The 112,733-nt window shown below is 61.3% G+C and carries 112 protein-coding genes, 1 tRNA gene and 1 other RNA gene; 24 read left to right on the top strand and 90 right to left on the bottom strand.

From position 1 onward, the window contains the following. The first annotated feature begins 136 nt into the window (after positions 1–136). Together AC1RQI_RS09675 and AC1RQI_RS09670 are read left to right on the top strand one after the other, a co-directional pair. Positions 137–1,123 carry a zinc-dependent alcohol dehydrogenase family protein gene (locus AC1RQI_RS09675; RefSeq protein WP_481904594.1) on the top strand — a complete coding sequence of 329 codons (987 nt, stop codon included), beginning with the start codon at positions 137–139 and terminating at the stop codon, positions 1,121–1,123. A gap of 84 nt (positions 1,124–1,207) precedes the next feature. After that, the gene (locus tag AC1RQI_RS09670) at positions 1,208–1,966 is read left to right on the top strand and encodes a class I SAM-dependent methyltransferase (protein WP_481904593.1); all 759 of its coding nucleotides are present in this window, start codon (positions 1,208–1,210) and stop codon (positions 1,964–1,966) included. A 110-nt stretch (positions 1,967–2,076) separates the two neighbouring features. Here the strand turns inward: AC1RQI_RS09670 and AC1RQI_RS09665 are convergent, their stop codons facing one another. The 8 genes from AC1RQI_RS09665 to AC1RQI_RS09630 all read right to left on the bottom strand — a co-directional run bounded on the left by AC1RQI_RS09665 (position 2,077) and on the right by AC1RQI_RS09630 (position 10,337). Next, positions 2,077–2,535 (bottom strand): hypothetical protein, encoded by a 459-nt coding sequence (locus tag AC1RQI_RS09665; protein ID WP_416633891.1) that lies wholly within the window; start codon positions 2,533–2,535, stop codon positions 2,077–2,079. Next, positions 2,528–2,827 carry a hypothetical protein gene (locus AC1RQI_RS09660; RefSeq protein WP_416633890.1) on the bottom strand — a complete coding sequence of 100 codons (300 nt, stop codon included), beginning with the start codon at positions 2,825–2,827 and terminating at the stop codon, positions 2,528–2,530. Before AC1RQI_RS09660 ends, AC1RQI_RS09665 begins: the two co-directional genes overlap by 8 nt. Before the next feature lie 42 nt (positions 2,828–2,869). After that, a complete protein-coding gene (locus AC1RQI_RS09655) occupies positions 2,870–3,166 on the bottom strand; it encodes a hypothetical protein (RefSeq protein ID WP_416633888.1) in 297 nt (98 codons plus the stop codon). A gap of 1 nt (position 3,167) precedes the next feature. Next, entirely contained in the window at positions 3,168–3,830 is a 663-nt protein-coding gene (locus AC1RQI_RS09650; RefSeq protein WP_481904592.1) for a hypothetical protein, read from the bottom strand. Between the two features lie 209 nt (positions 3,831–4,039). After that, positions 4,040–5,419: a tRNA lysidine(34) synthetase TilS gene (gene tilS / locus AC1RQI_RS09645; protein ID WP_481904591.1), complete on the bottom strand. Its 1,380-nt coding sequence runs from the start codon at positions 5,417–5,419 to the stop codon at positions 4,040–4,042. Beyond that, positions 5,403–6,359 carry an acetyl-CoA carboxylase carboxyl transferase subunit alpha gene (accA, locus tag AC1RQI_RS09640; protein ID WP_416633885.1) on the bottom strand — a complete coding sequence of 319 codons (957 nt, stop codon included), beginning with the start codon at positions 6,357–6,359 and terminating at the stop codon, positions 5,403–5,405. The genes tilS and accA overlap by 17 nt, the downstream gene beginning before the upstream one ends. 27 nt (positions 6,360–6,386) lie before the next feature. Further along, positions 6,387–9,872 carry a DNA polymerase III subunit alpha gene (gene dnaE / locus AC1RQI_RS09635; protein ID WP_481904590.1) on the bottom strand — a complete coding sequence of 1,162 codons (3,486 nt, stop codon included), beginning with the start codon at positions 9,870–9,872 and terminating at the stop codon, positions 6,387–6,389. Positions 9,873–9,875: 3 nt separating this feature from the next. Continuing rightward, positions 9,876–10,337 (bottom strand): TlpA family protein disulfide reductase, encoded by a 462-nt coding sequence (locus AC1RQI_RS09630; RefSeq protein ID WP_481904589.1) that lies wholly within the window; start codon positions 10,335–10,337, stop codon positions 9,876–9,878. Between the two features lie 102 nt (positions 10,338–10,439). On the opposite strand from AC1RQI_RS09630, the gene AC1RQI_RS09625 reads away from it, so the two are divergent. The 3 genes from AC1RQI_RS09625 to AC1RQI_RS09615 all read left to right on the top strand — a co-directional run bounded on the left by AC1RQI_RS09625 (position 10,440) and on the right by AC1RQI_RS09615 (position 13,170). Beyond that, positions 10,440–10,823, top strand: coding sequence for a DUF2069 domain-containing protein (locus AC1RQI_RS09625; RefSeq protein ID WP_481904588.1), 384 nt, complete (start codon positions 10,440–10,442; stop codon positions 10,821–10,823). Positions 10,824–10,829: 6 nt separating this feature from the next. Then, entirely contained in the window at positions 10,830–12,596 is a 1,767-nt protein-coding gene (tfpB, locus tag AC1RQI_RS09620; protein WP_481904587.1) for a type IV pilus assembly ATPase TfpB, read from the top strand. 202 nt (positions 12,597–12,798) lie between these two features. Beyond that, positions 12,799–13,170 carry a hypothetical protein gene (locus tag AC1RQI_RS09615; RefSeq protein ID WP_481904586.1) on the top strand — a complete coding sequence of 124 codons (372 nt, stop codon included), beginning with the start codon at positions 12,799–12,801 and terminating at the stop codon, positions 13,168–13,170. 95 nt (positions 13,171–13,265) lie between these two features. Here the strand turns inward: AC1RQI_RS09615 and AC1RQI_RS09610 are convergent, their stop codons facing one another. The 3 genes from AC1RQI_RS09610 to AC1RQI_RS09600 all read right to left on the bottom strand — a co-directional run bounded on the left by AC1RQI_RS09610 (position 13,266) and on the right by AC1RQI_RS09600 (position 15,674). Next, positions 13,266–14,075, bottom strand: coding sequence for a substrate-binding periplasmic protein (locus AC1RQI_RS09610; protein ID WP_481904585.1), 810 nt, complete (start codon positions 14,073–14,075; stop codon positions 13,266–13,268). Positions 14,076–14,169: 94 nt separating this feature from the next. Continuing rightward, positions 14,170–14,718 carry a tRNA 5-(aminomethyl)-2-thiouridylate-methyltransferase MnmM gene (gene mnmM, locus AC1RQI_RS09605; RefSeq protein WP_481904584.1) on the bottom strand — a complete coding sequence of 183 codons (549 nt, stop codon included), beginning with the start codon at positions 14,716–14,718 and terminating at the stop codon, positions 14,170–14,172. Then, positions 14,715–15,674, bottom strand: a complete 960-nt coding sequence (locus AC1RQI_RS09600; protein WP_481904583.1) for a D-2-hydroxyacid dehydrogenase — start codon at positions 15,672–15,674, stop codon at positions 14,715–14,717. Before AC1RQI_RS09600 ends, mnmM begins: the two co-directional genes overlap by 4 nt. A gap of 80 nt (positions 15,675–15,754) precedes the next feature. Between AC1RQI_RS09600 and AC1RQI_RS09595 the strand changes: the two genes are divergently transcribed. The 3 genes from AC1RQI_RS09595 (at position 15,755) to AC1RQI_RS09585 (ending at position 19,266) form a co-directional block, all read left to right on the top strand. Then, positions 15,755–17,278: a D-arabinono-1,4-lactone oxidase gene (locus AC1RQI_RS09595; protein WP_481904582.1), complete on the top strand. Its 1,524-nt coding sequence runs from the start codon at positions 15,755–15,757 to the stop codon at positions 17,276–17,278. Further along, entirely contained in the window at positions 17,275–18,555 is a 1,281-nt protein-coding gene (locus tag AC1RQI_RS09590; RefSeq protein ID WP_481904581.1) for an alanine racemase, read from the top strand. The genes AC1RQI_RS09595 and AC1RQI_RS09590 overlap by 4 nt, the downstream gene beginning before the upstream one ends. Positions 18,556–18,711: 156 nt before the next feature. Continuing rightward, positions 18,712–19,266, top strand: a complete 555-nt coding sequence (locus tag AC1RQI_RS09585) for an outer membrane beta-barrel protein (protein ID WP_481904580.1) — start codon at positions 18,712–18,714, stop codon at positions 19,264–19,266. A gap of 14 nt (positions 19,267–19,280) precedes the next feature. On the opposite strand, the gene AC1RQI_RS09580 is transcribed toward AC1RQI_RS09585, so the two are convergent. The 3 genes from AC1RQI_RS09580 to AC1RQI_RS09570 are packed head-to-tail and all read right to left on the bottom strand — an operon-like array spanning position 19,281 to position 21,952. Further along, positions 19,281–20,042: an ABC transporter permease gene (locus AC1RQI_RS09580; RefSeq protein ID WP_481904579.1), complete on the bottom strand. Its 762-nt coding sequence runs from the start codon at positions 20,040–20,042 to the stop codon at positions 19,281–19,283. Beyond that, positions 20,039–20,962 (bottom strand): ABC transporter ATP-binding protein, encoded by a 924-nt coding sequence (locus AC1RQI_RS09575; RefSeq protein WP_481904578.1) that lies wholly within the window; start codon positions 20,960–20,962, stop codon positions 20,039–20,041. Before AC1RQI_RS09575 ends, AC1RQI_RS09580 begins: the two co-directional genes overlap by 4 nt. Positions 20,963–21,022: 60 nt before the next feature. After that, positions 21,023–21,952 carry a cation diffusion facilitator family transporter gene (locus tag AC1RQI_RS09570; RefSeq protein WP_481904577.1) on the bottom strand — a complete coding sequence of 310 codons (930 nt, stop codon included), beginning with the start codon at positions 21,950–21,952 and terminating at the stop codon, positions 21,023–21,025. Between the two features lie 66 nt (positions 21,953–22,018). On the opposite strand from AC1RQI_RS09570, the gene AC1RQI_RS09565 reads away from it, so the two are divergent. Next, complete coding sequence (locus tag AC1RQI_RS09565) at positions 22,019–23,050, top strand: GGDEF domain-containing protein (RefSeq protein WP_481904576.1); 1,032 nt, start codon at positions 22,019–22,021, stop codon at positions 23,048–23,050. On the opposite strand, the gene AC1RQI_RS09560 is transcribed toward AC1RQI_RS09565, so the two are convergent. After that, positions 23,016–23,762, bottom strand: a complete 747-nt coding sequence (locus AC1RQI_RS09560) for a pseudouridine synthase (protein WP_481904575.1) — start codon at positions 23,760–23,762, stop codon at positions 23,016–23,018. The two genes, AC1RQI_RS09565 and AC1RQI_RS09560, sit on opposite strands and share 35 nt — an antisense overlap. Positions 23,763–23,976: 214 nt before the next feature. Between AC1RQI_RS09560 and AC1RQI_RS09555 the strand changes: the two genes are divergently transcribed. Then, the gene (locus tag AC1RQI_RS09555; RefSeq protein ID WP_416633865.1) at positions 23,977–24,366 is read left to right on the top strand and encodes an ectoine synthase; all 390 of its coding nucleotides are present in this window, start codon (positions 23,977–23,979) and stop codon (positions 24,364–24,366) included. 148 nt (positions 24,367–24,514) lie between these two features. Continuing rightward, positions 24,515–27,103 (top strand): EAL domain-containing protein, encoded by a 2,589-nt coding sequence (locus tag AC1RQI_RS09550; protein WP_481904574.1) that lies wholly within the window; start codon positions 24,515–24,517, stop codon positions 27,101–27,103. A 21-nt stretch (positions 27,104–27,124) separates the two neighbouring features. Here the strand turns inward: AC1RQI_RS09550 and AC1RQI_RS09545 are convergent, their stop codons facing one another. Beyond that, a complete protein-coding gene (locus tag AC1RQI_RS09545; RefSeq protein ID WP_481904573.1) occupies positions 27,125–27,790 on the bottom strand; it encodes a GntR family transcriptional regulator in 666 nt (221 codons plus the stop codon). A gap of 147 nt (positions 27,791–27,937) precedes the next feature. Here AC1RQI_RS09545 and AC1RQI_RS09540 point away from each other — a divergent pair, with 147 nt between their 5' ends. After that, positions 27,938–29,080: an alkane 1-monooxygenase gene (locus AC1RQI_RS09540; RefSeq protein WP_481904572.1), complete on the top strand. Its 1,143-nt coding sequence runs from the start codon at positions 27,938–27,940 to the stop codon at positions 29,078–29,080. Positions 29,081–29,191: 111 nt separating this feature from the next. Here the strand turns inward: AC1RQI_RS09540 and AC1RQI_RS09535 are convergent, their stop codons facing one another. The 3 genes from AC1RQI_RS09535 to AC1RQI_RS09525 all read right to left on the bottom strand — a co-directional run bounded on the left by AC1RQI_RS09535 (position 29,192) and on the right by AC1RQI_RS09525 (position 34,295). Continuing rightward, positions 29,192–32,248, bottom strand: a complete 3,057-nt coding sequence (locus AC1RQI_RS09535) for an efflux RND transporter permease subunit (RefSeq protein ID WP_481904571.1) — start codon at positions 32,246–32,248, stop codon at positions 29,192–29,194. Continuing rightward, complete coding sequence (locus AC1RQI_RS09530; RefSeq protein WP_481904570.1) at positions 32,248–33,384, bottom strand: efflux RND transporter periplasmic adaptor subunit; 1,137 nt, start codon at positions 33,382–33,384, stop codon at positions 32,248–32,250. The genes AC1RQI_RS09535 and AC1RQI_RS09530 overlap by 1 nt, the downstream gene beginning before the upstream one ends. Positions 33,385–33,473: 89 nt before the next feature. Further along, a complete protein-coding gene (locus AC1RQI_RS09525) occupies positions 33,474–34,295 on the bottom strand; it encodes a sugar nucleotide-binding protein (protein WP_481904569.1) in 822 nt (273 codons plus the stop codon). A gap of 141 nt (positions 34,296–34,436) precedes the next feature. Between AC1RQI_RS09525 and AC1RQI_RS09520 the strand changes: the two genes are divergently transcribed. Continuing rightward, positions 34,437–34,793, top strand: a complete 357-nt coding sequence (locus tag AC1RQI_RS09520; protein WP_481904568.1) for a hypothetical protein — start codon at positions 34,437–34,439, stop codon at positions 34,791–34,793. Here AC1RQI_RS09520 and alr read toward each other — a convergent pair whose 3' ends face one another. The 14 genes from alr to mpl all read right to left on the bottom strand — a co-directional run bounded on the left by alr (position 34,794) and on the right by mpl (position 49,138). Continuing rightward, on the bottom strand, positions 34,794–35,879 hold the full coding sequence (gene alr, locus AC1RQI_RS09515) for an alanine racemase (protein WP_481904567.1): 1,086 nt from the start codon (positions 35,877–35,879) through the stop codon (positions 34,794–34,796). Further along, entirely contained in the window at positions 35,879–37,273 is a 1,395-nt protein-coding gene (dnaB, locus tag AC1RQI_RS09510; RefSeq protein WP_416633856.1) for a replicative DNA helicase, read from the bottom strand. The genes alr and dnaB overlap by 1 nt, the downstream gene beginning before the upstream one ends. Before the next feature lie 31 nt (positions 37,274–37,304). Then, positions 37,305–37,751 (bottom strand): 50S ribosomal protein L9, encoded by a 447-nt coding sequence (gene rplI, locus AC1RQI_RS09505; protein WP_481904566.1) that lies wholly within the window; start codon positions 37,749–37,751, stop codon positions 37,305–37,307. 15 nt (positions 37,752–37,766) lie between these two features. Next, positions 37,767–38,618 (bottom strand): hypothetical protein, encoded by an 852-nt coding sequence (locus AC1RQI_RS09500; protein WP_481904565.1) that lies wholly within the window; start codon positions 38,616–38,618, stop codon positions 37,767–37,769. Between the two features lie 21 nt (positions 38,619–38,639). Continuing rightward, the gene (gene rpsR / locus AC1RQI_RS09495) at positions 38,640–38,870 is read right to left on the bottom strand and encodes a 30S ribosomal protein S18 (RefSeq protein WP_416633853.1); all 231 of its coding nucleotides are present in this window, start codon (positions 38,868–38,870) and stop codon (positions 38,640–38,642) included. A gap of 30 nt (positions 38,871–38,900) precedes the next feature. Next, on the bottom strand, positions 38,901–39,338 hold the full coding sequence (gene rpsF / locus AC1RQI_RS09490) for a 30S ribosomal protein S6 (protein WP_416633852.1): 438 nt from the start codon (positions 39,336–39,338) through the stop codon (positions 38,901–38,903). A gap of 85 nt (positions 39,339–39,423) precedes the next feature. Continuing rightward, entirely contained in the window at positions 39,424–40,185 is a 762-nt protein-coding gene (gene rlmB / locus AC1RQI_RS09485) for a 23S rRNA (guanosine(2251)-2'-O)-methyltransferase RlmB (protein ID WP_481904564.1), read from the bottom strand. A 15-nt stretch (positions 40,186–40,200) separates the two neighbouring features. After that, positions 40,201–42,687: a ribonuclease R gene (rnr, locus tag AC1RQI_RS09480; protein WP_481904563.1), complete on the bottom strand. Its 2,487-nt coding sequence runs from the start codon at positions 42,685–42,687 to the stop codon at positions 40,201–40,203. Between the two features lie 71 nt (positions 42,688–42,758). Further along, positions 42,759–42,845: transfer RNA gene (locus AC1RQI_RS09475), tRNA-Leu, on the bottom strand. A gap of 94 nt (positions 42,846–42,939) precedes the next feature. Beyond that, a complete protein-coding gene (locus tag AC1RQI_RS09470) occupies positions 42,940–45,009 on the bottom strand; it encodes a hypothetical protein (RefSeq protein WP_481904562.1) in 2,070 nt (689 codons plus the stop codon). A gap of 102 nt (positions 45,010–45,111) precedes the next feature. Beyond that, positions 45,112–46,251 carry an acyl-CoA dehydrogenase family protein gene (locus AC1RQI_RS09465; protein ID WP_481904561.1) on the bottom strand — a complete coding sequence of 380 codons (1,140 nt, stop codon included), beginning with the start codon at positions 46,249–46,251 and terminating at the stop codon, positions 45,112–45,114. Between the two features lie 101 nt (positions 46,252–46,352). Continuing rightward, positions 46,353–47,120, bottom strand: a complete 768-nt coding sequence (locus AC1RQI_RS09460; RefSeq protein WP_416633847.1) for an ATP-binding protein — start codon at positions 47,118–47,120, stop codon at positions 46,353–46,355. After that, positions 47,107–47,742, bottom strand: coding sequence for a flavin prenyltransferase UbiX (locus AC1RQI_RS09455; RefSeq protein WP_481904613.1), 636 nt, complete (start codon positions 47,740–47,742; stop codon positions 47,107–47,109). Before AC1RQI_RS09455 ends, AC1RQI_RS09460 begins: the two co-directional genes overlap by 14 nt. Positions 47,743–47,764: 22 nt before the next feature. Further along, positions 47,765–49,138, bottom strand: a complete 1,374-nt coding sequence (mpl, locus tag AC1RQI_RS09450) for a UDP-N-acetylmuramate:L-alanyl-gamma-D-glutamyl-meso-diaminopimelate ligase (protein WP_481904560.1) — start codon at positions 49,136–49,138, stop codon at positions 47,765–47,767. A 151-nt stretch (positions 49,139–49,289) separates the two neighbouring features. On the opposite strand from mpl, the gene AC1RQI_RS09445 reads away from it, so the two are divergent. Then, positions 49,290–50,552 (top strand): 6-phosphofructokinase, encoded by a 1,263-nt coding sequence (locus tag AC1RQI_RS09445; RefSeq protein ID WP_481904559.1) that lies wholly within the window; start codon positions 49,290–49,292, stop codon positions 50,550–50,552. A 15-nt stretch (positions 50,553–50,567) separates the two neighbouring features. Here the strand turns inward: AC1RQI_RS09445 and AC1RQI_RS09440 are convergent, their stop codons facing one another. The 14 genes from AC1RQI_RS09440 to AC1RQI_RS09375 are packed head-to-tail and all read right to left on the bottom strand — an operon-like array spanning position 50,568 to position 62,142. Next, complete coding sequence (locus AC1RQI_RS09440; RefSeq protein WP_416633844.1) at positions 50,568–50,759, bottom strand: hypothetical protein; 192 nt, start codon at positions 50,757–50,759, stop codon at positions 50,568–50,570. 26 nt (positions 50,760–50,785) lie between these two features. Further along, positions 50,786–51,028: a GrxA family glutaredoxin gene (locus AC1RQI_RS09435; protein WP_481904558.1), complete on the bottom strand. Its 243-nt coding sequence runs from the start codon at positions 51,026–51,028 to the stop codon at positions 50,786–50,788. A 56-nt stretch (positions 51,029–51,084) separates the two neighbouring features. Then, positions 51,085–52,491, bottom strand: a complete 1,407-nt coding sequence (locus AC1RQI_RS09430) for an ABC1 kinase family protein (protein ID WP_481904557.1) — start codon at positions 52,489–52,491, stop codon at positions 51,085–51,087. Further along, a complete protein-coding gene (gene lipB, locus AC1RQI_RS09425; RefSeq protein WP_481904556.1) occupies positions 52,492–53,139 on the bottom strand; it encodes a lipoyl(octanoyl) transferase LipB in 648 nt (215 codons plus the stop codon). Next, positions 53,139–53,408, bottom strand: a complete 270-nt coding sequence (locus AC1RQI_RS09420) for an HP0495 family protein (protein WP_416633840.1) — start codon at positions 53,406–53,408, stop codon at positions 53,139–53,141. Before AC1RQI_RS09420 ends, lipB begins: the two co-directional genes overlap by 1 nt. 10 nt (positions 53,409–53,418) lie before the next feature. Further along, entirely contained in the window at positions 53,419–54,570 is a 1,152-nt protein-coding gene (locus tag AC1RQI_RS09415; protein ID WP_481904555.1) for a D-alanyl-D-alanine carboxypeptidase family protein, read from the bottom strand. Positions 54,571–54,589: 19 nt separating this feature from the next. After that, complete coding sequence (locus AC1RQI_RS09410; protein ID WP_481904554.1) at positions 54,590–55,468, bottom strand: septal ring lytic transglycosylase RlpA family protein; 879 nt, start codon at positions 55,466–55,468, stop codon at positions 54,590–54,592. After that, positions 55,465–56,334 carry a lytic murein transglycosylase B gene (gene mltB, locus AC1RQI_RS09405; protein ID WP_481904553.1) on the bottom strand — a complete coding sequence of 290 codons (870 nt, stop codon included), beginning with the start codon at positions 56,332–56,334 and terminating at the stop codon, positions 55,465–55,467. Before mltB ends, AC1RQI_RS09410 begins: the two co-directional genes overlap by 4 nt. A 9-nt stretch (positions 56,335–56,343) precedes the next feature. Further along, positions 56,344–57,489 (bottom strand): rod shape-determining protein RodA, encoded by a 1,146-nt coding sequence (gene rodA / locus AC1RQI_RS09400; RefSeq protein WP_481904552.1) that lies wholly within the window; start codon positions 57,487–57,489, stop codon positions 56,344–56,346. A gap of 2 nt (positions 57,490–57,491) precedes the next feature. After that, positions 57,492–59,396 carry a penicillin-binding protein 2 gene (gene mrdA / locus AC1RQI_RS09395; RefSeq protein WP_481904551.1) on the bottom strand — a complete coding sequence of 635 codons (1,905 nt, stop codon included), beginning with the start codon at positions 59,394–59,396 and terminating at the stop codon, positions 57,492–57,494. Positions 59,397–59,400: 4 nt separating this feature from the next. Continuing rightward, positions 59,401–59,874 (bottom strand): 23S rRNA (pseudouridine(1915)-N(3))-methyltransferase RlmH, encoded by a 474-nt coding sequence (gene rlmH, locus AC1RQI_RS09390; RefSeq protein ID WP_416633833.1) that lies wholly within the window; start codon positions 59,872–59,874, stop codon positions 59,401–59,403. A gap of 1 nt (position 59,875) precedes the next feature. After that, entirely contained in the window at positions 59,876–60,226 is a 351-nt protein-coding gene (gene rsfS / locus AC1RQI_RS09385; protein WP_481904550.1) for a ribosome silencing factor, read from the bottom strand. Positions 60,227–60,228: 2 nt separating this feature from the next. Further along, positions 60,229–60,873 (bottom strand): nicotinate-nucleotide adenylyltransferase, encoded by a 645-nt coding sequence (gene nadD, locus AC1RQI_RS09380; RefSeq protein ID WP_481904549.1) that lies wholly within the window; start codon positions 60,871–60,873, stop codon positions 60,229–60,231. Positions 60,874–60,885: 12 nt separating this feature from the next. Further along, positions 60,886–62,142 carry a glutamate-5-semialdehyde dehydrogenase gene (locus tag AC1RQI_RS09375; RefSeq protein ID WP_416633829.1) on the bottom strand — a complete coding sequence of 419 codons (1,257 nt, stop codon included), beginning with the start codon at positions 62,140–62,142 and terminating at the stop codon, positions 60,886–60,888. A gap of 118 nt (positions 62,143–62,260) precedes the next feature. Between AC1RQI_RS09375 and AC1RQI_RS09370 the strand changes: the two genes are divergently transcribed. Further along, positions 62,261–63,091, top strand: a complete 831-nt coding sequence (locus AC1RQI_RS09370) for a GGDEF domain-containing protein (RefSeq protein ID WP_481904548.1) — start codon at positions 62,261–62,263, stop codon at positions 63,089–63,091. Then, entirely contained in the window at positions 63,084–64,139 is a 1,056-nt protein-coding gene (locus AC1RQI_RS09365; RefSeq protein WP_481904547.1) for a GGDEF domain-containing protein, read from the top strand. Before AC1RQI_RS09370 ends, AC1RQI_RS09365 begins: the two co-directional genes overlap by 8 nt. Here AC1RQI_RS09365 and AC1RQI_RS09360 read toward each other — a convergent pair. Further along, positions 64,064–64,639: an LON peptidase substrate-binding domain-containing protein gene (locus tag AC1RQI_RS09360; RefSeq protein ID WP_481904546.1), complete on the bottom strand. Its 576-nt coding sequence runs from the start codon at positions 64,637–64,639 to the stop codon at positions 64,064–64,066. The genes AC1RQI_RS09365 and AC1RQI_RS09360 overlap by 76 nt on opposite strands. Positions 64,640–64,670: 31 nt before the next feature. Next, positions 64,671–65,297 (bottom strand): class I SAM-dependent methyltransferase, encoded by a 627-nt coding sequence (locus AC1RQI_RS09355; protein WP_481904545.1) that lies wholly within the window; start codon positions 65,295–65,297, stop codon positions 64,671–64,673. 138 nt (positions 65,298–65,435) lie between these two features. Between AC1RQI_RS09355 and AC1RQI_RS09350 the strand changes: the two genes are divergently transcribed. Beyond that, positions 65,436–65,774 carry a hypothetical protein gene (locus tag AC1RQI_RS09350; protein WP_416633823.1) on the top strand — a complete coding sequence of 113 codons (339 nt, stop codon included), beginning with the start codon at positions 65,436–65,438 and terminating at the stop codon, positions 65,772–65,774. Here the strand turns inward: AC1RQI_RS09350 and AC1RQI_RS09345 are convergent. The 6 genes from AC1RQI_RS09345 to AC1RQI_RS09320 are packed head-to-tail and all read right to left on the bottom strand — an operon-like array spanning position 65,768 to position 70,413. After that, entirely contained in the window at positions 65,768–66,652 is an 885-nt protein-coding gene (locus tag AC1RQI_RS09345; RefSeq protein ID WP_481904544.1) for a DMT family transporter, read from the bottom strand. The genes AC1RQI_RS09350 and AC1RQI_RS09345 overlap by 7 nt on opposite strands. Positions 66,653–66,654: 2 nt before the next feature. Continuing rightward, a complete protein-coding gene (locus AC1RQI_RS09340) occupies positions 66,655–67,443 on the bottom strand; it encodes an acyl-CoA thioesterase (RefSeq protein ID WP_416633820.1) in 789 nt (262 codons plus the stop codon). Then, a complete protein-coding gene (locus AC1RQI_RS09335) occupies positions 67,443–67,955 on the bottom strand; it encodes a dihydrofolate reductase (RefSeq protein WP_416633819.1) in 513 nt (170 codons plus the stop codon). The genes AC1RQI_RS09340 and AC1RQI_RS09335 overlap by 1 nt, the downstream gene beginning before the upstream one ends. Before the next feature lie 9 nt (positions 67,956–67,964). Next, on the bottom strand, positions 67,965–68,804 hold the full coding sequence (locus AC1RQI_RS09330; RefSeq protein ID WP_481904543.1) for a thymidylate synthase: 840 nt from the start codon (positions 68,802–68,804) through the stop codon (positions 67,965–67,967). 2 nt (positions 68,805–68,806) lie between these two features. Continuing rightward, entirely contained in the window at positions 68,807–69,604 is a 798-nt protein-coding gene (gene lgt, locus AC1RQI_RS09325) for a prolipoprotein diacylglyceryl transferase (RefSeq protein ID WP_481904542.1), read from the bottom strand. 8 nt (positions 69,605–69,612) lie between these two features. Beyond that, entirely contained in the window at positions 69,613–70,413 is an 801-nt protein-coding gene (locus tag AC1RQI_RS09320) for a sulfite exporter TauE/SafE family protein (RefSeq protein WP_416633815.1), read from the bottom strand. Between the two features lie 148 nt (positions 70,414–70,561). Between AC1RQI_RS09320 and AC1RQI_RS09315 the strand changes: the two genes are divergently transcribed. From AC1RQI_RS09315 to dxs, 3 genes are all read left to right on the top strand, one after another. Further along, complete coding sequence (locus AC1RQI_RS09315; protein WP_416633814.1) at positions 70,562–70,831, top strand: exodeoxyribonuclease VII small subunit; 270 nt, start codon at positions 70,562–70,564, stop codon at positions 70,829–70,831. Next, a complete protein-coding gene (locus tag AC1RQI_RS09310) occupies positions 70,828–71,706 on the top strand; it encodes a polyprenyl synthetase family protein (RefSeq protein WP_481904541.1) in 879 nt (292 codons plus the stop codon). Before AC1RQI_RS09315 ends, AC1RQI_RS09310 begins: the two co-directional genes overlap by 4 nt. A 125-nt stretch (positions 71,707–71,831) precedes the next feature. Beyond that, positions 71,832–73,757: a 1-deoxy-D-xylulose-5-phosphate synthase gene (gene dxs, locus AC1RQI_RS09305; protein WP_481904540.1), complete on the top strand. Its 1,926-nt coding sequence runs from the start codon at positions 71,832–71,834 to the stop codon at positions 73,755–73,757. Between the two features lie 4 nt (positions 73,758–73,761). Here dxs and ribA read toward each other — a convergent pair whose 3' ends face one another. The 6 genes from ribA to AC1RQI_RS09275 form a co-directional block, all read right to left on the bottom strand. Further along, positions 73,762–74,382, bottom strand: a complete 621-nt coding sequence (gene ribA, locus AC1RQI_RS09300; protein WP_416633811.1) for a GTP cyclohydrolase II — start codon at positions 74,380–74,382, stop codon at positions 73,762–73,764. A 65-nt stretch (positions 74,383–74,447) separates the two neighbouring features. Beyond that, a complete protein-coding gene (gene moaC, locus AC1RQI_RS09295) occupies positions 74,448–74,939 on the bottom strand; it encodes a cyclic pyranopterin monophosphate synthase MoaC (RefSeq protein ID WP_481904539.1) in 492 nt (163 codons plus the stop codon). 10 nt (positions 74,940–74,949) lie between these two features. Next, positions 74,950–75,894, bottom strand: a complete 945-nt coding sequence (locus AC1RQI_RS09290) for a Nudix family hydrolase (protein ID WP_481904538.1) — start codon at positions 75,892–75,894, stop codon at positions 74,950–74,952. Between the two features lie 4 nt (positions 75,895–75,898). Next, positions 75,899–77,116 (bottom strand): bifunctional glutamate N-acetyltransferase/amino-acid acetyltransferase ArgJ, encoded by a 1,218-nt coding sequence (gene argJ, locus AC1RQI_RS09285; RefSeq protein ID WP_481904537.1) that lies wholly within the window; start codon positions 77,114–77,116, stop codon positions 75,899–75,901. Between the two features lie 5 nt (positions 77,117–77,121). After that, complete coding sequence (secA, locus tag AC1RQI_RS09280; RefSeq protein WP_481904536.1) at positions 77,122–79,887, bottom strand: preprotein translocase subunit SecA; 2,766 nt, start codon at positions 79,885–79,887, stop codon at positions 77,122–77,124. Between the two features lie 162 nt (positions 79,888–80,049). After that, on the bottom strand, positions 80,050–80,970 hold the full coding sequence (locus tag AC1RQI_RS09275) for a M23 family metallopeptidase (RefSeq protein WP_481904535.1): 921 nt from the start codon (positions 80,968–80,970) through the stop codon (positions 80,050–80,052). Positions 80,971–81,164: 194 nt separating this feature from the next. Between AC1RQI_RS09275 and AC1RQI_RS09270 the strand changes: the two genes are divergently transcribed. Next, a complete protein-coding gene (locus tag AC1RQI_RS09270; protein ID WP_416633805.1) occupies positions 81,165–81,617 on the top strand; it encodes a DciA family protein in 453 nt (150 codons plus the stop codon). A gap of 6 nt (positions 81,618–81,623) precedes the next feature. On the opposite strand, the gene lpxC is transcribed toward AC1RQI_RS09270, so the two are convergent. The 18 genes from lpxC to rsmI form a co-directional block, all read right to left on the bottom strand. Then, positions 81,624–82,541, bottom strand: coding sequence for a UDP-3-O-acyl-N-acetylglucosamine deacetylase (gene lpxC, locus AC1RQI_RS09265; protein WP_416633804.1), 918 nt, complete (start codon positions 82,539–82,541; stop codon positions 81,624–81,626). A 154-nt stretch (positions 82,542–82,695) separates the two neighbouring features. Then, on the bottom strand, positions 82,696–83,859 hold the full coding sequence (gene ftsZ, locus AC1RQI_RS09260; RefSeq protein ID WP_416633802.1) for a cell division protein FtsZ: 1,164 nt from the start codon (positions 83,857–83,859) through the stop codon (positions 82,696–82,698). 61 nt (positions 83,860–83,920) lie between these two features. Next, entirely contained in the window at positions 83,921–85,156 is a 1,236-nt protein-coding gene (ftsA, locus tag AC1RQI_RS09255) for a cell division protein FtsA (protein ID WP_416633801.1), read from the bottom strand. A 17-nt stretch (positions 85,157–85,173) separates the two neighbouring features. Beyond that, positions 85,174–86,001: a cell division protein FtsQ/DivIB gene (locus AC1RQI_RS09250; RefSeq protein ID WP_481904534.1), complete on the bottom strand. Its 828-nt coding sequence runs from the start codon at positions 85,999–86,001 to the stop codon at positions 85,174–85,176. Beyond that, positions 85,998–86,957 (bottom strand): D-alanine--D-alanine ligase, encoded by a 960-nt coding sequence (locus tag AC1RQI_RS09245; protein ID WP_481904533.1) that lies wholly within the window; start codon positions 86,955–86,957, stop codon positions 85,998–86,000. Before AC1RQI_RS09245 ends, AC1RQI_RS09250 begins: the two co-directional genes overlap by 4 nt. Further along, entirely contained in the window at positions 86,944–88,404 is a 1,461-nt protein-coding gene (murC, locus tag AC1RQI_RS09240) for a UDP-N-acetylmuramate--L-alanine ligase (protein WP_481904532.1), read from the bottom strand. The genes AC1RQI_RS09245 and murC overlap by 14 nt, the downstream gene beginning before the upstream one ends. After that, positions 88,397–89,473: an undecaprenyldiphospho-muramoylpentapeptide beta-N-acetylglucosaminyltransferase gene (gene murG / locus AC1RQI_RS09235; RefSeq protein ID WP_481904531.1), complete on the bottom strand. Its 1,077-nt coding sequence runs from the start codon at positions 89,471–89,473 to the stop codon at positions 88,397–88,399. The genes murC and murG overlap by 8 nt, the downstream gene beginning before the upstream one ends. After that, a complete protein-coding gene (gene ftsW, locus AC1RQI_RS09230) occupies positions 89,470–90,576 on the bottom strand; it encodes a putative lipid II flippase FtsW (protein WP_481904530.1) in 1,107 nt (368 codons plus the stop codon). The genes murG and ftsW overlap by 4 nt, the downstream gene beginning before the upstream one ends. A gap of 47 nt (positions 90,577–90,623) precedes the next feature. Beyond that, entirely contained in the window at positions 90,624–91,967 is a 1,344-nt protein-coding gene (murD, locus tag AC1RQI_RS09225; protein ID WP_481904529.1) for a UDP-N-acetylmuramoyl-L-alanine--D-glutamate ligase, read from the bottom strand. A gap of 11 nt (positions 91,968–91,978) precedes the next feature. Beyond that, the gene (gene mraY / locus AC1RQI_RS09220; RefSeq protein WP_481904528.1) at positions 91,979–93,064 is read right to left on the bottom strand and encodes a phospho-N-acetylmuramoyl-pentapeptide-transferase; all 1,086 of its coding nucleotides are present in this window, start codon (positions 93,062–93,064) and stop codon (positions 91,979–91,981) included. After that, complete coding sequence (locus tag AC1RQI_RS09215; protein ID WP_481904527.1) at positions 93,058–94,428, bottom strand: UDP-N-acetylmuramoyl-tripeptide--D-alanyl-D-alanine ligase; 1,371 nt, start codon at positions 94,426–94,428, stop codon at positions 93,058–93,060. Before AC1RQI_RS09215 ends, mraY begins: the two co-directional genes overlap by 7 nt. After that, the gene (locus tag AC1RQI_RS09210; protein ID WP_481904526.1) at positions 94,425–95,915 is read right to left on the bottom strand and encodes a UDP-N-acetylmuramoyl-L-alanyl-D-glutamate--2,6-diaminopimelate ligase; all 1,491 of its coding nucleotides are present in this window, start codon (positions 95,913–95,915) and stop codon (positions 94,425–94,427) included. Before AC1RQI_RS09210 ends, AC1RQI_RS09215 begins: the two co-directional genes overlap by 4 nt. Beyond that, positions 95,912–97,654 (bottom strand): peptidoglycan D,D-transpeptidase FtsI family protein, encoded by a 1,743-nt coding sequence (locus AC1RQI_RS09205; RefSeq protein WP_481904525.1) that lies wholly within the window; start codon positions 97,652–97,654, stop codon positions 95,912–95,914. The genes AC1RQI_RS09210 and AC1RQI_RS09205 overlap by 4 nt, the downstream gene beginning before the upstream one ends. Positions 97,655–97,658: 4 nt before the next feature. Further along, positions 97,659–98,036 carry a cell division protein FtsL gene (gene ftsL, locus AC1RQI_RS09200; RefSeq protein ID WP_416633788.1) on the bottom strand — a complete coding sequence of 126 codons (378 nt, stop codon included), beginning with the start codon at positions 98,034–98,036 and terminating at the stop codon, positions 97,659–97,661. Between the two features lie 2 nt (positions 98,037–98,038). Beyond that, positions 98,039–98,971 carry a 16S rRNA (cytosine(1402)-N(4))-methyltransferase RsmH gene (rsmH, locus tag AC1RQI_RS09195; protein ID WP_481904524.1) on the bottom strand — a complete coding sequence of 311 codons (933 nt, stop codon included), beginning with the start codon at positions 98,969–98,971 and terminating at the stop codon, positions 98,039–98,041. A gap of 20 nt (positions 98,972–98,991) precedes the next feature. After that, the gene (mraZ, locus tag AC1RQI_RS09190) at positions 98,992–99,441 is read right to left on the bottom strand and encodes a division/cell wall cluster transcriptional repressor MraZ (protein ID WP_416633786.1); all 450 of its coding nucleotides are present in this window, start codon (positions 99,439–99,441) and stop codon (positions 98,992–98,994) included. 371 nt (positions 99,442–99,812) lie between these two features. Next, positions 99,813–100,172: RNase P RNA component class A (gene rnpB / locus AC1RQI_RS09185), an RNA gene on the bottom strand. Positions 100,173–100,212: 40 nt separating this feature from the next. Then, positions 100,213–101,067 (bottom strand): 16S rRNA (cytidine(1402)-2'-O)-methyltransferase, encoded by an 855-nt coding sequence (rsmI, locus tag AC1RQI_RS09180; RefSeq protein ID WP_481904523.1) that lies wholly within the window; start codon positions 101,065–101,067, stop codon positions 100,213–100,215. 80 nt (positions 101,068–101,147) lie between these two features. Between rsmI and AC1RQI_RS09175 the strand changes: the two genes are divergently transcribed. From AC1RQI_RS09175 to AC1RQI_RS09165, 3 genes are read left to right on the top strand one after another with little or no spacing between them, the layout of a single operon-like run. After that, positions 101,148–102,980 carry a penicillin-binding protein activator gene (locus tag AC1RQI_RS09175; protein ID WP_481904522.1) on the top strand — a complete coding sequence of 611 codons (1,833 nt, stop codon included), beginning with the start codon at positions 101,148–101,150 and terminating at the stop codon, positions 102,978–102,980. Positions 102,981–103,009: 29 nt separating this feature from the next. Then, positions 103,010–103,375, top strand: a complete 366-nt coding sequence (locus tag AC1RQI_RS09170; RefSeq protein WP_481904521.1) for a YraN family protein — start codon at positions 103,010–103,012, stop codon at positions 103,373–103,375. Further along, complete coding sequence (locus AC1RQI_RS09165; protein WP_416633782.1) at positions 103,372–103,965, top strand: SIS domain-containing protein; 594 nt, start codon at positions 103,372–103,374, stop codon at positions 103,963–103,965. The genes AC1RQI_RS09170 and AC1RQI_RS09165 overlap by 4 nt, the downstream gene beginning before the upstream one ends. Positions 103,966–103,971: 6 nt before the next feature. Here the strand turns inward: AC1RQI_RS09165 and AC1RQI_RS09160 are convergent, their stop codons facing one another. The 11 genes from AC1RQI_RS09160 to AC1RQI_RS09110 all read right to left on the bottom strand — a co-directional run bounded on the left by AC1RQI_RS09160 (position 103,972) and on the right by AC1RQI_RS09110 (position 112,618). Continuing rightward, positions 103,972–104,394: a ClpXP protease specificity-enhancing factor gene (locus AC1RQI_RS09160; protein WP_481904520.1), complete on the bottom strand. Its 423-nt coding sequence runs from the start codon at positions 104,392–104,394 to the stop codon at positions 103,972–103,974. A 36-nt stretch (positions 104,395–104,430) separates the two neighbouring features. After that, the gene (locus AC1RQI_RS09155) at positions 104,431–105,057 is read right to left on the bottom strand and encodes a glutathione S-transferase N-terminal domain-containing protein (RefSeq protein WP_481904519.1); all 627 of its coding nucleotides are present in this window, start codon (positions 105,055–105,057) and stop codon (positions 104,431–104,433) included. A gap of 100 nt (positions 105,058–105,157) precedes the next feature. Next, positions 105,158–105,913 carry a cytochrome c1 gene (locus tag AC1RQI_RS09150; protein WP_481904518.1) on the bottom strand — a complete coding sequence of 252 codons (756 nt, stop codon included), beginning with the start codon at positions 105,911–105,913 and terminating at the stop codon, positions 105,158–105,160. Beyond that, positions 105,910–107,145, bottom strand: coding sequence for a cytochrome b (locus tag AC1RQI_RS09145; RefSeq protein ID WP_481904517.1), 1,236 nt, complete (start codon positions 107,143–107,145; stop codon positions 105,910–105,912). The genes AC1RQI_RS09150 and AC1RQI_RS09145 overlap by 4 nt, the downstream gene beginning before the upstream one ends. Continuing rightward, positions 107,142–107,741, bottom strand: coding sequence for a ubiquinol-cytochrome c reductase iron-sulfur subunit (gene petA / locus AC1RQI_RS09140; RefSeq protein WP_416633776.1), 600 nt, complete (start codon positions 107,739–107,741; stop codon positions 107,142–107,144). The genes AC1RQI_RS09145 and petA overlap by 4 nt, the downstream gene beginning before the upstream one ends. Positions 107,742–107,949: 208 nt before the next feature. Next, a complete protein-coding gene (gene rpsI / locus AC1RQI_RS09135; protein ID WP_416633775.1) occupies positions 107,950–108,342 on the bottom strand; it encodes a 30S ribosomal protein S9 in 393 nt (130 codons plus the stop codon). Positions 108,343–108,355: 13 nt separating this feature from the next. Then, complete coding sequence (gene rplM / locus AC1RQI_RS09130; RefSeq protein WP_077528635.1) at positions 108,356–108,784, bottom strand: 50S ribosomal protein L13; 429 nt, start codon at positions 108,782–108,784, stop codon at positions 108,356–108,358. A gap of 160 nt (positions 108,785–108,944) precedes the next feature. Beyond that, positions 108,945–109,763, bottom strand: coding sequence for a TatD family hydrolase (locus tag AC1RQI_RS09125; RefSeq protein ID WP_481904516.1), 819 nt, complete (start codon positions 109,761–109,763; stop codon positions 108,945–108,947). Next, positions 109,732–111,312: a peptide chain release factor 3 gene (gene prfC, locus AC1RQI_RS09120; protein WP_481904515.1), complete on the bottom strand. Its 1,581-nt coding sequence runs from the start codon at positions 111,310–111,312 to the stop codon at positions 109,732–109,734. Before prfC ends, AC1RQI_RS09125 begins: the two co-directional genes overlap by 32 nt. Before the next feature lie 59 nt (positions 111,313–111,371). After that, a complete protein-coding gene (gene rimI / locus AC1RQI_RS09115; protein WP_481904514.1) occupies positions 111,372–111,875 on the bottom strand; it encodes a ribosomal protein S18-alanine N-acetyltransferase in 504 nt (167 codons plus the stop codon). Continuing rightward, a complete protein-coding gene (locus AC1RQI_RS09110) occupies positions 111,872–112,618 on the bottom strand; it encodes a hypothetical protein (protein WP_481904513.1) in 747 nt (248 codons plus the stop codon). Before AC1RQI_RS09110 ends, rimI begins: the two co-directional genes overlap by 4 nt. Between the last annotated feature and the right edge of the window lie 115 nt (positions 112,619–112,733).

Raw genomic sequence — 112,733 nt, 5'->3', positions numbered from 1 at the left:
CATTATACCGCCTGAGTCCGGGTCATGCGTCCGACCTTGGTCGAAGATCCGGATCCCGCCACCGGTAATCCAAATGCTTTACAGGTGAGTACAACGGGATACGCTGAACAGTCACACACCCCGATTGGAGCTCTAGATGCTCAAGGCACAATACAGCACTCGCGGTCCCGTCCCACAGGACGTGATCGAAGCCGTACCCGAAGACACCCCACAACCAGGCAGCGGCCAGGTTCTTCTTGAGGTTCTGGCCGCCCCCATCAATCCCTCGGACGTTCTGACGCTGACCGGCGATTACGGCATCCTGCCCTCACTGCCGGCCGTTGGTGGTAACGAAGGCGTTGGCCGGGTCGCGGAACTCGGTGACGGGGGTTCCGGCGTCAGCCAGGGGCAGACGGTGCTCTTGCCGGTAGGCTCCGGTACCTGGTCCACCCATGTACTGGCGGAGGCCAAGGACGTGGTGCCGTTGCCAGACAATGCGGATCCCCGCCAGCTCAGCATGATGACCATCAACCCGCCAACAGCGCTGCTGATGCTGCAGGAATTCGTGGACCTCAAGGAAGGCGACTGGGTTATCCAGAATGCCGCCAACTCTGGTGTCGGCGGCTACCTCATCCGGCTGGCCGCCCAACGCGGACTGCGCACCGTTAACGTGGTCCGGCGCGAGTCCGCAATCGCCGGTGTTGAGGCTCAGGGTGGCGACGTGACCCTGGTGGACGGTCCGGACCTCCACAAACGCGTGAAGGAAGCCACCGGCGGCGCCGACATCCGTCTGGGCATCGATGCTGTCGGCGGTGAATCCACCGACCACCTGGCCAACTGCCTGGCGGCCGGCTCGCCAGTGGTCAATTACGGCATGATGAGCGGCGATGCCTGCCAGATGTCCCCGGCGAACGTGGTCTTCCGTGACATCTCGCTGCGCGGGTTCTGGCTGTCACGCTGGTTCAGCCAGGCGACCCCGGAGCAGCAGACATCAATCTACAGCGAGATCACCCGCCAGATCGCCAGCGGTGCCCTCAAGGCTCCGATCGCGGGTGAATACGATGTCAGCGACATCAAGCAGGCCGTGGCGGCCGCTGCCTCGGGGGAACGTGACGGCAAGATCCTGATCGTGCCCCAGCACTAAGCCCTTCCCCTGTCCGGGTCAACTTGACCCGGACCGTCCCCGCCAACGATCATGATGCCCCTTTCGCAATACGGATATGAACGCATGAGTGATTCAGGCGTAAAAACTGACGAGAAGAAACAGCATTTTGATGATATCTACGTGGCGGAAACGCCCGTCCCCTTCAAAGAACGCATCCTGGACGGCCTCCAGTACGTCTCAGACAATTTCAACCGCCAGACCTTCGACCGTCTGATCCTGCCCTGGGCCGAGAAGAAGGCCGCCAGGGGGCCCCTGAATGTTGTTGACCTGGCGGGCTGTTTCGGCAACACAACCATGGCCACCATCAACGGCATGGATTACGAGGGCATCCGTGAGAACTGGAAGGACGCGGACACCTGCCGGAAAGTGGCGCAGCCGCGGCGAATCAGCGCCGAGATCACCGGCATCGACATCTCCGCCAATGCCCTGGCCTACGGCAAGTCCGCCGGCATCTACGACAACACCATCCAGGCGGACCTCAACACGCCGGATGCCGCCACCCAGGCGGCACTCGAAAAGGCCATGAAAAACGCCAACATCCTGATCTCCACGGCAGCGCTGGTTTATCTGCAACCGGAAGCCATCGAGCGCCTGATGGATGAGTTCGCGTCAGGCGACGATGAAGGCTATATGCTGGTGAACTTCCTGAACCCCTTCGCTCTGGAGGCGGCGGACGCGACCAAGCGTATTCTGCTGGAGCGGTTTGAGTTCGTGGGCAGCATGGCTTCCCGCCACCGGCTCATGTCCGAGCTGGAACGCTCCAACTACCCCGGTGAAGAGTGGGTTATGCTGGAAATCTGGGTGCTCAAGCGCCGCCAGTAATCCGGCTCACGGGCGCCTTATGTCGGCGCCCGGCTTCCCTCCGGCACCGCCTGGAGCAACCGCCAGGGGGGTCCAGTTCGGATGCCAACTGATGGATTACACCTTTTTGATTATTTTTCGGACAAACCAGGTGCCAAAAGAGCCTTATCAAGATACCTATGTGCTCGTCCTTTTGCTTTCTCACAGGGTTTGCCTGAGTAATGGCGACGATTAAAGCTTTGTCGGGTATCGTCTGCTCGTACTTCCATCGAAGACATCTGCTTATTAACAACCACTAACGCCGATGCAAATTGATCGGGTGTCCACCCCTTTTTTTTCGATTGTTCGTAAAGAGCCTGAGCTAAGTCTGAATAGCGGTTAGCAAGCGCCTCTTCATTCCGAAATTCCAAGGCAAAAGCAGAACATAATTGAAGAGTCTCATAAGACCGAGCCAAACCGACCAACTCTTTAGAATGAGTTGATTCAGGTTCTTTTGCGACTCCATATGGAAGTAAAAAATAAGCCAAACAAAATAAAAACAACCTGAAAAGCCAGGAGCGGGCCAACAAAAAACAACGGCATTCATTCATCGTAATCCGCCCTGGATTGTTGAACATACATTTTGCGCCCTATTAGGTGGTAACCAGGTTCAACCCCCAGGACATATATCGGCAAGAGTACAAACACAAGATAGCCCGATACTTCATTGTGGAAGTACTCAACGATAAGTTTGGCACACAAAGAAAATAAAAGTGCAGGAACAGCCACAAACACCAACCAGGTCAAGACTCCCTTTGATACGTAGTTCTCCTTGATTGCCACCAGACCAATGTATATAAGAAGCGCCCCAGCCAAGCCGCTACCCAGAAGTATAATCGCCATACTAACTCTCCTGGTCCATGAACAGCTCGATTAGCCAGTGGACTAAACCTTGTTATCCTCAGGCTCTTCTGTATCGACTTGACGCTCAATAATACGGTAAGCTGGCGTAAAAACAATGACAGATAGAAACCACAATGCAAGCGTCAAGGTATAGGGTGAATCACCGACAAAGTACTCAATGATAACTGCAGCACATATCGCCAACATCAAACTTGGCCCGGCAACGCACCGTGACCATGTAGAAATCCCCTTTGACAAAGCGCCACTCTTAACACCCACCAACATGGCGTAATGAAAGAAAACACCGGCCAGACCACTTCCCACTAAAACAACAAGCATATTACAGATCTTCGTATGCGAGTAGACCACGGGCCGCAAGCTCTCTTTTGGCTCGATCGGCATTATTCTTTGCCATAATATTTAGTCCCGCTATGACTATAAGGGCTGGGACAGAAACTCTACTAAGAACGGTTAATGCTCCTTGCCCCATACCCAAGCGTTGACCAACCGCTATAACAAGTTCGCTTTTTGTGAGCGACTCTGCGACCCTGGAAGCAACAGCCTGGGGCCCTCCTTTAGCCATAATGAAAGCCCCAGTAGCAACGGTCGCGACTGTAAACTCAGGCACCGATAAAGGATTAACCTGGTTGGTTACAGAAGCCGTTTTCGAACTGAATTGATAGAATTCTCTCAGATCTTGGTCAGAGAGCGACCATGTGTACCAATAAGGCTGAACACTCTGGTTCGCAACTCGACTTCTTAACTGAGCTTGCAAATGACTACCGGGAACGCGTTCGATAATGGCCCTATTGATCTGCCGCTGCTTAGGGTCAGGAAGGTTCCGAAAAACGGCGATCCCAGACAGAATCGGCGCATAAAGCTCTGGAGAACTTGTGATTTCATCCCGGTAGCGTTTCAGCCCCATAAGATCCGCGAGAGCAACAAGCGGGGCGTTTTTGAAATCGGCGGTAACGTAACGATCAGCGACAGCTGGACTGCTCATAGGACAAACCTCCGTGTGCTTTTGAATCCATTTGTAGGTAAACTACCATCATCAAAAAAAGAAATGCAAACCTTCACAACCAGACCAAATCACCCTCCCCATACTTCCTTCTCCCAAGTAAAGTAGCTTTCAGGTCCAGAATGAGCAGGAAGTCATACGCTGGAAATCTGGGTGCTCAAGCGCCGCCAGTAATCCGGCTCACGGGCGCCTTATGTCGGCGCCCGGCTCCCCTCCGGCACCGCCTGGAGCAACCTCCAGGGGCGGTGCCAGTTCGGCTGCCAGCCAGCCTCCCCCTCCGCGGCACGCCACTGCGGCGCGACCCACAGATCCGCAATCGCCACCAGCGTTTCGCCATGAACAATCAGGGGCAGCCTGGTCCTTTCCCAGGGTGGCACCCGATGCTCCTGCAGCCATTGCCGCAACGGCCGGCGGGGCTGATTGGGGCCAGGACGGAAACGTTCGCCACGGGCCAGCAGACGTAGGGTGAACCAATCGTCACTCGCGGTCGCAATCCCAGCGCCCACGCAAGCGTCAGCGCTCAGTCTGGAACCAAACCAGTCCAGGCTGGTTCCGGGATGCCACTGCGCTACTGCCCCAACGTCCGGTTCGGGGAGCTCCGGAACCAGCCAGAGCCGATCCTGATAGCGGCACACCCTGTAGCCCTCTCCCCGCAATTCCGGGCGGGCATCGTCCGGGGCATGCAGAAATGCATCCATTCCCGAAGCCAGACGACGTTCCCCGGGCGGCTGATAGCCCTGGCGGATCAGGAGGTGGCGCAACAACTGCTGGCGACGGGCCTCATCCAGATCATCCAGAGCGCTGACACTGATGCCCTGGCCGCTGGCCACCTCACGGGCGTCGCGGTCGGCCAGCTCTCCCAGAAGACGCTCCGCCTGACGGCAGTGTTCAGCACTGCGGGCAATGCGCGGACCGCTTCGGGGCCAGCGTGCCTCCAGTACTGGCATCACCTCGTGGCGTAGATAATTGCGATCGAAGCGGATATCCCGATTGGAACCATCCTCGCACCACGCCAATCCCCATTCCCGGGCCAGGGCCTCGATACGGGCACGTTCCAGCCCCAGAAGAGGCCGTGCCAGCTGGCCCTGTCCCAGCTCTCTCTGCGCGGGCATGCCAGCCAGGCCGCGCACACCGCTGCCCCGCAGCAGTCGCAGGAGGACAGTCTCGGCCTGATCATCGCCATGATGGGCCATGAACAACAGGTCACCGGGTTCCAGAAGGGCTTCGAAACAGTCGTACCGGGCTTGGCGTGCCCGCGCTTCCAGATCCGGCTGCCCAGGCGCCAGGGCCAGCTCCCGGGTCGTCAGCGGCACCCCTATTGCCGCACAGACCCGCTCACAGTGCTTCTGCCACTGGTCCGCCTCGGCATTCAGGCCATGATGCAAATGAACGGCATTCAATGCAGCGTTATGACGTGGTGCCAGTGCTGTCAGGCAATACAGTAGAAAGATGGAATCACAGCCACCGCTGAGGGCAACCCACCAGCGGCGGCTATCAGGAAGTTCCTGGAAGGCGGCGCTCAGATCAGAGGGCCAGCTTGCCGGCTCCCTGGGATCACTGCTTGCTGGCATCGTAGCGGGTCAGGCGCTCATAACGCTGTTCCAGGAGATCCGGAATGGACAGCTGCTCCAGCGCATCCAGCTCCTCAACCAGCGCATCCCGCAGATTGCCGCCCATGGTGGGTTGGTCTCGATGGGCTCCCCCTAACGGTTCCGGAATAATCCGGTCCGCCACACCCAGCGTTTTGAGCCGGTCGGCCGTTACCCCCATGGCGGCAGCCGCATCCGCCGCGTGGTCGGAACTCTTCCAGAGGATGGAGGCGCAGCCCTCTGGCGAGATTACGGCATAGGTGGCGTACTGCAACATACAGAGCCGGTCGCTGACACCGATCGCCAACGCGCCCCCAGAGCCACCCTCACCAATCACGGTCGAGATGATGGGCGTGCGCAGGCGTGACATCAGTGCCAGGTTACTGGCGATGGCCTCGCTTTGCCCCCGCTCCTCGGCCCCGATGCCAGGGTAGGCTCCGGGCGTGTCGATCAGGGTAATCAGCGGCAGCTGGAAGCGTTCGGCCATGCGCATGAGTCGCGCCGCCTTACGATAGCCCTCGGGCTTGGGCATGCCGAAGTTGCGGTGCACCTTGTCCTTGATCTTGCGCCCTTTCTGATGCCCGATCACCACGACAGGGCGGCCTGCAAGACGCGCCAGCCCGCCCACGATGGCAGGGTCATCCGCAAAGCTGCGGTCACCGTGGAGCTCATCGAAATCCGTGAACACCTCCTCGATGTAATCGAGGGTGTAGGGCCGCTGGGGATGGCGTGCCAGCCGTGCGATATCCCAGGGCTTGAGGTCGGCAAAGATGCTCTCGGTCAGACTGATGCTCTTGTTCTGGAGCCGGTTGATCTCCTCCGAAATGTTGACGTCGGCATCATTGCCAACCAGACGGAGTTCCTCGATCTTGTCTTCGAGCTCGGCGATGGGTTGTTCAAAATCCAGATATTGAGGGTTCATGACGCTCCGTCTGTTCGTTGCAACCATTCATTCATCGTAGACCAAAGTCACGCGATCGTCGCCCAGCAGATGGCGCAGACTCAACAGCAGCTCGTCGTCCGGCTGCACCTGCCAGTCTTCACCCAGGCGTATCAGGGTGCTGGCATCCGCCCGGGAGTAGGCCAGGTTGATGGGGCACCCATTGCCCCTGTAGGGCCGCAGCACTTCCTCCAGATGATCCAGGAAACCGTTGGCGCACTGGGGCTGGTCCACTGCCAACCGGATACCGTGACTGTACTGTCGTCGCGCGGCATTGATGTCCATTACCCCATCAGCGGTCATCTTGAGGGAGCCGCTGTAGTCATCGTAGCTGATACGGCCTTCCAGGATCAGTACATTGTCTGCCTGAAGCAGGTCCTTGTATTCCAGGAAGGCATCCGTGAACAGCGTCGCCTCGATACGGGCGCTGCGGTCATCCAGGGTGACAAACGCCATGGGCTGGCCACGCCGGTTTTTCATGGTGCGCACCGCCACCACCAGACCCGCAATCCGCTGGGTCCCTTTGCCCTGCTGCAGGTTGGCGATGGGCGTGGGCACAAAGTGGCGGATCTCGCGTTCATAGGCATCAAAGGGATGCCCGGTGAGATACAGCCCGAGCGTTTCCTTCTCCGCCTGCAGCCGCTGCTTGTCGCTCCACTCGCGCAGGTGGGCCACATCCGCAAAGGGATCCTCATCCCCGGTGGAGACCAGGTCCTCGCCGAAAAGATCGCCCATACCGGCATTGGCATTACGGCTGAGCTGGCCGGCCTGCTGGATGGCTTTGTCGATACTGGCCATCATCCTGGCCCGGCTCGGCCCGAGGTTGTCCAGGGCACCGGCCCGGATCAGCGCCTCAATGGCACGCTTGTTGACCTTACGCATGTCCACGCGGGCACAGAAGTCGAACATGTCGCGAAAGGCGCCGCCCTCCTTCCGACCCGCCGTGATGCTCTCAATGGGCCCCTCGCCGAGCCCCTTGATCGCGCCCAGGCCATAGACCACCTGCCCTGCATCATTCACGGTGAAGCTGAACTCACTGGTATTCACGTCCGGCAACACCAGTTCCAGACCCATGCGGCGGCATTCCTCGATCAGGGTCACCACCTTGTCGGTGTTCTGCATGTCCGCGGTCAGCACCGCAGCCATGAACTCCGCCGGGTAATGGGCCTTGAGCCAGAGGGTCTGATAGGAAACCAGCGCGTACGCCGCCGAGTGCGACTTGTTGAAGCCGTACCCCGCGAATTTTTCCACCAGGTCGAAGATGTTGTCCGCCAGATGGGAGCTGATGCCGTTCTGCTCGCACCCCTCCAGAAACGCCTTCTTCTGTTTCTCCATCTCGGCGGCTTTCTTCTTGCCCATGGCCCGGCGCAGCAGGTCCGCCTGACCCAGGGTGAAACCCGCCATGACCTGGGCGATCTGCATCACCTGCTCCTGGTACAGGATGATGCCGTGGGTGGGCTTGAGCACCGGTTTGAGGCCGTCGTACTGGAAGTCCGGATGCGGGTAGGCCTCGGGCTGGCGACCGTGCTTACGGTCGATGAAGTCGTCCACCATGCCGGACTGCAGCGGCCCCGGGCGGAACAGCGCCACCAGCGCGATCATGTCCTCCAGGCTGGCGGGTTCCAGGCGCCGGATCAGGTCCTTCATGCCACGGGATTCCAGCTGGAACACCGCAGTGGTTTCCGCTTTCTTCAGCAGGTCAAAGGAGGGGCCATCGTCCAGCGGGATCTCGTCGATGTCGATATCCGCCTCGCCGCGCTCGCGCCGGCGGCGGTTCACCATGGCCAGGGCCCAGTCAATGATGGTCAGGGTCCGCAGGCCGAGGAAGTCGAACTTGACCAGCCCGGCCTCCTCCACATCGTTCTTGTCGAACTGGGTGACGACACTGCCGCCGTCTTCTTCACAATACAGCGGCGCGAAGTCAGTCAGCTTGGTGGGCGCGATCACCACGCCCCCGGCGTGCTTACCGGCGTTGCGGCAGACCCCTTCCAGCTTCTTCGCCATTTCCCAGATTTCCTGGGCTTCCTCGTCCTGGCCCAGGAACTCGCGCAGCGGTTCCTCTTCCTCATAGGCCCGCTCCAGGGTCATGCCTGGATCAAAGGGAATGAGCTTGGAAAGACGATCCGCCAGCCCATAGGACTTGCCCTGGACCCGGGCAACGTCGCGAACCACGGCCTTGGCGGCCATGGTGCCGAAGGTGATGATCTGGGACACGGCGTTCTTGCCGTAGCGCTCGGCGACGTAGTTGATCACCCGGTCGCGGCCTTCCATACAGAAGTCCACATCGAAGTCCGGCATCGACACCCGCTCCGGGTTCAGGAAGCGCTCAAATAGCAGGTCGTACTGCATCGGGTCGATGTTGGTGATCAGCAGCGCATACGCCACCAGCGAGCCCGCCCCCGAGCCCCGTCCCGGGCCCACGGGCACGCCGTTATCCTTGGCCCACTGGATGAAGTCCATCACGATCAGGAAGTAGCCCGGGAACCCCATCTGATTGACGATATTGAGCTCGAAATCCAGGCGCTCGTAGTAGCGTGCCCGCTTTTCCTCGTATTCCGGGTCGGTGCGGTCCAGGATGCGCTCCAGCCGCTTTTCCAGTCCTTCCTCGGAAACCTTGCGGAAGTACTCGTCCATGGTCATCCCTTCCGGGATGGGGTACTGGGGCAGCGAGATTTCACCCAGCCGCACCGGTACCGTACAGCGCCTGGCAATTTCGACGGTATTGTCGATGGCCTCCGGGATGTCCTCGAACAGCTCAATCATCTCCTCCTGGGAACGGAGATACTGCTGGTCGCTGAAGCGCCGCTCCCGGCGGGGGTCGTCCAGGGTCTTGCTTTCACCGATGCAGACCCTGGCCTCATGGGCCTCGAAGTCTTCCGCCTCCAGAAAGTGGACATCATTCGTCGCGACCACGGGCAGCTGGAACGTCTGGGCCAAAGCCACCTGCCCATGAACACAGTCCTCGTCATACGGGCGGCCTGTGCGCTGGAGCTCGAAATAGAAGGCACCGGGAAACAGATCCGCCCAGTAGCGGACCCGCTCCGCCGCAAGGTCCTCTTTGCCCGCCAGGATGGCGCGCCCGATGTCGCCCTCACGGGCGCCGGAGAGCATAAGGAGCCCCTCAGCGCGCTCTTCAATCCATTCGCGCTCCACCACCGGAACCCCCGTGGCCAACCCATCCGTATAACCAAGCGAAATAATCTCGGTGAGATTGCCGAAGCCGGTCTGGTTACGCGCAAGCAGGGTTATGCGGAAGGGCTTGTACGGATCCTCTGGATTACGCAGCCAGATGTCCGCGCCTATGATGGGCTTGATACCGGCGCTGGTGGTGCCCTCGTAGAATTTCACCAGCGAGCACATGTTGGACTGCTCGGTGAGGCCTATGGCGGGCATGCCCATGGCCGCGGCGCGCTCAATCAATGGCTTGATCCGGATCAGGCCATCAACCAGTGAATACTCCGAATGGACGCGAAGGTGAACGAATGTGCGCGACACGGGCTACTCCATGACCTCGACCAGTGCCTTTTCGGTCTGTTTCCCGAAACGGGCCTCAACCACCTCCCCGGCGGGATTGATCACAAAGGTAGCAGGCAGTGAGACCGGGTGCTCCCAGCCGTAATGGGACTGGGGGTCGTCGGTAACGACAGTGAACTCAATGCCCATATCCTTGATCAGCGTATGCAGGGGCTCACCCTCAACCCCATCAAAGTTCACGCCCAGAACCCGGGCCCGTTCACGCTGATCCAGTGCATTCAGCTCCGGGATTTCCTCATAACAGGGCTTGCACCATTCAGCCCAGTAGTTGACAAAGACCCACTGTCCTTCCAGCTCGCTGGTTCGAACCGCCTCTCCCTGGACTGAGGCGAAATCAGCGCTGGCGGACCAGCCCCCGGGCATGCCGTCACACCCCGCAAGCGCAAGCATCAGCACGACAACCGCCGCGCGCATGAGATGAATCACCGCGAACCTCCTGATAGAGTAGTAACGGGCCAAGCCGGATCAAGCATTGTAACGGTAAATCCGGCCTCCGTAATCCATACCCACTGAGGTAACGCACCCGTAATGACCGAGACCACACGCCGCCACTCCGACCTGCCGCTGGCCCACTGGGTTGGCCTTGGGAGCTTCCTGGCCCTGATGGCCACGCTCGCGTTAACCACCTTCTGGCCGGAGCCGGTGGAAGGCGCCTCCAAAACCGCCATCCTGGCCATCAAGCTGGTACCCTTGGTGATCTTTGTGCCCGGGCTTATCCGCGGACGCAACCTGACCTACATCTGGGCCTGTTTCATGATGATGATCTATTTCGTGCCCCTGTCGGTCAGCACCTACCTGTATGGCTGGCCCCTGACCAGTGTGGTGCCACTGGGTTTGGCGCTGGTCTTCTTTGTGGCGACGCTGTTCAAGTTACGCCAGGATCCACGCAATCCAGGCATAACCCCGGGCTGATCCTCTATGGCGAAAGCACCGAAACCCGAGCGTGACAGGCCACTGACACTCCCCCAGATCTGCGACGCGCTGGTTCGGGATGAGCGCATTACCGAGGACGAAGCCCGCGAAATCCGTAACGCCAACCTGGGGTCGGACACCCAGAAGCACCCACTTGAGATGGTCGCGGAGGCCCAGCTCCAGGACGCCACCACCGGCAACCTCCTGGACCTGGATACCCTCACCGAGTGGCTGGCGCACTGGGCGGGACTGGAGTACGTGCACATTGATCCACTCAAGGTCGATGTAGCGACGGTGGCGGACGTTATGTCCTACGCCTATGCCCACCGCAACGGCATCCTGGCGTTCAGCGTCACGCGTGACGAAGTCAAGGTGGCCACCGCCCAGCCCTTCCAGCGCGACTGGGTCAGTAACCTTGAGCACATCACCCGCAAGACGGTCACGCCAGTGGTGGCCAACCCGGCCTCCATTCGACGCTTCACGGTGGAGTTCTACCAGCTGGCCAATTCCGTCAGCAAAGCGGGTGGAGAGGATGCCAACAAACACGTCCAGAGCTTCGAGCAGCTCCTGGACCTGGGCGACGGCAAGGCGGATGCCAATGACCAGCACGTGGTCAGTATCGTTGATTGGCTGCTGCATTACGCCTTTGAACAACGGGCCAGCGACATCCACCTGGAGCCCCGGCGGGAAATGTCGCAGGTGCGGTTCCGCATTGATGGCGTTCTGCACACGGTCTACGAATTCCCCATCAACGTGGGCATTGCCGTACTCAGCCGCCTCAAGATCCTGGGCCGCCTCAATGTGGCCGAAAAACGCCGCCCCCAGGACGGGCGCATCAAGACCCGCAAGCTTGACGAAAGCGAGGTGGAGCTGCGCATGGCCACCATGCCCACTGCCTTCGGCGAAAAGATGGTGCTCCGGATCTTTGATCCGGACGTGCTGCTCAAACCCTTCGAGCAGATGGGCTTCTCACGGGACGACCGTGAGCGCTGGCAACGCATCACCAGCAACCCCTATGGGGTCATCCTGGTCACAGGCCCCACCGGCTCGGGCAAGACAACCACGCTCTATTCCACGCTGCGCCAGATGGCCTCCGACGATGTGAACATCTGCACCATCGAGGACCCCATCGAGATGGTGGAGCCGGCGTTCAACCAGATGCAGGTCCAGCACGGCATCGACCTGACCTTCGCCCATGGGGTGCGCGCCCTGCTGCGACAGGATCCGGACATCATCATGATTGGTGAGATCCGGGACCAGGAAACCGCTGACATGGCGGTCCAGGCCGCGCTGACCGGCCATCTGGTGCTGGCCACCCTGCACACCAATGATGCGCCCAGTGCCATTACCCGGTTGCTGGAACTTGGCCTTCCCAGTTATCTGATCCGAGCGACGGTGATCGGCGTCATGGCACAGCGACTGGTGCGCACACTCTGCTCGGACTGCAAGAAAGAGGGGACCATCGACGCGGACGCCTGGCGCACCCTGACCCGCCCCTGGAAGGCACCGATGCCGGACCATCCCTGCGAACCCGTGGGATGCCTGCAATGCCGCAACACGGGCTACCGGGGGCGCTCCGGGGTCTACGAGATCATGCCTGTGGAAGGACCAGTGGAAGAGCTCATCACCGCTGACTGCGATGCGGACCGACTCCGCCGGGAGGCCTACCGGCAGGGGATGATGTCGCTCAGGCTTTCGGGGGCGCAGAAGGTCGCCGCCGGGGTGACCACCATTGAGGAAGTGATGAGGCTGACGCCGGAAAGCATTCGCTAGCCTCCCTCCCCTGAACAGAGGGCACGGGGCCCCTCAGGACGCCAAAAGCCTGCTACCTGGTTCGGAGCGCTCCCAGGCTTGCGCCCGGGATAGACGCACCTCCAAGCCATTTGATAGCGTAGCGCGCGCTCAATGTTGGCTCAACACACCAGCAATACGTGTGGGAAGCGCATTGTTCCAAAATGCAAAAAAGGAGATTTTCATGAACAAATATCTTTCCGTCGCCATGGTTTCTGTTCTGGTCCTGCTGTTGAGTGGGTGTGCTGGCCAGATTGAATACATGAACAGGAGCCACACAGCGAACCAGAACGCCTTCACCGGCACCCAATACCGGTCTACCGATTATGAAATCCTCGGACCGGTACAAGCCGAAGCCAAAGGGGTTCTGATCCTGGGCCTCGTTACCAATGGTGAGGATGGTGTTGGCCTGCTGTGGGAAGAAGCCATGTCCAAGTACGGTGATGAAGTGACCGGACTCAAGGACATTTCGAGCAAGACTGAATACCAGGGTATTCTTACCCCGATCTACTCCAAGAAGGAAACAACCTTCTACGGCATTGCTGTTAAAGAGTAAGCGATGCGGCTGATAATGGCTCTGCCCGTTACCGGGTGGAGCCATTCACTGGTACCGGCCAGCCCGAGCTTTCCCATCCCCAAGCTGGTGTGTCCTCAGTTGTTGTCAGTGGGGTTCAGCCGCTCAACCGCATTCATACGATTCCCCAGCGCGTCCACCAGGATATGCTCAATTTCCCCCTCACGTCGCATGGCCTTGAGCTCGCGGTTGAAAGCCTTGATGCGCTCGGCGTTGCCGGGCACCTCACGTGACAGCAGCAGGTGAAGCCTATCCCGGCGCACTGGATGGGAATGCCAGGTCAGTTTTTCAGCCTCCTTCTCTTCGAAAAGGTCATGAATCATCCGTTGGCCTACAACACGATCCATCGGAAACAGGTCGATACGCCCTGCCATCAGCTTCTGAAAGTTCAGCTCATCCGACGACACGATCTCGGTAGGCGCAACCCCAAGCCTCTTTACCCGATCAATGACCTCCCCATACGCATAGTCCCGGGTCAGGCCAATCCGGTAGTCGGCAAGGTCACCAACCTTGCGCCACTCAAATGGCATCTCCGCGCGATGAAAAAAGACGTACTCGGTAACAACAACCGGGCGGCTGATGAAGAAATCCTCCCGGCGTTCCTCGGAGGGCATCCAGACGGCTGACCCAGCTCGCTCCCCTTGGCGAGCGAGATAGAGCGAGCGTGACCAGGGGTGGAACTCATACTCAACGGTGTACCCCGCGCGTTCGAAGGCGCGCGAGACAATCCGGGATGCGATGCCGTAACCGGGTTCCTCTTCACCCAGGTAGGGAGGCCACTCACCATTGGTGATCCGCAGGGTACGATCCTGTGAGGGCTCGCTGGCCAGTGCGGATAGCGCCATCACCCCCAGCAATGCCATCAGTACCACTCTAAGCCATCCCATGATGCCCTCCCAAGATGACCCTATCGAGGCCCTGTCAGGCCCCCTCATCGTCAGGATGGCAACCAGCAGCAAAGCTGTCTACTGAACGCACAACTCAGCGTGTTACCAGAACCAGTACAGGTCCATTATGGCCCGATGGGTCGGCAGGGACTCGCCAGCTGAGTCCACCACCCTCCAGCCATGACCGGATCGCCCGCCATTCCGCCTCGCCGCCTTCGTGCCCTCGGTACACCATCAGGGACAGGCAGCCTCCGGGCGCCAGCAGTTCCATGGACTGCTCCAGCGCGCAGATCGTGGACTCCGGTTGCGTGACTCGGGCGTGATCACTTCCCGGAAGGTACCCCAGGTTGAACATCACGGCATCCAGATACTGCCCGCCGGGGCGTTTCACCTGTTCAGCCACCCTGGCGTGGCTGTCGCAAACCAGGGTGACGCGCTCGTCCAGGTCGGCTTCGACAAGCCGGCTATGAGTGGCGTCAATGGCAGCGCGCTGGATATCCAGTGCCCAGACATGACCGGTCACACCCACCTGCTCTGCCAGGAAACAGGTATCGTGACCGTTGCCCGCCGTCGCATCGAGGGCCAGGCTGCCTTCCCCCACAACGGCGGCGACCGCTTCATGGGCCTGACGGGTGAGCCTCAAACCACCCACCGCTGCAATGTGCCGGCGGCAAACTGACTCAGGTTATCCGCGCTCTGCTGCACCATGCGCTGGCGGGCTTCCTGGCTGGCCCAGGCACAGTGCGGGGTCACCAACAGGTTGGGGAGTTCATCCGCCAGCAACGGGTTGCCCTCGACCGGAGGCTCCTGCGTCAGCACGTCCACACCCGCGCCGGCTATTTCCCCCTGACGCAACGCATCCGCCAGGGCCTGCTCGTTGACAATACCACCTCGGGATGTATTCACCAGCAGCGCCGAGTCCTTCATGGACTGGAGCGCCTGCGAATCGATCAGGTCCCGGGTGTCATCACTCAGCAGGCAATGGACGGACAACACGTCCGCGACCGGCAGCAAATCCGCCAATGGCTCGCGCGGGAAACCGTCCACTTCCCCCGGCGACTGCCCGGGCCTGGCCGCAACCCGCACGTCCATGCCAAAAGCCTGGCCCAACCGCGCAACGCCCTGCCCCAGATCCCCATACCCAAGCACCACGAGCATCCGGCCTTCCAGTTCGATGATGGGGTGGTCCATCCGGCAGAACATCGGGCTCTTCTGCCACCAGCCCTCACGCACGTCCTGAACGTAGTCCACCAGCCGCCCAGCCAGGGCCAGGATCAGTGAAAAGGTGTGCTGGACCAGCACGGGCCGCGCGTAGCGGATGGCGTTGACCACCCGTATCCCCCTGGCCTCCGCCGCCTTCAGGTCAATGTTGTTCACCCCCGTCGCGGTCACCACAATCACCCGCAGCCGTGGCGCGGCCGCGAAGTGCTCATCCGAAAGCACGACCTTGTTGGTGATCACAGCCTCGGCATCCCGGATCCGTTCCGCCACCTGCTCCGGCGCGGTGGTTCCATGGAGCGTCAGGTCTGCCGCGGCGTGCATGGGCGCCAGATCCACATCCGAGCCAAGGGTTTCGGCATCCAGAAATACAGCTTTCACGGTGATGACTCCTACGGGCATTGTGGTTACGGCGCCCCATTCTCCCCGAGGGCCCTGCTTCAGGCAATCGGTTGGCCCCGATGACCCGGGATGACGGCGTGCTGGCCATACCCGCCCGTCGCCACCTCTGGACAATGAGTCAGTGGTCCAGACGCCAGTGGCTGGTCCGTGGCTCCACCAACCAACAGGAACCGACAATAAGGACAAAGGCCATGCTCTCACGCAGAGAGACCCTGAAGGGGCTGGCCACGGCGCCCCTGGTGACGCCACTGGCCGGCCCCGGCCCCTCGGCTGCCAGCGCAAAGCCAGCGCCGGAAGCAGACGCCACCTGGCGCAACTGGTCCGGTCTGCAGAGCGCCCGGCCGGAACGCTTTGAGCGCCCACGCAACACGCAAGCGCTTGCCGATCTGATCCACACCACTTCCGGAACCCTGCGCCCGGTGGGCGCAAGCCACTCCTTTACCCCCTTGATGGGGACAGACGGGACCATGGTGGCCATGGACCACTTCCAGGGACTGATCGATCACGACCCGGACCAGCAGCTGGCCACTCTCGGCGGCGGCACCCGTCTCAACCCCGCCGCCAACCTGCTCAATACGGTCGGCCAGGCTTTTCCCAACATGCCGGATATCGGGCAGCAGACCCTGGCCGGAGCCCTGGCTACCGCCACCCACGGCACAGGCGCAACACTGGGGTGCATGAACGCCTACACCGAGAGCTTTGAGCTGGTCACCGCCAATGGTGACCGGCTGCGCTGCAGCCCGCAACAGAACGCGGATCTGTTCCACGCGGCCTCCGTGGGCCTGGGCGCTTTCGGGTTCCTGACCCAGGTCACCCTGCGCAACCAGCCCAGCTACCGGTTGGCGAGAAAGCTCGAATGGCGGTCCATCCAGGATATCCTCAGCCACGTTGAGACGCTCGCAGAGCAACACCGGAACCTGGAATTCTTCTATGTCCCCTTCACCGGAATGGGGATGGTGGACCGCCAGGACATCACCGACGATCCCATTGGAGGCAGTGCCGGCGAGGACCAGAACGAAGGACTGGAAACCCTGCGCAGTGTGCGGGACTGGCTCTCCTGGAGCAGCTGGCTGCGCGAGCGGGTGGTGGGGCTCTATCTCAGCACACAGCCCACGGAAACCTCGGTGGCGCCCGCCGCGGAAAGCTACACCCATGTGCGCAAGGTGCTGTTCAACGAAATGGAATACCTCCTCCCCCGCGACGTCGGCCTGAAAGCGTTCGAGGAAGCCCGCCAGCGACTGGAACGGGACTTTCCCGAGGTTTTCTTCCCCATGGAAGTCCGCTTTGTGAAAGGCGACGACCTGTGGCTGAGCCCCTTCTACCAGCAGGACAGCATCGCCATCGCGGTTCACAGGGAGGCGAACGCCGACCACAGGCCCCTGTTCCAGGCGGTGGAACCCATCCTCCGCAAACACGGTGGCCGCCCCCACTGGGGCAAGCTGCATAACCTAGGCCCGACGGACCTCGAGGCCCTCTATCCCCGCTGGCAGGAGGCCATGGCCATCCGGCGTGAACTGGACCCGGCTGGCCGCCTCCTGAATCCCTACCTGCAGCGCCTTCTGGGCGTGGAGCCAAACGTATGAGCCGGCGCCGGTTCCTGGCTGCCACACTCGGCCTCGCCGCTGTCGGGGTGGCCGGTCGCATGGGCTGGCAGCAATTGGCGGAGGACGCGGAGCGTCACCCGCCCTACTTCCGGGCCCTGGCGGATGCGCTGGCCGATGCCAACACACACCTGCCCCGGCTCGTCGTGGATTGGCCCCGGGCCCAGAACAACCTGCTGAAACTGCTCGCGGCGATCCAACCGGACTACCACTACCGCATCGTGGTCAAATCCCTGCCCTGCCTACCTCTGATTGACCGGATCATGGAGCAGGCTTCCACCCGCCGGTTGATGGTGTTCAACGAGCCTTCTGTCCGGGTACTGGCCAATGAACGACCAACGGCTGACCTGCTGCTGGGCAAACCGCTGCCGGCTGCCGCGGCCCATTATTTCTACCAGCACCGCAACCCGGAGTCCGGTTTCAACCCTGCCCAACAACTGCAATGGCTGGTGGACAGCCCGCAACGGCTGGACGACTACCGCCAGCTGGCGGAATCGCTGAACGAGCCCCTGCGGATCAACCTGGAAATCAACATTGGACTGAACCGGGGCGGACTGGCATCCCCATCGGAACTGGACGCAGTCCTGGCCGTGATCCAGGATCACCCGCTGCTGACATTCAGTGGCTTCATGGGCTACGAAGCCCATATCGTGAAGGCACCGGGACCGGCATCCTGCCATTTCGAGCGCGCCATGAGCCGCTACCAGGCCTTCGTGGAACGCGCTGAGACCCTGCTGGGAAAGTCCATCCGCAACCTGACCCTCAACACCGGCGGCAGCACCACTGCCAGCCTCTACCGGGACGCGGACGTGGCACCCAACGAAATCGCAGCCGGCTCAGCCGTGCTCCAGCCGGCCGGTTTTGACCTTCACACCCTGGCCGATCAGCAACCCGCTGTTTTCATCACCACGCCGGTACTCAAGCGCGCCGAGGGACTGGCACTGCCTGGTGCGCCGGGCGCGGGCACCCTGCTCGGTCTCTGGGACCGACGCTACGAGACCACCTTTTTCATAGACCGGGGCAACTGGAAGGCGGAGCCCGTGTCACCGCCGGGCCTGCGCTTCAACCCACTCTACGGTCGCTCCAGCAACCAGGAAATGCTGAACGGACCTGACAGTCTGGCACTCACCCCTGGTGATACCGTTTTCCTGCGGCCCATTCAAAGCGAACGGCTCCTGGAGCAGTTTGGTCCCTTGCTGATGTTCAACGGGCAACGCATCACCAGCGAGTGGCCGGTTTTCGCCACTCACCCGAGCTGAGTTCCGGAAAGCGGCAGCCCCCCAATAAAATTGCCCCCAAATGTGCAACGGTCGTCAATTATGGACTTCAGGCGAACAGCGGCTTTGACCGGCTCACGCGGCATGGCATGATTCGACCAACAGAAAACACGATCCACTGATCCGGGGACCATGCCAATGAAGCGCACTCTTGCTCTGGGCCTGATGCTGGCAATTGCTCACCCACTGGCCATGGCAGGCCCCCAAAGGCCCGTGACCCAGGGGACCACCTATCTGGGGGCCCAATACTCACGACTGACCTTCTCGTCGGACCAGCTCGTTACCTCGGCCACCCCTTCCATGGTGATGGTCAGGGGCGGCGCCTTCCTGCTCAACAACATTGCGCTCGAGGCGCGATACGGAACAGGCGTTGAAAGCGACAAAGCCATGGCCAAGGACAGCAACGTGGTCCAGGCCGAGGTGAGCCATTTCGGCAGTGTCTATCTCACCGGCCATGTGCCACTGGGACACCGCTCGTCGTTCTATATCTTTGGCGGATTCAGTGAGTTCAAGGCCCGCTTCGAGCGCCCAGGCCGGCAACTGAATAAAACCGAGTTCTCGGGGTCCTACGGTGCCGGCTACCAGATCAATCTCAGCCGGCAGGTGGGACTCAACCTTGAGTACAACCGCTTCATGGAAAAAAGCGGTCACCGCCTGAACGGCTTCACCCTTGGTACACAGCTCTATTTCTAAGCGCCTGAACGCCCTCAGGACTTCAGGCGGTAACCGGTCCTGAAGATCCACCAGACCAGCGTGAGACATAACAGCATGAACAGGAAGGTCATGCCCAGGCTGATCATCAACGGCACATCCGAGACCTCATAGAAGCTCCACCGGAAGCCGCTCACCAGGTACACCACTGGATTGAACAGCGACACGGTCTGCCAGAATTCCGGCAGTACATCGATGGAGTAGAAGGTGCCTCCCAGGAACGTCAGCGGGATCACCAGCAGCAGGGGCACAATCTGCAGCTGTTCGAAATCCTCGGCCCAGATCCCAACAATGAAACCAAAGAGACTGAACGTGAACGCCGTCAGCACCAGGAAACTGAGCATCAGAAACGGATGCTGTATCGGCACCTCCACGAACAGCTGGGCGGTGAACAGGATGATCAGCCCCAGCACCAGTGATTTGGTGGCGGCCGCGCCCACATACCCGATCACCACCTCCAGGTAGGACACTGGCGCTGACAGCACCTCATAGATCGTGCCCGTAAAGCGCGGGAAGAATATACCGAAAGAGGCATTGGTCACGCTCTGGGTCAGCAGCATCAGCATGATCAGCCCGGGCACGATGAAGGCGCCATAGGCGACGCCGTCAACCTGCTCCACCCTGGAGCCGATGGCCGCTCCAAAGACCACAAAGTACAGCGAGGTGGTCACGATGGGCGAAATGACCGATTGCAGCCAGGTACGCAGGGCCCGGGCCAGTTCAAAACGATAGATGGCATACATGCCACGCAGGTTCATGAGCCGTTCACCAGGTTCAGGAAAATGTCCTCCAGCGAACTCTGGGTGGTCTGCAGGTCCGTGAACCGGATCCCCGCTTCCCCCAGGGCCTGGAGAAGATCGTCGATGCCGGTATGGGCCGACTGGGTTTCATAGGTGTAGACAAGCCCGCAACCATCTTCCGTCAGCCGCAGACCATAAGGCGCCAGCGCAGGGGGAACCGCCTCCAGCGGCTCACGCAACTGCAGCGTCAGCTGTTTGCTTCCCAGCTTGCGCATCAGCTGCTCCTTGTCCTCAACCAGCACGATTTCGCCCTGATTGATGACGCCAATGCGATCCGCCATCTCCTCGGCTTCCTCAATGTAGTGGGTGGTGAGGATAACGGTAACGCCGGTCTGGCGCAGGTAGTCCACGGTTTCCCACATCCCCTGGCGCAGCTCCACGTCCACACCGGCGGTGGGCTCATCAAGAAACAGAACCGACGGCTCGTGTGCGAGCGCCTTGGCAATCAGGAGCCGTCGTTTCATACCCCCGGAGAGCATGCGCAGCTCGCTGTGGCGCTTCTCCCACAGCGACAGGTCGCGCAGCACCCGCTCCAGATAGGCATCATCCCTGGGTTTGCCGAACAGCATCCTGCTGAAGCTCACCTTGGCCCAGACGGTTTCGAAGGCATCCCGGGTCAATTCCTGGGGCACCAGGCCGATACGGGAACGGGTCTGGCGGTAATGTTTCTGGGTATCGTAACCATCCACGGTGACAGAGCCGCCAGTACCGTTGACGATGCCGCAGATGATGCTGATCAGCGTGGTCTTGCCCGCGCCATTGGGTCCCAGTAGCGCGAAGATTTCCCCTTTATGGATGGCCAGGTTGATGTTGTTGAGCGCCTGGAATCCGTCCTTGTAGGTCTTGTCGAGATTCTCGATGGAGAGGATGGAGGTCACACATCACCTCAATTGCTGACAGCTTAACAAGGGTACCATACCTCTGGTGACGCTGGCCCTTCATTCAGGTCCATGACCATTGGTCGGCGCTGCCCAGCGGGGATCCGCTGTAAACACGACGTCCAGAACCAGTGGTTGAACAAGGCGACGTAACCGTTCGTTCAGATGGGCTCGGATCCGATCCTGCTGCTCCAGGGCTGCATTGCCACTGTCGAGGGGCAGGACCACGTGCACCAACAGGTAGAGGGTCCGGCCCGGACGCACCATCCGCAGCGAGAACTCCTCGGCGCCCCATTGCGCAGCCACTGCCGCCACCTCGTCATGCACGGGCTGGCGCACATGCTTCGGCGGTGCCCGGTTGAGCAGTTCCTTGATGGCGTCCGACGCCATGCGGAACGGGGTGCTGAGACAAAACAGAACCACCACGGCTGCCACCATCAACGGATCCACGTAGGGCGTCAGGCCGGCTAGACCCAGGGTATCCGCCAGCGGGATAAGGCAGAACGCCAGAAGGACTGACGCGGAGATGACCGTGTTGATCCACCAGTTGGCGAAATCCGCCTCCACCAGAGGACTGGTGCTGTGATGGCGCGCGTTGCGCAACAACACAAAGGTAGCAAGGCTGCTGGTGGTGGCAATCACCGAATACACAATGGCGAGACCGGCCACAATCTCGCGCCCCCCGGATAGGAGCACCAGCACGGAATCCCCCAGGGCAAGCAGCGAGATTCCCAATATCAGGAGCCCTTTTGCGGCGTTGACGAGCGACTCGAAATAGGCGTGACCGAAAGGGTACTTTTCGTTGTCAGGCATGGCCAGGAGCCGTGCCACGCGAACACTGAGAAAGGCCATAACGCTGTAGATCAGGTTAAACAACCCATCAAGCAGGATCACCTGTGACCCCGTTATCAGGGAAAGGATCAGACCCGTCCCCCCAAGAAAGAGCGACATTCCGGCAGAAAGCTGCAACGCCCCCGTTTCCGTGCGCATGCGAAATCACCCCATCAACTGGTTACGACAATGCATTTTACCCGCCAGCAGACTAACTTGACCGGTATGAGGCGGAAAAAAACAGACAATCAGGCCAACACGATTCGCTACAGGCTTGAAGCCGATTTCCGCCTGTCGCTCATCATGATGTTCTGTATTCCAGCCGCCATCGCCATCGGCGGATTTGGCGCCTACCGGTTCCAGCAGGGTGACTGGCTGATGATGCTAGTGGATGCTGTGATGGTCACCGTCCTGCTCAGCATTTCCACCTTTGCCTGGTTGACGGGCAAAACCCTGACCGCCGGCATCATTCTGGTGGCCTGCACGGGACCCGGCGTGGTTAGCGTTGTGTATCTAACAGGCATTATGGGGCTTTTCTGGGCCTACGTGGATACAATTGCCACTTTCTTTCTGTCTCCCCCGCGGTATGCCATCTCCAAGACCCTGCTCATGATCATCGCCACTGTGGCCGGAGGACTGGCCCATGATCTGGGCCCGATGCCATTGATCGCCTATACTACCACGCTTTTCGTCATTTCGATCTTCGCCTTTTCCTTCGCTCGCCGCTCCAGGGCCCAGGCCCGCCAGCTGGCGGAACAGACCATTCGTGATCCATTGACTGGAACCGGTAACCGCCGCGCTCTGGAGGAAGAACTATCCATTGCCATTAGCCGGGTTCAACGCGGCGAGGCCGGCGCCGGCGTTCTCATGCTGGACCTGGACCACTTCAAATTGATCAATGACCGTTACGGTCACAGCAATGGCGATCACATCCTCAAACAGTTCGCGATGCTGGTGCGCACCCATTCACGACAAGGCGACCGCCTGTTCCGTTTCGGAGGCGAGGAGTTCGTGCTGCTGCTTGACAATGTGCGCGAGCAGAGCATGATCCTGGCGGCCCAGCATATCCAGCAGACCCTCCGGGACCAGCTCAGCCTCCATGGCCAAGCGGTTACATGCTCAGTGGGCGCCGCGCTTGCAGCCCCCGACGACGACTGGGAAAGCTGGCTCAACCGGGCCGACAACGCTGTCTATCAGGCCAAGGCCAGTGGGCGTGACACGCTCATCGTGGCACCTCTGCCGGCAGGAACGCATTAACCTCAGAGTCGGTGAGTTCCCGGTAATCCCCGCACGCCAGTGCCGGATCCAGGTCAATGGGGCCCACGCGCTCACGGTGCAGCTGGATTACCCGGTTACCCACCGCGCCCATCATGCGCTTGATCTGATGGTAACGGCCCTGGGTCAGGGTGAGCCGGATCTCAGCATCCCCAAGGCGTTCAATATCATGGGCCACAGCGGCGGTATCCTCGCCCCTGAGCATGATGCCCTCTTCCAGGCTGGCAAGGGTTTCATCGTCGATAGAGTCGGCCACCCAGACCCGGTACGTTTTGGGAAAGCCATGGCGGGGGGAGGTAATGCGGTGACTCCATTCGCCGTCAGTGGTCAGCAGCAACAGGCCGGTGGTGTCCTTGTCCAGCCGCCCGACCGGATGCAGACCACGACGCAGCTCAGGCTCAAGGAGATCCAGAACAGTGGGATCGTAATCATCCCTGGTGGCACTGACAACGCCAGCCGGCTTGTTCAGCATCAGATAGCGCTCCCCCGGGTCACGCTCAAGGTGATGGCCATCCAGATAGATCGTCTCTCCAACGCCAATTCGCGTCTGTGGTTTCAGTTGCCCTGTTTCGTGACCTTCAACCTCGATTCGCCCTGCCTTGATCAGCTGCTTGACCTCTTTGCGGGTAAACCCGGTCAGCCGTGCAACGAGAAAATCAAGCCTTCGACGCCGGCGTTTCTCAGACTCCGTCATGGCAATATCGCCCTTTTGGGTTGATGCATGATTGCTGGCGAGTAACCAGCGCCATTCTACATGAATGGCCCACTGCCGATGAGGGCACTCACAGCGTTTCACGAACAGTTGGCTAAGGGTTTTACGCTATTGTTCCCCCCTCCCGACGGGCTACACTCTCCCACCAAGGGCGCGTTGGGCGGCCGGTGTGAACTGACAGAAGGGGGAGCAGCACATGATTGTACGTGACATCAAGGACATCATTGGAACCGAGCGCGAGGTTGAGGGCCCGGGCTGGACCAGCCGCCGGATGCTGCTCAAGAAGGACGGCATGGGCTTCTCCTTCCACGAGACAATCATCCCCGCTGGTGCCGAGCTCCAGCTCTGGTACAAATACCATTTGGAAGCCGTGTACTGCGTAGCCGGCAATGGCAGTATCGAGGACCTGGGTACCGGGGAAACCCATCCGATCCACGATGGCGTTCTTTACGCGCTGAACAACAATGACCGCCACATCCTGCGGGGCGGCACTGAGGACATGCGCCTGATCTGTACCTTCAACCCACCCGTCACCGGGCGCGAAGTACACGATGAGGACGGCGCTTACCTTCCAGACGATTCCTGATCCAGATCGTCGCCCAGCATCCGTCACAGCCTCGGGTGCTGGGGATTTTAGACCACATTTGCCCGCAAAAACGCCGGACTTTTTGCAAATTTTCACAAAATGATCTTTAATCGGAGCGTTTCAACCACCGGCGAGGACTGCTCTGATCATGCCTGATGGGCAATACGAGGTTCCCAACAGCCTATCCGGCCTTCCATTTCCCTGGCGCCCCTTCCTTCCCATACTGCTGCTGATCGGCGTAATGGTGACAGCGACGTGTATCCACAGCACGGATCCCGCCTCGGCGCCAGCAAACCGTTACCGGCAAACGGCAAACATCCAGCATGCTGAACCGTTATTGCTCAGCTACCGGACGGGCTCCATCGCGGAGCTGCGCCAGGCGGGAGAGCTCCAATCCAAGGAGGAATGGCAGACAGTCGCGGCTTCCCACGCCGCCCTCGGGTACAGGAACCAACCCGTTACCTTCCGACTGAAACTGAGTAATCCCTCCAACAGCCCGCTTCAACAATGGGTATCCGTGCCCGCGCCCTACATTGACCGGATACGTGCAGCACGACTGAACACCACCGAAGGACCGCTTCTGCCCATGCGGACCCTGGGCAGTCTACGCCCCTTCTCAGCCCGGCTGATCCCACTGCCATCCTACCACTGGCCCATCACCATCCCTGCAAACCAGACCATCACCCTCTTCTTCGAGGTTTCGGATGTGGGCCCGACGGTTCTGCCCGTCTCCGTTCAGGGCGACGATGGGCTTGCTCACAGCAGCGTCACCCGGGCAACGGTCAACGGCATACTGCTTGGCCTGTCGCTTTTCCTTCTGGCCATCAACCTCTTCCTGACCCTGCGCTTCCGCACAGTCATGCTGGCGTGGCTGACTGTGCTCACGGTTTCCGTGATCCATATCCAACTGGTTCTCAACGGTTTCGGCATATGGTTGTTCTGGCGGGGGCTGCCGTCGCTGGATGCGGTCATCACCACGACCATGGTGACATCGCTCATCGCCTTCGCCCAGCATACACGCACGGCCCTGCAACCCCGCGGCCTTTTCAACCATCTGCTCAATGGGGTCTCGCTTGCTGGCGTCGGTCTTATACTGCTTGATTTCACAGGCGTTGCGGCACCCGTTCAGCTTCTCACCCTCGGACTCGGGGTTTTCGGCTGTGTGCTGTCTCTGGCCATCGCTGCCGCCTGCTTCCGCCAGTCGCTCTATGCCCGCTACTTCACACTGGCTGTACTGGTGATTACCGCTGGCGTCATTGCAAGTGCCCTCCGCACCGTTGGGGTGTTACCGGTCAACGTATTCACGGATGCCGCTTTCTCCCTGGGCACCATTTTTTCCGCGGTTGTGCTGGTGGGTGCCGCGGTCCATTTCTTCTGGCGGGAACAGCGACTGAGGCGCCTCGCGGCCAGTGGCAGGGCCAGGGAACAGGAGCGCCGGATTGCCGTACAGAGCCGACTCGAAAACAGCCTCCGGACGCATAAGGTGACAGGCAGGCCCAACCGCTCGGCCTTGGAGGCCTGCCTGGCCGAACGCACGGACCGGGCGCTCCAGATTGTGGTTCTGCGACTCAACCGGTTTCACGAAATCGGGCATGTTGTGGGACACCAGTTGGTTGAAGGCTTTGTCCGGGACTACCTCACGAGCGTTGAGAACCACCTGAGGACGGATGGACCAGCGAGCATCATCCCTGCCGACGGCGCCCTCGTAAGCTCCATCGATACAGTGCATGCCGCCTTCGTTATCGGCGAGGTCATCCACAGCGATGCCCCGTTCTGGCGACACCTGGCGGATTTCGTGACACACGACTCCCGCTACCAGGGCTACACCTTCAACTGGCAGTGTTCCATCGGCGTAGCCAGTTTCCCTTACCATGGGAGCAGTATTCAGGAAGTGCTTTCGGCAGCGGGCTACGCCAGCCTCCAGAAGCCCCCCATCAACTTCTACGACAATACGGTGGATGAGCACCAGAAACATCAACAATTGCTGATGCTGGACCTGGAAGATGCCTTTGCTTCGAACCAGATCCAGCTTGCCTATCAGCCCAAGGTCCACATCACTTCAGGCCGTATTGACTCCGTGGAAGCGCTGATCCGCTGGTATCACCCAAGATTCGACCTGATCCCGCCGGGGGACTGGGTACCTCTGGTTGAGGAACTCGGAAGCATTACCCGGGTGACCCGCTGGGTGCTTGACCGCGCTGCCACAGAACTTGACCCGGTACGAGACCACTACGGCGCTGGCATTCGGATAGCGGTCAACATCTCTTCGAGGGATCTGGCTTATCCGGACCTTGCGCAAGCCTTGGTCGGCATTGTCCAGCGCCGTAACCATAGCCCATCGGACTTCATCCTCGAAGTAACCGAAACCGGTGTCATCCGGGACATCGAGCATACAACACAGCAGCTGGTTGAGCTCAGACGGCGTGGTTTCAGCCTGGCCCTTGACGACTTTGGCACCGGAACCTCGTCGCTTTCCGCGCTGACCGAGTTCCCCCTGGACGAGGTCAAGATCGACCGGCACTTCCTGACACGGATTCTCAGGGATCCCGACCGGCAGAAGGTCTTCCGGGCAACGGTTGAACTGGCCCAGTCATTGAACCTGCGCACAGTAGTGGAGGGTGTTGAGGACGAGCAGACCGCGCAATGGCTCGGCCAGTTCACAGACCTCAAGGGGCAGGGGTATTGTTGGGGACTCCCGATGATGCTGGCCTCCAGCAGTGACCCAGTCCCGCAGTGACCCCTACGGCTGACCCTCTGCTCACGCGGCATCACGTCTGGAAAGGGCCCGCAACACCACCTGACACTGATTCTCCCCATAGGTTTTAAGGCACTGTGCGGCTCGTGCCGCATCCCTTTCGAGTACCGCTTCTATGGTCTCACGCATGCAGTCCACGGACTGCCTCAGTTCCGTGGTTTCTTCCTTCAGCGCCATAAAGGAGTAGCGCTGCAGAAGGGGGAGCAGATCCTCAATGGCATCGGTCAGATAGCGGTTGGTGGTCATCTTGAGGCCCTCCCTCGCCAGCTCAAAAGCCAGCTCATGCACACGCTCGCGCTCCTGCTGTTCTGCCTGCACCTCAAATTCACGGCTTATGGCCAGGAAGGGTTCAAGCTGGCCGGGCTGCCAATTGTAGGCCACATCACTGGCGAGACGACCCAGCAACAGGAAGAGGAAATCGTAGAGGTCGCGTACATCCGCCTCACTCACGTCACTCACACGAGCGCCACGGCGTGGCTGGATAACCACAAGGTGCCAGCTCTGCAGAAGCCGAAAGGCCTCGCGCAGGGAATTGGTGCTGACCTCCAGCTCAGCAGCCAGTTCAGACTCCGGCAGCCGTTCCTGGGGCTGGCGCCGACCCTGAATGATCTCCCGCGACAGGTGGTGGGCAATGCGTTCGCTGAGACTGGGCTGCTGCGGTAGCGCCATGCTGAGTGCCTCTTCCTGATGCTATTGCAGCCATTCTACAGCAAAACAGCCACCCTTACACTTGAGTTGTTTGACAATTAATGCGTTATGGCAATAACCTGAAATCGCAGTTTTAATCCCTCACAACAATGTAAGGAGTATGCCCCAATGCTTGCCCGAGTCCCTCCGGAAGTAATGGTGCGAATCAAGCGCTACGCCTACCTGCTGGTCCTGGTGGTCCCGGCCATTGCCGCCTGGGTAACATGGCGCCTGACACTCAGCGATAACGTCCTGTTCTGGGCCTGGTTCCCGGCCCTTTTCATTTTCGGGATCATCCCTGTTCTCGATTACGTGATTGGCAAGGACCCGGCCAACCCGGACGAAGCCACCGAGGTTCCGGATATGAGCAGGGACTGGTACTACCGCGTACTGACCCTGGTGTGCGTCCCCATTCACCTGGCTGTTCTCGGCTACGCCGGCTGGGCTTTTGCAACACTGGATATGGGACTGGCCGCCCAGATCGGCTGGGTCATCTCAATCGGGGTGGTGGGCGGCATCATGGCCATCAACATCGGCCATGAGCTGATCCACAAAGATACCAGGGTGGAAACCTGGACGGGGGGCCTGGCTCTTGCCAGCGTGACCTATGCCGGGTTCAAGGTGGAACACATCATGGGCCACCATGTGCACGTATCCACCCCGGAAGACGCTAGTTCCTCGCGCTACAATCAGGGCGTTTACGCGTTCCTGTTGCAGGCATTTCCACGCAACTTCCTCAACGCGTGGCGACTGGAGGCGAAAAAACTGCGGCGCAAGGGCAAAAACCCCTGGGGGCCAGCCAACGAGCTGGTCTGGTGGTACGCCATCTCGGCACTGTTCGCGATTGGATTCACCCTGGCCCTGGGCTGGGCGGGGCTGGTGTTCTTTGTCGCCCAGAGCTTTTTTGCCGCAACGACCCTGGAAGTCATCAACTACATCGAGCACTACGGACTGCACCGGCGGGTACAGCCCAATGGCCGCTTCGAACGGGTAACCCCGGCCCACAGCTGGAACAGCAACTACCTCCTGACCAACCTCTTCCTGTTCCACCTGAAGCGCCACTCGGATCACCACGCCTTCCCGCGCCGGCGCTATCAGGTGCTGCGTCACTACGATGAGAGCCCGCAGCTGCCCGGCGGCTATGCGGCCATGTTTGTCCTCGCACTGGTGCCACCGCTATGGAAGAAAGTGATGAACCCCCGGGTTGAAGCCTATTACGAGGGCGAGCTGGACCAGCTTTTCCGGGAGCAGCGCCCTTACAGCAAAGCCTGAACCGCTAGCACCACCAGGGAGACCCGCCAGGCCTCCACCGGTTGCCCCCATTGTAGAGCGGGCCAACCGGTGGTAGCTCGTAGCCTACAGCACCGACTCCCCAATTGGCCCTCAGTCGGAAGCGGCTTCCACACTCGTCGCGGCATTATGATCCCGAGCCAACATTATATAGAACCCGGGCAGCACAAAGAGTGTGAAGAACGTCCCCAGACCCAGGCCGGTGGCTACGGTCAGGCCAATCGCGAACCGGCTGACGGCACCGGGGCCTGCAGCCAGAAGCAATGGCACCATGGCCACGATCAATGCCAGTGAGGTCATGACGATTGGGCGCAGACGGATTGCGGAAGCCTCGATAGCAGCCTCGCGCACGCTCAGACCACGATCTTTCTGCAGCAGATTCGCGAACTCCACGATCAGGATGCCGTTTTTGGCCACCACCCCGATCAGCGTGATCAGTCCCACCTGCGTGTAGATGTTCATGGACGCCGCGCCGAGCACGATGAAGATCATGGCACCGGCCACGGAAAGCGGCACCGAAACCAGGATAATGAACGGATCACGCCAGCTCTCGAACTGGGCGGCCAGGACAAGATAGATCACCAGCAGGGACAGGAAGAACGTGATGATAAAGGCGTTGCCCTGCTGAGCAAGCTGGCGGGACTTACCCTTATAGTCAGTACCGAAGCCCTTGGGCAGCGTCTCTTCGGCCAATCCCTCCATGTAGCTCATGGCAGTCCCCATGGCAACACCCGGCATGGGAACCCCTTGAAGGGTTACCGAATTGCGCTGGTTGAACTGCGTCCGGCTGGATGGCTCCACCCGCTGCTCAAAATCCACCAGCTGGTCCAGGGAGACCAGTTCGCCGGAGGCAGCCCGGACGTAATAGTCCCTGAGCTTTTCCTGATTGCTGCGGAAGGGCCGGGAAACCTGGGGAATCACATCATAGGCGCGCCCTTCCATATTGAACCGGTTCACGAACCCCTCACCCAACATAGTAGACAGCGTCTGGCCCACGTCCGCCATGGACAATCCCAGATCCGCGACCCGCTCTCGGTCCACCTTGATGCCGGTCACCGGGCGGTTATAGTCAATGCTTTTCTCCAGGTAGATGAAGTTGCCGCTTTGTTTGGCCTTCTGGAGCATCTCCTCGGCAACCTCATTGAGTTGGGCAAAATCGTTGCCGGTATTCACAACGAATTGAAACGGAAGCCCGCCGCCGGACCCCGGCAACGATGGGGGCGAAAAGGCGGCAACCCGCAGCCCCGTTACCCGGTCCATCTCCTTCTCGAGCATGGGCTTGACCTCGAACTGGGAGATGGAACGCTCCGTGTGCGGCTTGAGCTTGAAGCCACCAAAAATCTCATTGGGCGCCGTCGCGCCCAGCAGCATGAAGGACTCCTGGTAGCCGGGAAGCGTTTCAAAGCGCTCCTGCATCTCGGCGCCGTAACGCTCAAGGTAGTCGAGGTTGGCGTTCTGGGGCGCGGTGCCCTGGTAGAAAATCATCCCCTGATCCTCGTCCGGCGCCAGCTCGCTCTGGCTGAAGCTCACCATGAAATAGATGGCCACCAGTATCGCCACCCCGAAAAACGCGATCACCGAGAGGCTTTGGACCGCACTGGTCAATGCCCGGCGGTAGGTGTCCGCCAGCTTCCCGAACAACGATTCCGCCTTCTGTTCGAAGCGCCCGGACTGACCAGCAGGCTTAAGCACATTGGCGGAAAGTACCGGTGACAGCGTGAGGGCCACTACCCCCGAGATGACCACCGTCGCAGCCAGGGTAAACGCAAACTCCGTAAACAGGGCGCCCGCGAGACCGCCCATAAAACCTATGGGCGCGAACACGGCTACCAGCGTGGTGGTCATGGCAATGATGGGCACCGCCATTTCCCGCGCGCCATTGATCGCTGCGTCAAAGCGTCTCTCGCCACGTTCTACATGACGGTGGACGTTCTCCACCATGATGATGGCGTCATCCACAACCAACCCGATCGCCAGGACCATTGCCAGCAGGGTCAGCAGGTTCACGGAGAAGCCCATCACCAGCATCAGGGTCGCCCCCCCGACCAAAGACAGCGGAACAGCCACGGAAGGCACGACCGCGGCCCGGAAACTGCCAAGACACAGGAAGATAACCGCCAACACAATGACCAGGGCTTCCACCAGAGTCCGGATGACCTCATTAATGGAATCATCGATGTATTCGGACGCATCATAGGGAAGGTCAACCTTCAGGCCCGCTGGCAGCTGGGACTCAATCCCTGGCAGCTCATTGCGCACCCGTTCGGCCACATCGAGCGGGTTCGCCCCCGGCGCCAACTCGATAGCCAGATAGGTGGCGGGGCTGCCCGCGTAGTAGGAAATCTGGTCGTTATTCGCCGCGCCCAGTTCCACATCCGCGATGTCCTCAAGGCGGATGAGACTGCCATCCACCTCCCGGACCACTAGGTTGCGGAACTGCTCCGGATCCGCAATATCGGTATCAGCGTCCAGGCCCACACGGATCAGGTCGCTCTCGATGGAACCAACCGCTGCCTGGTAATTGTTGGAGCGCAGGACCTCGGCGACCTCGCGTGGCGTTATGTCCACGCTGGCGAGTCGGGTCGAATCAAGCCAGACGCGCATGGCGAACGTGCGCCCCAGAAGATCCGCCTTACCCACGCCGCTGAGCGCCTGGAGTTGGGGCTGAACCACCCGGGTCAGGTAGTCGGTGATCTGGGAGACAGGCAGGGTCTCACTGTGGAACGCAATGTACATCAGCGCCGTGGAATCCCCGGTTTCCGACTGGATCACCGGATCCCGGGAGGCTTCCGGCAACTCATTGCGTTTGCTGGCCACCTTCGCCTGGATTTCGGAAAGCGCATCATTGGCATCGTAATTCAGCTCCATCTTCGCCTGGATTGTGGAGCTGCCCTGGCGGCTGGTTGCCGTCAGGTAATCAATGCCCTCCGCCTCGGCGATGGCCTGCTGCAAGGGAGTGGTCACAAATCCCTGGACCAGCTGGGAGCTTGCCCCGGGGTACGCCGTGGTCACGGTGACCGTCGTACTCTCCAGTTCCGGATACTGCCGGATTTCCATTTCCATGGCCGAGCGCACGCCCAGCAGCATGATGAGGAGGCTGACCACCGTGGCCAGAACCGGCCGGTGGACAAAAATATCGGTGAATCGCATCAGCCGTCTCCCTGCTCCGCGCTGCCGTCGCTGGCTTCAACAGTGGCACCAGGCCGGTCATCCTCATCCGCTACCTCAACACGCTGCCCCTCGCTCAAACGCAGCAGCCCGGCGGCAACAATGCGCTCACCGGCGTTCAGGCCGGACTTAACCTCAACAACGCCATCGCGAGCCTTACCGGTCTCGATACTGCGGCGCTCCGTGACCAGCTCCCCGTCGTCATTGTCAGTCAGCACATAGACAAAGTCCCCATAGGTGTTGAAGGAAACCGCTGTGCGCGGGACCACGACCACCTCACGCGACTTGGGTTCCAGCGTGCGAACATCGGCAAACATTCCCGGGCGCAGTGCGCCATCCTCGTTGGCCAGGGTCGCACGAACCCGGACAGAGCGGTTTTTGGAACTGACGGAGCTGTTGATCGCACTGATCTCACCCTCGAACAAGCGATCCGGATAAGCGGCTACGGAAACCGTTACTTTGTCCCCCACGTCAACACCGCTCAGATGCTTCTCAGCAATGGTGTATTCGGCATAGATGGGGTCCACCATGTTGATCTCGACCGCAGGGGTCCCCGTGGGCATGTACTCGCCCTGGTCAACCAGCCTGAGACCGGTCTTGCCATCAAAGGGCGCCCGAAGGATCTTCTTGCGCAGCTGCGCTTCCTGCTCCCGAACCCGGGCCTTGGCCGCATCATAGGACGCCTTGGCTTCATCAAACTCGGACTGGGAAACCGCATCCCGCTCAATCAGGTTGGCGATACGCTCGAACGACTGGCGTGCGCTCTCGGCTTCAGCCCGGCGGGTTTCCAGCGCCGCGCGATCGGACTCGACATCCAGCTTCACCAGGACATCGCCTTTTTCCACCATATCCCCGGATTCAAAATGGATGCTCTCCACCACCCCGGGAAGCTCATTCGCCACCTTGATTCCGTTAACGGCTCGGATGCTGCCCACTGACTGCAATGAGGGCACCCATTCACGTGTTTCGGACTCGGTCGCCTCAATCACCGCCGGTGGCTGTTCCTTGTTGAGATACTGCTGCATCATCCGGTATTCGAAGGCTTTGTAGCCAAATATGCCTCCGAAGACGATCACCAATCCGATGGTGACCACGAGGAAACGGCTTTTTGTAGACATAACGTCCATCCTGAATCGTTAGTGAAGGGGGAGCACAGCGCCCACAAGAAGGGTACACAGTTTACTCTTCCGTTACAGATACGTCATGCTCACCTGGGTGTGACCATCTGGTCCCAGGGAAGCTGTTGAATGCCAAACGTATGCCGTATCTTCCGGCAGTTGAGTACGGCATTGGCTGGCTCGAGTCTCATCCATAAGGCCTCTTCATCAACCAGGTGAGGGCGTTGATCCTCGGGGAGCTGTTCCAGCAGGGCCCACCCCAGGTCATGCAGAGAGGTTGCATCGCTGCCGGCATACTGGTACGTCCCCCAGGCCTCCGCGCCACAGCCCAACTGCTGGACCATCGCGGTCATGACGCGGGCACAGTCGGGCCAGGATGTGGCTTGTCCCTGGTAGCGGCTGCTCAGATAGAGTGGCTCCTCCGGGTTGTGCTGGTGGACCCGCGCCATGATGCGTTCCAGTGACCATCCGATGCGCAGGATCAGGTGCCTTGGCAACCGGCTCCGCAGACCCTGCTCACAGTCCCACTGGCACTGGCCAAGAACGGACAGGGGGTTACCGGGATTACTGGCGATATACGGCTGCTGCTTACGACCGTCAAAGACCTGGCAGCTGGAAAGGCTCATCATGGCAATCGCGTGGAAGGCAGCCCGTTCCGCCAGTGCCATGGGTAAGTCATACAACCGGTGACGGGTCTCGCCCGGCACCTGTTCGGCCTGCTCGGGATCAGCACAGGTAATGGCATTGATGACCAGGTCAAAACAGGGCTCTACCCAGGATTGAAGCTGATCCAGCGCCATATCCGAGGGCCGGCTCAACAGCAGCGGCGTGGGCTTGAGTCCGGCCGCGTCCAGACGTGACAGCAGGGCCTCACCGAGCTCACCCGGTTCGTAAACCACGAGTATCTTCAAAACAGGATCACTTGAAAGTCAGAATTGTCACGGGTTGCACGACAGGACAGCATAACCGCCATTTCAGCCAATGCCCAAGGTTCATGTAATCCGTGTAATGGCGAACACACAAAACATTTGTACACAAAAGGAACGCGACTGATGCCAAAAGACCAACACCACCTGGCTGCCCCTCTGCCCGACACCCAATACCAGCGGGCCCACCAGCTGATCCATGACATCCGGAGCCAGGGCGTCACTAAAGAGCGGCGTGATGATCTCTACAACCTGATCATGGAGCTGACGGAAACCGGAACCGACTTCTTTTTTCTGGAACCGTTGCGGCGCATGGGCGCCAGCGCCATGCTCCAGAAAATGGCCAAAATGGGCATCAGCAGCATGCTCAAGGGGACCCGCATGGTCATCCACAATGTGCTCAAAAAAGCAGACGACGACCACATTGAAGGCATTCTGGTGTTTCTGGAGGAGGTTCTGTTTGAGCCTGAAGGCAGCACCTGATCAACAGCCCGCGTTCTCAGGGAGCCTTGGCACCCGCGGAGCCACGCCGGTCAGAAGTTCGTAGCTGATGGTGCCGGCCATGCCGGCCACCTCGTCCACGCCCACCTGGCTGCCCCAGAGCTCCACCGGCATCCCCGGCACCGCCCCGGGGCAAGGCGCCAGGTCCACGGCAATCATGTCCATGGAAACCCTTCCAATCAGCTGGCAGCGTTGCCCACTGACCGCCACCGGGGTACCGCTGGGGGCGTGCCTGGGGTACCCATCGCCGTACCCGATCTCCACGATCCCCATCCGGCGGGGTACGTCCGCAACCCAGGTAGCGCCATACCCCACCGGTTCACCGGCCTCCAGTTCGCGCACGGCGATGAGCCGCGACTCCAGCGTCATCACCGGCTCCAGGCCCAGTTCCGGGCCTGAGGCACCAATCAAGGGGGTGCCTCCATAAAGCATGATCCCGGGCCGCGTCACATCGCAATCCGGTTGCGGACTGTGAAAGTGCGCCGCGGAATTGGCCAGGCTGGCTTGAAGGTCCGGGTGGTCCTGGCAGAGGCGCTGCAGGCACGCCCGCTGGCGCCCAGTCATGGGGTCGGAGAGGTCGTCGGCACAAGCGTAATGGGAAAGCAGGCCTACCACGCGCACGCTGGCTTCCGCCTCCAGACACTGTCGGAACGCGGCCACATCGGAGGGAGCCACCCCCAGCCGATTCATACCGGTATTGCATTTGATCCAGACCCGAGCCGGCTGGCTGAGGCCACTGATACCTTCGAGCTGGTGACGACTGTGCAGCACCGGCTCCAGATCCAGCGCCGCCACCATCGGCCAGTCCGCAGGCTCATGCACCCCTTCGAGCAACACAATGGTGGCGGCAACACCGGCATCACGCAGGCGTTGCGCTTCACCGATAGTGGCAACGGCGAGCCGATCCGTTTCCCGGGCCAGCACCTGCCCCACCATCTCCAATCCATGGCCGTATCCATCCGCCTTGATCACGGCCATGGAAACCGATCCGTAGGCCCGCTGCCGGGCCCGACCAAAATTACGCCTGAGCGCGTCCAGATCGATACGGGCCCGGGTGTGGCGCGGCATTAATAATCGCCTCCGTAATCCCCGTAAGCCAGATCCTCAAACTTGGTATACTGACCGAGAAACGCCAACCGGACTGTGCCAACCGGGCCATTACGTTGCTTGCCGATGATAATTTCAGCAATGCCCTTATCGGTACTGTCTTCGTTGTAGACCTCATCGCGATAGATAAAGGTGATCACGTCCGCATCCTGCTCAATCGCACCCGACTCACGCAGGTCCGAGTTCACCGGCCGCTTGTTGGGCCGCTGTTCGAGACTCCGGTTGAGCTGGGAAAGGGCAATGACGGGGCAGTTGAGCTCCTTTGCCAGGCCTTTGAGCGCCCGGGATATCTCGGAAATCTCGGCAGTCCGGCCCTCATTATTGCCGGGCGCCCGCATCAGCTGCAGGTAGTCCACCATGATCATACCCAGCTCGGTGCCCTGGCTGTCGAGCTCCCGGGCGATACGCCGGGCCCGGGAACGCATCTCGGTAGGACTCAAAGCGGGGGTATCGTCAATGTAGAGCGGCTTATCCTTCAGCAGACTGATCGCGGAGGTCAGCCGCGGCCAGTCGTCCTGCTCAAGGGTTCCGTTGCGGATCCGGCTCTGGTCGATACGCCCGATGGATGACAGCATTCGCATCACGATGGCATCCGCCGGCATTTCCATACTGAACACCAGCGTCCCTTTCTCGGTGGCCATCAGCATGTTCTCAACCAGGTTCATGGCAAAGGCGGTCTTCCCCATCGACGGGCGTGCCGCAACGATAACCAGATCCGAAGGCTGCCAGCCCGAGGTGATGTCGTCGAGATCCTTGAAGCCCGAGGTCAGCCCGGTCAGGCCACCCTCGGTCTCGAACAGCGACTCGATCCGCTCCAGGGTCTCGCGGAGGATGGGGTTAATCTCTCGGGGGCCACCGCTTTGCTGGACCTGGTGTTCCGCAATCTGGAACACCTGGCTTTCCGCAGCATCCAGGATCTCAGCGCTGGATCGACCCTGGGGATTGAAGGCGGAATCCGCAATGTGCCCGGAAACCTCTATGAGCTGCCGGAGAACGGACCGTTCCTTAACGATCTCGGCATAACTACGGAGGTTGGCCGCCCCCGGTGTCTGCTCAACCAGCTGGCCCAGGTACTCCAGCCCGCCACAGGCGTCGAGGTCTCCGGCCTGCTCAAGCCATTCGCCCACGGTGACCATGTCGAGCGGCTTATCATTAGCGATCAGCCGCTCGCTGGCGTGGAAGATCAGACGGTGCTCGGAGCGGTAGAAATCCCCGGCAGTAATGAGTCCATCGACAAGTTCCCAGCCCGCATTATCGAGCATCAGGCCGCCCAAAACGGCCTGTTCCGCCTCGATCGAATGCGGGGGTACCTTGACGCGGCTGGTGCGCGCGTCAGCTTCGGGTTCCTGCGCCATCAGCCGGGTACTCCCCTGCTCCGGACCGGGTTCAGCCCTTAACGACGTTAAGCTGGATCGTCGCCTGCACGTCGGTGTGCAGCTGCAGGGTGATCTCGTACTCACCAGTCATGCGCAGAGGGCCTTCCGGCAACAGCACTTCATTCTTCTCAACGTCCGTACCATTGGCGGATACCGCTTCCGCGACATCACGGCCACTGATGGAGCCAAAGAGCTTACCTTCCTCACCGGCCTTGGCCTGGACGGTGACGGTGCTGCCATCAAGCTTCTCGGCCCGTGCCTGAGCCGCCTTCAGGCGTTCAGCAGCTGCTTTCTCAAGCTCTGCACGGCGCTCTTCGAAAGCCTTGATGTTCTCCTTGGTGGCGGGTACCGCCTTGCCATAGGGAACCAGATAATTACGTCCAAAGCCGGGCTTGACCTTCACCTGGTCACCCAGATCCCCGAGCTTGTGGATTTTTTCCAACAGAATAACGTTCATCCCAATAACCTCTGTCTAAAGTCGCTGTCTGATATCAAGCCAGCTGTCGATGACGGCCACGAGGACCAGCACCAGCAACAGCCATGGAACCAGCACTACAAGGCCTATGTAAAAGCCCACAATCCAACCTGTGCCGAGTCCGCGCTTTACCACGGCACCGTGCACAAGCGCCAAGCCGGCGAGCACCAGCGGCAGCCCCAGGACCAGCAAGAGCAGAGTCCCATTTAACCCCAGGAACTCGCCTGCCGCCATCAGCACCAGAATCCCGGTAACTGTCGGCACCGAAAGCCGGAATTCATGGAACTCCCGCTGCAGACCGCCCGGATTGAAAAGCCGGGCCTGCCAACCCCTGGCGAGCAGGGTGGCAACTAGGGCCAGCGTATAGTTGAAAACCCCGACCACCGCCACCATTACGGTGCGGATCACGGTTTCCAGGTCCACGTCCTCTGGCAGTTCCTGCGTCATGTTGGCGAGCCTGTCGCCATAACCCTGCTGGGCCGCTGTGACCAAATGGTCAAAAAGTGCTGGCGCCACCGCTGGAAGTGCCTGGCCGATGCCAATCGCCAGTGCTGCCCCGACCATCAGGGCCTTTTCCCAGGACACAGTGGACTGCAGCACCGTGCACATGGCGAATGTAATCAACAGCACCACCAACGGTGCCGGATCCATCCCAACCCAGAACCAGGCCAAGGCCGGCAACAGGGCCCAAAGTCCAATCATGAGCCCTTGGCGCGGCCCCAGCCTCAGCGTTACCAGGCCAACCGCCGCAGCACCCAGCCAGAACAGGAACGGCAGCACCATGGCACCGACCGCGACAGCGGCCGCCTGCCCCGGCCCTCGCAGTATAAACCCAGCCAGGCGCTGCATCAGCTGATGCCCGACCGACCGTTACTGGTCGTGGCTGTCGGTGTAGGGCAGCAGAGCCAGGTAACGAGCACGCTTAACAGCTGTTGCCAGCTGACGCTGATAGCGGGCACGCGTACCGGTGATCCGGCTGGGTACGATCTTTCCGGTTTCCGTGATGTAGCTGCGCAGTGTCTCGAGATCCTTGTAATCGATCTCCTTGACCCCTTCCGCAGTAAAACGGCAGAACTTACGACGTCTGAAAAAACGAGCCATGAATCGGTATCCTCAGTTCACTGATGCGTGTTACTCGGCGCTTTCGCCGGTTTCCTCGGTATTGGCGGCAGCGTCGCCCTCTTCCTTCTCACCCGAATCGTCAGAAGTGGTCTGGCGGCGCGGCTTGTCGTCACCCCGCTCTTCGCGGTTCTCGGCCGCCTTCATGGGCGAGGGTTCGGTCACCGCCTCATCCTTGCGCACGATCAGATCGCGGATGACCGCGTCATTGAACCGGAAGTTGTGCTGCAGCTCACCCAGCGCCTCCTGGGTGCATTCGATGTTCATGAGGATGTAGTGGGCCTTATGGATCTTCTTGATCGGATAGGCCAGCTGGCGCCGTCCCCAGTCCTCAACCCGGTGGACCGTACCGCCATCGTCGGTCACGAGCTTGGAATAGCGCTCGATCATGGCGGGTACCTGTTCGCTCTGGTCAGGATGAACCAGTGTCACGATTTCGTAATGACGCATTGTCGCTCCTTACGGTTTGAGCAGCCTCCGGTCCGTTGCCGGAAGCAAGGAGTGGTGTTGACCCCGAAAAACGGGATCGCACATTTTAGGCGCCGCGTGCGCTGGATGCAATCGTACGCTGACGGCGGGCTTCAAAAAGGCAAACGCCCGTGGCGACGGACACGTTCAGGGAGCTGACCAGCCCAGCCATCGGCAGATGGCCCAGCTGGTCGCAGTGTTCCCGGGTCAGGCGCCGCATGCCCTTGCCCTCGGCGCCCATCACCAAGGCCAGGGGGCCGGTCAGCGCCAGGTCATGGATGCCCGTTTCAGCGGCATCCGAGGTGCCAGTAAACCAGATGCCCAGATCCTGGCACCGACGCATAAAGCGCGCCAGGTTGGTCGCCCGCACAAGGGGGATGGACTCCGCGGCGCCGCTGGCCACCTTCATGGCGACCCCATTAAGGGGCGCGGCGTTATCCTTTGGAACAACCACGGCATCCACACCAGCCGCATCCGCCGTGCGCATGCAAGCCCCAAGGTTGTGCGGATCCGTTACCCCGTCGAGAAGCAGAATGAACGGGTGATGGGCCTGCGCCTCAAGGCGCTCCAGCAGCTCATCCTCGCCCAGCGCGACCGGTGGTTTGGTCACGGCTACGACCCCCTGATGATTCTCCCCACCAGAGGCCTCGTCCAGAACCCGGCGCTGGCACTGTTCCACGGCCACACCGAATTCATCCGCCAGCTGGCGGACGCGTTTCAGTCGGCCATCCTCCCGACCCTGCTGCAGCTTCAGGCTGCGCACCCGCTCTGGGTGCTTCTCCAGAAGCGTGGTCACCGCGTGCCAGCCAAACAGGGTATGCTGTGCCATGATTCGAACTCCGGGTCAGCCTTCGCTCTTGCCGCCACCACCACGACCACCGCGTCGCCGCCGGCGGCCACTGGATTTCTTTTTGGGCTCGGACGCCTCACCCGAAGCGCCCGCATTTTCCTGCTTGGCATCACCGCCTTTCTTCTGGCTACCCTGCTCCTTCCTGCCGCCACCTTTCTTGCGGTTTCCGGAGCCCTTGCCACCACCCTTTTTCGAGTCCGGCACAGCGTCTTCCAGTTCCAGGTCGATCTTGCGGTCATCCAGATCCACCCGGACCACCCGAACCCGGACCTGGTCGCCAAGACGGTAGGTGCGACCCGTGTGCTCACCAACCAGGGTATGGCGGATCCGGTCAAAGTGGAAGAAATCACCGCCCAGCGCGGAAATATGCACCAGCCCCTCGGTGTAGACTCCCCCCAGCTGTACAAAGAGACCAAAACCGGTCACCGATGCGATGACGCCGTCAAATACCTCGCCAACATGGCCCTGAAGGAACTCACACTTGAGCCATGCCTCAACGTCACGGGTCGCGTCCTCGGCCCGGCGTTCGGTCATGGAACAGTGTTCGCCAAGCTGCTGGATGCGATCCGGGGAATAACCGTATTGCGCCAACTCCGGATCCGCCTTCTCGGCGGGGACCACGGTCTTCGCCTTCTTCTGGCTGCCGAACAGGGCTTTGATGCCCGCAACGGCACCGCCTTTCGCCCGGCGATGGATCACCGACTTGATGCCGCGGTGGATCAGCAGGTCCGGATAACGGCGAATGGGCGAGGTGAAATGGGCATACTCGTCAAAACCAAGACCAAAGTGCCCGCGCTGCTCAGCGCTGTAGACCGCCTGCTTCATGGAACGCAGCATCACGGTCTGGATGATGTGCGCATCCGGACGGTTCTGCACCTGGCTGAGCACCTTCTGGTAATCCTGGGGTTCCGGGTCATCGCCGCCCGGCAGGTCCAGGCCCAGCCCACTGAGGAACTGGCGCACATCGGCCAGCCGCTCCGGCGAGGGCGAGTCATGCACGCGAAACAAAGCCGGGATGCGGTGCAGTTTCATGAACCGCGCCGTAGCCACGTTGGCGCACAGCATGCACTCCTCGATCAGCTTGTGCGCCTCATTGCGCTCAACCGGAACGATCTCGCGGATCTTGCGGTCGCGGTCAAACCGGATCTCGGTGTCCGTGGTCTCGAAATCAATGGCGCCACGCTGTTCGCGCGCCTGGCGCAGCATGCGGTAGCAGTCATGGAGTGTCTCCAGGTGCGGCACCACCTGGCTGTACTCGCTCCGCAGCGACTGCCCCTGCTCCGAATCGGGATGCTCCAGAATGGCGCTGACCTTGTCGTAGGTCAGGCGTGCATGGGAATGCATGACTGCCTCGTAGAAGCAGTACTGTGTAATGCGCCCCTCCCGGCTCAGGTTCATGTCCGCCACCATGCACAGGCGATCAACGCCGGGGTTCAGCGAACAAAGGCCATTGGAGAGCTTTTCCGGCAGCATGGGCACGACGTGGTCCGGGAAATACACCGAGTTACCGCGATTCTGGGCTTCCAGATCCAGTGGCGTTTCCGGGCGTACGTACCAGGCCACATCCGCAATCGCGACGATCAGGCGGTAGCCACCCCCTTTGCGCTTCTCGGCGTAGACCGCATCGTCGAAGTCACGGGCGCTTTCACCATCAATCGTGACCAGCGGCAGGTCCCGCAGATCCACACGCCCCCGCTTGGCTTCCGCCGACACTTCCTCCGGGATGCTGCGCGCCTGTTCGGTCACGGCCGGGGGCCACTGGTCCGGAATGCCATAGGAACGAATGGCCACGGTGATCTCCATCCCCGGCGCCATGTGATTGCCCAGGATTTCGACCACACGCCCTACCGGCTTATTGCGGACAGTGGGCTGCTTGTCGATCGTGACCGTCACATACTGGCCATGACCCGCGCCCTGGCAGGCTTCTTCCGGCACCAGCATTTCCTGGTTGATGCGGCTGTTCTCCGGGATCACCATGGAAACACCGTCCTCGCGCTGCATACGGCCCACCACCTGTGTGGTGTTACGCTCCAGCACCTCCACGATGACCGCTTCGCGCTTGCCACGGGCGTCCCGTTGATCCTCACGCACCAGGACCCGGTCGCCATGAAACACCTGCCGCATCTGGCGGGCGTTCAGGAAAAGGTCGTCGCCACCGCCCTCGGGGACAACAAACCCGAAGCCATCACGGTGTCCCTGGACATGCCCACGCGTGAGATCCGCCTCGGAAATGGGCAGATAGGCGCCACGCCGGTTGCAGATCAGCTGACCATCCCGCGCCATGGCGATCAGTCGCCGGCGCAACCCCTCAATAAGGTCTTCATCATCCAGATCAAACTCTTCACAGAGTTTCTGGTGGGTTGCCGGGGCTCCCCGCTTCTTGAGGTGATCCAGAATCACTTCCCGGCTGTAGACTGGTTTTTCGTACTTCTGGGATTCACGATCCGCGTTAGGGTCGTCCTGAGGGGTTCCTGAGGCCATTGATTCCGCCTGTGACTGTTTGTTCTTGGATCTCAATTAATGAGACAGGAGAGAAGGGGAGGATAAAAGAGTGGTGCCGAGGAGTGGACTTGAACCACCACGTCCTTACGGACACTAGCACCTGAAGCTAGCGCGTCTACCATTTCCGCCACCTCGGCACGAGGCATCTGGTTGTGTTCGGGCGCTGCCCGAATATGGCGTGTACTTTAATGGGACTTTCCGGCCCTGTCAAACATTTTTTGGATTTTCCGCTTACTGGCCTTCTGTACCCGTGCTCTCGAGGTAGTCAGCAAAACGCCGGTAATCGTACGCCACGTAAAGACGCATCTCCGCCGGGTTCGGCGTCACAGCGAAAGCGTTGCTTTCCGCGCCGCCACACCACCGGTTTTCTGGCTGAAAGGGCTCAACAGCCAGAACCCTGACGGAGCGTACCCGATCCGGCTGCTCAAAACCAGCCGGGCTGTCCTTGCCGTCAGTAACGTATTCGTATTCTCGCAGTATCAGCCCGCCCTCTTCGTTTTCGGGGTTGGGATCGGGATAGGTCTCCGCCATGACCCGGAACGCCAACCGCCCGTCGGGTTCCGCCCTCAGGTGGCCATACCGGGTAACCTCGACGACACTGTCCGTGTTGGCAGCGTCCACGGTCACAGTCTGTTGTTTGTTGATGTGCTGGATTGTCTCCCCGGAGCAGCCACTGACGTCCGACAGCGAGCCGTAATCAAGCGTGACAGCGCTGCTCCCCGACACGGATGACCAGAGCGGCAGGTTGAGCGGGGCCTGAGTGACACCAGGCCCTGTGCTGACCCCAAGGGCCGCATCCCTCGCCCCGGATCCTGAGGTCCCTGGCGGCCGGCGCACCAGTTCGTAGCTGCTGTCCCCGCCGCCATCGCCAGGCGCGACATAAACCCGTTCCATGACACCATCCAGTTCTGACGCACTGCTGTCACTCCCAAACTGGGTTGAATCCAGGCCAATACGGGGCGCACGCCAGTCAACAGAACCGCCTTCTCCGGAAAAGCGTTCGTCCAGATCAGTGGGCGTCAGGTCGTCACGGCTCAGGCTTTCCTCAAGAACAGTCCCCGTATCAATCGACAGATACGGCGTATGCCCAAGAGCTACCGGATTGCCGCTATCAGCGCCATTGTCACCGGTAAGGAATGCGAATGCGCTCAACGAGGGCCGGGTCCGCCCCCGCACCCCAATCCGGCGCAGCTCGCCTCCCAGGGCGTAATCCAGGAAGACCTGGGCGCTGAGGCGACCGGTCCCCACGGGATCCTCTGGATCAAACCCGGACGCGGCGTCCGCGCCCTCGCCCGGAATGTAGTAACGCTGCCCTACTGCCACATAGGGGTTGCGCAGATCCGGCTGGTAATTGCGGATGCTGTCCAGCTGGTTATTCGGCGGAAGGGTATAGCGGCCGGGATCCCCATCGCCAATGGCCGCATCCACCTCTGCGATGACGCTGGCGGCCTGATCCAGAGCCAGGGAGCCGATCACGCGCAAGTCATGGGGCTCAAAGAAGGCCTCTCCCGGTGTGGGGCTGTCCAGATTTCCGAGCCCCGACCGGATCTGCGCACTGATGCGCTCCGGAACCTGTGCCTGCATCAACCGCCTGAGGGCCGTGGCGTAATGGGGCAACCGGCCTGGGTGCTCCAGATTCAGGTAATCCTGGTAGGGACTGACATCCGCCCTGCCCCCAAAAACCTCATTCTGCAGCAAACGGCTTGCTGCCTGGGATGCGTCCATCCCATCGTCACCCAGCCACCGCTGCGCCTGCGCCAGGGTGGAGAAAGGCGTGACGGTTGTGATGCCGGGGGGAGCACTGAGAAAAAAGGCCCTGTCGATGATTTCCCCGCCATTGGTGGTCACGCCGGGAACCCCAATCGCCATCAACGGGTACGCCTCGGGCTCCATATCCGGGGCATCCGTCTTGGCAAACGCCAGGCTGCTGACGTCCATGGCAACATTGCCCTGTGCGCCGGTAACCGCCCAGGGCTCCTCGATGGGGAAATCCTCGGGGCCGAGCCCCAACCGACTCTCGTCGTCCTCATCGTCCTCGTCGTCCAGGAAATCATCCCGGTACTCCTGGTAATCATAGGTCGAAAACGTCTGGTCACCATCCATGTCCAGCCAGACAAAAGCACCATCCAGGTTGCCATTGATAACCCGGGCACTGTAGGTATCCGGCTCTCCGGCTTCCGGGTTGCCTTCTTTGGGCTTGATGTCTTCCCCGAACTCATCGGATTCGCTGTTGCCAAAGCAGCCTGAAAGCGCTGCCAGGCTCAGCAGTGTTAGACCCGCCCGGAAGATGTGTCTGGTCATGGAGGCGCCACCCGTTGTCCGCATTGCGCTAGTGTCCTGACGGGACTCTAACGGATGGACGCGCCCTGTACCTTGATCCGCTTGGCAATTATGAAGCCCGGATCAAAACGAACGGGCAACGATTTCCTTCATGATTTCGTTGGTCCCGGCATAGATGCGTTGCACCCGGGAATCCGCCCAGGCTCGGGCAATGGGGTATTCAGTCATGTACCCGTAGCCCCCGAACAGCTGCAGGCATTCGTCCATGACCCGGCATTGCAGGTCGGTGCTCCACTGCTTGAGCATGGCAGCGGTGGGCACATCCAGCTTGCCCTCAAGATGCAACTCCAGGCAGCGGTCCACAAAGGTTCGCCCGGCCGTAATATCCGCCTTCAGCTCCGCCAGCTTGAAGCGGGTATTCTGGAAGCCGATGATGGGCTTATCGAACGCCTTGCGCGCCTTCACATAATCCAGGGTCCACTGGAAGGCGCCTTCACAGGCGGCCAGCGCCACCAGCCCCACCAGCAACCGTTCCTGGGGCAACTCCTGCATCAGCTGCATGAACCCTTGCCCCTCCGCACTGCCCAGCAGGTTCTCCCTGGGGACCTTTACGTCCTGAAAGAACAGTTCCGAGGTGTCCTGCGCCTTCATGCCAACCTTATCCAGGTTGCGGCCCTTATCAAAGCCGGGCCAGTCCGCCTCCACGAGGAACAGGCTGGTTCCCTTGGCGCCCTCCTTGGGATCGGTCTTGGCCACCACAATCACGAGATCCGCCATCTGGCCGTTGGTAATGAAGGTCTTGGAGCCGTTGAGCACGTAGTACTCGCCATCCCAGATGGCGGACGTGCGGATCCCCTGCAGGTCGGAGCCGGCCCCGGGCTCGGTCATGGCGATGGCGGTGATCATCTCGCCCCGGGCCATTTTCGGCAGATACGTCTGCTTCTGTTCCTCGGTCCCGTAATGGTGGATGTAAGGGGCCACAATGTCCGAATGCAGAAAAAAGCCAATGCCCGACAGCCCCAACCGGCTGGCTTCCTCCATAACCACCGCACTGTAGCGGAAATCCACCCCGGCACCGCCGTACTCTTCCGGCAACGAGGGGCACAGCAGGCCCAGCTCGGCCGCCATGATCCAGACCTCACGACTGACCTGCCCCGCCTTTTCCCACTGGTCGTGGTAGGGCACCGCTTCGTTCTGGTAGAAACGCACCACGGTATCGCGGAACTGGTTGACGTCGCTGTCGTAGATCGGGCGTGAAAGCATTGGGCTGGCTCCGGTATTGGTTGTTATCGGTCGCACTCAGTGTCGCGAGCCGCCGGAACCGCCACAATGACCAAAGCGTTCAATCGCGTTGGCTGGAAGTACTACTCGAATTCACTGCTGAAGGCACGCCGGAACTGCTCCGCCGTCCGGCCGCTGCGCCCGCCACGGGCCAGAGCAAACTGCAATGCGGCCCGGTGCAACGCTTCACGCTCCTGGACCTCCGGGAACAACGCGTCCACCGCCTCCAGATAGGTGTCCTGATCAAAGGGATAGAAGGACAACCAGAGCCCAAAGCGGTCCGAGAGCGAGACCTGTTCCTCCACCGCCTCCGAGGGATGGATCTCGCCGTTGACCATGGTGGTGTCCTGATTGTCCTTCATATACTCCGGCATCAGGTGGCGCCGGTTGGAGGTGGCATAGACCCGGACATTGTCCGGTGGCAACTCAATGGAGCCCTCCATGACGCTCTTGAGCGGCTTGTAGCCGGGATCGTTGGCGCCAAAGGACAGGTCATCACAGTAGATGATGAACCGCTCCTCCCGCTCGCGGATCGGATCCACAATGTCATGCAGATGAACCAGATCGTCCTTGTCCACCTCAATCACCCGCAAACCCTGATCCTGGTAGCGGTTAAGCAGAGCCTTGACCAGCGAGGATTTACCAGTGCCCCGGGATCCCCACAACAGCGCGTGGTTGGCGGGCTTTCCGGCAAGAAAGCGCTCGGTGTTATGGGCCAGCTTTGCCTTCTGGGCGTCGATGCCGTACAGGTCCTGCCAGCGCACTGGATCCGGCCGGGTAACCGCCCGCAAAGCCCGGCGCTGGGGCCGCCAGATAGCCGCTGGAACCTGCTGCCAGTCAATCCCGCTCATTGGTGTCCTGTTCTCCTTTTGTCTCGCGTTTCATGGCCAGCCGCGCCTCGCCCCAGCGTCCCACCAGGTTCTGCTCTACCCCCAGATGGTCCAGAATGCGGGCCACGATGAAATCCACCAGATCCGCCACCCCTTGGGGCTCGTGATAAAAGCCGGGGCTGGCGGGCATGATGGTGGCGCCCATGCGGGTCAGCGTGAGCATGTTCTGAAGGTGGACTTCCGAATACGGCGACTCGCGCGGCACAAGGATGAGCTGACGCCGTTCCTTGAGCGCCACATCCCCGGCCCGCTCAATCAGGTTGTCACTGGCCCCATTAGCCAGGGCCGAGAGCGTGCCGGTGCTGCACGGACAGACCACCAGCGGCGCCCTGGGCCCGGATCCCGAGGCCGGCGGTGCAAACCAGTCCTCCCGACCAAACAGGGTCAGCTGCCCTTGGCCCCCACCACAATACTCACTAAGGCGCTGCGTCGCGGCCTCGGTGCTCCCTGGCAGGCGCAGATCCGTCTCGGTATTGATCACCACCTGGGCCGCCTTGGAAATCATCAAGCGCACCTCGCTGCCAGCCGCCAGCAACTGTTCCAGCAGCCGCAGCCCATAGGGAGCCCCGGAGGCGCCGGTCATGGCAAGATTGATTACGGGTTGTTCAGCCAAAGCAGGTCTCCAGCTGGTTCCTGAGCCGTTCACGCAATCCCCCCATGCCACCGTTGCTCATGAGAACAATATGGCATGGCCCGGACAGGTTGCCACAGAGGCCGCTGACGAGCGCCTCCATGACGCTGTAACGACTGTGGCGCCCGTCGGCGCCTTCCAGCATGGCGGTCAGCCAGTCCTGCTCCTCATAGTCCACCCAGACCACACGATCCGCCAGCATGGTGGATTCCAGAAGGCGGGCACTGTGATGCCCCTGGCGCATGGTGTTGGAACGGGGCTCGACCACGGCGATCACCGGCTCATTGCCCACCTGATGGCGCAGCCCGTCCAGGGTGGTGGCAATAGCGGTCGGGTGATGGGCAAAATCGTCGTAAAGCCGGATGCCACCCACGTCCGTGATCAGCTCCATGCGACGCTTGACGCCCCCGAAGCGCTGAAGGGCGGCGATGGCATGGTCCGGTGTTACCCCTACATGCTTGGCAGCGGCGATGGCCGCCAGGGCGTTACGCACGTTGTGCTGACCGGTGAGGTGCCAGCGCAGCCGGGCCACTGGCTGCTCATTGTGGACCACCATGAATTCACTGCCGTCCTGCGCTGTAAGCTCCGCACGCCAGCCCGCCAGATCCGCCTCGCCGCCAATGGCGAAGCTCTGGATAGGGGTCCAGCAGCCCAGTGCCAGCGCTGAATCCAGATTACGGTCGCGCGCCGGGCGCACGATCAGGCCCGTGGCCGGCACCGTGCGCACCAGGTGGTGTACCTGGCGCTCGATGGCCTCAACGCTGTCGAAGATATCGGCGTGATCAAATTCCAGGTTGTTGAGCACCAGGGTTCGGGGCCGATAATGGATAAACTTCGAGCGCTTATCGAAAAACGCGCTGTCGTATTCATCCGCCTCAACAACGAAGAAGTCACTGCTGCCCAGACGTGCGGAGTGCTCAAAATCATTGGGAACCCCGCCGATCAGGTAACCGGGATCGAACCCGGCCTGCTCCAGGATCCAGAGCATCATGGAGGCCGTCGTGGTCTTGCCGTGGGTGCCCGCCGCAGCCAGCACCCAACGGCCGTTGAGCACTTCCCGCGCCAGGAACTCGGGACCGGACGTATAGGGCAGGTTGCGGTTGAGCATGTACTCAACAGCCGCGTTGCCCCGCCCCAGCGCGTTGCCCACCACTACCAGATCCGGGGCCGGCTTCAGCGCCTCGCGGTTATAGCCTTCATGCAGTGCGATGCCTGCGGCCTCAAGCTGGGTGCTCATGGGCGGGTAGACATTTTCGTCCGAACCGCTGACCGCATGGCCGAGCTCACGTGCCAGCAGCGCCAGGCTGCCCATGAAGGTGCCACAGATGCCCAGAATGTGGATGTGCATAGTCCGCTGTCCCGGCCCGTTGCCCTTGAATCAGGCCATGGTATTGGAAATCCCGGATAAACCCAATCCACGGCCAACTGGATCATGCACAACCGCAGTGCTTTCAAGTATCATGCGCAACCATTCAGTCGCTTGCAGGAGGCTCAACAACATGGCGCCCAAGAACGCTATCTATGCCCAGTCCGGGGGCGTAACCTCAGTCATCAATGCCAGCGCAGCGGGAGTGATTGAAACCGCCCGCAAGCACGATGATCGTATCGGCAAGGTCTTTGCTGGTCGCAATGGCATTACCGGCGCCCTCAAAGAGGAACTGATCGATACCAGTTACGAAACCGATGAGGCGATTCACGCACTGATCCACACGCCCGGGGGTGCCTTCGGCTCCTGCCGGCACAAGCTGCGCAACATCGACGAGAACCGGCACGAATACGAACGCCTCATCGAGGTCTTCCGCGCCCACGACATCGGCTACTTCTTCTACAACGGGGGTGGCGACTCCCAGGACACCGCGTTCAAGGTCTCCCAGATGGCCGAGCGCATGGGCTACCCCCTCAACTGCATCGGCATCCCGAAGACGGTCGACAACGACCTGCCGTTCACCGACTGCTGCCCGGGATTCGGGTCGGTGGCGAAGTACATTGCCACCTCGACCCTGGAAACCAGCCTGGACATCCAGTCCATGTGCGACACCTCCACCAAGGTGTTCATACTGGAAGTCATGGGCCGCCACGCGGGCTGGATCGCTGCGGCTGGCGGGCTGGCCGGCAACAAGCCGGGGGATGCGCCACACGTCATCGTCTTCCCGGAACATCCCTTTGAGCGCGAAGCCTTCCTGAGCAAAGTGGACCAGTGCGTGAACGATCACGGCTTCTGCGTGGTCGTTGCCTCCGAAGGCGCGCAATATGAGGATGGCCGTTTCCTGGCGGAAGCCGGCCAGAAGGATGCGTTCGGCCATACCCAGCTGGGCGGCGTGGCGCCCACACTGGCTAACATGGTGAAGCAGTCACTGGGGCATAAATACCACTGGGCCGTGGCCGACTACCTGCAGCGCTCCGCGCGCCATCTGGCCTCCCGGACCGACGTGGAACAGGCCTACGCCGTGGGCGAAGCGGCCGTGCATTACGCGCTGGAAGGGCGCAACGGCATCATGCCCATTATCAAGCGCGAGTCGTCCACTCCCTACAGCTGGCACATCAGTGAAGCGCCGCTGAACGAGGTCGCCAACCAGGAAAAGAAAATGCCGATCCACTTCACGACGGACGATGGTTTCGGCATCACCGCGGACTGCCGCGACTACCTGCAACCACTGATTGAGGGCGAAGCCTTCCCGCCTTTCGAGAACGGCCTGCCCCAGGTGGCGGAGCTTGAGAACCGGCCCGTGGCCAAGAAACTCAAGACCGACTTCAGCACCTGATTGAACTGACGGCGCTCAGGACCCGGTGTCGTCGCTGCGGCGCCGGGTCATTGAACGGCGCTGGAACTGTTTCCAGAGTTCGCCACTGCCATGCTCCTTCAGGTGTTCATCCAGGGTGCTCCCGGTCACCTGCATCCAATCCATATGCTGCTTCCAGCGATCCTCCGGAATACTTTCCGGACGCTTCATGTTCTCGTCATCAGCCATAGCCGCATCTCCTCCGCTGTCATCACTCAGGCTTGATTCTGTTCCAGGTACCCGGAAAACTCATCGAACCCGCCAACATGGCGGTCACCGACAAAAATCTGCGGCACGGTGTGCACGGGCACACCCGTGATCTCGGAAAGGTCCTCTTTGTCCAGCCCTTCCGAGACCATATCCACCCATTCGTAATCCAATCCGTGCGTCTCGCAAAGCCTGCGTGCGCCGGTACAGAAACCACAGGATGTACGACCGTAGATCGTCACCTTCTCCATTTCCGACTCCTCGGGTCATAACGTTTAGCGGCGGGAGGGTACCATGGAATACACACTCAGCCGGCAACGCCCCCGGGTTCCCCGTAGAGGTAGTGGCGCAGCACCGGCTCGCCATCAAACTCGGCCGCCAGTACCGCGATGAACGTATAGACGCCCACGAGCTTGCGGTTGAGAAACACAAATTCTTTGGGCGGCATCCGGAAATAGCGGTTAATGGCTGAGCGCGTGGCCTCGCGGGCCACCCGGTTGGGCAGGTCACTCTGCTTCCAGCGGTATTCGCCGTTTTCATTCACGGCGTCGCCGGGCTTGTCCATGGCATCCCCACTGAGCGGCTCCAGCACCCGCATACACACCTGGCCAAAACGCTCCAGTACGGGGCGCGGCCAATCGCGCTGCATGAAGTTCAGTTTAATCCCACCCTCTATGACGGCGTCCAGGTCCTGTTCGTAAGAGGCCTGGATCATATCCCGGACAGGCCCCAGAAAATCATCGGAGTAACGCTGAACGGCGCCAAAGTCCAGCAGCACGATGCAGTCACGATCGCCGGTTTCCTCGGCCAGCCGGATGCGGTAATTGCCAAAGTTGGGATCGGTCTGGATCTCGTTCCAGGTGAACAGCTCGCTAAGGAACAGCTCCAGCGCGGCCTTACCCAGGGCCGAACGACGCGCCAGTGATAGGGACTGCACGGCATCCGAGCCCACTGGGTGGCCAGGTTCAAAGGTCGAGGCGATCACGTGATCACTGGAGTACTCGTCAACCACGCGGGGCACGATGAAGCGGGGATCATCCGCCAGCTTCTGCCGGAACGATTCGGTGGTTCGCGCCTCCAGGCGGTAATCCACTTCCCGGTGCATCATGGCCCGAACCTCTTCAAGCCATTCATCAAAGGCAGGACCCCAGGAAACGACACGGGCCATCTTGAGAACCTGAGCCACCGAGTTCAGATCCGAATCAACAGCATCCGCCACCCCTGGGTACTGGATCTTGAGCACCATCTCCAGACCGTCCTCCCGGCGGCGCGCCCGATGCACCTGGCCCAGCGATGCAGCCCCGATGGGCTCGGGGTCCACTTCCAGCTCGGACAGGCGCTGCTCACCCAGCTCCGCCTTCAGGGAACGCTCAATGGTCGCCCACTCCAGGGATGTGGTGCGATCCTCCAGAGTGTGCAGCGCCTCGGTAACTTCTTCGGGCAAAAAATGCTCGCCATAAAGGGCCATGATCTGCCCAATCTTGACGACACTGCCCTTGAGCTGCCCCAGCTCCTCCACCAGGTACTGGGCCTGGCGGGACAGCATGGAGTTGCGTCGCTTCTGGCGATTCTCCCGGCTACCGAACCAATTGGTGGCGTAATGGGTGGCCATGCGGGTGCCCGCAAAAAGACCGGCCCTGGTCAGGCTCAGACGGCGTTCAAAACTGCCGGTCTTGATGCGTGCCACTGATTCACGTTTCTTGTCGGAGCCCATTCAATCGCTCCCGGCCTGTTGCAACCGCTCCAGCAATGTGCGCTGGAGTACATCCGACACGGCTTCCAGCGATACCGCCTCACCGATCTGGTCACGGAGCTGGGTTACCGCCATCCCCTCGTAGCCGCAGGGGTTGATCCGTTGGAAAGGCGAAAGATCCATATCCACATTAAGGGCCAGTCCATGGTAGGCACAGCCTCGACGTACGCGCAGCCCCAGCGAGGCGATTTTCTCACCCGCGACATAGACCCCGGGCGCATCCCGGCGCGGGGCAGCCTCAATGTCCCATTGTGACAGTACCGTTACAACCGTGTCTTCCAGCATGCTCACGAGCTGGCGTACGCCCATACCGCGGCGCCTTAGATCAATCAGGGTATAGAGCATGAGCTGCCCCGGCCCGTGATAGGTCACCTGGCCCCCACGATCCACCTGCACAACGGGGATATCACCCGGACTGAGTACGTGTTCGGCTCGCCCCGCCTGCCCCTGGGTGAATACGGGCTTATGCTCAAGGAGCCAGCACTCATCGCGGGTTGCCGCATCCCTGGCATTGGTGAACGTCTTCATGGCCTCGAACGTGGACTCGTAACAACGACGTCCAAGCCATTCAAAACGGGGCTCAACAACGGTGTCGGAATGAGGGGCCATCAGACCACCGTATACACCTGGCCTGTGGCCTTGAGGGCCGCAAACAGCTCCTTGAGCTGCTCCTCGCCCGTCGCGCGCAGTGTGATGCGAACGGAAATGAAGCGACCGTTACGGCTCGGCTGGGCAGTGAGATTCGCCGGGTCAAACGCCGGATCAAACCGCTGAACCACCCGCGTCACCGTCAACGCGAAATCCTCGCTGTGATCCCCGATCACCTTGATCGGGTAATCGCAGGGGAACTCAATCTGGGGTTTCTGGCCTTCAGTCATACCCCATAGGTTACTGGAACAGACCCAGGAAGAACAGCTTAATGGCATCCCAGAGCCGCCGAAAGAGGCCACCCTCTTCCACCGAATGCAGCGCAACCAGGTCGCGCTCGGCCAGGGTTGTACCATCATGGGTAACGGTCAGGTTACCGAAAACACTGCCACGCTCAATGGGAGCTTCCAGCTGGGACGCCACGGAGACCTTGGGCTCCAGTTGCTCCCGCGCCCCGTTCGGAACAGTGAGGTAAAGATCGTCCTGAAGCCCCAGGTCCAGCTTCTCCCTGCCCCCTTTCCAGACCCGCGCGTCGGTCACCTTCTGGCCGCCCTCATAGAGCTGAAAGGTCTCGTAATAACGGAAACCATAGTTGAGCAGCTGCTGCGACTCGCGCGCCCGGGCCTCGGAGCTGTCAGCGCCCATGACGACGCTCACCAGGCGCATGCCATCGCGCTTGGCCGAGGCGGCCAGGCAATAGCCCGCCTTCTCGGTGTGACCGGTTTTCAGGCCATCCACCGACTTGTCACGCCATAGAAGCCGATTGCGATTCGGCTGGCGGATACCATTATAGGTGTAATGGCGTGTGGAATAGAGATCGTAAGTGTCCGGGAACTGCAGGACCTTGGCCCGTGCCAGCAGGGCCATATCCCGCGCCGTGCTGTACAGCTCCGGTTCCGGAAGCCCGGTGGCATTCGTGAAGTGGGTATTGTCCATGCCCAGCTCGCGAGCCTGCTGGTTCATCATCTGGGCAAAGGCATCTTCACCTCCGGCAATATGCTCCGCCAGTGCAACGCTGGCATCATTGCCAGACTGCACGATGATGCCATGCATCAGCTGCCTGACCGACACCTTGCTGCCCTCGCGCAGAAACATCCGGGAGCCGCCAGTCTGCCAGGCGTTGACACTGACCGTCGTTTTCTCATCCATGCTGAGGCGGTCAGCTTCCATTTCCCGGTCCGCAATATAGGCGGTCATCATTTTGGTCAGACTGGCCGGTGGCAGGCGTTTATCAGGGTTTTCCGCCACCAGAACACGCCCGCTGTGAGCGTCCATCAGAATGTAGGCTTCCGAGCCCAGCTCAGGCGGGGAGGGAATCATACTGGCCGCCTGCAGCGGCATGGCCGCCAGAAGCATGCCGAAAACCAGAAGAATCGAAATAAGCTTGCGCATGGTTGTATCGTCCTGGTGTTCAGCCCGCGCTGCCGGCGGGCCGTTTGATGATGATGGGCTGCCCAAGGTCGTTACGCTTAATCGCCCGTAATGCCTCCCGTGCCAAGTCACGCCGCTGGAAAGGCCCTACCCAGACACGGTGCAGCGGTTTGTCATCGGCATTCTGGACTAGATGTACATCGTTGGCTGTGACCATGTACAGCTGGGCTTTAAGCTGCGTGGCGGCGGTTAAATTACCAAACGCACCCACCTGAACAAAGAGACTTTTCTCTTTTTTGCTGGATGGTAATGAGCTCTTTTTCCCAGGTTTGCGGTCCCCGCTTTTCTGCCCGGCACTGGCGGACCCAGAAGGCCGGGTTGCCAAAGCCTCAATGTGTACCCGCGCCGTTCCCTGATCATCAAATCCGAGCACCTTCGCCGCCGCGTAGGACAGATCAATCACCCGCTGATCATGGAAAGGCCCACGATCATTAACGCGCACAATGGTGGAGCGGTCGTTCTCAAGATTCGTTACCCGTACATAGGTCGGTAGGGGCAGGCTGCGATGGGCGGCGCTGAGCTCATACATATCATAGGTCTCACCACTGGAGGTAAGGTGCCCGTGAAACTTGCGCCCATACCAGCTGGCGGTGCCCGTTGCTTCGTAGCCCTCGGCGGAGGCCATCACCTCGTAGCGCTCACCCCACACCTCATAAGGCGACTGGTTACCCGAATCGCTGGGCGGCTCATACCGTGGCTCGGGCTCGTTGATGCTGGCAACGTCCAGTTCCCGTTCAGGCCCGGCATCGCGCGCCAGTGTATAACGGGAATCCGACTGGCGCTGTTCCCCGGTTCCGGCACAGCCGACCAGAAACAGCGCCAGCATTCCCGCCAGAAGGTAACGGCCTGCCTGCATCATCGCTGCTCTCCCCTCAACCGTAGCGCCAGTGACCAAGCGGCCATCGCGTACAGGTCGCTGTGGTTATAACGCGTGATCACGTCGAAGTTTCCATGAGCAATCCAATGCCGATCAGTGTCATCCACCCGCAACCTCAACAGGCGCGCCGCCCCCACCGGCCCATGCCACTGCGACAGCGGCATGACCACGGGCGCTCCCTGGTGCCAGCCATGCTCCCGGAAATAATGGGCCACACTGCCGATAGCATCCACCGGCTCATCGAAGAGATCCACGGCGCCATCGTCATTGAAATCCACCGCGTAATGGCGATAGCTGCTGGCAATGAACTGACCGTAACCCATGGCGCCCGCGTAGGAGCCCTTGAGCTTGCGTGGGTCCCAGCCCTGCTCCCGTGTCAGCAACAGGAAATGGCGCAGTTCATCCCGAAAAAAGTCCGCTCTGGGCGGGTAATCGAAAGCCAGGGTTACGAGCGTGTCCAGAACCCTGTCATTGCCGGCGTGGCGCCCATAGAAGGTTTCAATCCCGAGGATCGCCGTCACCAGTTCAGCAGGCACTCCGTACCGGGTCTCGGCCCTGGCCAGGGTCTCGCGATGGCGCGCCATGAAAGCCTTACCCTTGGCCACACGCTCAGGGGTCAGAAAGATCTCCCGGTATTCTCCCCAGCTCAGCACCTTTTCGGCAGGCGCACTGATGCGCTCGATCACGGTTTGATCATGACGCGCCGCCTCCAGCCAGGCCACCACCCGATCGCGCTCAAAGCCCTCGTTCTCGACCATGCGCTCCACGAATGCTTCATGGTCAGGCGTCATGGCCGCAGCGGAGAAACTCAGAAGGGCGACCAGCAGGGAAGCAAGGAAACGGTTCATGGCAGCAGGTCAGGACTCCAGCATGCGTCTGTGGGTATGCACCGCCATAAGAATACCGAAGCCCGCCAGCAGCGTCACGAGGGAGGTGCCACCAAAGCTGACCAGGGGCAAAGGAACCCCGACCACCGGCATCAGGCCGCTAACCATGGCCACATTCACCACCACGTACATGAAGAAGATGATGGCCAACCCACCCGCCAGCAGACGACTGAACGAGGATGGTGCCGTGGAAGCGATGTACAGGCAGCGGATCACGACCAGTGCATACAGCACGAGAAGCAGGGTCACGCCCACAAACCCGAATTCCTCGCCCATTACAGCCAGGATGAAATCCGTATGACTCTCCGGCAGGAAGTCCAGGTGGGATTGGGTGCCCTCCCCCCATCCCTTGCCATGGAGCCCCCCGGAACCAATAGCGGTCTTGGACTGAGTGATATTCCAACCTGCTCCGAGCGGGTCGCTGCCGGGATTGAGCAGGGTAAGCACCCGCTCCTTCTGGTAATCACGCATCACAAACAGCCAGAGGACGGGAATGGAAGCGCCCGCGGCCGATATCATCAACGCAATGAGCTTCCAGCTTAATCCCGCCAGAAACAACACAGCCAGCCCGGCGGCAATAACCAGCAACGCCGTACCCAGATCCGGCTGCGCAATGATCAGCCCCCCGGGGAGCGTAATCAGCCCCAGAACCAGCACTGTCGACAGCATGCGGGGAGGCAGTGACTGCTGCGCCAGGAACCACGCCACCATGAGCGGCACTCCAAGCTTCATGAACTCCGACGGCTGGAAGCGCGGCAACCCAGGCAATGCCAGCCAGCGCTGCGCTCCCTGGGCTCCAGCCCCGAAAAACAGCACCGGAACCAAGGCGACGACCCCCGCCAGATACAGCCAGGGAGACCAGCGCCGATAGAGCATTGGATCCAGCTGCGCGAAGACCAGCATCACGACCAGCCCAACACCGATCCGCAACGCCTGGCTTCGTACAATCGCCATGCCGTTCTCGCCGGCACTGTAAAGAACCACCAGCCCGAACCCCATAATCAGGGAAAGCAGCAACAGCAGCCAGGGATCCAGGTGCAACCGGCTCATCAGGCCGCCGCGACGCTGCAGGTAATCCGGCTCCATGACGATCTGGCGTACGAATTCACGGCTCACGGCTAACCGTCCCCGCCCGCATCTTCACGCCCAGACGTCCCCCGCTGGGCCTGCCCAGTCGGCATATCCGGGAAACCATTGATCCAGGCATCCGTTACCTCGCGCGCCACGGGAGCCGCAGTGGCGCTGCCGCTGCCACCATTCTCAACCAGCACGGAAACGGCGATCTCCGGATCGTCGACTGGAGCAAAGGCCACGAAAAGCGCATGGTCCCGCATACGCTTAGCGATTTCGTCCTCATCGTACTCCTCCCCCTCAAGACTGAAGACCTGGGAGGTCCCCGTCTTGCCGGCCATCCGGTAATTGAGCCCGCGATTGATACGGCGTGCGGTACCCCTTGTGCCGTGAACCACATCCTCCATGGCATTGATCACGTATTCCCAGTCCGACTCGGTCCCCATCTCGACCGGGGGGCGGACAACGTCCGGGAGCAGGTGACGGGCGGGGATATCGCCGTCAATATAGCGCAAGTGGCGCGGCGGATGCCGCTCCCCGCGATTGGCAAGCACACTGGTGGTCGCGGCCAGTTGCATTGGCGTGGAGAGGAAATAGCCCTGACCGATGCCCATATTCACGGAATCCCCCGGATACCACGGCCTGTCATGGACCCGCCGTTTCCATTCCGGACTTGGCAGAATCCCGGGACGTTCATCGCGAACGTCCAGCGAGGTTACGGAGCCGAAGCCGAATGGCGCGAGATAATCGGCCATCGTACCACCGCCCATCTCATAGGCCATCTTATAGAAATAGGTATCACTGGACAGCACTATGGCGTCATAGAGCGTGGTTTCACCGTGCCCTCCCCGCTTCCAGTTGCGAAAAACCTTACTGCTGTTGGGCAGTTTGTAGTACCCCGGGTCGTAGACGATTTCGGACTGGGTAACGGTATCCGAGGCCAGACCTGCGATGGCAAGCATCGGCTTGACGGTCGAGCCCGGCGGATACTGTCCCCGCGTAGCGCGGTTGAACAAGGGCTTGTCCAGGGAATTACGCAGTTCGGAGTAACTGTCGTGATCAATACCGGTTACGAATTTATTGGAATCAAACCCGGGGGTACTCACCTGCGCCAGCAAACCGCCGGTTTCCGGATTAATAGCGACAATCGCGCCTCGGCGGTCACCCAGGGCCTCATGGGCAACCTGCTGGAGCCGGATGTCCAGATTCAGGGTCAGATCACTGCCAGGACTGGGATCCTCGCGCTCAAGCACCCGCATAACGCGGCCACGGGCGTTGGTTTCCACATTCTGGTAGCCCACCTCCCCATGCAGCTCTTGCTCATAGACCCGCTCCAAACCGGTCTTGCCAATGTAGTGGGTCCCCGCATAGGCCACCTCATCAATGCGACGCGCATCCTTCTCGTTGATGCGCCCCACATAGCCCAGCACATGGGACGTCAGCCGGCCATAGGGATAGTAACGCACCAATCGCGCCTCGGTTTCCACACCAGGCAGCCTGTGGCGGTTCACCGCAAGCCGCGCCATTTCGGACTCAGTCAGGTGGTAACGCAGTGGCACCGGCTCGTAGGGGCGGCGCCGCTCCTCCAGGCGCTGCCGGAAACGTTCAACGTCCGCGGGCGGAACATCGACAATGCTCCGGATCTGGCGGATCAGCGCGCCCATATCCGGAACCTGCTCGGGGATGACGGTAAGGCTGAAAACCGGCCGGTTTTCGGCCAGCAGCACGCCATTACGATCATAGATCAGGCCTCGGGTCGGTGGGACCGGCTGGACCTGGACCCGGTTGCGATCGGAGATGGTGGTGTAAGTTTCATGTTCAATGATCTGGAGATAATAGAAACGCCCCACCAAAACCCCTGTCAGCACAACCACTGCAATAATGGCGACAAAGGCACGGCGCTGGAAGAGCTCCCTTTCCTGACTGGGATCCCGGAGCGTTCCCCAGCTCATCCCGTCAGCCGGCCCTGTGATAGGGGTGATTGCAGTTGATGCTCCAGGCCCGGTAAAGCTGTTCGGCCAGCATCACCCGCACCATTGGGTGAGGTAGCGTCAGGGGGGACAGCGACCACGTCTGGTTAGCACGTTCCCGGCAGGCTGGCGATAATCCTTGAGGACCCCCAATCAGGAAAGCCACGTCCTGACCTTCCATGCGCCAGTGCTCAAGCCGCTCGGCGAGTTTTTCAGTCGTCCACTGGCGCCCCTCGATTTCCAGGGCGATCACCCATTCAGGCCCACGCAGGGCCCGGAGCATGCGTTCCCCCTCATCCCGGACGGCACGCGCCGGGTCCGCCTGACGCCCCCGGCCACCCACAGCAATCTCCGTCAACTCCAGCCTCATCTCGCGGGGAAACCGTTTCCGGTATTCCTCAAAGCCGGCGTTGACCCAGTCGGGCAATTTCTGCCCGACGCTGATGATCTTCAGGTGCATGCTACTCCGTTCCTGCAACGTCCAGTCCCGGAGCATCCCGCCAGAACCGCTCCAGGTCATAGAACTCCCGGGTGGCGGGCAGCATGAGATGCACAATCACGTCCCCCATGTCCACCAGCACCCAGTCGCTCGTCTCCCCGCCCTCAAGCCGGGGTTTGCTGTCCGTTTCCTGCTTGGCTCGCTGCACCACTTCCTCGGCAAGCGAGTGGACATGGCGGTTGGAATTACCCGCGGCGATGACCATAAAGTCCGTCATGCTGGTGCGGTCCCGTACGTCCAGCACCGCCACGTCCTGGCCCTTCATCGATTCAACGGCTTCCACCGCCAGTGACTTCAGTTGTTCAGAATCCATAATCATCCTGTTTCAAGTCGGTAAAGCTCCTGGTCCCGGATGGTACGCCAGACCGCGTCCGGCACCAGATAGCGGATTGAACGGCCGGCCGCGGCGCGGCTGCGCACTTGCGTCGCGGCAATTTCCAGCAGTGGCAGTTCCATTACATGCACACAGCCACCCCCCTGACGTTGGAGCTCGTATGCGTTACGGGCCCGGCGCTGCTCCACCATAGCGGCCACGGGCGCCGATGGTGCCAACGGGAACCCGGGCCTTTTAACCACGATTATATGGGCCAAATCCGGCAGTTGCATCCACTCCCGCCACTGATCAAAATCATTAAAGGCGTCGGTGCCCACCACCATAGCGAGTGGTGTCTGATCGCCCAGTTCCCCCCGTAGCTGCCGGAGTGTCTCGCCCGTATAGGAAACCCGGTCCTGCTCCAGTTCCCGGCCATCCACCAACAACCCCGGTTCCTCCGCGACAGCATCGCGCAGCATGCCAAGCCGGGTGGCCCCATCGGCTCCCGGTTGGTCACGATGCGGCGGTCGATGACAGGGCATGAGGCGGATGCAGGCCCCGTCAAGACGCTCGTGCAGCTCAACGGCCATCCGCAGATGGCCGTTATGGACCGGATCAAAGGTTCCGCCCACCATCACATGCAGCATGCTGGCTCCTGATTATTCACGCACATGGCCATTCCCGAAGACCACATATTTCTGGCTCGTCAGCCCCTCCAGCCCCACGGGTCCCCGCGCATGGAGCTTATCCGTGGATATGCCGATCTCAGCCCCCAGGCCGTATTCAAAACCATCCGCGAAGCGGGTGGAGGCATTGACCATGACCGAGCTGGAGTCCACTTCCGTGAGAAAGCGCCGTGCCCGGCTGTAGTTTTCGGTAATGATGCTGTCGGTATGCTGGGAACTGTACCGGTTGATGTGATCCATGGCCGCATCCAGGCCATCGACAACCCGGATCGACAACACCGGCCCCAGGTATTCGCTGGCCCAGTCCGCCTCCGTAGCCTCCAGAGCCTCGGGGAGAATCCGCCGGCTAGCGTCACACCCCCGCAGCTCAACACCAACATCCCGAAGCTGCTCCGCGATCCGCGGCAACAGGCTCTCCGCTACCGGCGCATCAACCAGCAGCGTCTCCAGAGTGTTGCAGGTGCCGTAGCGCTGGGTCTTGGCATTGACGGTCACGCTCACTGCTTTATCCGGATCCGCATCCCGGTCCAGAAAGCTGTGGCAGATGCCGTCCAGATGCTTGATGACGGGAACCGAGGCCTCATTGCTGATACGCTCGATGAGGCTCTTGCCGCCACGGGGCACGATCACGTCCACGTATTCCGGCATCCGGATAAGGTGCCCCACCGCCTCACGATCCGTGGTTCCAACCACCTGCACACCGGTTTCCGGAAGACCGGCTTCCCGCAACCCCTGCGCGACGCAGCCGGCAATGGCCTGGTTTGAATGCGACGCCTCGGAGCCGCCGCGCAGTACCGTGGCGTTACCGGATTTGATGCAGAGGCTGGCCGCATCCACGGTCACGTTGGGCCGCGACTCGTAAATGATCCCGATCACACCCAGCGGTACCCGCATCCGCCCCACCTGGATACCGGATGGCCGGTATTCCATATCCGTCATGACGCCAACCGGATCCGTAAGGGCTGCCACCTGGTGCAGCCCCTCAATCATGGTGTCGATGCGCCCAGAGGTGAGCTCCAACCGGTCCAGCATGGCCGCATCAAGCCCCTTCTGGCGTCCCGCCTCCAGATCCTTCCGGTTTTCCGACTGAAGTGTTTCCCGGCTGGCATCGAGCGCGCGGGCCGTGGCCAAAAGCGCCTCATTGCGAGCACCCGTACTTGAACGGGCCATTTCCCGGCCTGCTGCCCGGGCTTGCTCGCCCAGGGTCCGCATCATGGCTTCTGTGCTCATATCCCTCCCAATAATCGGATCGCCCATCTGTTTTCAGGGCATTGCGGGAAAAGTAGGCTATTATACGCGTGCGTGGGGCGGCGGATACAGCCTCGCATCGCAACACCCGGAGCTGATCATGGAAACGGAAATGCGAATGCCCCTGCCACTGCGTTGGACCCTGCGGGCCGGATCCTTGCTGCTGTTGTTCCTGGCCGTAGCAAGCTTCACAGGACACGCCTCCTGGCTCACGCCACTGGCTTTCCTGGTTCCCCTGGCGCTGTTTGCCGGGTGGAGCCTCTGGTTCGCCGCTGCCGGCTGCCTGATATTCCTGGTTGCAACCCTGGGCCTCGCCCTGTCCCCCGGGCTGGGTATGGCGCGCCACCAGTACGTTCCCATGCTGATCCTCACAACGGGCCTGGCGGCCGTGTTCGTGTATCTGCGGGAATACAAGGCGGCCCAGCTCGCCCCGTTGCGCCGCACCGACTCACTCACCCTCGCTTCCATCCGCGACTACCTCGACAGCGACCTCAATCGGGAGATCCGGCGGGGTGAACGCGAGGGCACCCCGGTCAGCGTGGGTGTTCTGCACCTGGATGAACCGGACAGCGCACTGCCGACACAGGACCGGACCAACCTGATGGTACGGCTTGGCCGTCTACTGCATCGAACCCTCAGGGATTATGACAGCTATTACCGCAGTGATGAGACCGGTTTCATCATCGTGCTGCCTGTTACCGCCACCCATGAAGCCGCCCAGACGATTGACGGCATTCGCAGCCAGGCCCGCGAGCGGCTCATCCGCGAAGGAATCGGGTTGACGCTCTCCGCCGGGGTGGTCGGTGCCAACGTGGGTGACGACGCCCAGAGCCTGTCGGACAAGGCGCTTGAGACCCTGCGCCGAGCCCGCAAACAGGGCGGCAACCGGACGCTAACCTGGACGGACGCCGGAGGCACTGCTGATGACTGAAACCGCCCTGCGAACCCGCACCAACACCGTCGTCTATGCGCTCATGCTGCTGTGCTTCATGGTCCTGGCAGAGCGTAATCTGCGCTACGGATTCTATGAGCTGTTCTTCAGCAGCCTGGCCATCACCACCCTGGCTGCAGCCGGTATCATGGCCACACTGGCCCGCCGACATCACCAGCTCCAGACCCGGAGCCACCTGGCGATCCTTATCCTCATGGCCTTGACCATCGGCCAGGCGATAGTCCGCGACCCCGCGCTGGCAGCTTACTGGCTGTACCCCTTGCTCATGGCAGCCTTTCTACTTCTGAGGGTTCATCAAGCGGCAGCACTCTGTGCCGCCAGTCTATTGCTCTGCCTGCTGGGAGGCGCAAGCCTGCCGCCACGCGAACAACTGATGCTGGCCAGTACCGCCCTGCTCATGGCCGCCGGGGCCGGCTGGTTTGCACGGCATTATCACGCCAGTGCGCACTACGTCGACACACTGACCATCGTGGACCCGGAAACCGGAGCCTATAACGAGCGCAGTTTCCACGAAACACTCAGCAGGGAGATCAGCCGTTCCGAGGCGACTGGCCACCCCCTATCACTGGCGCTGCTCAGTATCGATCACCAGGATGAACTCGCCGGGGTTTATGGCGAGGAAGCGCTGGCCGGGCTCAATGCCGCCATCAGTCAAAGCCTTCGCACCACTATCCGGGCGGGAGACAGCCATTACCACCTGGGCAAGGGGCGTTTTTTTCTGCTGTTGCCGTTCACGCCGGAGGATGGCCTGAGGGTAACAGCCGAAAGGGTCCGGCGACTTCTGGATGAATCCCGGTGGCCTACCGTGGAAAGCATCACCGCCAGCATCGGGTGTACAACACGGGCACCCGGGGAACAATCAGCGGATGCGTTGCGCCAGCGCTGTGAGCACGCCCTTGAAGAGGCTCAGCGACGCGGCCATGATCAGGTCTGGCACCTGGATGGGCCCGGTCATGCCATCGCCTCAACCAGCCGTGACAGCACCTCCAGGCGCTCCAGCGGGTCATCCATTTCAACCAATGACTGACGCTGATCGATGGCCAGCGGCAACAGCTCGGTCAAGCGCCAGCCAACCTGACGCGCATCGTCGTAATCAATGGCCAGCTCAAGCTGGGCTACCGAAGGATGACGGCAGAGCGCTGCCAGCACCTCCGCAAGCCCCTCATGCCGCAGCGGCGTCGGGGTTCTCGGCTCCTCGGGCAAAGGCACCACATCGCCCCGGTTGAGCCCGTTGCCCTCCCGCCAGTTGCGGGCCACGGACACCTTGGCACGACCTTCAACGGTAATACCCAGAACCCCGTTATCGAGGGGTCCGAAATCCACAACGCCCACCTCGCAGCCAACAGGGTGAAAGGCCATGTCCACTTGGGTGTCACTGCCGCCCTGCTCAAGCAGGACCAGCACGAAAGGCTCGTCAGAGCGCAACGAATGGGTAAGCATGTCCAGGTAGCGGCGCTCAAAGAGCCGCAGGGGCAGGCGACCGCCGGGAAGCACTACAGAATTGAGGGGGAAAAGCGCTCGATTCATGGCCCCTGGCCTCCCGGCGGGCGGGCATCACTCACTTATCGTGGTTGCGCCCGTGGAGCATGGTCCAGTATCCGAACAGGTTGACTGACTGGATGTTCTCAACATCCAGGCCAACATTCTCCAGAACGGGTTCCATGGGAAAGTCCGGATCAAACCCGAGGGGCGCGGCCCAGCGCGAGAGAGCGGACTCAAAACGACGCACCAGCGGGTTCTCCTTGGCGAAGTGATTCACGAAGATCACATCAGCCCCCGGCTTGGCCACCCGGCGCACCTCTTTCATAACCTTGTAGGGATCCGGCACAACCGACAGGACATAGAGCACCATGATCTTGTCAAAACTGTTGTCCGGAAAATCCAGCGATTCCGCATCCATGTTGTACAGCTCGCACTGGGTAAGCCCGTGCTTGTCGATCCGTTTCTGGGCTTTATCGAGCATGTCCTGGGAAATGTCGACGCCCGTAACATGGATATCCGCGTCATCGGGATATTCCGGCAACGAAAGGCCGGTGCCCACCCCAAGCTCCAGGACCTGATCACCGGACTCAAACTCAAGAGATCGCATAGCCTCATGCCGGCCATTCCGGAACACGAGTCCAAACACCCAGTCATAGACCGGAGCGTAGCGCTTATAGGCGCTCTTGATGCTGCTGTTGTCCACTGTCTGTACTCCCTCGATCAAAGAAGGTTGATACAGTACCAATGAAGGGGTCGCTCGTCATCTCCCCCTGGGGGCAGACAGCCCAATGATGGCCGGGTTATAGTTTCCGTACGCGTCCTGACTCCGGGGCATACCGCCGTGACCGACAATCGCTTCTCTGAGGAAAGCGCCCTGAGCGCAGCCGAGGCACTGCAGCAGGTGCTTGCCCGGCGCACCCACAAACGCCGGGTGCTGGGCGAGGAACGGATCATCCCCGGCCAGCTGGGTGAAGCCCTGGGTCTCCCTGACATTATCCAGCGTCTCCAGAGCCGGAATGGCCCAGTGCGCGAGAAGGCGCTGGCGCGGTTCGAGGCTATCTGGGAAACCCTTTCAGAGCGCTCACGCCAGCGTGTGCGCCTTGAAGTGGGCTGGTACGACCCGCGCGAACTCGACTGGGAGGACCCGCGCTCCAACCGGCGCCCGTTACCGGATCACTGACGCCGTGAGTGAACGTGCTGTTGCAGATAAAGGCCCGCGAGCACCATGGCCAGCCCCACCACGGTCGATCCCAGTATCGGCTCGCCCACCACGACCGCAATGAACACCAGCGACAGTGGTGGCGACAGAAAGATCAGGTTACTGAGGCGGGACGTGTTGGTTGCCTTCTTCATGGCCAGCAGCCAGAGCACAAACGCAATCCCCATCTCGAACGCGCCGACCCAGGCGGCCGCCACGACTCCCTGCCAGGCGGGCCACTGCCACCCATCCCAGACCGCCAACGCGAGGATCAGTGGCCAGGCCACCACAAAGTTCAGCAACAGCCCGGCAACCGGCTCCCGTGTATCACGCGTGTTGAAGATCCAATAAAACGCCCAGACCAGGGTGCTCAGAAGCGCGAGCCCCACCCCGGCGGCACTGGAGATCTCGAACGCCAGCGGCTGCCCTCGGGTGGCGATGACCAATACCCCGCCATAGCAGACCAATCCCGCCAGGATGTCCACGGAGGTCAGCCGGTGGCCGAGAAACGGGACCGACAGATAGGTCAGCGTCAGTGCCCAGGTGTAATTGATGGCCATGGCCTCCTGCGCCGGCAGCAGGTCATAGGCACCGAACAGCAGTATGTAGTACAGCACCGGGTTGATCAGCCCGAACCCCAGTGACAGTAACAGCGCCCTGCGCCCCGGCCGAAAGGTTTCCCCAAGCCGGCCCTGCCAGGCCTGCCAGGCAACCAGAACCAGCACGGAGACCGTGACCGCCCAGAACATGAGCCCCGTCCGGGAGAGGTATTCCAGCGACACCTTGAAAGCCGTGGCGGCCGTTGACCACAGCAGCACTGTGGTCACCCCCAGGATCATGGCCTGACGCTGATCCTTCATAGTCAGGCAAAGACCGTCACTGTCTGCTGGCTTCGGGCCACCAGCTCACCTGAGGAGCTCCAGATGCCGGCCCGGGTAAGACCGTAGCCATCCCGCGCCTGGTCAATAACAGCACGGTAAAGCAACCACTCGGCGGGATCGATGCTGGGCAGCGGATGCACCAGCTCCATGGTCCAGTTCAGCGTGCTGGCGGGCGCGGGCTGGCTCAGGCGCGGCAGTACAGCCGGCGGCCAGGTGTCCACCAGGGCCACCAGATGCGAATGGGTCAGCACCTGCGGTGGCTCCCGGAAACGCATCCAGCCGCCCATGGTCCGCTCCGAGGAGCCACTGAACGGAAACCCGCCCAGACAGAACCGCAACTCGTAATGGCGCAGGAACTCGGGCGTGACCCCCTCGATCTGCGGCATTGGCTCGGCGGAACCGGGATCCGGCGCCTCAGGGGCGGCTTCCGGCGCCACCGCCACCGCCGAATCACGACCCGATCCGAAGCTGCCCATCGCCACCAGGACTGTCCCGTCACCCTGGTGAATGCGACTCTCCACCTGGGTCACCGCCTTACCCTGACGCAGTATCTCGGCACTGACATCAACCGCCTCTTCCGGGGCCGCCGGCGCCACAAACGACAGGGAGAGTGAACGCAGCGGACGCTGATCCACCAGCTGACCACGCATGGCCTCATGGGCCATGGCCGCCAGCAGACCACCAAAGGTTGCCCGCCCCTGGGCCCAGTCCGGCGTCAGTTGCGCCCGACCTTCGAGGGCCGCGCCCATCAGGCTGTCAAAGTCACTCATCAGGATTCTCCCCGGTCATAGACCACAATACTGTACGGATAACGGTTGGCCTCCTCGCCCCCGGCGTGATCCTCGCGCGAGACCTCTTCCCAGCGACTGAGATCGACCAGCGGAAAGAACGTATCCCCCTCCACTTCCGCGTGAACCTCGGTCAGATAGAGCCGGTCCGCCACCGGCAGTGCCTCGGCGTAGACCTGGGCACCACCGATGACCACGGCCTCCTCGGCGCCATCGATCAGCCCCTGCCTTTCGGCCTGCTCCAGGGCCTGCTCAAACGAGTGCGCCACCCAGACGCCCTCACTGGACCAGTCGGTATCACGGGTGATCACGATGTTGCTGCGCCCTGGAAGCGCACGGCCAATGGACTCATGGGTTCGACGTCCCATGATAATGGGCTTGCCCATGGTCGCCCTTTTGAAATACTGCATCTCCTCCGGCAGGTACCAGGGCAGGCGGTTATTGCGGCCAATCACCCGGTTCCGGGCCATGGCCACCATCAGTGCAATACGCATGAACAGACCTCAGATGGCAATGGGGGCACGGATGGCCGGATAGGGCTCATAGCCGCTGATCCGGAAATCCGTTTCCTCGTAATCGAACAGGCTCGCCGGGCAGCGCTGCAGCTCCAGTCGCGGCAGCGGGCCCGGCGTGCGCCGCAGTTGCTCGTAGACGATATCGTCGCTCAGGTGGTTCTGGTACAGGTGCACATCCCCGAAGGTATGCACGAAGTCCCCGGGCTCCAGGCCGGCCTGTTGGGCCATCATGGCGGTGAGCAGGCTGTAGGACGCAATATTGAACGGCACGCCCAGAAACAGGTCCGCGCTGCGCTGGTAGAGCTGGCAGGAGAGCCGCCCATCCGCCACAAAGAACTGGAACAGGCAGTGGCATGGCGCCAGCGCCATGCGGCCTGCGCGCGCATTCTCCTGGGGCCCCTGGGATTCATCCGGAAGCTCCGCCGGGTTCCAGGCAGTCACCACCAGCCGACGGGACTGGGGCCGGTTGCAAATGCCATCCAGGACCTCGCTGATCTGATCCACGGTACTGCCATCCGGGCACTGCCAGCTGCGCCACTGTTTGCCATAGATCGGCCCCAGGTCACCGTCTTCCGTGGCCCACTCATCCCAGATCGAGACCCGGTTCCGCTGCAGCTCCCGGTTGTCCGTAGAGCCACTCAGGAACCACAACAGCTCATGGATGATGCTGCGCACATGGACCTTCTTGGTGGTCAGCAACGGAAAGCCCTGCCCCAGGTCAAAGCGCAGCTGGCGCCCGAAGACCGAACGCGTACCAACGCCGGTGCGATCCCCCCGGTCGACGCCGTTATCAATCACATCCCGCATCAGGGCCAGATAGGATTCCATCGTCAGGCAGCCTTTTTCTGTCGATAGGCAAAAAGAAGCAGTGCGGCACCGGCCAGGACCATTGGCAGCGACAGGAGCTGGCCCATGGTCATCCAGTCCATCAGGATGAACCCCAGCTGGGGATCCGGTTCACGGTAGAACTCGACCGCAAACCGGACCACCCCATACCCGGCAAGGAAAAGACCGGACACGGCCATCCGGGGCCTGGGCCTGGCGGAAAACCACCAGAGCACCACAAACAGCAGCACCCCCTCGAGCGCGAACTGATACAGCTGGGAGGGATGGCGCGGCAGGGCATCCCCGGCCTGCGGGAACACCATGGCCCAGGGCAGATCCGGCGACGTGGGCCGGCCCCAGAGCTCACCATTGATGAAGTTACCCAGCCGCCCCATGCCAAGACCCAGGGGCACTACGGGCGCAATGAAATCAGCGATGGCGAAGAAACCGGTGCCAATACGGCGGGCGAACATCAGCATGGCGGCCAGCACACCGAGTAATCCCCCATGGAAGGACATGCCCCCCTCCCAGATCTGGATGAGCCAGAGGGGATCCGCCAGAAAACGCTCAAACTGGTAAAACAGCACATAGCCAAAGCGTCCCCCCAGGATCACGCCCAGCGCCATATAGAACAGAAGGTCGCCCAGCTGTTCGGCATTGACCGGTGAATCCGCTCGGGTGGTCCGCAGCCTCGCCAGCGCCCACCCACCGACGAACGCCACCAGGTAGGTGATCCCGTACCAATGGATGGACAGGGGACCCAACGAAACAGCGACCGGATCGAATTGCGGATGTACCAGCATGAATGCCCTTAACCTGTAATCAGAAACCGCACACCAATAACCACCAGCAGCAGCGCAAACAGCCGCTTGAGCCAGCGCTCATCAAGCCGGTGTGCCAGCAGTGCGCCCACACGTGCAAAGGGGACGCTCATCAGAACAATGCCCAACAGCGCCGGGAGAAACACAAAGCCCAGGCTGTAGTCCGGAAGCCCCTCACGCCCCCAGCCCACCATGATGTTCGCCAGTGCGCCGGAGACCGCAATGGGGAAGCCGCAGGCAGCGGAGGTGCCCACCGCATGCTGCATCCGTACGCCCACCCAGGTCAGGTAAGGCACGGTCAGGGTGCCGCCACCAATACCGACGATCGCGGAAAGCCAGCCAATGCCACCGCCCACACCGCCCAGTTCCGCCTTGGCGGGCTGGCGGTCAGCGGCCATGGGCGACCAGCCGGTTACCATCTTCACGGCCGCCAGCAGCACAAAGACGCCGATGACCTGCTGGAGGGCCTCACCACTGAGCAGCCCCGCCGTCACCGCACCCAGCGCCGCGCCCAGCAGTATCCCCGCGGTCATGGGCCGGAACAGGTCCCAGCGGACGGCACCCTTGCCGTGATGCGTGCGGATCGAGCTCAGGGAGGTAAACACCACTGTTGCCAGCGACGTCCCGACCGCCAGATGCGCCGTCACCCCGTCGCTCACGCCCTGCCAACCAAACGCGAACACCAGCGCGGGCACGATAATGAGACCACCACCAATGCCAAAAAGCCCCGCCAGTGTACCGGCGACGGCCCCCAGTCCCAGATAGAAGGCCAGCGCTTCAAGGATGCCCATCTGACTCCACCCATGGTCCCATAAAGCCCAGCATGGTATCAGGCGAGGGTGACAGGTGACAGCTTACGCTCGGATGACGGCGTGGAAGGGCATGCTACAATCATGGGGTTCACCCGGTGGTGGCACCGGCAGCAACGGGAGTGGATGCATGAGTGACAGTGAGAACAGCACGAATGACAGCGCTAACACCGCCAGCTTTGAGGCCAGTATCCAGGAGCTGGAATCACTGGTACGCAAGCTGGAACAGGGAGATATGGCCCTGGAGGATTCGCTGAAGGCCTTCGAACGGGGGGTTCAGCTCACCCGCTCCTGCCAGCAGTCGCTGCGCGACGCGGAACAGCGGGTGGAACAGGTGATTGAAAACAACCAGGGGGAGCTTGAAACCCGCCCCTACCCGGAGGACAGCTCCGAAGCATGACGGCCCACGCCTTTCTCGAACAGACACGGACGCGCCTGGAAGAGGCGTTGGATCACAGCCTCCCGGCACCGGATGCCCAACCAAACCGGCTGCACCAGGCCATGCGCCACGCCGTCCTTGGTGGCGGCAAGCGCCTGCGTCCGGCGTTGGTCCTGGCTGCCTGCCGCTGTGGTGGTGGGGCGGATGATGCCGCCATGCCGGCGGCCGTGGCCGTTGAACTCATCCATGCCTATTCCCTGGTGCATGACGACCTGCCCGCCATGGATGATGACGAGCTGCGCCGCGGCCAGCCAACCTGCCACGTAGCGTTCGATGAGGCCACTGCGATCCTCACCGGTGACGCCCTCCAGACCCTGGCGTTCGAAACGCTGTCCGGCATCCAGTGTCCACCGTCAACCGTTGTCACCATGCTGCAGGAACTAACTGCGGCCACGGGCCACAAGGGGATGGCCGGCGGCCAGGCGCTGGATCTTGCGGCCACCGGCGCGCATCCATCCATCGACGCCCTGGAGGCCCTGCACCGATGCAAAACCGGAGCGCTCATTGAAGCCTCACTGGTGCTCGGCGCCCTCTGCGCGGGCGGCGACGAACGGCTGATCAGCTCGCTGCGCGCGTTCGGGCGCCGTATCGGGCTTGCCTTCCAGGTCCAGGATGACATCCTGGACGTGGAAGGGAGCTCACTTGTAACCGGCAAGCCCCAGGGCTCGGATACCGCTGCCAACAAGGCCACCTACACGGCCCTCCTGGGGCTTGAGGGCGCGCGGCAGCGCCTGGATGCGCTTCACCGCGACGCACTGGCGCAACTGGACGGGCTCCCCGGCGACACGTCCCTGCTCGCAGCCCTGGCTGCATTCATCATTGAACGTAACCATTGAAGCGGGCTGTTGTCACTGCCACGACGGGCGTCTTATTGTGCCGGGAAACGCGGGACTGAACTTCCGCGCCGTTTTCCCTATAATGCGGGGTTACCGTCAGGAATCGCCAAGGCAGCAAGGCCCGGATGCAGGATAAGACCGTATTCAACAGCATACCCACGCAGCGACCGGAAACGCCCCTGCTGGACCGTATCAATACGCCCGAACAACTGCGCTCGCTCAGTCGTGACCAACTGGTGCCCCTGGCGCGCGAACTGCGAGCCTTCCTGTTATGGTCCGTGGGCCAGTCCGGCGGCCACTTTGGAGCCGGCCTGGGCGTGGTCGAGCTGACCCTGGCCCTGCACTACATCTTCGAGACCCCGGAAGACCGCCTGGTCTGGGATGTGGGCCATCAGGCCTATCCGCACAAGATCCTGACAGGGCGGCGAGAGCTGTTGCGGACCATCCGCAAGAAGGACGGGCTGGCCGCCTTCCCCAACCGGGACGAAAGCCCCTACGACCATTTCGGGGTAGGCCACTCCAGCACGTCCATCAGCGCCGCCCTGGGCATGGCGCTGGCCGCGCGCCAGCAGGGGCGTAACCGCAAGGGCATCGCCGTGATGGGCGATGGCGCCATGACCGCCGGCATGGCCTTCGAAGCGCTGACCCACGCGGCGGACGTTCGCGCCAACCTCCTGGTGGTTCTGAACGACAACGAAATGTCCATTTCCCACAACGTGGGCGGGCTTTCCAACTATTTCGCACGCCTGCTCGCAAGCCGCACCTACCACCAGGTACGCGACGGCAGTAAGCGCGTGCTGGCCAACACACCCGGCCTCAAGGCACTGGTCCGGCGTACCGAGGAACATTTCAAGGGCATGCTGGCCCCGGGCACCCTGTTCGAGGAGATGGGTTTCAATTACATCGGCCCCATCGACGGCCACGATCTTCCCCTTTTGCTGGAAACCCTCGACACCATCAGCCAGCTTGACGGCCCCCAGTTCCTGCACGTGGTCACCACCAAGGGCAAGGGCTTTGGCCCCGCCGAATCCGACCCCGTGGGCTACCATGCCATCAACAAGATTGAGCCGGCACCGCCCGTGCAGCCGGCGGATGCGCCCAAGAAGCCCAAGTACTCGAACATCTTTGGCCAATGGCTGTGCGACCTGGCAGAGCAGGATGAGCGGGTCATGGGCATCACCCCTGCCATGCGCGAAGGCTCGGATCTGGTGGCGTTTTCAGAGCGTTTCCCGGAACGCTACTTCGATGTGGCCATCGCGGAACAGCACGCGGTGACCCTGTCTGCCGGTATGGCCTGTGATGGCGCCAAGCCGGTGGTGGCCATCTACTCCACCTTTCTGCAGCGCGCCTACGACCAACTTATCCATGACGTAGCACTGCAGAACCTGGATGTGCTCTTCGCCCTGGATCGCGCTGGCCAGGTCGGTGAGGACGGCCCCACCCATGCTGGCGCCTTCGACCTGACCTACCTGCGCTGTGTCCCCAACATGATGGTCATGGCCCCCTCGGATGAGAACGAAACCCGGCACATGCTCTACACCGGCTGGTGCCATGAGGGACCCGCCGCTGTGCGTTATCCCAGGGGAACAGGCCCCGGCGCGGTCGTGTCTGAGCACATGGAAGCCCTGCCCCCCGGCAAGGGTGTGGTGCGCCGCCAGGGTAAAAGGGTGGCCATTCTCGCCTTCGGGGCCATGGTGGCCCCGGCCCTGGAGGTAGCGGAATCACTGGACGCTACCGTTGCGGATATGCGCTTCGTCAAGCCGCTGGATACGGCTCTGGTCGAAAAGCTGGCGGCCAGCCATGACCTGCTGGTGACCATTGAGGAGAACGTGGTGGCTGGTGGGGCCGGAAGCGCCATCGCCGAGCACCTTCATGCTGAGGGCATCGGCGCGGAGCTGCTGCAGCTGGGCTTGCCGGACCGGTTCATCGATCACGGCAAACCGGCGGAACAGCTGGCGGACGCCGGGCTGGACGCCACCAGCATCCACAAGGCCATCAGCGCCCGCCTTTCACGGGGCAGTGACGGCGGTTTCGCCGTCGCCCAGACCTGAAACCTCAGGCCTCGGGCGGCGGATCGTCGTCCTGATGGGTGTAGAACCAATGCCCCATGCGTGAGCGCTTGGTATTCAGATAGGACTCATTGTGGGGGTTGCGGCCCACTTCCAGCGGCACCCGCTCGACCACATCCACGCCCAGATCCCGGAGCGCGTCCACCTTGCGGGGATTGTTGGTCATCAACCGGAGCTGACGGATGCCCAGGTGGTCCAGCATATCCAGGCACATGCTGTAATCCCGCAAATCCGCGGCAAACCCAAGACGCTCGTTGGCCTCCACTGTATCCGCCCCCTCGTCCTGCAGCCGGTAGGCCCGGATCTTGTTGAGAAGGCCGATGCCACGCCCTTCCTGGCGCAGATAGAGAAGCACACCGCGTCCCTCAATGGCGATACTGCGCAGCGCCTCCTCCAGCTGGTAGCCGCAATCGCAACGCATACTGTAAAGGGCGTCACCGGTAAGGCATTCGGAGTGGGTCCGCCCGAGCACGGGGTGGCCGTCGGAGACATCGCCCAGGCTCAGAACCACGTGCTCCTGGCCGGTCTCGACTTCCTCGAACCCATGCATATCGAACACACCGAAAGGCGTGGGAAGGCGACAGCTCTCGATGAATCGGACGATCACGGGCGATCCTCTCAGGATGATAAAGAGGCGCCAGTTTAACAGAAGGCGCAGCGCCGCTGAACGGGTCAGTCCGCGCCTTCCTCCGGCGCCTGCCAATGGCCGGAGCGGCCGCCCTGTTTCTCCAATAGGCGGATGCCCTCCATGACCATGCCCCGATCAACAGCCTTGCACATATCGTAGAGCGTCAGCGCCGCCACCGACACGGCGGTAAGGGCCTCCATTTCCACGCCCGTAGCCGCGTTCAGGCGGCAACGGCTCTCAATATCGATGCCATCCCGCTCCTGCCGGGGTGTGAGCCATATCTTGACCGAACTCAGGTTCAGGGCATGGCAGAGCGGTATCAGTTCATGGGTGCGCTTGGCCGCCATGATACCGGCAATCCGGGCCGTGGCGAGCACATCCCCTTTGGGATGGTCGCCCGCCAGGATCAGTTCCAGAGTTTCAGGCTGCATCCGGATGGTGCCACCGGCCCGTGCTTCGCGATGGGTCTGGGCCTTATCGCCCACATCGACCATGTTCGCCGCACCGGCTTCATCCACATGACTGAGACCGCTCATCCTTCCTCCTTCAATGCCACCAGAAGCCAATACCGGCCACACCACAACCGCCATGACGGCGGCTTATCGCTACATCACCGTCATCAACCCCGCCCAGAGCGTAGACGGGCAGCGCCACATCGGCCACCATTGCCTCAAAATCATGCCATCCCAGTGGTGACCGTTCCGGATGGCTGATCGTCGTCTTCACGGGAGACAGAAACACGTAATCCGCACCCAGTGCCTGGGCGTGCACCAAACCAGCGTCATCATGGCAGGAAATGCCCAGACGATAGGCCCCGCTGACGGGTCTTTCGGTATGGCGACTCGCCTCATGCCAGGGCAGGTGCAGGCCATCGGCGCCAGGCACCGTGACCAAGCGTTGTGGTGCGCCGTGGAGCAACAGCTGACAGCCCGCCTCATGAGCCACGCGCAGGCTGTCTTCAGCAAGCGCCCTATAGGCCTCGTCATCCAGCTCCGGACACCGCAGCAGGCACTGACTGCCTGCCCTGCCCTGTAGTCGTTCCGCAAGCCGGTGCGGCGTCACATCCGGTCCCGTAATCAGCGTCCGAGCTGGCAGCTGCAGGACCTCGATCATGCGGCGATTGGCGGCCGGGAACGCGTCCGCATCCAGGGTTGCCACATCCAGCCACATCAACGGCTGGCCTTCCTGCCCCCGGGGCTCCCCGGACCAGTCAGTGACGCGGTAGAAGTCAAGCTGAACCCGACGGTCGCCATAGTCATGGCTGAGGCTCAACTCAAAGCACAACGCCTGCTCCGACATCCCCAGCCCGACTTCCTCATGCAGCTCACGCACGAGCGCGGCAGCCGCGGACTCCCCTTTCCCTACCTTTCCGCCAGGGAATTCCAGAAGCCCCCCCTGATGCTGGCGAGCATTGCGACGTGCCACCAGAACCTGTTGGTGAGCATCCTGCCAGCGGCAGACCGCCGCTACCGCTACATGCAGTGTCTTCAACGGCTCAGGTCCGGTATTCGGCGTTGATGGTGACGTAGCCATGGGAGAAATCACAGGTCCAGACCCGTTCCACCGCACTGCCCCGGCCGAGATCGATACGGATGGTCAGCTCCTGTTGGTCCATCACGGCCTGGCCGGCTTCCTCGGTGTACTCCGCGGCCCTTGCGCCATGGCGCACGATGCATACATCGTCCAGGTGAACTGACACCCCTTCGATGGCCAGGGCCTCAATTCCCGCGCGCCCGAGCGCCATCAGGATGCGTCCCCAGTTGGGATCCGCCGCGTAGAGCGCCGTCTTCACCAGCGGTGATTCCGCAACGCTAAAGGCCGCCCGGCATGCTTCACTGGCTTCCGCAGCCCCCGCTACCTCAACGGTAACGAACCGGGTAGCCCCTTCCGCGTCCCGCACAAGCGCCTGGGCCAGCTCCAGAAAAACGTCCGCCAACGCCTCACGCAGTGCCGGCACCACCCTGCCATCGGCATCCAGCACCTCGGAAGCACTCTGGCCGGTCGCCGCCAGCACGCAGGCGTCGTTGGTCGACGTGTCCCCGTCCACGGTGATGCGGTTGAAGGTCGTCTCCACCAGCTCGTGGACCAGTGATTCAAGCACCCCGGCGGGAATAGCAGCATCCGTGGCCACGAAGGCAAGCATGGTGGCCATGTTGGGCCGGAGCATCCCCGCCCCCTTGCTGATGCCGGAAATGTGGACCGGTTCACCATTGATCATGACCCGCCGGGTTGCGCCTTTTGGCACTGTGTCCGTGGTCATGATAGCCGGGGCAGCCGTTGCCCAGCCATTGGCATCAAGATTCGTGACCGCTTCCGGTATGGCCTCCAGCATGCGGGCCAAAGGCAGGGGTTGCCCTATGACACCAGTCGAAAACGGCAGTACCTGTTCCGCGCCCACGCCAGCGGCCTCTGCAACGGCCCGACAGCAGGCACGGGCATCCGACAGGCCCTGCTCACCGGTACCGGCATTGGCATTGCCGGTATTGATCACAAGGTAGCGCGGTCGCCCGGCCGCCAGCGCCTGTTCCGCAACCAGTACCGGCGCGGCGCGGAACGCATTGCGTGTGAATACAGCACCGACGGCGCTGCCTTCAGCCAGCTCCATCAGTGCCAGGTCATCACTGCCCGGCTTCTTGATGGCCGCGTCCGCCGTACCCAGCCGAACACCGGGCACGGCATGGAATTCAGGGAGAGGTGCGGGATTGACCGCCATAACGCTTATTCCGCCTTGCCGTGACAGTGCTTGTATTTCTTGCCGGAACCACAGTGGCAGGGTTCATTACGACCGACCTTGCGACCATCACGCACAAACGGCTGCTGGCTAACTCCCGAGTCGTCGTCATCACCGGTACTCTGGTTCCCACCCGCCTCGCCTTGCTCTGCGCCGGCGGGCGCCTGGGCGCTGGCCTCGTCATGGCGGGCCTGAGCGCGCGCCAGCTCCTGCTCCAGTTCTTCACGCCGCTGGCGTTCCATCTCATCCAGCTCTTCCTGGCGCTGCACGCGCACCCGGGAAATCACCCGAACCACATCGAACTTGATGGATTCCAGCATGTTCTGGAACAGGTTGAACGCCTCGCGCTTGTATTCCTGCTTGGGATTGCGCTGCGCGTAACCACGCAGATGAATACCTCGACGCAGGTGGTCCATGTTCGCCAGGTGCTCCTTCCAGAGCGTATCCAGGGTCTGAAGGAAAACCTGCTTTTCGAACCGGCGCATGGTCTCGGAGCCAACCACGTCCTCCTTCTCCTGGTACACACGGATGTGTTCCTCCAGGATCCGCTGACGCAGCTTCTCCTCATACATGCCCTCTTCCTCGAGCCAGTCCCTGACCGGCAGCTGCAGGCCAAGCTCGCTCTCAAGCTTCTGCTCCAGCCCCGGGATATCCCATTGCTCGGGCATACTCTGGGGCGGGATATGCTGGCTTATGACGGCATCCACCACATCTTCGCGCACCTGCTGGATGAGCTCCGAGATGTCCTCGGACTCCATCACTTCATTACGCTGCTCGTACACCACGCGGCGCTGGTCATTGGCAACGTCGTCGTATTCGAGCAACTGTTTCCGAACATCGAAATTGCGCCCCTCGACCTTGCGCTGGGCCTTTTCGATGGAGTTGGTCACCATCCGGTGCTCGATGGCTTCACCCTTCTGCATGCCCAGCGCCTGCATCATGTTCTTGACGCGATCCGGCGCAAAGATCCGCATCAGGTCGTCCTCCAGGGAGAGGAAGAAACGGGACGACCCCGGATCCCCCTGGCGCCCGGACCGACCGCGCAGCTGATTGTCGATCCGGCGTGACTCGTGACGCTCGGTGCCGATAATGTGCAGGCCGCCAGCCTCCACCACGGCATCATGGCGCCTCTGCCAATCCTGCTTCACCGCTTCGATGTCGGCCTCGGAGGCATCCTCGCCCAGATCCGCCAGTTCCGCATCCAGGTTGCCGCCCAGCACAATGTCGGTACCCCGGCCCGCCATGTTGGTGGCAATGGTCACGGTACCGGGGCGACCAGCCTGGGCGATGACGTGGGCCTCCTTTTCGTGCTGTTTCGCGTTGAGCACGTTATGGGGGATGCCCGCCTCCTTCAAAAGCCTCGACATCACTTCCGAGGTATCAATGGAAGCTGTGCCCACAAGGACCGGCCGCCCGGCGGAAACCTCGTCCCGGATCTCGTCAATGATTGCCTGGTACTTCTCCTCCTTGGTGAGGTAGATCAGGTCGTTGTAATCGGTGCGGTTGACCGGCTTATTGGTGGGTATACAGACGACATCCAGACCATAGATCTGGTTGAACTCGAATGCCTCGGTATCCGCGGTACCGGTCATGCCGGCCAGCTTGTCATAGAGGCGGAAAAAGTTCTGGAAGGTGGTGGACGCCAGCGTCTGGCTCTCGGCCTTGACCTCAACGCCTTCCTTGGCTTCCACCGCCTGGTGCAGGCCCTCGCTCCAGCGCCGGCCCGGCATGGTCCGGCCGGTATGCTCGTCAACAATGACCACCTGACCATCGTTGACAATGTAATCCACGTTACGATGGAACAGGTGGTGGGCCCGCAATCCTGAATGGATATGATGGAGCAGACTCAGGTTGGCCGCGGAATAGAGGCTGGAGTCCTCCTCCAGAAGGCCGGCTTCACGCAGTAACGCCTCAACCCGTTCATGGCCCTGTTCCGTGAGTTCCACCGAACGCGTTTTCTCATCAATGGTGAAGTCGCCATCCGGCTCCTCCTCCGCATCCTCGGAGGATTTCTCCAGGTGTGGAATGAGGTCGTTCACCTTGCGATAGATGTCCGTGTCGCTCTCGGCGGCTCCAGAGATGATGAGCGGTGTTCGCGCCTCATCAATCAGGATGGAGTCCACTTCGTCAACAATCGCAAAGTGAAGCTCTCGCTGGACCTTGTCCTCCAGACTGAACGCCATGTTGTCTCGGAGGTAGTCAAAACCGAACTCGTTGTTCGTGCCATAGATAACGTCCGAGGCGTAGGCCGCGCGCTTATCCTCGGTGGACTGGCCGGCCATGACCACGCCAACGCTCAACCCCAGGAAATTGTAGAGCTGCCCCATCCACTCAGCGTCACGCCGTGCCAGATAGTCATTCACGGTGACCAGGTGAACGCCTTTACCGGTAAGCGCGTTCAGGTAGATCGCCAGGGTTGCCACCAGTGTCTTGCCCTCACCGGTACGCATTTCCGCAATGCGTCCTTCGTGCAGCGTAATACCACCGATCAGCTGGACATCGAAATGGCGCAGTCCAAGGACCCGGTCACTGGCTTCGCGCACCACTGCAAACGCTTCCGGAAGGAGATCCTCCAGCTCCGCACCATTATTGAGTTTATCCTGGAACTCGTTGGTCTTGGCTTGCAGCGCCTCATCCGAGAGCGCCCCGAGGCTCTCGCCAAACTGGTTGATGCAATCCACCAGTTTGTACATGCGCTTGATTTCACGGGCATTCTTACTTCCGAAAAGACGGGTGGCCAGCTGTGAGAACATAATCCTGATTCATTTTCCTATAAGCCCTGTCCGGATGGGCGCCGCGATAGAGACAGGGCGGAACAGATGGAGTCGGCGCTGTGGAACACAATAAGGCACTGCATTCTAACGCCATTTTACTGACAGGGAAAAGCGGCTGCCGTGAGCTGGCCGGCAGTACGATCACATGAAATCGGTCGGGTTCTGTCGATTCCCGTTTTTGACCACCTCAAAGTGTACATGAGGGCCCGTGGAACGCCCCGTCGAGCCCATGGCCGCAATCTTCTGGCCCTTTTCCACGACCTCGCCTTTTTTCACCAGGATTTTCTTGGCGTGAGCGTAACGGGTCTTGTAGCCGTCACCATGGTCAATTTCCACCAGGTAACCGTAACCGCCCTTCTTGCGGGCAACGGTTACGACCCCGGCGCCAACGGCGATCACGTCACCCCCTTCGCGGCCGGCAATGTCCACGCCGGTATGCCAGGCGCGCCGGCCGTTGAAGGGATCGGTACGGTAGCCATAAGGGGACGACTTCCACCCCCAGGTCACCGGCCGGCCATCCACCTCCCGCTGGCTCTCAAGCTCGCGGTTGGCGATGAGCCGTTCCAGCAACGTAAGCTGCTTTTCACGGGAGCTGAGCCGCTTCTCAAGGGCGCTGATCTGGCGCTCAAGCCCCTGGGTCGTCTGGCTCTGCCCAGCTCCCCCGGATTCAGGCCCTCCCATGGCGGGAGCGGATTCAAAGTTGAACTCTTCTCCGGAAAGATCCGCGGATGCCACCAGGTTCTGCCCCAGGGCATCCACGCGCAGGGCCCGTGCCTGAAGCTCACCCACACGTCGCGTCAGCGCCGCGATCTCATTGTCGGCACGGGTTTCGATCCGCTCCAGCTCCGAGCGGGCCTGCTCCAGCCGCTGTTGCCAGCGCTCAACCATCCGGCCATCCGCGGCCATGCCGGTATTCCCGGAGTAAACCGCCAGCTGGTAACCCCCCCAACCAGCACCGGCCATCATCAGTACCAGGCTGGCACCGGCTGCAAGCAGCGTATGACGTCCCGGCGCAAAGACCCGGGCTCTGCCGTGGTGGCGGCCTACAAAAAGTATGTTCATAGGTTCACCCGAACTCTTTGTCTTTACGACCTCTGTGTCCTGAGACCCCGCGGCATCCAAGCCCGTCTATTGATCCTGTAAAGGATCAAAAGCATACTCGAACTTTGAGTGTAACGAAAACTTAATTGTGAGACAGATCACGGAAAGGGTCCGTTACAATTTTAACCTCTTCTTGGAGTCACAGGTAAACGTCCATGGCCCGGGAAAACCGCCCCGCTCACCCGCTCGACAGTGGCTCGGATGGCCCGCTCAACCGGCTCCTCAGGCAGGCGGAACAGCATCGACGGGTGGAAACCGTCATCCTTGAAGCTCTGCCCGGAAATCTGGCCGACTGCTGCCGCTTTGGCGGCTACGCGAACGGTGAACTCACCCTTCTCGTTACCGACAGCACCCGTGCGAGCCAGGTCCGCTTCCAGCAGCGGGCCATCGTCCGCAACCTCAGGCAGGATGAGCGCTTCAGCCAGGTCTGGCGCGTGCGCGCCCGGGTACAGCCCTGGCATGACCCACGCCCCAGAACAATCAGGGAACGCCCGGAAATGACTTCGAAAAATGCAGAACTGCTCAGGGAAGTTGCAGAGGAAACGGAGGACAGTGGCCTCAGTGGGGTACTGAGGCGCCTGTCCTCGCATGCCCATGACGGGCAATAGTCGGATTCAGCCGGTCGCTGCCAGGCTTGGCTTGAAGTAGGAGATAGGGGCTTTGGCCTCGTCGTCAAAGGTCACGACTTCCCAGGCATCCTCTTCCGCCATGAGCTTGCGGAGGAGCTTGTTGTTGAGGTCGTGCCCCGACTTGAAACCACGGAACTCACCAATCAGGCTGCTGCCCATCAGATAGAGATCACCAATGGCATCGAGCATCTTGTGGCGTACAAACTCGTCATCGTAGCGCAGGCCATCCTCGTTCAGGATACGATAGTCATCCACGACAATGGCATTGTCTACACTGCCACCAAGGGCGAGGTTCATGGAACGCAGTGCTTCGATGTCCCGCATGAATCCGAAGGTCCGTGCCCGGCTCACCTCCTTCACGAAGGAGGTACTTGAAAAGTCCACCGTGGCGTTTTGGTTGCGGCCTTCGAAGACAGGGTGGTTGAACTCGATGGTGAAGCCCACCTTGAAGCCGTCAAAGGGTGTGAAAGTGGCCCACTTGCCCTCCTCCTCAACGGTTACCTCACGCTTGATGCGGGTAAACCGTTTCGGCGCTTCCTGCTCGGCAATGCCAGCGGACTGCAGCAGGAACACAAAGGGCCCCGCGCTGCCGTCCATGATCGGCACTTCCGCCGCGCTCAGCTCCACATAGCAGTTCTCAACCCCGAGCCCGGCCATGGCCGACATCAGGTGTTCCACGGTGCCAACACGAACCCCATCCTTCACCAGAGTGGTGGAAAGCATGGTTTCGCCGACGTATTCGGCCCTCGCCTCCACCTCGACAACCGGATCCAGATCGACTCGCCGGAAGACAATGCCCGTATCAGCCGGGGCCGGCTTCAGCGTCAGGAACACTTTTTCGCCGGAGTGGAGCCCGACGCCCGTCGCTCTGATGGTGTTTTTCAGGGTACGTTGTCTGATCATGGTGTCATTGTTCCGTCATAGACACGGCTTAGACTGCTGCCGTAATTTGCGCTTACTGTAACAGATGGCATTCATGGATGCCATTTATACAGTCCGTGGAAAACCGAGACATTGGCCGCGGAGACGCGCAATGCCCCGGCCTTCCCGCGCCTCTTCAGTCCGCCTGCCGACGCAGGAATGCCGGAATGTCGAGGTAGTCGACATTGGTATCCTGCTCGCCCTGGCTCTCCTGATCAACCGCCGCGCTGCCCTCACTGGCCACAGCGCGCCGGCGCAGCACCGCTGGACGATCCAGCTGATTATAGTCGGTCTTGCCGTCCATGCTGCGGGTATTGTCCACCACTTTCTGGGGCGCATCCGCCTCGGCATTGAGACCGGTCGCTACAACGGTCACCTTCAACTCGTTCTCCATTTCCGGATCGATCACGGTACCGACCACGACGGTTGCGGATTCAGAAGCGAACTCACGCACAATGTCGCCTACCTCGCTGAATTCGCCCAGGTTCAGATCCATGCCGGCGGTAATGTTCACCAGGATGCCACGCGCACCCTGCAGGTTGATGTCATCCAGCAGCGGGCTGCGGATGGCCCCTTCGGCCGCCTCTCGGGCCCGCTCCTCGCCAGTCGCCCGGGCTGTGCCCATCATGGCGTTACCCATCTCGGACATGACCGTCTTCACATCGGCGAAGTCCACGTTGATCATGCCGTTGCGGGTAATCAGGTCCGCGATGCCCTGGACCGCCCCCAGCAGCACGTCATTAGCGGAAGCAAAGGCGTCCAGAAGACTGGTTTCCTTGCCCATCACCGTCAGCAACTTCTCGTTGGGGATCGTGATCAAAGAATCCACGGTCTCCTCAAGCGCCTTCAGGCCAGCGTCCGCCACTTTCATTCGCTTGCCGCCTTCAAAGCCGAACGGCTTGGTAACCACCGCCACGGTCAGAATGCCCATTTCCCGGGCGACCTCAGCCACGATGGGCGCCGCGCCGGTGCCGGTTCCGCCGCCCATACCGGCGGTGATGAACACCATGTCCGAGCCCTTCAACGCCTCACCGATGCGGTCCCGGTCCTCCATTGCAGACTGACGGCCGATTTCAGGATTAGCGCCGGCGCCCAGCCCTTTGGTGATATTCCCGCCAAGCTGGATCAGGGACTTGCTGTCCAGATCCTTCAGCGCCTGGGCATCGGTATTCGCGCACAGAAACTCCACGCCTTCGATTTCGCTTGCCAGCATGTGGCGGACAGCATTGCCACCACCGCCACCAACACCGACAACCTTGATCACCGCGCTTTGCTCTACGTTGTCTACCAGTTCAAACATTCCCCTTCTCCTTCCGTTTGAGAGCGGCTTGTGCCGCTTTTATTGCTGTATTGACTCCGACTCAAAAATTCCCGGTGAACCACTGCTTGATTCTCGCCAGGAGTGAGTTCCCCGCAGGCTGAGAGGAGCCGCCCCCGCGCCCCTGCTCCGCCTGCCGGAAACCGTACATCAGCAGCCCCGCGCCGGTGGCGTACACCGGGGTTCCGATCACGTCGCTCATGCCCGTCACGCCCGACGGTGTGGCCAGGCGCACGGGCGCGTGAAAGATCTCTTCCGCCAGCTCAACCGCGCCTTCCATCATGGAAGAACCGCCCGTAAGCACGATGCCCGCCGGGACCAGATCCTCAAAGCCGCTACGCCGCAGTTCCGACTGGACCAGTGTGAACAGCTCCTCGTATCGGGGCTCCACCACCTCAGCCAGCGCCGCGCGCGACAGATCCCGGGGCGCGCGGTCGCCCACGCCAGGAACCTTGATGGTTTCCTCGGCCCCCGCGAGCTGGGTCAGCGCGCAGGCATAACGGGTCTTGATCTCTTCGGCGTTCTGCGTCGGGGTACGCAGCGCCATGGCGATGTCATTGGTGACCTGGTCTCCGGCGATCGGAATCACCGCCGTATGCCGGATGGCGCCCCCGGTGAAGATGGCGATGTCGGTGGTGCCCCCGCCAATATCCACCATGCACACGCCCAGCTCGCGCTCATCGTCCGTGAGCACCGAGTAGCTGGACGCCAGCTGCTCCAGAATGATGTCGTCCACGTCCAGGCCGCAGCGGCGAACGCACTTGTCGATGTTCTGCACCGCATTAACCGCACAGGTGACCAGGTGGACCTTGGCTTCAAGGCGCACTCCGGACATGCCCAATGGCTCCTTGATGCCCTCCTGATTATCGATAACGAACTCCTGGGGCAGGATGTGCAGCACCTTCTGGTCCGCGGGAATCGCTACCGCCTGGGCCGCATCAATGACACGGTCAATGTCAGGCTGGGTCACCTCCCGGTCACGGATGGCAACGATGCCATGGGAGTTCATGCTGCGGATGTGGCTACCGGCAATACCGGCATACACCGAATGGATCCGGCAGCCAGCCATCAGCTCCGCCTCCTCCACGGCCCGCTGTATCGCCTGAACGGTCGTCTCGATGTTGACCACCACGCCGCGCTTGAGCCCGCGTGATGGATTCGAGCCGATACCGGCGACCTCGATGGAACCGTCCGGATTCTGCTTACCCACCAGTGCCACCACCTTGGAGGTGCCGATGTCCAGCCCGACGATCATGTTCTCTGTGTCTGCCGATGACATAAACTCAGTCCCGTGATTCAAGAATCTCTCCAGCGCACTGCAACCCCGTTGCCATAGCGCGCATCCACCCCCGTAATGGCCGGCGCCACGGGCGCCAGCCGGGAGTCGTACACTGTCATGAACCGTTCAAAGCGCTCCCGGACCCGATCCCGACCCAGTGAGACGCGTATGCCGTTATCCAGAAGCAGCGTCCAGGCGCCTCTTGCCTCCAGGCTGACGCCTTCAAGTCCAACCCCTTGCGCCGCCAGCTTTTCACGGAAAGCCCTGGCTTGCTTAAGTACCTCGCCCGCCCGCCCCGCCGGTCCCTTGAGCCGGGGCAGGTCCAATGCTGCCGGATTGGCGGGACGAAACACCTCACCCTCGCTGCTGATCAGTGCGCGGCCATTCCACAGAGCCGCTGGTTCATGCTCGCGCACACTGACCGTCAGGGTTCCGGGCCACTCCCGCCCCACCGCGGCGCTTTCAACCCAGGGCATAGTCTCGAGCTGGGCCTTGACCCTGGTAAGATCCGTCGCGAAATAGCTTGCTCCAATAAAAGGCGCCAGTTCTCGCTGCAGCGCCGTTTCCGTAACCCGTTCCGGTTCGCGCTGCACCTGGATCTGACCAAAGTCCCGGTCCAGAAGCTGGACTCCCTGACCGATCGCCCAGGGCAGCACGGCGGCAATGAGCGCGACCAGTCCTGCAAGCGCCACCTGGCGCCAGGGTACCTGCCGCACCGCAGCGCTCCCCATCCGCAAGAGCAGGCGCAGCGCCGATGGATCCTCCACCATGGGACTGGCACCACGCTGGCGCGTGGTGCCGCCCCGTGTGTCCCGGATCCCAAAAGGCTGAAGCCCCGCGCTCATGGAGGGCCCTCCAATGACTGTTCCAGGATCCGGACACAGAGTTCCCGGAAACCGATACCAGCCGCCTCCGCGGCCATGGGCACCAGGCTGTGATCGGTCATGCCGGGAATGGTGTTCACTTCCAGCAGCCAGAAGCCTCCGCTGGCATCCTGCATGACGTCCACCCGGCCCCAACCACAGCCATCAATGATCCGGAAGGCGTCCAGCGACAGCTGCCGGATGCGTTGCTCGTGGGCGTTATCCAGACCACTGGGCAACATGTACTGGGTATCATCCGAAAGGTATTTGGCCTCGAAATCGTAAAAAGTATGGTCTGTCGCCAAACCGATAACCGGCAGCGCCTGTTCCCCCAGGATGCTCACCGTGTATTCACTGCCGGTTATCCATTCCTCAACCAGGACCAGTGGGTCATGCTCGCAAGCCTGGGCATAGGCTTCCTTGAGCTCCGCCACGGTTCCGGCCTTGCAGACGCCGATGCTCGATCCTTCCCGGGCCGGCTTGATGCCGAGCGGTGCACGCAGCTCACCCAGAATGGCTTCCGCCTCATCCTCGGAACGCATGAACCGGAAGGCGGGCGTGGGCAGCCCGGCTCCGGCGAACGCGTACTTGGTGCGAAGTTTATCCATCCCCAGCGCCGAGGCGAGCACGCCACTGCCCGTGTACGCCAGCCCCGCCTGTTGCAGGATCGCCTGCGCGGTACCGTCTTCGCCCCCGCGCCCGTGAAGGGCAATGAAACACCGGTCAAAGCGGCCTGCCGCGGCCAGCTCGAGGATCGCGGTACCCTGAACGTCCACGGGGTGGGCATCGACGCCCGCTGCCTGCAAAGCCTCAGTGACTGCCTGCCCACTCTTGAGCGAGACACTGCGTTCCGCCGAATCGCCGCCCATGAGCACGGCAACCCGGCCCAGGGCCTGCGCCTGCGCGACGCTGACGCGGTATTCGTCAGGGGTCGTCATGATCACCTCCCCTCCCCGTCAGGCCATTGGCGGCAAGACGTGCCGACAGCCCACCGATGTCACCGGCGCCCTGGGTAATCAACAGATCGCCCGGCGCCAGCAGATTACCCAGAAGATCCTCAACCCGATCCCCTTGCTCGACGAAAACCGGATCCAGCTGCCCCCGCTGGCGCATGCTTCGGCACAAGCTGCGGCTGTCCGCACCCGGAATCGCCTGTTCGCCCGCCGGGTAGACCTCCAGCATCAACAGAACGTCCACCGTCGACAGCACGCGTACAAAATCGTCATAAAGGTCACTGGTACGGCTGAACCGGTGCGGCTGGTAGATCATCACCAGGCGACGCTCGGGCCAGGCATCGCGCACGCCCTGAATAACCGCTTCCACCTCGCGCGGATGATGCCCATAGTCATCCACCAGGGTGACGCTGCCCCCCGCCACCGGGTAGTCACCGTAGACCTGGAAACGCCGGCCAACGCCGGAGAACTGCTCCAGCGCCCTGAGAATGTCGGCATCCGCGACCCCCTCGTCCGTGGCGACGGCAATGGCTGCCATGGCATTGAGAACATTGTGACGCCCCGGCATGCGAAGCCGGACCTCAAGATCCGAGTAGCCCTCGGGGCGAAGGGCGCGGAAACGGGTACTGAATCCATCCGTGCTCACGTCCATGGCCCGGTAGTCAGCGTCCTCGCTGAACCCGTAAGTGAGTACGGCGCGCGACATACGCTCAGCCACTTCACGTACCCTTGGATCATCGCAGCACATAACGCTGACGCCGTAGAAGGGCAGACTGTGCAGGAACTCCACGAAGGTCTGCTTGAGCTTTTCGAAGTCACCGCCGTAGGTGTGCATGTGGTCCGCATCAATGTTGGTGACCACACTGATCACCGGCGTCAGGTGCAGGAAGGAGGCATCGCTTTCGTCAGCTTCGGCCACCAGGTAACGGGAGCGCCCAAGCTGGGCATTGGTGCCTGCGCTGTTGAGTTTGCCGCCAATCACAAACGTCGGGTCCAGCCCGCCTTCGCCCAGAATGGAGGCAATCAGGCTGGTGGTTGTCGTCTTGCCATGAGTGCCGGCCACAGCAATACCATGGCGGTAGCGCATGATTTCGGCCAGCATCTCAGCACGCGGCACCACCGGCACCCGGTTTTCCCGTGCCATGGCCACTTCCGGGTTGGTCTCATCCACCGCGCTGGAAACCACGACCACGTCAGCATCCGCACTGTTCTCGCCCCGGTGACCGATGGCGACACTGATACCAAGTCCGCTAAGGCGCTGGGTGACACCACTTTCTCGAATATCGGAACCGGTGACTTCATACCCCTGGTTGTAGAGCACCTCTGCAATCCCGCTCATGCCGGACCCGCCAATGCCGACAAAATGGATACAGCGGATCCGCCGCATCTCGGGCACATCATGAACCATCGGGCTGGTATTGCGCTCAGCCATTGGCGGCCTCCAGACAGTAATTGACAACACGTTCAGTGGCATCCGGGACCGCCAGTCCACGGGCCTTCTCCGCCAGGACGCGCAATGCGTCCCGGTCCTCATTCAGGCGCTGGAGCTCCCGGGCCAGGACTGATGGCTCCAGCTGCGACTGGGGCATCAGCAGCGCCGCCCCCGCGTCGCTCAGGTAGCGCGCGTTGGCCGTCTGATGGTCATCCACGGCGTGCGGGAAAGGCACCAGGATGGAGCCCACCCCCGCACAAGCCAGTTCCGCCAGGGTCAGGGCCCCCGCCCGGCACACCACCAGATCGGCCCAGCGGTAGGCTTCCGCCATATCCTCAATAAAGGGCACCACGTCCGCCGCCACACCCGCTTCGGTATAGAGCTCCTGGGTGCTGTCCACGTGATCGCCGCCACACTGGTGACGGACTACCGGTCGCTGGCCAACCTCCAGCAGCGCCAGAGCCTCCGGTACCCCTTCATTGATGGCGCGGGCACCCCGGCTGCCTCCAAGGACCAGAAGCTTGAGATGTTCTTCCTGACCCACGCGTTCGCCCGGCTCTGGCAAACCGGTCAGGTCCTGTCGCACCGGATTGCCCGTACACCGGGTCACTGTTTGCTCCCCAAATGCCCCTGGGAATGCCTCCAGCGTGATCTCGCTCAGACGCGCCAGCCACTGGTTGGTCATGCCGGCAATCGCGTTTTGCTCATGGATTACCAGCGGGCGACGCAGCAACCAGGCGGCCAGGCCGCCCGGCCCGGCCGCAAAGCCGCCCATGCCAAGCACACAGTCCGGGCGGTACCGCCGCACCACCACCAGCGCCTGCCACAGCGCCCGCACCAGCTTCACTGGTGCCGCCAGCCGCGCCAGGGCACTCTTGCCACGCAGCCCGGAGACCTCAATCAGATGCAGCGGGATATCCCGGTTTCCAATCAACCGGCCTTCCATGCCACCGCTGCTGCCCAGCCAGGCTACGTCATGCCCTTTCTCCCGGAGTGCCTCCGCAGTGGCCAGGGCCGGGAAAACATGCCCCCCGGTACCGCCCGCCATGATCAGGAACCGCTGGCTCATGGTTCACCGCCCTCCTGGGCACCCTGGTCTTCCACTTCCATCTGGACCCGCGCAATCACGCCGATACTCACACAGCTCACGATGAGGCTGGAGCCGCCATAGCTGACCAGCGGCAGGGTCAGCCCCTTGGTTGGCAGAAGGCCGGTATTGACCGCCATATTGATATACGCCTGGAGCGCCAGCAGCAGGGTCAGGCCATAGGCCAGGCACGCCCCGAAGGTCACGCCGGCGTCCCGGGCCTGACGTGCGATGCGCAGTCCGCTCACAACAAGCACCGTAAACGCCGCCAGAATGCACAGTGCGCCCAGCAGGCCAAATTCCTCGGCGGCAATGGCAAAAATGAAGTCCGTGTGCGCCTCCGGCAGATAGAACAGCTTCTGGATCGAGTTGCCCAGACCCACCCCGGTCCACTCACCACGACCGAACGCGATCAGGGCCTGGGTCAATTGATACCCGGAATTGAACTGGTCCTGCCAGGGATCCAGGTAGGCCACCAGGCGCTCGATCCGGTAGGGTTGACTGAGCAACGCGGCCCCCGCCAACGCCAGGCCTGTCAGGCTCATCACCAGGAACCGCCCCAGCCCGACACCACTGACGAAGATCACGCCAAAGGCCGCAGCCATCAGCACCACCACGGCGCCGAAATCCGGTTGCGCAAGGAGCAGCCCGGCAGCAGCCGCCAGTATCACCAACGGCTTGATCACGCCCGGCCAGGTATCCACCACTTCGGCATGACGGCGGACCACGTAGCCCGCCACATAGAGCACCAGCAGCCACTTGGCCGCTTCCGAGACCTGCAGGTTCACGGGACCCAGTGGAATCCAGCGGGAACTCCCATTGACCGTGATGCCGAGCGGCGTCAGCACGACCACCAGCAACACAAAGGCAAGACCCAGCCACAGCCAGGCGCCCCGAAGCCACCAGACCAGTGGGATGTTGGCCGCCCCCAGCCCCGCCAGACAGCCAATCACGGCATACACGCTCTGGCGCAGAACAAAATACAGTGGGCTGCCATGATTCTCGGCAGCAACCTCCATGGAGGCCGAACCGATCATCACAATGCCCAGGGTCAACAGTGCCCCCGCACTCAGCAGCAGCGCCATCAGTTCCCACCGCGGCGCGCGTAGGGGCATGGCTTGAGCAGCAGCCGTCATAGCGCCTCCACGGCCTGGGCGAAGGCATCGCCCCTGGCCTCATAGCTGCTGTATTGATCCAGGCTTGAACACGCTGGCGACAGCAATACCCGGTCTCCGGCCTGAGCCTTTGCCGCCGCCACCGAAACGGCCTCTTCCATGGTGCTGACGCGACTGCTGCCGGCCACCAGAGGGCCAAGGATCTCCTCAAGAAGGGGCCCGTCCTGCCCCAGGAGCACCAGATGACGAACGCGTCCGGCAACCACCTCGCTCAACGGCGACAGGTCGGCGCCCTTGGCATCACCCCCCGCGATCAGTACCAGTTGCCCCTCCGCTGGTGAGAGGCTTTCTATGGCGGCCCGGGTTGCGCCCACATTTGTTGCCTTGGAGTCGTTCACCCATAGAACGCCCTGATGTTCCCGGATACTCTGGCTCCGGTGTGGCAGCCCCCGGAAGCGCCGCGCCGCCGTTAGCATCGGTGCCATGGGCAGGCCCGCCGCATTGCCCAGCGCGAGCGCAGCCAGCACATTGACGATGTTATGCATGCCCGCCACTGCCAGCTCATTGGCGTGGACCAGGTTGTCCAGACCGTGGGTGAGCCAGAGACCGGTGTCGTCTTCCCGTGTGCTGAACACGCCCAGATCCACCCGGAAGAGCCCGAAAAAGTGCGGCACCATACCCTCGTTCAGAAGGGGCTGACTCAGGGGGTCGTCCAGATTCACCACCGCACTGCGGGCCCCCTGGAAGATGCGGTGCTTGGCCTGGAAATAGCTCATGCGATCGGGGTAACGGTCCATGTGATCATCGCTGACGTTCAGAACCGTCGCTACGTCGGGCTTCAGGTCCGTGGTGCGTTCCAGCTGGAAGCTGGAAACTTCCAGGATGTAGAGTTCGATCCCCGGCGCCACCAGATCCAGGGCGGGGGTTCCCAGATTGCCCCCCACCGCGGCGTTCATACCTGCTTCCACGGCCATCTCACCCACAAGCGTGGTAACCGTGCTCTTACCGTTGGAGCCGGTTATCGCCACGACGGGAGCCTCAACCGCCTCGCGGAACAGATCGAGATCGCCGGAGATCCGGGCACCCGCCTCGGCAGCCGCCACAATCGCCGGCTCGTCAAGGCTGATGCCAGGACTAACAATGAGTTCATCAAAGCCACGGAACCAGGCAGGATCGAAGGCACCGGTTACCACTTCCACATCCGGCCAGCGCTCGCGCACGTCGGCAAGGCCAGGCGGCTGGGCACGACTATCCGCCACGGCCAGCTGGCGCCCCCGTGCATGGCAATGACGCACGCACGACAGGCCGGTAGCCCCCAGCCCGACAATCAGCGTCCGACGATCCGATGCAATCAATGCCATGAGCGTCTGCCCTACCTCAGCTTCAGGGTCGCCAGACCCACGAGTACCAGAATGACGGTGATTACCCAGAACCGAACGATCACGCGCGGCTCGGGCCACCCCTTGAGTTCAAAATGATGATGCAGCGGTGCCATGCGGAAGACCCGCCGGCCCGTGAGTTTGAACGAAGCCACCTGAATCATGACCGACAGGGTCTCCACCACGAAGATACCGCCCATGATGAACAGCACGATCTCCTGGCGCACAATGACCGCCAGCACCCCAAGGCCCGCGCCCAGTGCCAGCGAACCAACGTCCCCCATGAAGACCTGGGCGGGATAGGTGTTGAACCAGAGAAACCCGAGCCCGGCGCCGATCAGCGACCCACAGAAAACGATCAGCTCGCCGGTACCAGGAAGGTTCGGGATCTGCAGGTAATCCGCAAAGTTGGCGTGGCCGGAGGCATAGGCAAAGATCCCCAGCGCGGCTCCGACCATGACCGTGGGCATGATCGCCAACCCATCCAACCCGTCCGTAAGGTTCACGGCGTTACTGCTGCCGACGATCACCAAATAGCTCAACACAACAAAGGCCACCGGCCCCAGCAGCAGGCCAAATTCCTTAAAAAAAGGCATGATCAGAGTGATTTCCTGGGGCAATGTGGCGGTGGCATAAAGCGCACAGGCCGCCAGCAGCCCCGTCACGGACTGCCACAAATATTTCCAGCGGGCGGGCAGCCCCTTGGGATCGCGCGCCACAACCTTGCGGTAGTCGTCAATCCAGCCGATGGCGCCAAACGCCATGGTCACGCCCAGCGTGATCCACACGTAGCGGTTGCCCAGATCCGACCAAAGAAGCGTACTGAGCGCCACGGACACCAGGATGAGCGCTCCTCCCATCGTGGGCGTTCCAGCCTTGCTCAGGTGCGTTTCAGGGCCATCGTCACGAACCGCCTGCCCAATCTGGTACTGGGCCAGATGCCGGATCATGGAAGGACCGATGAGCAGTGACAGCACCAGTGCCGTCAGCACCCCGAGAATGCCCCTTAGCGTCAGGTACTGGAATACGGCAAAGCCGCTGATGTACTGCGCCAGAAAATCAGTCAGCCAAACTAGCATGCGTCATTGTTCCTCTCTTTGAGACGGGTGACCGCCCGGTCCATGCCCGCACTACGCGACCCCTTGACCAGAACGGAAGCGGTCTCCCCCACGTCATCCCACAGGCGGTCCGCTAATGCCTCCGGAGTCTCGCCAATGTGGATCCCGTCACCGAAGCCGCTGGCGTAGTCGCTCGCATGCTCACCGGTGACCATGAGTTGTTCGATGCCCAGACCCCGGGCCAGCTCACCCAGGGCCCGATGCTGCTCGGCGGCGTCCGCCCCGAGTTCCGCCATGTCCCCCAACAGCGCAAAACGCGGCGCCGGCATGGCAGCCAATGTCCTTAGCGCTGCTTGCATAGAGGCCGGATTGGCGTTGTAACTGTCATTGAGAACGCGAATGCCCGGCCGCAGCGCAATGGGCTCCAGCCGGCCGGCAACCGCGGGGGTCTTCGCCAGGCCAGCGGCAACCTGTTCCATACCCACGCCCAGGCTGTGCGCCGCGGCAGCCACCAGCAGCGCGTTTGCCACGTTGTGGCGGCCCGGCAGAGGCAGCCGGATAGGGGTGGTAGGGACCAGGTCGCCGACCAGGCTGAAAGCAAGGCCATCGGCATCCTCGTGGACCGATTCCGCCCGGAAGCTGGCGTCGTGACTCCCCGCCGCGGACACGCTGAGGACGCGGCGCATGCCAGCGCGTGCGCGCCATTCCTCAAAGGCGGCGTCGTCATGGTTCAGTACAACAGTGCCATCACCCTGAACGGTTTCGATCAGCTCGCCCTTGGCGACAACAATGTTGTCCAGGCTGCCAAAGCCTTCCAGGTGTGCTTCACTGGCATTGGTGATGATGCCCACTTCAGGTGCCACCAGTGCCCCGGTCCAGGCGATCTCGCCCAGCCCACTGGCCCCCAGCTCCAACACGGCGTAATCGGTATCCGGCCCAAGCCGGAAAAGCGTCAATGGCACCCCGATCTGGTTGTTCAGGTTGCCCTCGGTGGCCGTCACGGCGCCGGCCTCGGCAAGCACCTTCTGCATCATCTGGCGCGTGGTCGTCTTGCCGGAGCTGCCGGTGATGGCAACCATCCGCCCGCTGTATTCAGCGCGATTCAGGGCTGCCAGGCGGCCCAATGCGTAATGGCTGTCACGCACCTGGACCACTGGCATGCTCGCATCCACTTCCTTCTCAGCGATGATGGCGCAGGCGCCAGCCTTTTCAGCCTCGCGCACGAAATCGTGACCATCGAACCGCTCGCCGTTCAGCGCCACGTAGAGGGCACCTCTCTCCAGGGTCCGGGTATCGATACCGATCCGGCTGAAGAAGAGATCATCGCCACGCAGTGTGCCCTCAACCAGAGGGGTGATTTCGGCCAGAGAGAGTGCCCGCATCATGCCGCTTGCCCTCCCTCGCCGATCAGCCGGCGCACGACCTGGGCATCACTGAAGGGTGACCGGATACCCTCGCGCTCCTGGGTGGTTTCATGCCCCTTCCCCGCGATCAGGACCATATCCTCGGCCCCCGCTTCCCGGAAGGCGGTCCCGATTGCCTCCTCGCGGTCATGGATCACCTTCACGCCCCTGGCATCAGCCACCCCGGAGAGGATATGCCCGGCAATACCCGCGGGCGCCTCGTCACGCGGGTTGTCATCCGTCACGATCACATGATCCGCCAGGCGCGCCGCCACTTCCCCCATCGCCGGGCGCTTGGCCTTATCCCGATTGCCTCCACAGCCAAAGACGCACCAGAGCTCCCCCCCAACATGGGGCCTGAGCGCTTCGAGCGCCTGCTCCAGCGCTGCTGGCGTATGCGCATAATCAATGACCAACGCCAGGCCGCTGGCCGCGACATGCGGCTCCAGACGCCCGGGGGGTGCTTTCAGCTCAGGGGCAGCAGCCTCAATCACCGTCCCAGGCACCCCGATGGCCAGCGCGGTCGCACTGGCCGCGGCCAGGTTCTCCGCATTGAAGCGGCCAATAAGAGGGGTGGTCAGTGACAGCTGCCCCATACGGGTATCCAGGGTAATCTCCATGCCATCCGCAGCGGCACGAACACCCTTGATACGGCAGTCAAGCTGAGGCGCTGCCTGGCCGTAACGCCACCGCCGTGTTTCCGCCGGGAGCTGAGCCATCAGTTGAGCGCCAAAGTCATCATCGGCATTGATCACGGCCACTTCCGGTTCGTGCTCTGTAAACAGGCGCGCCTTGGCAGCGCCATAAGCGGTCATATCCGAGTGGTAATCAAGGTGCTCTGGCGACAGGTTCGTGAATACGCCAGCATCGAACCGGACGCGATCCACGCGCCCCTGCACCAGCGCATGGGAGGAAACCTCCATGACCACAGCCTTCGCTCCCTTATCCCGGAACTCGGCAAGCAGGCCGTGCACCCGCACTGCATCCGGCGTTGTGTGGTAGGCCGGCTCCCGGAACGAACCAAAGGTATACCCCAGGGTCCCCATGGTGGCCGTTGGCATGCCTCCAGCTTCCAGAATGGAAGCGATGAACCCCGTTACCGAGGTTTTGCCGTTGGTTCCCGTCACGCCAATCACAGTGAGATGAGCCGAAGGGCAGCCATAGAAATGATCAGCAAGGCACGCCAAGCAGCCCGCAAGCCCCACGACCGGCACCAGGACCGCGTCGCAGTATTCCCGCGGTGCGCCTCTCGTTTCGGATTCAAGAAGGATGGCGGCGGCCCCGCGCTCCACGGCATCGTCCACATGGGCCCAGGCATTGCCACTGCTGCCAGCCAGGGCGACAAAGGCATCACCCGGACGGATAAGGCGGCTATCGGCTATCAGGCCATGGACCCACACATCCAGTATCGACGGAAGATCAACCCGATCCCGGAGCAGACTCTTGAGGCTGTGCGCACCGTGGCTCATCCCTGACCTCCTTCAGAGCCCTTGGCTTCCTGCGCCATGGACGTGCCCCGGCTGGGGCTGACATTCAGCAGCCGCAAGGCATCGCCCATAATGCGACCAAAAATCGGGGCGGCCACTTCACCGCCGTAGTACTCCGTACGCGACGGCGCATCAACGGCCACCACGGTCACCACCTCCGGTTCGTCCACCGGTCCCATACCCGCAAAAAGCGCCTTGTACTGATCGGACTCGTAGCCACTGGCACCGACCAGGTGCACGGTCCCGGTTTTCCCCGCCAGCTGATAGATCCCCTGGTCCGCGCGCGACCCAGTCCCGTCTTTCACAACCTTGGCCAGCATCGTCCGGACCTGACGGGCGGTCTTGCGCGACATCACCCGTTCGCCACGCGGCGGCTCATCGTTCTTCAGCAAGCTGACCGGGTAGCGCACACCGCCATTCGCCAGCGTCATATAGGCCTGAGCCATCTGCAGCGCGTTCACACTGAGCCCATAACCGTAGGAAAGCGCCGCTACCTCAACCGGACGGAGGTTAACGCTCGCCGGCAGAATCCCCACCGACTCGCCCGGAAAGCCGATGCCAGTGGACTGGCCAAAACCCACGCGATAGAAAAGACTCTGGAGCTGTTCCCCCGAGAGGTCCGAAGCAACCCGGCTGATGCCCACGTTGGAGGAGTGCACCACAATACCCGTGAGCGATAGCCGGCCGTAATCGCGGTGATCCCGGATGGTGTAAGCCCCCATCTGGCGATAGCCGGGACTGGTATTGACCATGGTATGGGGCGTGAACTTGCCGGACTCAATGGCCGCAGCCGCCGTAAAGGGCTTAACGGTGGAGCCCGGCTCGTAAAGGTCCGTAATCGCCCGATTACGGACCCTCGCCGGATCCCGCTGCCCCCGGTCATTGGGGTTCAGGGCCGGCTGGTTGGCCATTGCCAGCACCTCGCCACTGTCAACATCCATCATGACCACGGTGCCACCACGGGCTTCATGGGCCTCCACCGCAGCCTTGAGCTCGCGGTAGGCGAGATACTGCAGCCTAAGATCCAGGCTCAGGGTCAGCTCGTTACCAGGCTGGGCTTCACGGATCGGGCCCAGCTCCCGGATTGTGCGCCCGCGGTTATCACGGAGCACGCGCTTGCTGCCCTTGTCCCCTGCCAACCATTCGTTGTAGGAAAGCTCCAGGCCCTCCTGGCCCTGCTCATCAATGTTGGTGAACCCAATCACATGCGAGGTCACCTCGCCAGCGGGATAATACCGGCGGTATTCACGCCGGCTGTAAACGCCACTAACCCCCAGGTCCATGACACTTCGCGCAAGGGCTGGCTGAACCTTACGACGCAGGTAGAGGAATTCGCGTTCACTGTTATCTGCAAGACGCTCCCGCAGCTTTGCCTCGTCGAGCTCAGCGACCTTCGCCAGCTTGCTGATGGCCGGATCATCCGGCCCCAGTTCCCCGGGGTTGGCCCAGAGGGTTTTCACCGGCGTACTAACGGCAAGAGGCTCGCCGTGGCGATCCCGGATCACGCCCCGGTGGGCGTCAATAGGCTCCACGCGGGCCGTCCGGGCCTCGCCCTGGCGCCGCAGGAACTCGTTATCCAGAACCTGCAGCTGCACCAGGCGTCCGGCCACCGCAACGGCGGCCCCCATTACCGCAACGAGCACAAGAAGGTGCCGCCAGGGTGCCATGGGCACGCGGTCGCGCCTGCGAGCGGTCTGTTGGTGTTCTTGTTGTCCCGCCATGAATCTACCGCGTCGTAACGACTACAATGTCATCGCGGGCGGGAACCTTCATATCCAGCTCCCGCGCCGCGCGCCCTTCCACATGGCTGTGCGCACTGAGCGCACTCTGTTCCAACAGTAATTGGGTCCACTGGCGCTGGTAGCCATCCCGCTCATCCTGGAGGTCGCTGAGCGTGCTATACAGCGACCGGTTGAGATAGGAGGCATGCACCACCGCCAGCGCGGATGCTGTCAGCGCCACGAACATCAACAGGGTTACCAGTACCCTGACATCCCACAGGGAGCGAAAAATGCGCGCGGAAATGCGGCCGGCGGCGTCCAGCACCTGATGCCAGCGCAGAGCCCGCTCACTGGCGGAAGACCGAACCGCTGTCGCGCCCATGGTCAGGCCTCCCCACCGCTGCATCGCTCCAGAACGCGCATCACCGCGCTACGCGCCCGTGCATTGACACTGCGTTCCGCTTCCGATGCCTGAACTGCGCGCCCCAGGGTACGAAACCCGGTTTCTTCCATTTCCGCCGTCACAGGGACCCCCCGCGGCAACTTCGGCCCCCGGCTGCAATCGCGCATGAATCGTTTCACCCGGCGATCCTCCAGTGAATGGAAACTGATCACCACCAATCGCCCTCCCGGCGCCAGATAATCCACCGCTTGCCGGAGCGCCTCATCCAACTGTGGCAATTCCTCGTTCACCCGGATCCGGATCGCCTGAAAAGAACGGGTTGCCGGATGCTTGTAGCGATCCTCAAACGGCACGGCTTCCCGGATCAGTTCCGCCAATTGCCCTGTGCGGGTAACGGGCTGCTCCTGCCGCACCTCGACGATCCGGCGGGCAATCCGCTTGGCAAAGCGCTCCTCGCCGTAGTCCCGAAGCACCCGTGCGATCTCGCGCTCATCCTCCCGGGCCAGCCAATCGGCTGCACTCTGGCCGGTGTCCGGATCCATGCGCATGTCCAGCGGCCCGTCATGGCGGAAGCTGAAGCCGCGCTCGGGTTCATCCAGCTGCGGTGAAGAGACCCCCAGATCCAGAAGAACGCCGTCCACCCTGGACCACCCCGCCTCTTGCAGAACGCCGCCCAGGTCCCCAAAAGCCCCGCGCTGAACACTGACGCGGGCGTCCTGAGCCGCCAGCTCCTCAGCCACCAGTACGGCTTGCGGGTCACGATCCAGAACCAGCAGTCGCCCGGACTCATCCAATCGCTCCAGAATGGCCCGACTGTGGCCTCCCCGGCCAAAAGTGGCGTCCACATACTGGCCCGCCGGCGTAGTCACCAACGCATCAATGGCTTCCTGTTGCAGTACGGACTCATGCACCATGACCACTCTCCAGCCTCCGCCTAGAGCGACAGAGACTTCATCTCCTCGGGGATTTCCTCATCACCATCATCTTCCTCAAGCCAAGCCATCCAACGATCTTCGCTCCACAGCTCCAGCTTGCGGCCCTGCCCAACCAGATAGAGCTTTTTTTCCAGACCGGCGTAATCACGCAATGTCTGCGGAATCAGGATCCGGCCCGCGCTGTCCAGCTCCATAGGGCTGGCGTAACCGATGAGCAACCGCTGGGTGCGACGGACCGCCTTATTGAAGCTCGGTAACGCCTCAATCTTGGGCAGGATCTCCTCCCATTGCGGTTCCGGGTAGACCAACAGGCAGCGCTCCTCGGTATGGGCTGTCAGCACAATACGGCCACCACACAGGGTTTCGAGATCCTCACGAACCCGCGCGGGAATCGCCACTCGCCCCTTAGCGTCCATATTGATCGCATGACTTCCGAGAAAGTTTGTCATGGCCGGATTCGCTACCCCGATTCAGTGACCGGGATCACCACTTGACCCACTGTCACCACCCAAAACCCACAAGACACCACCTGATGCCACTATTTACCACTTGGCGACACTATAAGAAGACTCCCGGGGCAATGCAAGAAACCCCAGGCCGCCTGGAAGGTCCAAAAATGCAGCTGTGCCAGTGATTTAGGAGAGGATGCAATGAACGGAAGGTAACGCGAAGGTAACAAATGCCGCCTTTTCAGAAACCTGGAGACACCTCCAAGAATCTGGATCAAGATCAAGATTTTTTTGCTATAAGAAATGAAGAAATCGAAAAACGAAAAAATAAGGAGGGAGGCCCGGGGCTTCCTTCACGGAAGCGCCGGGCCTATACGAGCCCGCCTGTAAGCCGGGTTCTGTCAGGTGCAGTCATTCCTCTGGGATCTGCGTCACCGCAGACCTCAAGCAGCCTACCCGAGTCCGGTGCGGGCCACACCCTTGGACTCCTATTTGGCCTTGCTCCGAGTGGGGTTTACCGTCGCCGTGGACTGTTGCCAGCCACGCGGTGCGCTCTTACCGCACCTTTTCACCCTTGCCGGCGGCCCTGAGGCCGCTTAGGCGGTTTCCTTTCTGCTGCACTTTCCGTCGGCTCGCGCCGCCCAGGCGTTACCTGGCACTCCGCCCTGTGGAGCCCGGACTTTCCTCCCTTCCCGTGTCAGAACGGGAACAGCGACTGCATAGCGGACTCAGCATGCAAACTAACGGCTCCAGCTCCGTTTTACAAGGCCTTTATTCCTGCCCCTGAAGCCCCAGCGCCCGCTGATAAAGGCCACTGCGCCCCTGCCCGGTGATCCGTGCCGCCATACGCGCCGCATCACTCACACTCAGGCGGGTCATCAACTCCGAAAGCAGATGGTCGGAGTCCACGTCCAGCCCGGAGACCTCGACCCCTGTCCCGGAAACCACCAGCACAAACTCGCCTTTCAGCGGGATGGCGCCCTCGGCTACCCAGTCAACAAGCTCGGCCACGGTGCCGTAAACCGACTGTTCATGGGCCTTGGTCAGCTCTCTCGCTACGGTGGCCGTACGCTCGCCACCAAAAGCCGTCACCATATCCGCCAGGGTACCCGCAACCCGCCGGGGTGACTCGTAGAACACCATGGTACGGGCCTCGCGAGCCAGCGCCTCCAGCGCCCGCCGGCGGCCGGCCGGCTTTGGAGGCAGGAACCCCTCGAAGACAAAACGGTCCGTCGGCACGCCTGCCACCGCCAACGCCGCGGTCACCGCACAGGCACCGGGCACCGTCACCAGTGGCAGCCCCTGCTGCCGCGCAGCCCGGACCAACGCGAAGCCCGGATCAGAAACCAAGGGGGTTCCCGCATCCGACACCAACGCCAGCGTCTCGCCTCTGCCCAGCCACGCCAATACCTGATCCAGCTGACGTTCCTCATTGTGTTCGTGAACCGCCGTGAGCGTTTTGCTCAGCTCCAGGTGATCCAACAGCCGCAGCGTCTGGCGGGTATCCTCGGCAAGCACCCGATCCACCCCCGCAAGCACCCAGGCTGCGCGCGTACTGATATCCCCCAGATTGCCGATGGGTGTTGCCACGACATAAAGGGTTCCTTTCTGTAAAGTCTCGGCCATGCTCAGACTGCCATTACCTGTTAGAATCGTTGCGTTTCGATAACGTCAAACCACCTGCGACAACGCCAGCCGAGACGCCCATGACAATCCGTTCGCCGGTCCTGACTGTTTGCCTGCTGCTGTTCATCGCCGGCTGCGCCGTGGAGCCCCCTTCCGCGCCCGAGCAGCAGCCCACCACGATCCAGGGGCTGCTCAGTGCCGCCTCGGAAACCAATGATGCCAGCCTTCGCCAACAATATCAGCTCAAGGCGGCACAGATGCTTCAGGCCAAGGGGGCATTCGTCAGCGCCCGCTCGCTGCTGAAAGCGCTGGACGCGAAGCAACTGGCGACCGATTCCAGAAACCAGTACCTCTGGCTGCGCAGCCGTGACCTCGTTAAACGAGGCGACTCGAACGAAGCGCGGGCGATGGCCGAACACCTGGATCCGCGGCTGCCCCTGCGACTGCCACCGGAAAACCGGCGTAGCGCTTTCGCGGCCACGGCGGGCGTTTTTGACCTCGCGGACCACGCCCTGCTCAGCGCCCGGACCCTGATCCTCTGGAGCGCAAGCGACGTCCGTGCGCCGGAATCGCCCAATGAGCGCATCTGGCGTACCCTGCGCAGGGTCTCCCGCTCCGAACTCAAATCCATGAACCAGCCCAACCTGGACGAGCAAACCCGGGGTTGGCTGGAACTCGCGCTCCGGCTGAAGGCTTACGAGCGCCATGAAGTGGAAGCCCGCTCGCGAGCCATCAGGGAATGGGAACAGGACTGGCCGGATCATCCCGCGGCGGCCCCCCTCCCCGGGGAACTCGCCCTGTTGCGTGAACTGGAGGCATTGCGTCCGGATTCAATAGCGCTCGCCCTGCCATTGAGCGGCCCTCTCGCGGGCGCGGGCGAGGCCGTACGCGAAGGGTTTCTAGCGGCCTACTACCAGGACCTGGCCGATCCGGAACGCGCCACCCCGGCCGTCAGTCTCCATGACACCCATGGCTCCACATTCAGCAGCCTCTATGCGGAGCTGCGCCGGAAAAATCCGGATCTTGTGGTTGGCCCGCTCCGCAAGCAACCGGTTCAGCAGCTGACATCACAGCCGGCGCTGCCGGTCCCGGTACTTGCTCTCAACTACCATCGCGGAGCAGAGACAACCCCGGATAACCTTTTCCAGTTCGGACTGGGCAGCGAGGATGAGATGCGCGCTATCGTCCAGCGCCTGAAACAGGATGGCCACGAGCATGTGCTTGCGTTCCTGCCAGAAGGAGACTGGGGAGTGCGGATGGAGAAGGCGCTTCGCCAGGCAGCGGATGAGTATTCAATCAACCTCCTGGAAGCCTTGCCCTATGCCGAGGAGAGCAACCTGAATCAGGTAGTGGCAGACGGCTTCCGCATTAATCGCAGCCGCCGCCGCGCGAATGCCCTGATGCGACTGACCGGCACGACCATGCATTTTGAACCGCGCCGCCGCCAGGACATGGATGCCATCATACTCCTGGCTTCTCCGGAGAAAGCGCGCCGGATCAATCCGCTTTTCGCGTTCTATTTCGGAGGCAACCTGCCGGTTTATGGCAGCTCTCTGCTGTATCGAGGCATGCCGGACCAGGCAAGAGACAGTGACCTGAATGGCGTCCGCTTCACGGATATTCCCTGGGTTGTGGGTGAAGCGCCTGAGGAACGCACCACCCTGCATTCGCTGTTCCCGGAGCTGGCGGAACAATATGATCGGCTCTTCGCACTGGGCTTTGACAGTTACCGTCTGACCCACCAGCTTCAATTGCTCAACGAAATCCAGTCATATCGGGTCGACGGCGTTACGGGTACCATTCGTAACGCCGGCAACGGCAGTTTTGAGCGGATCCCTGAATGGGCGATTTTCCGTCAGGGCAAGCCAGAACCACTTGCGGAACCGGATGCCAAAACTGACGTTAACCAGTAACCCCGCAAGGCACAGGGAGCAGGACACGGATGGACAGGCGCAGACAGGGACAGGATGCGGAACGAGCAGCAGCTGACTATCTGGAATCCGAGGGAATGCGGATACTGGAGCGCAACTTCACCTGCCGAGCCGGTGAGATCGACCTGATCGGGGACGACGGCGATTCACTCGCCTTTATCGAGGTCCGTGCCCGCCGCGAAGCAGCACTTGTGGACGGGGCCACCTCCGTGGACGAACGCAAGCAACGCAAGCTCATCCGGGCCGCCCGGTTCTACCTGCACCGTTACGGCCTGGACAACTGCTTCTGCCGTTTCGACATGATCGGCGTCACGATCACCGAAGCACACGGCTACAAATTCGAATGGATCACCAACGCTTTTGATGCGACACGATGAGTGACACAGAACAACGCTTTAACCAGCATATTGCCACCCACATGGAATGCATCGGTGAAACCGCCAGCATTGTGGCGCCTGTACTGGGCCAGGCGGCCGAAGCGATCGTGGAAACCCTGCTGAGCGAACGCCAGGTTCTGGTATGTGGCAGCGGCAAGGCCAATGCCTTTGCGCAGTATTTTGCCAGCTGCATGCTGGCCTATCACGAAACGGAACGACCGGCCCTGCCCGTGGTCAACCTGGGCTCCGATGCCACCACACTAGCGGCCATTGGCCTCAACAACCGACTCCAGGAAGTATTTTCGCGTCAGATCCAGGCCCTGGGGCATGAAGGGGATTCACTACTGCTTCTTACTGATGACGGTAACCGCTCAAGCCTGATCCAGGCCCTACAGGCCGCTCACGACCGCGGCATCCGCGTCATTGCGGTAACCGGTCGCTCGGAAACGGATATCCACGCCCTGTTTAACGAAGAGGACATCGATATCACCCTTCCGGACGTCGGAACCGCCTGCACTGCCGAGCTCATGGTCGTCATCCTTAACGCCCTATGCGCCGAGGTCGAGGCCTGCCTGTTCAGCGATGGCTGACGCCAGCTACTTCACAACCTTGAGGTTGGGGCGTTTGGAGTTGGTTTCCCCGCCACTGTCGCTGTCATTGTCCTGATCCACCTCGTCTTCCGAGGGGCCGTCCGGCGGCTCCGGATCACCCGGCTCCTGCCCAAAGACCATTCCCTGCCCGTTTTCCCGGGCGTAAATGGCCATCACCGCATAGGCCGGAACATAGATGCTGACCGGCACACCGCCGAAACGCGCGGTAAAGGAGACCGCATCATCTCCAAGCACCAACTCCTTAACCGCGGACGGACTGATGTTGAGAACGATCTGGCCATTCGACACATAATCCGCTGGCACCTGCACGCCATTCATGCCCGCATCCACAACCAGGTGGGGCGTCGCACCATTATCCAGGATCCAATCATTCAGTGCCCGGATCAGATAGGGTCGACTTGATCTCATTAATTGCTCTCCGGTCTTGCCCGATCCGCCTCGGGATCAGGTTCGCATGTCCTCTTCAGTGTCGGAAAGGCTGGCCTTAAAGCCCCGACGCTCGAAAAGCCGCTCCATATACTGCTCCAGCGGTTTAATCCCCTTCTCCGGAAGCTCAATGCCAAGTGCCGGAAGCCGCCAGAGCACAGGCCCGATACAGCAATCCACAATCGTGAACTCTTCACTGAGGAAGAACGGCATTTCCTGAAACAACGGGGCTGCCCCCACAAGGCTTTCACGCAACTCCTTCCGTGCCCGCGCCGCGTCACTGGCCTTCCCGGCCTCTATCCGGTCCACCAGCGAACACCAGTCCCGCTCCACACGCCATCTCATCAACCGGCTATGAGCCCGCGCCACCGGGTAAACCGGCAACAACGGCGGGTGCGGGAAGCGTTCATCCAGATACTCCATGATGACATTGGGCTCGTAAAGCACCAGATCCCGATCCACCAGTGTCGGCAGCGCGTTGTAGGGGTTCAGGTCGGCAAGTTCCGCGGGAGGGTTGGACGGCTCGACATTGAGCACGTCAGCGGTCACCCCTTTCTCCGCCAGCACGATCCGTACCCGGTGACTGTAATGGCTCTGCGGGTCGGAAAAGAGCGTCATCGATGACCTTTTGGTCACAGCAGCCATAGCGTTACCCCATGATGTCGCCAGTCGGGAAGAAGGGACTGAACATAGAAGGCCCGGTACAGGGTACCGGGCGCTGGAGGAAGGATTATACCGGATTCCCTCAGTGGATGTCTTTCCAGTATTCGCGGTTCAGCAGGTACGCAAAGATAAAGAAGACACCAATCCAGATCAGAACGTAAACACCAATGCGTTTACGATCCATCAATGCGGGCTCACCCAGATAGACCAGGAAATTCGTCAGGTCGTACATGGCCCGATCGAATTCCTTCGGTTCCATGCTGCCTTCGATGGCCCAGTCATCACAGATTTCATCGCCAACTACTTCACCCGTGGACGGATCCACTTCCGGCTCTCTCCCGAGATGGGGCTCCTCCGCACAGAGACCGCCCTGATTGACCATCACATGAGGCATCCCCACTTTGTCGAACACGACGTTGTTGACCCCGTGCGGGCGGCTCTCATCCTTGTAGAAACCCCGCAGATAGGAATAGAGCCAGTCCGGGCCGTTGACGCGCGCCGTCAGTGTCAGGTCCGGCGGTGCCTTACCAAACCAGGACGCCGCCTCTTCATCAGGCATGGCGTTGTGCATCAACTCGCCGAAACGAGCCTCAGTAAAGATCAGGTTCTCCTCATAGAGTTCCTTAGGAATACCGAGATCTTTTGCCACGCGCTTGTAGCGGGAATAGTCCGCCGAGTGGCACCCCATGCAGTAGTTGGTGAAAATCTGGGCACCGCGCTGGAGTGAGGCCTGATCGCCCAGATCCGGCTCCATGTGATCAAGATGCGCGCCACCCCCGGACCCCATGGCGAGGGTCGGAATGCTTATAGCCAATAGTAACGTCAGAAGCTGTCTCATTTGGATGTCACCCTCTCCGGAACCGGTTTTGTGGTCTCCATCCGCGTGTAGAACGGCATGAGGATGAAGAAACCGAAGTAGATGGCGGTACCGATCTGCGCCAACAACGTCTTCGTTGGTGTTGCCGGTTCGGCGCCCAGGTAGCCGAGCATCACGAAGCTCGCGGCGAACAGAGCCAGTGCACCACGGCTGAACCAGCCCTTGTAACGCATTGACCGTACCGGGCTCCGGTCAAGCCACGGCAGCACAAAGAGAATCGCAATCGCAGCCCCCATAACGACAACCCCCCAGAACTGTGAGGACAGCCCCAACAGGTTGAAGGTGATCGCCCGCAGCATTGCGTAGAAGGGCGTAAAGTACCAGACAGGCGCGATGTGATCCGGCGTCTGCAGCGGATCCGCCTCCTGGAAGTTGGGCTTCTCAATGAAGTAGCCACCCATTTCCGGGAAGTAGAAGACAACAATGGCGAACACGGCCAGAAAGACGGCTATCGGCACCAGGTCATGGACGGTGTAGTAGGGATGGAACGGAATACCGTCTTTTGGAATCCCGTTCTTATCCTTGTTCTTCTTGATGTCGACGCCATCCGGGTTGTTGGAGCCCACTTCGTGCAGCGCCAGGATGTGCAGAATCACCAGTCCGATAAGAACCATGGGAAGCGCCACAACGTGCAGCGCGAAGAACCGGTGCAGTGTTGCGCCCGAGATCAGGTAGTCGCCCCGGATCCACAGCGCCAGGTCTTCACCGATGCCGGGAATCGCGCTGAACAGGTTGATGATCACCTGCGCCCCCCAGTACGACATCTGGCCCCAGGGCAGGACATAGCCCATGAAGGCTTCCGCCATAAGGATCAGGTAGATCGCCATGCCGAAGATCCAGATCAGCTCACGCGGCTTCTGGTAGGACCCATACATGAGACCGCGGAACATATGCAGATACACCACGATGAAGAACATGGAGGCACCCGTGGAGTGCATATACCGCAAGAGCCAGCCGTAGTTCACGTCACGCATGATGTATTCCACGGAGGCGAACGCGCCCTCGGCGGTCGGCGTGTACATCATGGCGAGCCAGATGCCGGTTAGGAGCTGGTTCACCAGAACCAGCATCGAAAGAACGCCGAACGCATACCAGATATTGAAGTTCTTCGGCGCGTAGTACTTGCTCATGTGGCGCTCAAACGCGTCCACAATCGGCAGCCTATCATCGACCCACTGCATCAGTTTATTCATGCCGCATCCTCCGGATCGAGGCCAATGGCGATGGTCTGACCGTCATCCTCAAAACGGTATGGGGGAACCACCAGATTCTTGGGAGCGGGGACACCGGTGAAAACCCGACCCGCGAGGTCAAACTTGGAACCGTGGCAGGCACAGAAAAAGCCGCCGGGCCAATCTTCGCCGAGCCCCTCAGCGCCCTCAGTGGGACGATAGCTGGGCGAACACCCCAGGTGCGTGCAGATGCCGACAACCACCAGGAATTCAGGCTTGATGGAACGATGATGGCCTTCGATGTAGGCCGGCTGTTGAGGCGCCTCCGACTCCGGATCTTCCAGGCGGTCCGAAATGCCATCAAGGTTCTCCAGCATCTCCGGTGATCGCCTCACGACCCACACCGGCTTGCCGCGCCACTCAACGGTTACCCGCTGACCAACGTCTATCTTGGAAATGTTCAACCTGCGTGGCGCCCCAGCGGCCTCGGCTTTGGCACTGGGCCACCACGAACTGACAAACGGCACCGCGGCTCCAACAGCCCCGACGCCACCAACAACCGTCGTTGCGCCCACCAGAAAGCGCCGCCGACCGTGGTTCACGTCGCCATTGTTCATACTGGCCTTCTCCCATTAAGCGTTCGCGTGCCGAGGAGGTCTTCCGGCACACTCGGTTGGCTCCTGATTCGGTCGCGATCAACCCGGATCAAAACGACCAAATGTTATTTAATTCAGTCACCGCTTACAAGTTTGCAACCTTCCTAAGCCCGACACAAAAAGGCCCGATCTGCAAATCGGGCCTTCAGGGGCTGCCGTCGGAGGCGGCTTAGCGCTTGGAGTACTGCGGCCGTTTGCGCGCCTTGCGAAGACCGACTTTCTTCCGTTCAACCGCGCGATCATCACGCGTGACGTAGCCGGCACGGCGCAGCGCCGGGCGCAGCGTGTCGTCATAATCCATCAACGCTCGCGTGAGACCATGACGGACCGCACCGGCCTGACCACTGGAACCACCACCGCTGACGGTGATCTTGATGTCGAACCGGTCTTCGGCCTCAGCAACCACCAGGGGCTGCTTGACGATCATCCGAAGGGTATCACGACCGAAGAACTGCTCCAGGGATTGCCCGTTAACTTCGATGTTGCCGCTGCCGGGCTTGATAAAGACCCGCGCGGAAGACGTCTTGCGACGACCGGTACCGTAGTTGTAAGTAGCTGACATAATCGCCTTCCGTTTAAATCTCGAGTTGCTGGGGCTGCTGTGCGGCGTGCGGATGCTCATCGCCAGCATAGACTTTGAGCTTCCGGAACATGGCACGGCCCAGCGGACCACGCGGCAGCATGCCCTTCACCGAATACTCGATGACGCGTTCGGGATGACGCTGGATCATCTCCTCGAAGTTCATCGAACGCAACCCACCCGGGTAACCGGTGTGGCGATAGTAGTGCTTCTGCGTACTCTTTCTACCCGTTACTCGCACTTTCTCCGCGTTGATGACCACAATGTAGTCGCCCGTGTCCACATGGGGTGTAAATTCCGGTTTATGCTTGCCCCGAAGACGACGGGCAATTTCCGTTGAAAGACGCCCCAGCGTCTTGTCAGCCGCATCCACCACGAACCAGTCGCGTGTAACGCTTTCCGGTTTTGCACTCTGAGTTTTCATGAATCCCGCCTTGAATCAATAAGCCATGACGCCACGTCCCGCCAGGGCCGCGACGTGTAATCACAACCAGGTATCGAACGGGTCCGCATCGGGGCTGGGCTGCGGATCCCGCCAAAAGCCAGGTGCGGCATTATACCGGAGGACCCCCGCCCTGCAAACCCTAAACACCCAATCGGTGCCTAAACAACCGCCGGGTATTGAACAACAGTGCCTCCACGACGCTATCGCGGGGCTCCTCCCGGAGCGCACAAAGCGCATCCAGGATGCGGGGCAGATTCAGTGGCGAATTGCCCTCGCGCGGAACTCCTTCCGGGGGCAGCCCCGGCGCGTCTGTTTCCAGAACCAGGGCCTCAAGAGGCAGGCGGGCCATAACACGACACGTCTTCCGCGCTCGGGAATAGGTGATAACACCGCTCACCCCAATGAAAGCGCCCTGGCGTACCAGGGCTTTTGCCTGTTCCGGCGAACCGCTGAACCCATGCATCAGAAAAGGCAGTGTAAAACGGTGCTTTCGCAGCAGTGACAGCACCGTGTCATGAGTGCCCACACTATGAATCAGTAACGGTTGCCTGTAGCACTCAGCCAGCTCAATCTGTGCCTCAAAAATCCGCTTCTGCTGCTCCAGTGGCGCGCCCTGCTTCAGATCCAGGCCACACTCGCCGATCGCCACAACATTGTGGTTCGACCCCAGGAGCCGTTCCATATGCGCCAATGCCTCGTCCCCAAACTGGGCTGCCCACCACGGGTGGAGCCCTAGCCCGGGGGCCAGCATCGAATGGGTTCGGGCCAGCTCAAGAATCGCCTGCCAGCCTTCCGGCACCGTTCCCGGCACAACGAGCCGCTGGATACCTGTTTGCCAGCAATCAACCAGAAGCTGTTCCCGGATGCCTTCAAAGCAGGGGAAGTCAATATGGCAATGGGCATCAATCAGTCCGGGAACCGGGGCGTCAGCGCTCCTTGGTCTTGTGGAAGGCCACATCCGGATAACGCTCCTGCACCAACTGGAGGTTGACCATGGTCGGGGCGATGTAGGTCAGGTTATCGCTACCATCCAACGCCAGATTGTCCTGGTTCTTGCGCTCGAACTCTTCAAGCTTCTTCGGGTCCTCACAGGTAATCCAGCGCGCTGTCGCCACATTGATCGGCTCATAGACAGCATCCACACCATACTCGTTCTTGAGGCGCGCCACCACCACGTCGAACTGCAGCGTACCCACGGCTCCCACGATCAGGTCATTATTCCGCACCGGCCTGAATACCTGCACCGCCCCTTCCTCGGAGAGCTGGATCAGTCCCTTCTGGAGCTGCTTGGCTTTCATCGGGTCACGCAGCTGGATCCGCCGGAACAACTCCGGCGCGAAGTTCGGAATGCCGGTAAAGCGGTCCTTTTCACCCTCGGTGAACGTATCCCCAAGCTGGATGGTACCGTGATTGTGCAACCCGATGATGTCACCGGCGACCGCGTCATCTGCCCGGTCGCGGTCCCCTGCCATGAAGGTGAGCGCGTCACTGATCCGGACATCCTTGCCAATACGGGCATGATGGATCTTCATGCCCTGCTGATAGCGCCCAGAAACAATCCTTAGAAACGCGATGCGATCCCGGTGCTTGGGATCCATGTTCGCCTGGATCTTGAAGACAAATCCGGAAAACTTATCCTCGGTCGCCTCGACCGTGCGCTGGGTCAGCTCCCGGGGCTGAGGAGAGGGGGCCCATGTAACGAGGCCATCCAGCATATGGTCGACACCGAAGTTCCCCAATGCTGTACCAAAGTAGACCGGCGTAAGCTCGCCTCTGAGAAAGGCATTGAGATCGAACTCATGGGAAGCGCCTTTCACGAGCTCGATTTCCTCACGCAATGCCTCGGCATGGGTTCCGATCACCTCATCCAGCTCGGGATTATTCAGCCCCGCGATGACCCTGCTGTCCTGGATCCGGTGGCCCTGGCCGGACTCGTACAGGATCACCTCGTCGCGAAGCAGGTGATAGACGCCCTGGAATTGCTTGCCCATCCCGATCGGCCATGTGATGGGGGCGCACGCTATATTCAGAACGTCTTCAACCTCATCCATGAGCTCAACGGGATCCCGAACATCCCTGTCCAGCTTGTTCATGAAGGTGAGTATGGGCGTATCCCGCAAACGGGTGACTTCCATGAGCTTGATGGTCCGTTCTTCAACGCCTTTCGCGGCATCAATCACCATCAAGCAGGAATCCACTGCCGTGAGCGTCCGATAGGTATCCTCGGAGAAGTCCGCGTGGCCGGGTGTATCCAGCAGGTTCACCAGAGAATCGCCATAAGGGAACTGCATGACAGAGGTGGTCACGGAAATCCCGCGCTGTTTCTCCATCTCCATCCAGTCCGACTTTGCGTGCTGGCCGGACTTTTTGCCTTTGACCGTGCCCGCCCGTTGCAGGGCATTGCCAAACAGGAGGACTTTTTCGGTTATGGTTGTCTTACCCGCATCCGGGTGAGAAATGATGGCGAAGGTACGGCGTTTACGGACTTCCTCGGTTAGATCGCTCATGGCGTCGGGCCTGTTTCCTATCTGATACGCAACGGCGAAAGGATGACGATTGTACCAGCTCAGTGATCGCTCGCACGAACCACGGCAAGCGAGAGCCCCATGACATGAGCGGCCTCGGTCCCAGTGGCGGTCCGGTAATAACCCGGGCGGGTGCCGCGATGTTCAAACCCTTCACTGGCATAAAGTTCACGGGCCGCACGGTTCGATTCCCGAACCTCAAGCGTCAGTGTGGCCACCCCTTCCCGTTGCATGGTTGCGAGCCAATACCGGAGGAGGCAACGCCCAACCCCATGACGCTGGAATTGACGGTGAATACAGATATTCATCAGGTGCCCTTCGCCCAGCATACGCCAATCGATCAGGAACCCCACAAGTTCCCCACCATACCAAGCGCCAAGAAATCGGTATTCAGGGCCAGTACAGGACAGGTACTGAGCTTCCGTCCAAGGGTACTCGGCTCCATCGCGTTCCAGTGGGATCATCGCCGCAACGTCCGAGGTATCCAGAGCCGTGATCTCGATCTGGTCCTGCGCCAAAGAGCGCCCCGTGAATCCGGCACTCATAGGCTCTTCTCCGCCTCCACGAGGGGTTTCAGGCGTTTCCAGAGGGTCGGCTTGGTGGCGGGATCGGATAGCAGATCTCCGAGCGTCTGTCTCGCTGACAGTGCCACGACATGCCCCTGACCTTGCAGGGGGGGAACCAAAGCCTCATCAAGCACGTCGCCTAGAACCAGCCACTTGCCCGACGTCGACGCTCGGGCCAATCGGTCCACCACCCGGTCAAAGGCGTCCTCCTCACTACCCGGCAGCTCCGGATTTTCAAACGGCGGCCAACGCAGGACTTCGCCCTCGCCCACGGGGCCGGCCTGTATCGCCTTCAGAATATTCCGTCCCAGCCGGTTCCGCGATTCATAGGGAAAGTCGCCTGTGACTGCCGCCACCAAGCTGAACCGTTGGCCATGCCAGATCATGGCATTAAAGGCCGTTTTGATACCCTCAGCCTGATGATCGGAAGGGGTTGGGCCACTGTCTTCAACAACAGGAGACGCTGCCCCCTCTTCCCCGGATGACAGAGCTTCCCGCACCACTTCCAGGGACACCCCCTGGGTTCCACCATCCGCGATCGAGCGCGGGGGCTCACCCGAGCTATTGCTATCCGGTCGTTTAACAGCATCAGCAGGGTCGGAGGCTGCCGGCGGGCATTCGGGCGACGGAGCTGCGCCCGGCAGGGGCCAGCGTGCACACCACGGATCAATGCCCAGGGCGGTCAGGTAATAGCGGCGTAAACGTTCTTCCATGGAAGCCATTATACACACACAAAAAAAAGCCCCGACACGCTGTGTGACGGGGCTTGGGTGTAGGAGCCTGACGATGACCTACTCTCGCATGGGAGACCCACACTACCATCGGCGCTGAGTGGTT

This window comes from Salicola sp. AFF1 (assembly GCF_056783195.1).
The sequence above is the reverse complement of the archived record's forward strand: the minus strand, read 5'-3'. Positions and strand labels throughout refer to the sequence as shown.

What these genes read in the sequence shown, in the direction of transcription:
- AC1RQI_RS09675 (WP_481904594.1), top strand. Translation starts at nt 137, where the DNA reads ATGCTCAAGGCACAATACAGCACTCGCGGTCCCGTCCCACAGGACGTG.
- AC1RQI_RS09670 (WP_481904593.1), top strand. Translation starts at nt 1,208, where the DNA reads ATGAGTGATTCAGGCGTAAAAACTGACGAGAAGAAACAGCATTTTGAT.
- AC1RQI_RS09665 (WP_416633891.1), bottom strand. Translation starts at nt 2,535, where the DNA reads ATGAATGAATGCCGTTGTTTTTTGTTGGCCCGCTCCTGGCTTTTCAGG.
- AC1RQI_RS09660 (WP_416633890.1), bottom strand. Translation starts at nt 2,827, where the DNA reads ATGGCGATTATACTTCTGGGTAGCGGCTTGGCTGGGGCGCTTCTTATA.
- AC1RQI_RS09655 (WP_416633888.1), bottom strand. Translation starts at nt 3,166, where the DNA reads ATGCTTGTTGTTTTAGTGGGAAGTGGTCTGGCCGGTGTTTTCTTTCAT.
- AC1RQI_RS09650 (WP_481904592.1), bottom strand. Translation starts at nt 3,830, where the DNA reads ATGAGCAGTCCAGCTGTCGCTGATCGTTACGTTACCGCCGATTTCAAA.
- tilS (WP_481904591.1), bottom strand. Translation starts at nt 5,419, where the DNA reads ATGCCAGCAAGCAGTGATCCCAGGGAGCCGGCAAGCTGGCCCTCTGAT.
- accA (WP_416633885.1), bottom strand. Translation starts at nt 6,359, where the DNA reads ATGAACCCTCAATATCTGGATTTTGAACAACCCATCGCCGAGCTCGAA.
- AC1RQI_RS09625 (WP_481904588.1), top strand. Translation starts at nt 10,440, where the DNA reads ATGACCGAGACCACACGCCGCCACTCCGACCTGCCGCTGGCCCACTGG.
- tfpB (WP_481904587.1), top strand. Translation starts at nt 10,830, where the DNA reads ATGGCGAAAGCACCGAAACCCGAGCGTGACAGGCCACTGACACTCCCC.
- AC1RQI_RS09615 (WP_481904586.1), top strand. Translation starts at nt 12,799, where the DNA reads ATGAACAAATATCTTTCCGTCGCCATGGTTTCTGTTCTGGTCCTGCTG.
- AC1RQI_RS09610 (WP_481904585.1), bottom strand. Translation starts at nt 14,075, where the DNA reads ATGGGATGGCTTAGAGTGGTACTGATGGCATTGCTGGGGGTGATGGCG.
- AC1RQI_RS09595 (WP_481904582.1), top strand. Translation starts at nt 15,755, where the DNA reads ATGACCCGGGATGACGGCGTGCTGGCCATACCCGCCCGTCGCCACCTC.
- AC1RQI_RS09590 (WP_481904581.1), top strand. Translation starts at nt 17,275, where the DNA reads ATGAGCCGGCGCCGGTTCCTGGCTGCCACACTCGGCCTCGCCGCTGTC.
- AC1RQI_RS09585 (WP_481904580.1), top strand. Translation starts at nt 18,712, where the DNA reads ATGAAGCGCACTCTTGCTCTGGGCCTGATGCTGGCAATTGCTCACCCA.
- AC1RQI_RS09580 (WP_481904579.1), bottom strand. Translation starts at nt 20,042, where the DNA reads ATGAACCTGCGTGGCATGTATGCCATCTATCGTTTTGAACTGGCCCGG.
- AC1RQI_RS09570 (WP_481904577.1), bottom strand. Translation starts at nt 21,952, where the DNA reads ATGCGCACGGAAACGGGGGCGTTGCAGCTTTCTGCCGGAATGTCGCTC.
- AC1RQI_RS09565 (WP_481904576.1), top strand. Translation starts at nt 22,019, where the DNA reads ATGAGGCGGAAAAAAACAGACAATCAGGCCAACACGATTCGCTACAGG.
- AC1RQI_RS09560 (WP_481904575.1), bottom strand. Translation starts at nt 23,762, where the DNA reads ATGACGGAGTCTGAGAAACGCCGGCGTCGAAGGCTTGATTTTCTCGTT.
- AC1RQI_RS09555 (WP_416633865.1), top strand. Translation starts at nt 23,977, where the DNA reads ATGATTGTACGTGACATCAAGGACATCATTGGAACCGAGCGCGAGGTT.
- AC1RQI_RS09550 (WP_481904574.1), top strand. Translation starts at nt 24,515, where the DNA reads ATGCCTGATGGGCAATACGAGGTTCCCAACAGCCTATCCGGCCTTCCA.
- AC1RQI_RS09545 (WP_481904573.1), bottom strand. Translation starts at nt 27,790, where the DNA reads ATGGCGCTACCGCAGCAGCCCAGTCTCAGCGAACGCATTGCCCACCAC.
- AC1RQI_RS09540 (WP_481904572.1), top strand. Translation starts at nt 27,938, where the DNA reads ATGCTTGCCCGAGTCCCTCCGGAAGTAATGGTGCGAATCAAGCGCTAC.
- AC1RQI_RS09535 (WP_481904571.1), bottom strand. Translation starts at nt 32,248, where the DNA reads ATGCGATTCACCGATATTTTTGTCCACCGGCCGGTTCTGGCCACGGTG.
- AC1RQI_RS09530 (WP_481904570.1), bottom strand. Translation starts at nt 33,384, where the DNA reads ATGTCTACAAAAAGCCGTTTCCTCGTGGTCACCATCGGATTGGTGATC.
- AC1RQI_RS09520 (WP_481904568.1), top strand. Translation starts at nt 34,437, where the DNA reads ATGCCAAAAGACCAACACCACCTGGCTGCCCCTCTGCCCGACACCCAA.
- alr (WP_481904567.1), bottom strand. Translation starts at nt 35,879, where the DNA reads ATGCCGCGCCACACCCGGGCCCGTATCGATCTGGACGCGCTCAGGCGT.
- dnaB (WP_416633856.1), bottom strand. Translation starts at nt 37,273, where the DNA reads ATGGCGCAGGAACCCGAAGCTGACGCGCGCACCAGCCGCGTCAAGGTA.
- rplI (WP_481904566.1), bottom strand. Translation starts at nt 37,751, where the DNA reads ATGAACGTTATTCTGTTGGAAAAAATCCACAAGCTCGGGGATCTGGGT.
- AC1RQI_RS09500 (WP_481904565.1), bottom strand. Translation starts at nt 38,618, where the DNA reads ATGCAGCGCCTGGCTGGGTTTATACTGCGAGGGCCGGGGCAGGCGGCC.
- rpsR (WP_416633853.1), bottom strand. Translation starts at nt 38,870, where the DNA reads ATGGCTCGTTTTTTCAGACGTCGTAAGTTCTGCCGTTTTACTGCGGAA.
- rpsF (WP_416633852.1), bottom strand. Translation starts at nt 39,338, where the DNA reads ATGCGTCATTACGAAATCGTGACACTGGTTCATCCTGACCAGAGCGAA.
- rlmB (WP_481904564.1), bottom strand. Translation starts at nt 40,185, where the DNA reads ATGGCACAGCATACCCTGTTTGGCTGGCACGCGGTGACCACGCTTCTG.
- rnr (WP_481904563.1), bottom strand. Translation starts at nt 42,687, where the DNA reads ATGGCCTCAGGAACCCCTCAGGACGACCCTAACGCGGATCGTGAATCC.
- AC1RQI_RS09470 (WP_481904562.1), bottom strand. Translation starts at nt 45,009, where the DNA reads ATGACCAGACACATCTTCCGGGCGGGTCTAACACTGCTGAGCCTGGCA.
- AC1RQI_RS09465 (WP_481904561.1), bottom strand. Translation starts at nt 46,251, where the DNA reads ATGCTTTCACGCCCGATCTACGACAGCGACGTCAACCAGTTCCGCGAT.
- AC1RQI_RS09460 (WP_416633847.1), bottom strand. Translation starts at nt 47,120, where the DNA reads ATGAGCGGGATTGACTGGCAGCAGGTTCCAGCGGCTATCTGGCGGCCC.
- AC1RQI_RS09455 (WP_481904613.1), bottom strand. Translation starts at nt 47,742, where the DNA reads ATGACCGGCGCCTCCGGGGCTCCCTATGGGCTGCGGCTGCTGGAACAG.
- mpl (WP_481904560.1), bottom strand. Translation starts at nt 49,138, where the DNA reads ATGCACATCCACATTCTGGGCATCTGTGGCACCTTCATGGGCAGCCTG.
- AC1RQI_RS09445 (WP_481904559.1), top strand. Translation starts at nt 49,290, where the DNA reads ATGGCGCCCAAGAACGCTATCTATGCCCAGTCCGGGGGCGTAACCTCA.
- AC1RQI_RS09440 (WP_416633844.1), bottom strand. Translation starts at nt 50,759, where the DNA reads ATGGCTGATGACGAGAACATGAAGCGTCCGGAAAGTATTCCGGAGGAT.
- AC1RQI_RS09435 (WP_481904558.1), bottom strand. Translation starts at nt 51,028, where the DNA reads ATGGAGAAGGTGACGATCTACGGTCGTACATCCTGTGGTTTCTGTACC.
- AC1RQI_RS09430 (WP_481904557.1), bottom strand. Translation starts at nt 52,491, where the DNA reads ATGGGCTCCGACAAGAAACGTGAATCAGTGGCACGCATCAAGACCGGC.
- lipB (WP_481904556.1), bottom strand. Translation starts at nt 53,139, where the DNA reads ATGGCCCCTCATTCCGACACCGTTGTTGAGCCCCGTTTTGAATGGCTT.
- AC1RQI_RS09420 (WP_416633840.1), bottom strand. Translation starts at nt 53,408, where the DNA reads ATGACTGAAGGCCAGAAACCCCAGATTGAGTTCCCCTGCGATTACCCG.
- AC1RQI_RS09415 (WP_481904555.1), bottom strand. Translation starts at nt 54,570, where the DNA reads ATGCGCAAGCTTATTTCGATTCTTCTGGTTTTCGGCATGCTTCTGGCG.
- AC1RQI_RS09410 (WP_481904554.1), bottom strand. Translation starts at nt 55,468, where the DNA reads ATGATGCAGGCAGGCCGTTACCTTCTGGCGGGAATGCTGGCGCTGTTT.
- mltB (WP_481904553.1), bottom strand. Translation starts at nt 56,334, where the DNA reads ATGAACCGTTTCCTTGCTTCCCTGCTGGTCGCCCTTCTGAGTTTCTCC.
- mrdA (WP_481904551.1), bottom strand. Translation starts at nt 59,396, where the DNA reads ATGAGCTGGGGAACGCTCCGGGATCCCAGTCAGGAAAGGGAGCTCTTC.
- rlmH (WP_416633833.1), bottom strand. Translation starts at nt 59,874, where the DNA reads ATGCACCTGAAGATCATCAGCGTCGGGCAGAAATTGCCCGACTGGGTC.
- rsfS (WP_481904550.1), bottom strand. Translation starts at nt 60,226, where the DNA reads ATGGATTCTGAACAACTGAAGTCACTGGCGGTGGAAGCCGTTGAATCG.
- nadD (WP_481904549.1), bottom strand. Translation starts at nt 60,873, where the DNA reads ATGCTGCATGTGATGGTGGGCGGAACCTTTGATCCGGTCCATAACGGC.
- AC1RQI_RS09375 (WP_416633829.1), bottom strand. Translation starts at nt 62,142, where the DNA reads ATGAGCACAGAAGCCATGATGCGGACCCTGGGCGAGCAAGCCCGGGCA.
- AC1RQI_RS09370 (WP_481904548.1), top strand. Translation starts at nt 62,261, where the DNA reads ATGGAAACGGAAATGCGAATGCCCCTGCCACTGCGTTGGACCCTGCGG.
- AC1RQI_RS09365 (WP_481904547.1), top strand. Translation starts at nt 63,084, where the DNA reads ATGACTGAAACCGCCCTGCGAACCCGCACCAACACCGTCGTCTATGCG.
- AC1RQI_RS09360 (WP_481904546.1), bottom strand. Translation starts at nt 64,639, where the DNA reads ATGAATCGAGCGCTTTTCCCCCTCAATTCTGTAGTGCTTCCCGGCGGT.
- AC1RQI_RS09345 (WP_481904544.1), bottom strand. Translation starts at nt 66,652, where the DNA reads ATGAAGGATCAGCGTCAGGCCATGATCCTGGGGGTGACCACAGTGCTG.
- AC1RQI_RS09340 (WP_416633820.1), bottom strand. Translation starts at nt 67,443, where the DNA reads ATGAGTGACTTTGACAGCCTGATGGGCGCGGCCCTCGAAGGTCGGGCG.
- AC1RQI_RS09335 (WP_416633819.1), bottom strand. Translation starts at nt 67,955, where the DNA reads ATGCGTATTGCACTGATGGTGGCCATGGCCCGGAACCGGGTGATTGGC.
- AC1RQI_RS09330 (WP_481904543.1), bottom strand. Translation starts at nt 68,804, where the DNA reads ATGGAATCCTATCTGGCCCTGATGCGGGATGTGATTGATAACGGCGTC.
- lgt (WP_481904542.1), bottom strand. Translation starts at nt 69,604, where the DNA reads ATGCTGGTACATCCGCAATTCGATCCGGTCGCTGTTTCGTTGGGTCCC.
- AC1RQI_RS09320 (WP_416633815.1), bottom strand. Translation starts at nt 70,413, where the DNA reads ATGGGCATCCTTGAAGCGCTGGCCTTCTATCTGGGACTGGGGGCCGTC.
- AC1RQI_RS09315 (WP_416633814.1), top strand. Translation starts at nt 70,562, where the DNA reads ATGAGTGACAGTGAGAACAGCACGAATGACAGCGCTAACACCGCCAGC.
- AC1RQI_RS09310 (WP_481904541.1), top strand. Translation starts at nt 70,828, where the DNA reads ATGACGGCCCACGCCTTTCTCGAACAGACACGGACGCGCCTGGAAGAG.
- dxs (WP_481904540.1), top strand. Translation starts at nt 71,832, where the DNA reads ATGCAGGATAAGACCGTATTCAACAGCATACCCACGCAGCGACCGGAA.
- moaC (WP_481904539.1), bottom strand. Translation starts at nt 74,939, where the DNA reads ATGAGCGGTCTCAGTCATGTGGATGAAGCCGGTGCGGCGAACATGGTC.
- argJ (WP_481904537.1), bottom strand. Translation starts at nt 77,116, where the DNA reads ATGGCGGTCAATCCCGCACCTCTCCCTGAATTCCATGCCGTGCCCGGT.
- secA (WP_481904536.1), bottom strand. Translation starts at nt 79,887, where the DNA reads ATGTTCTCACAGCTGGCCACCCGTCTTTTCGGAAGTAAGAATGCCCGT.
- AC1RQI_RS09275 (WP_481904535.1), bottom strand. Translation starts at nt 80,970, where the DNA reads ATGAACATACTTTTTGTAGGCCGCCACCACGGCAGAGCCCGGGTCTTT.
- AC1RQI_RS09270 (WP_416633805.1), top strand. Translation starts at nt 81,165, where the DNA reads ATGGCCCGGGAAAACCGCCCCGCTCACCCGCTCGACAGTGGCTCGGAT.
- lpxC (WP_416633804.1), bottom strand. Translation starts at nt 82,541, where the DNA reads ATGATCAGACAACGTACCCTGAAAAACACCATCAGAGCGACGGGCGTC.
- ftsZ (WP_416633802.1), bottom strand. Translation starts at nt 83,859, where the DNA reads ATGTTTGAACTGGTAGACAACGTAGAGCAAAGCGCGGTGATCAAGGTT.
- ftsA (WP_416633801.1), bottom strand. Translation starts at nt 85,156, where the DNA reads ATGTCATCGGCAGACACAGAGAACATGATCGTCGGGCTGGACATCGGC.
- AC1RQI_RS09250 (WP_481904534.1), bottom strand. Translation starts at nt 86,001, where the DNA reads ATGAGCGCGGGGCTTCAGCCTTTTGGGATCCGGGACACACGGGGCGGC.
- AC1RQI_RS09245 (WP_481904533.1), bottom strand. Translation starts at nt 86,957, where the DNA reads ATGACGACCCCTGACGAATACCGCGTCAGCGTCGCGCAGGCGCAGGCC.
- murC (WP_481904532.1), bottom strand. Translation starts at nt 88,404, where the DNA reads ATGGCTGAGCGCAATACCAGCCCGATGGTTCATGATGTGCCCGAGATG.
- murG (WP_481904531.1), bottom strand. Translation starts at nt 89,473, where the DNA reads ATGAGCCAGCGGTTCCTGATCATGGCGGGCGGTACCGGGGGGCATGTT.
- ftsW (WP_481904530.1), bottom strand. Translation starts at nt 90,576, where the DNA reads ATGGCGCTGCTGCTGAGTGCGGGGGCACTGTTGACCCTGGGCATTGTG.
- murD (WP_481904529.1), bottom strand. Translation starts at nt 91,967, where the DNA reads ATGGCATTGATTGCATCGGATCGTCGGACGCTGATTGTCGGGCTGGGG.
- mraY (WP_481904528.1), bottom strand. Translation starts at nt 93,064, where the DNA reads ATGCTAGTTTGGCTGACTGATTTTCTGGCGCAGTACATCAGCGGCTTT.
- AC1RQI_RS09215 (WP_481904527.1), bottom strand. Translation starts at nt 94,428, where the DNA reads ATGATGCGGGCACTCTCTCTGGCCGAAATCACCCCTCTGGTTGAGGGC.
- AC1RQI_RS09210 (WP_481904526.1), bottom strand. Translation starts at nt 95,915, where the DNA reads ATGAGCCACGGTGCGCACAGCCTCAAGAGTCTGCTCCGGGATCGGGTT.
- AC1RQI_RS09205 (WP_481904525.1), bottom strand. Translation starts at nt 97,654, where the DNA reads ATGGCGGGACAACAAGAACACCAACAGACCGCTCGCAGGCGCGACCGC.
- ftsL (WP_416633788.1), bottom strand. Translation starts at nt 98,036, where the DNA reads ATGGGCGCGACAGCGGTTCGGTCTTCCGCCAGTGAGCGGGCTCTGCGC.
- rsmH (WP_481904524.1), bottom strand. Translation starts at nt 98,971, where the DNA reads ATGGTGCATGAGTCCGTACTGCAACAGGAAGCCATTGATGCGTTGGTG.
- mraZ (WP_416633786.1), bottom strand. Translation starts at nt 99,441, where the DNA reads ATGACAAACTTTCTCGGAAGTCATGCGATCAATATGGACGCTAAGGGG.
- rsmI (WP_481904523.1), bottom strand. Translation starts at nt 101,067, where the DNA reads ATGGCCGAGACTTTACAGAAAGGAACCCTTTATGTCGTGGCAACACCC.
- AC1RQI_RS09175 (WP_481904522.1), top strand. Translation starts at nt 101,148, where the DNA reads ATGACAATCCGTTCGCCGGTCCTGACTGTTTGCCTGCTGCTGTTCATC.
- AC1RQI_RS09170 (WP_481904521.1), top strand. Translation starts at nt 103,010, where the DNA reads ATGGACAGGCGCAGACAGGGACAGGATGCGGAACGAGCAGCAGCTGAC.
- AC1RQI_RS09165 (WP_416633782.1), top strand. Translation starts at nt 103,372, where the DNA reads ATGAGTGACACAGAACAACGCTTTAACCAGCATATTGCCACCCACATG.
- AC1RQI_RS09160 (WP_481904520.1), bottom strand. Translation starts at nt 104,394, where the DNA reads ATGAGATCAAGTCGACCCTATCTGATCCGGGCACTGAATGATTGGATC.
- AC1RQI_RS09155 (WP_481904519.1), bottom strand. Translation starts at nt 105,057, where the DNA reads ATGGCTGCTGTGACCAAAAGGTCATCGATGACGCTCTTTTCCGACCCG.
- AC1RQI_RS09150 (WP_481904518.1), bottom strand. Translation starts at nt 105,913, where the DNA reads ATGAGACAGCTTCTGACGTTACTATTGGCTATAAGCATTCCGACCCTC.
- AC1RQI_RS09145 (WP_481904517.1), bottom strand. Translation starts at nt 107,145, where the DNA reads ATGAATAAACTGATGCAGTGGGTCGATGATAGGCTGCCGATTGTGGAC.
- petA (WP_416633776.1), bottom strand. Translation starts at nt 107,741, where the DNA reads ATGAACAATGGCGACGTGAACCACGGTCGGCGGCGCTTTCTGGTGGGC.
- rpsI (WP_416633775.1), bottom strand. Translation starts at nt 108,342, where the DNA reads ATGTCAGCTACTTACAACTACGGTACCGGTCGTCGCAAGACGTCTTCC.
- rplM (WP_077528635.1), bottom strand. Translation starts at nt 108,784, where the DNA reads ATGAAAACTCAGAGTGCAAAACCGGAAAGCGTTACACGCGACTGGTTC.
- AC1RQI_RS09125 (WP_481904516.1), bottom strand. Translation starts at nt 109,763, where the DNA reads ATGTGGCCTTCCACAAGACCAAGGAGCGCTGACGCCCCGGTTCCCGGA.
- prfC (WP_481904515.1), bottom strand. Translation starts at nt 111,312, where the DNA reads ATGAGCGATCTAACCGAGGAAGTCCGTAAACGCCGTACCTTCGCCATC.
- rimI (WP_481904514.1), bottom strand. Translation starts at nt 111,875, where the DNA reads ATGAGTGCCGGATTCACGGGGCGCTCTTTGGCGCAGGACCAGATCGAG.
- AC1RQI_RS09110 (WP_481904513.1), bottom strand. Translation starts at nt 112,618, where the DNA reads ATGGCTTCCATGGAAGAACGTTTACGCCGCTATTACCTGACCGCCCTG.